Here is a 98,315-nt window from a genome sequence, read left to right as displayed (position 1 = left end):
AGCAAGCCCCCTCCCACAGGTCCCCTCGGTGTAGACCTGAAACGCTGTTCAACGCCCTTGTAATTTTCTCTATCACTGCCGCCCGCGCTCGACTATTGTGGCAACTGTCCCCGTACACTTCTAAACTGTGCTGGTATGTTTCACACAAAAATAAAATGCCCGTGAAATCGAGTGCTGCGTCATGACCAATCTGTTGCTTTACCAACGTATCGCCCAGCAACTGGCTGAGGACATCCGGCGCGGTGTCTATCAACCCGGTGAGCGTGTGCCTTCGGTACGCAAAATGAGCTCACAGCTCAACGTCAGCCATGCCACCGTGTTGCAGGCCTACGCCAACCTGGAAGACCAGGGGCTGATCCGGGCGCGGCCGCAATCGGGTTATTACGTGCACCAGACGCCTGCGCTCACGGCGCCCACGCCAGACATCGCGCGGGTCGAACGCCCGGGGTTGGTCACCCGCAGCAGCATCATTCAGCAAGTGTTGGTCGAGTCGCGCCGCGAAGGCGTATTCCCGTTGGGCGCTGCCGTGCCGAGTGTCGACTACCTGCCCGTGCGGGCGCTGCACCAGCAGTTGGCCAAGGTCACGCGGTTCCAGAGCCCACGGGCATTCAGTTACATGTTCAGCCCGGGGTTTGAACCGCTGCGCCGCCAAGTGGCGATTCGCATGCGTGATGCAGGCGTCGTGGTAGACCCGTCTGAAGTGGTGATCACCCACGGCTGTGTCGATGCATTGCAGATGTCTTTGCGGGTACTGACCCGCCCTGGCGACTTGATCGCCGCCGAGTCACCGACCTATTACGGCTTGCTGCAACTGGCCGACCTGTTGGGCCTCAAGGTCATCGAAATTCCCAGCGACCCGGCCACCGGCATGAGCCTTGAGGCCCTGCAACTGGCCGCCAACCAATGGTCGATCAAGGCCCTGGTATTGACCACGCGCCTGAGCAACCCGTTGGGCGCGACCATGCCCGAGGAGCGGCAGAAACAGTTGCTGCGCCTGGCCTCGGATTTCGATATCCAGATCGTTGAGGACGATATTTACGGCGAACTGATGTTTGAGCCGGGCCGCACCAAGGCCTTGAAAGCCTACGACCGCCTCGACCGGGTGATTTACTGCTCGAGTTTTTCCAAGACCTTGTCGCCCGGTGTGCGCATCGGCTGGATGATCGCCGGTAAATACCAGCAGGAAATCCAGCGGCTGCAGATGTTCAGCACCCATTCGGCGTGCAGCGTCACGCAGATGGGCGTCGCGGCTTACTTGGAGAACGGCGGTTACGACCGGCACCTGCGCCACATCCGCCAGGAATACCGCAAGAACCTCAGTGCTTTCCAACTGGCCGTGCAGCAGTACTTCCCCGAAGGTACACAAATGACCCGCCCCACCGGCGGCTTTATCTTGTGGGTCAGTTTGCCGGGGCGGGTCAATACTCAAGAACTGCACGTGCGCGCACTGCAACAAGGCATCAGCATTGCGCCGGGGGTGATTTTCAGTAACACCGAACAGTTCAACCACTGTATTCGCCTCAACTGCGGTACGCCGTGGAACCGCGAGGCGGAGCGCGCATTGATGACGTTGGGGATGCTGGCCAGCCAGCTCTGCCAGGAAACCGCAGCCACAGGCTTTTAACGCCCGGTTGAGGCGCACAACCGGGACACTGCCCAAGCGCCTGCTCAATCAACACGCTTGTCATGCCGCGCACAACAAGCGAGCATATGGCCTTCTGCCGTTAATGCTGTTGGCACTATGACCTCAATTTTTCGCGCTGCTGTGGTGGTTGGTTTACTAAGCCTGTGTAACGTCGGTACGGTGCTGGCGGCCGCTGCCGTGACTGAAAGCAAGCCTGCCGCAAGTGCGGGGCAGAAGGCCCCCGCGAAGAAACCCGCACCGGCCAAAAAGGCGCCCGAAACCAAAAAGAAAGCCACTGCGGTTAAAAAGCGCAAGCCGATAGCGAGCAAGTCCAAGTCGGCGCATGAAGTGGCCAAGACCAAGCTGCCACCGGCCCAGTTGGACCTGTCCCTGCCGTCAGACATGGTCAAGCATTTGCAACCCATCGGCACCATGCCCAAACCCAAAAGTGTGCCATTGCTGCCGCCGATGTTCGCCGAGAAGCCCTCCGATAACAGCGCGTTCCAGATCAATGGGCGCTTGTTGAGCAACGAGATGAAGCTGCAATTGCGCAGCGATGAGCGCCGTGATGTGGAAGGCGCTGCGCTGGATTTCGAATTCAAGCAATAAACTTCCGGCTAAACGTGACGCCTGCCACTGACCCTCTGTCGGAGACTGGTCAGTCACTTTGGTTTTTGCGAAAAACCCCTGTTGGACCATTTTAAAACGGCTGTTTTAGGGCGTACTCTAGCCCCGCCATCCTATTGAGTCGTCGAGGACCTGCTGTTCATGAAATGCCGTGAAGGCTGTGGCGCTTGCTGCATTGCCCCCTCTATCAGTTCGCCATTACCGGGAATGCCCATGGGCAAACCTGCGGGCGAACGCTGCCTGCACTTGTCGGTCGAACAGCTATGCCAGCTTTTCGGGCAACCGGAGCGGCCAGCGGTGTGCAGTGATTTCAAGGCCGACATTGAGGTCTGCGGCACCGATCAGCCCGATGCGATCCGGTTGATCGGCTGGTGGGAGCAGATGACGGCGGCTTGATGGGCTTTATTATCGGAACTTCAACAATAAGGAATACAACAATGGGTTCGCTGAAACGAATGGCTGTGCTGTGCGGTTTTACGCTGTTGTTCGCCGCCACCGCCCAGGCTGAAGATTGGCAAGTCGCCAAGGACGAAGACGGTATCAAAGTGTCCTTGAGCGAAATTGCCGGCTCCAAGTACAAGGCGTATCGCGGTGTGACCGTGATCAAGGCACCGATTGCGAAGATCCAGGCCCTGCAGGAAGACGTCGCCGCTGCCTGCTCCTGGATCCACGAATGCAAGTCGCAAAAACTGCTCAAGACCGAAGGCGACAAGAGCTGGACCTACACCCAGTTCAAGGCACCGTTCCCGGTGACCGACCGCGACTCGATCCTTGAGATCACCACCTCCAAGGGCGCCGATGGCAGCATCACGCGCACATTGCTCGAAGTGCCGACCTACCAGCCAGAGGTTAAAGGTTACGTGCGTGTTGCCCAGGTAGAGGGTTTTTGGAAGCTGGTGCCCAAAGGCGACAACCAGACCGAAGTGACCTATCAGGTGCACACCGAGCCAGGTGGCAGCGTGCCGTCGTGGCTGGCCAACAAGTTTGTGGTGGACGCACCGTTCAACACGCTGAAAGCCTTGAAGCAACACGCTGAAAAATAAGTCGCATTAATCAGGTGCCTCCTGACGTGAGTGGAACGTTTGCCAAACCCTCAAGGTCCAGATAGTTGTGAGCCCAAACACGGGTTTTATCGAGGAGGCACCGATGCAAAAGTGGCAGATTACCTTCGTTGATGATCACGGCGTACAGTCCGTAGAGCAGTTCACCTGCGATCAAAAGCCAACCCTCGAAGATGCGGCGCACATGATTCGCAACAAGCTGGTTCCGGTGGCTGCGGAGCTGGACCTCAATGACCTGGAAGGCCGTAAACCCGAGCCTACGGTCAAGATCCTTAAAGACCAGAACAGTATTCAGATCCTCGACATCTCACCTGCCGCCTGAACATTCCCTGTTTGCCGTTCAAGCGCCTCTGGTGGAGGTGCCAGGTTCACGCTACTCTGCAATTGAGATCAGCGAGTGATTCGCTAAGGTTTGGTCTTGTCAGCTACATGCTTGTTTTCCAGCGGTGATGTCATAGCCGTCGCACCCGCGCCAGTAGGGCGCGGGCTTCGGGAAGCACGGAAAGTCTATCCATCAGTTTGAGGAGGACGTTTCATGAGCACAGCCTATCAAGAAGACATCAGCACCAACGTTCTGCGCCGCATGAAAGAGGGCGGCTTCGACTTCTCACGTTTTCACCCCATCGAGTTCTACGCCATTTTCCCGGATGAGGAACGGGCGCGCAGGGCTGCGGGTCGATTTCGTGGAGAGTCCCTGAACGCCCAGGTCAGCGCGCGCGATGATGGCGCCTGGTACCTGGAACTGAGCAAAATCATGTTCGCAACCTACGACGGCATAGGAGACTTCGAGCAAGATTTTGAAGCGGTGGTCGAACCGCTGGGCGGGATTATCGAAGGATGGGGCGTCAAGCAAGAGGTGCGTGGGTTACCCATGTAATTCAACGCATGTTGTATGAAAACCGCAGCGTATCGGCTGACCTTCGGGTCGGCCGATTTTGTGTCTGGCGTAGCAAAAATATTCGGAACTTGCGGTGCCATTTTCTGCACCAAAAAAAAGCACCCAAATAGGGTGGCTGAAAGGGAAGAGCGTTGCGCTGAAGCCTCAGGACGCGTCCTGTTCAGCAGATGGTGGTGATTATCCGCAAGGGTCGCCGCGCAGTGAAATCAACTCTGACTATGCTGTTGATAGCCAAAGCTCGCATTGCAATGAAGCGCGCGGCGCAAGGGTGGGCATTCTTCGCACCAGGACGGTGCGAGCAGATCCCGGTGGTAATTCAACTAACTGATTTTTAAGTGTTTATGCCGCTGGCACGGGCCTTGCGATGGTTCTTGCGTCCGGGTGACAAGGAGTACGGCATGATCCGCACTTATTACGATGAAATGTACGACGGGGCAGGCCAGGTTCGGCCTCACTACCGCGAGTTCGCCCGCTGGTTGGCCGACACCCCACCCGAACTGCTGGCACAGCGTCGGCGTGAGGCCGATTTACTGTTCCACCGCGCAGGCATCACCTTTACCCTCTACGGGGACGAGCAGGGCACCGAGCGCCTGATTCCCTTCGACACCATCCCGCGCAGCATTCCGGCGAGTGAGTGGCGGGTGGTCGAACGTGGCTGTATTCAACGGGTCAAGGCGCTGAACTTGTTTCTCGCCGACCTGTACCACGATCAACGCATCATCAAGGCCGGGATCATTCCTGCCGAACAGGTGTTGGCCAACGAGCAATACCAATTGGCAATGCAGGGCCTGAACCTGCACCGCGGCCTGTATTCCCACGTCTCTGGCGTCGATTTGGTACGTGATGGTGACGGCACCTACTACGTGCTCGAAGACAACCTGCGTACACCGAGCGGCGTCAGCTACATGCTTGAAGACCGCAAGATGATGATGCGGCTGTTCCCCGAACTGTTCGCCGCCCAGCGCATTGCGCCGATCGACCACTACCCCAACCTGCTGCTCGATACCCTGAAAAGCTCTAGCCCGCTGGATAACCCCAGCGTAGTGGTGCTGACGCCGGGGCGTTTCAACAGCGCGTTCTTCGAACACGCGTTTCTGGCCCGCGAAATGGGCGTGGAACTGGTGGAAGGCGCCGACCTGTTCGTGCGCGATGACCGCGTGTTCATGCGCACCACCGACGGCCCCAAAGCGGTGGACGTGATCTACCGTCGCCTCGACGATGCGTTCCTCGACCCGCTGGCGTTCAACCCGGATTCCATGCTCGGCGTGCCCGGCCTGCTCGCGGCGTATCGCTGCGGCAATGTGGTGCTGGCCAATGCGATTGGCACCGGGGTTGCGGATGACAAGTCGGTGTACCCGTTCGTCACCGAGATGATCCGTTTTTACCTGGACGAAGAGCCGATCCTGAAGAACGTTCCGACGTTTCAATGCCGTAAGCCCGACGAATTGTCCCACGTGCTGGCCAACCTGCCAGACCTGGTGGTCAAGGAAACCCAAGGCTCCGGCGGCTACGGCATGCTGGTGGGGCCTGCGTCTTCAAAGGCCGAAATCGAAGCCTTCCGTGCCCGCATCAAGGCCAAGCCGCATGCCTATATCGCGCAGCCGACCCTGTGTTTATCCACCTGCCCAACCTTTGTCGAAAACGGCATTGCGCCGCGCCACATCGACCTGCGCCCGTTCGTCTTGTCCGGCAAGGAAACCCGTGTGGTGCCTGGCGGCTTGACCCGCGTGGCCCTGCGCGAAGGTTCGCTGGTGGTCAACTCGTCCCAGGGCGGCGGCACCAAAGACACCTGGGTGGTCGAGGACTGATGACATGTTGAGTAGAACTGCCTCGGATTTGTATTGGATGTCGCGCTACCTGGAGCGCGCGGAAAACCTCGCGCGCATGCTCGATGTCAGCTATTCGCTGTCGCTGATGCCCCAGGATGGGCGCGGTGATGGCCTGCATGAATTGGCCATGCCGCTGTTGATCACCGGCACGCTGGAGGATTACCACGCGCGTCACGGTGAACTGCATGCCGAACGCCTGCTGCACTTTTTTGCGCTGGACGCGGCCAACCCGGCCAGCATCTACAGTTGCCTCGGCGCCGCGCGGGCCAGCGCGCATGCGGTGCGTGGGCGAATCACCGCCGACATGTGGGAAAACATCAACGCCACCTGGCTGGATATTCGCGAGATCGCCCAGCAAGGGCTTAGCCGTTATGGCATGAGCCGCTTCTGTGAGTGGGTCAAGGAGCGTTCGCACCTGTTCCGGGGCGCCACCTACGGCACCATCATGCGTAACGATGCCTTCCGTTTTATCCGTTTGGGCACGTTTATCGAGCGCGCCGACAACACCCTGCGCCTGCTCGACGCGCGCTACGAAATGGCTGGCGACCAAGCCGCAGCCGTCACCGATGGCACCGCCCACGCCTACTACCAGTGGAGCGCGTTGCTGCGCGCGTTGTCCTCGTTCGAGGCCTACACCGAGATTTATCGCGACGCCCCCGGCGCCCGGCAAGTGGCGGAACTGCTGCTGTTGCGCGCCGATGTGCCGCGCTCGCTGCGCGCGTGCAGCGAGGAGATTGACCAGATCCTCGCCAGCCTGCCCGGCCTCAACGGCCGCCCGGCCCAGCGCCTGGCCGCCGAGATGGACGCCCGCCTGCGCTTTACCGCCATCGACGAAATCCTCGAGGAAGGCCTGCACGCCTGGCTGACCGACTTCATCCCCCTGGTCCGCCAGTTGGGCGACGCCATCTACAGCTCCTACCTGGAGGCCGCATGAGACTCTCCATCAGCCACGAAACCACCTACCACTACGAAGACAAGGTGCGCGCGAGCATTCAATACCTGCGCCTCACGCCCCACGACAGCGAGCGCCAGCAAGTCATCAGTTGGCAGCTCGACCTGCCGCGCCCGGTGCGCGCGCAGGTGACCCGTTCGGCAACATCCTGCATGTGCTGACCCTGGACGAACCCCACGATGCGATCATCATCGGCGCGCGTGGCCAAGTGGATATTGATGAGTTGCGCGAGGCCGAACACGAAAGCCAGTCGGCGTTCCCGTTCCTGCGCAGCACCCGCCTGACCGAGCCCGACGAGGCCCTGCGACGCTTCGCCGCGCAGCACTGCCATCAACGTCGCGACCGCACCGCGTTGATCGACTTGATGCATGCGCTCAACCAATCGATGGTCTACACGCCCGGCGCCACTGAAGTCGACACCTGCGCCGCCAAGGCCTTCGCCGGGCGTGCAGGTGTGTGCCAGGACCACACCCATGCGTTCCTGGCGTGCGCGCGCAGCCTGGGCATTCCTGCGCGGTATGTGTCGGGGTATTTGTACACCGAAGACAGCACCCATCTGGCCAGCCACGCCTGGGCGGAAGCCTGGTTGGATGACGCCTGGTACAGCTTTGACGTGACCAACCAACTGGCCCGGCCGGAACGGCATTTGAAACTGGCGGTGGGCCTGGATTATTTGGATGCGTGCCCGGTACGCGGCATGCGCCGTGGCGGCGGGCATGAACAGATGCACGCCAAGGTGTTCGTAGCGCCGACGCCGGTGGTATCAGTGCAGCAGCAGTAGGGCACGGGTGCCGTGGGCAGCCGGCTTGTTGTGAAGACCTGACGTGGTGTGAGGCTCAGGCTTTTTGTGGCGAGCGAGCAAGCCCGCTCGCCACAAACTAGAACCTCTCAAGGCTGTTGCTTGCGCCCCGCCATATGCTTCAAATACCCCAGCAACAAATCCAGCTCGCCGTCAGGCAGCACGCTGGCTGCAAACGCCGGCATTTTCGCCTGTGGCCACTGCCGCAGGCTTTGCGGGTCGCGGATATAGCGCTTGAGAAAGTCGCCACTGAAATACTCCGTGGGGTTATAGGGAATATTCAGGTCTGGCCCCACGTGCGCATCACCCGCACCATTCAGGCGGTGGCACGCCAGGCAGTTTTTCTGAAACACCAAAAACCCTTGGTTGATCGGATCATTCGCGGCCAACGTCGGGTCCGGCAGCAACGCCGGAAAGCGCTCCGCCACCGTCTTCAACTGCTTGATCCCCACGATCTGGAACGGCCACTGTTCCGGGCCGATCCTGCCAGCCTGCGGATCGGTCCACACCAGATAGAACGGCCCGGCACTCGGCTTGCCCTCCGCCAGCGCCGGCCAAGGGTTTGCCGGGTCTTCCACCGCCAACCAGGCACGCGCGCCGTGCGTTCGCAGCAGCGGCGCAGCCGTCAGCTCTGCCGCAAAACCGTCGAGTGCCACGGCCTGCAGATGATTGGCAGGCGTCAGGCCCGGTAACAGCGCCGCCAACGGCACTGCGCGATACGTCATGTTGCGCTTGTAGGAAACGTCATCGGTGATCTGCACCGTTTGCACATCCGGGTGCGTGAGCAGGTCAGCGGTCTGCCAGGTCTTGCTGGTGTGGTCCAGCTCAACGGTCAGTTGCGCGGCCCAGGCCGGCAGGGCCAGCAGGGCGGCGAACAAGGCGAGGATCAGTTTCAAGAGGGCGGCCCTTTCGACGTGGCGATGAGGCGAATGCCCGCCGAAATCTATACGTAAAAAGGCAGCCCCTGCAACAGGACCGCTATTCGCAATGTCCCGGCAGGTGCTGCCAAAAGCTGCAGTCCCGGTGCACGGTGTGCACGGAATGTGAGGGTCGGGCCGTTAACCAATGATTTTGGTTAAGTTGGGCAAGATCAGAATCAGTGTGGTGGCGAAGAGAATAAGTCCCGCCTGACGTACTTTCGAATGTTTGAACATGGCTGACTGCCTTTTGTTGTTATTCCTGAGCGTCAAACGCGTGTCGGAGAATTCCAGTATCGCGACGTGACGTTGCACTTTTCTTACAGCTACTCCGGCAAAACCCGGCAGCAACTTCCTTACTGATTGAACCTTAGAGCCCTCGTTCTCCGCGCCTTAGATCCATTTCGTATCAACGGGTAAGTTTTTTCGCTAAAAAATGCATGAGGCCTATCGCCACATTCCCGCCAATGCCTCGGCTAGACAGCTAAAACGATTAATCAGCGGTTTCCGGTGGCTGCCTACCGTTCGTCCGAGTGATCAGGTCAACAGCAACCAGCGCCTTCGCCAATGAAACCGTGTCAATCGGGCCATGGCGCCGTTTGCAAAGTGCATCCGCCGGGGTTGCGTTGGCAGGGTATTTCGAGGCAGGCTCTGAGCTGTTGATTATTCCAACCACTGTGTCAGGTATTTTATGTCGCTACGCGTCTGTATCCTGGAAACCGATATCCTGCGTCCAGGCTTGATCGATCAGTACCAAGGGTATGGGCAGATGTTCAAGCGCCTGTTCTCCAAGCAGCCGATTGCCGCCGAATTTGTCATCTACAACGTGGTGCAGGGCGAATACCCGTCGGATGATGAAGTGTTTGATGCGTACCTGATCACCGGCAGCAAGGCCGATTCTTTCGGCACCGACCCGTGGATCCAGACCCTCAAGACCTACGTGCTCGACCGCTATGCACGCGGTGACAAGTTGCTGGGCATCTGTTTCGGCCACCAATTATTGGCGCTGCTGCTGGGCGGTAAAACCGAACGCGCGAGCAAGGGCTGGGGCATGGGCATTCACGACTATAAGCTCAACGCCAAGGCGCCCTGGATGAGCCCGGTAGTGGAGGAACTGACCCTGCTGATCAGCCACCAAGACCAAGTGACCAGCCTGCCGGAAAATGCCACGGTGATCGCTTCCAGCGATTTTTGCCCATTTGCCGCTTACCACATCGAAGACCAAGTGCTGTGCTTTCAGGGCCACCCGGAATTCATCCACGACTATTCGCGCGAACTGCTTGAGATTCTTCAGACAACGCTGGGCGAAAAGGTCTACACCAATGGTGTTGCCAGCCTGGCGCGCGACCACCACGGGGCCACCGTGGCGGAATGGATGATGCGCTTTGTCGCGCACACGCCACGCGCGGCTAAAGCCAGCCCGAACGCTTGAAGCTGGCCCACAAACTGGTGCAGCCCACGCCAATAAACCCGAGCACTGCAAAATAGCCGTAGTGCCATTGCAGCTCGGGCATGTTCTGAAAATTCATCCCGTAAATACCCGCCACCGCCGTGGGGAACGCCAGAATCGCCGCCCACGCGGCGAACTTGCGTTGCACCACGCTCTGCCGCGAAGCCTCCAGTAACACGCCGATCTCGATGGTTTCGCTGGCAATATCGCGCAACGTGGCCAGGTCTTCCATCTGCCGCGTGACGTGGATCTGCACATCGCGAAAATACGGGCGCATGTTCTTGTCGATAAACGGGAAGCTCAGTTTCTGCAGTTCCTCGCTGATCTCCACCATCGGCGCCACATACCGGCGCAAGCGCAGCACGTCGCGGCGCAGGCCGTGGAGGTTCTGAATGTCGCGCTCGTTCAACGAATTGCACAGCACGTTGCGCTCCAGCTCATCAATCTCGGCGTGGATCGCCTCGCTGACCGGCTGGTAGTTCTCGGTGACAAAATCCAGCAGCGCATACAGTACGAAATCTTCCCCATGTTCCAGCAACAGCGGCCGCGCCTCACAACGTTGGCGCACATAGCCGTAGGACGCTGAGTGGCCGTTGCGGGCGGTGATGATGTAGCCCTTGCCGGCAAAAATATGCGTTTCGATAAACACCAGTTTGCCGTTGTCGCGCACCGGTGAATAAGTGACGATAAACAGCGCATCGCCGAAGGTTTCAAGCTTCGGGCGGCTGTGCTTTTCCAGCGCGTCTTCGATGGCCAATTCATGCAGGTTGAACTGGCGTTGCAGGTTATTCAGCTCCTGCTCGTTGGGCTCTTCAAGGCCGATCCACACAAAGTGATCGGGTTTGGCGGCCCAGGCTGCGCCTTCGTCGAGGGTAATATCAGTAACTTTCTTACCGGCGCTGTACACGGCGGCCGCAACAACTCTACCCATGGTGCTGATCGCTTCTGATTGGGAGGACAAATGTTGGGCAGCTTAGCCTGAATGGCGTTCCATTGGTGCGTGTAGGTGGGCGCTTTTTGTGGCGAGCCAATCAGTCGGTTTTCAGCTCGCGGTCCAGCGCTGCGATAGCGTCATTCATCTGCTCCTGGCAACTCTGCATCAAGCGTGGGACGTCATCCGACGTCAGCCCGGCAGTAGGAATTGGCGGCAACGAGCGTATGAGTACATCACCACTGTTCCAGCGATTAAGCCGCATGTGCGTCACATAATTGCTCACGCACACCTGCACGATTGGCACGCCGGCCGTAATCGCCATATGAAACGCGCCTTTCTTGAACGGCAACAGGCCCTTGCCCACATTACGCGTGCCTTCCGGGAACACCCAGATCGAGGTGTCCTCATGCTGCAAGGTATGGGTGGTGGTGAGCATCGCGCGGCGTGCCTTGTGCGCGTTGCCGCGGTCGATCAACACATTGCCCGCCAGCCAGAACAACTGGCCAAACAACGGCACCCATTTCAGGCTTTTTTTGGCGATACACACGGTGCGATGAGGCACCACGGTGCCGAGCACAAACAGGTCGTAGTTGGACTGATGGTTGGCGATGATCACACACGGGCCGGGCTTGTTACGCAGGGAGTCGACATCAGCCTTGACGTTTAAACGCAACATCCACATCGCAGGAATTGCGTACAAGCGAGCGCACAGGCGGCTGTTGTCCGGGTTGAACGGCCGGCAGATCCCTAACAGCACGCCCAGCACACCGGCAAGCATAAAGTGCAGGCTCATCAACAACATACGTAACAAAAAAAGCATCGATACGGCCCATCGGGACAAAAGTTGGCGCAGTGTACGGATGTGCACTGTATTCGGCAATTGCCCCTACAGACGTAGGAGATAGGCGATGTTTAAGCACATGTTTCAACGTATGCAAACACCACCCGGCCAGAGCGGCTAAAGAGGTTTCGGATTTTTTTGTAAGAAAAAGCCCAACTCAAGGTTGGGCTATGGCGCAGCGCATGCAACGGTGTCAGCTCAGGATATGGCCCTGGTCCTGAATGATTGCATCATCCAACGCTTCCAACAGCGCCTTACGCACCTTCAATTTGGTGTGCTTGTGAGCGTTCATGTTGATCTTTTTCAACTGCCGCGCTGCTTCCAGCGCCGCTGCGTGTAGCGCCTCCGGTGCCACCACCTTATCGAGGAAGCCAGCACCCAACGCGCCCTGCGGGTCAAACATCTCGGCATTGATCACCGACCGATGAAACGCCGACTTGCGCAAGCGATCACGTGCCAACTCGATACCGGCATGGTGCATGGTCATGCCAATCGCCACTTCATTCAGGCCAATGCTGAACGGGCCTTCCACACCAATCCGATAATCCGCCGACAGCAACAGGAACGCGCCCTTGGCCACCGCATGCCCAGGGCACGCCACAATCACCGGAAACGGGTGCGACAACAAACGACGCGCCAACGTCGAGCCCGACGTCACCAGCCCGATTGCCTCTTTAGGGCCTGCCGTCATCACCTTCAAATCATAACCACCCGACAAAATGCCCGGCGTCCCGGTGATGATCACCACCGCCCGATCCTGCTCGGCCCGATCCAGCGCCGCATTAAACTCGCTGACCACCGCCGGAGAAATGGCATTCACCTTGCCGTTGCTCAAGGTCAGGGTCGCGATACCGTCTTCGAGGTGGTAAGCAATCAACTCACTCATGACGCGGTTCCTTGTAAGGCTTGTTATAAAGAGGCTGTTTATAGCCATGCATACACAGACGTTACCCACCACGCCCGCCCCGGTAAAGCGCCGTGACTGACTGCCCAGTCAGGCTTTCGCCGCATCCCCAAGGGTAGACGGCCCGGAGCAGGGCGCAGCCGCCGCCCCTAACGCCTAGCGCCGATGCCCGAGAATGGCACAATCGCCACCCCTCGCTGAGCGGGTAGCTGCATTACCGTCTAAGCGCATGAAAATTCTCAAAAAAACCTTTGCCATCAGAAAGGCTTTCGACTACATTAGCGCGCCTCGACAGACTGAACTGGTTTGACGAGATACGGTGAAGTGTCCGAGTGGCTTAAGGAGCACGCCTGGAAAGTGTGTATACAAGAAATTGTATCGAGAGTTCGAATCTCTCCTTCACCGCCAAATTTATACCTAAAGGCCCCATAAATGGGGCCTTTTTGCATTCTACGGTTTTTGTTCCCCCATTTGTCCCCCCACTCGGATTTTGGAAAGATGTCCTTGTCGTCAGGTAGTTCGCGATAGGGCGCTTTTCTTTCTTGGCAATCTACGCTGGCGCTTGTGTTCAAATCGGGATCCGAGCTGCGCTGGTGGGCGTTGGCGTCGCTGCCACTGAAGGGCTCGGCTAGCTCGGCGCTCTTTCCATGCTGCGAGAGAGTTGCTCATTGAGAAATGCCGTTGGACTTTTGCCTGTAACCTTTTTTAGTGTTTTTGCGTAAAGCGCTTCGCTTTGGCTCTTCTGCTCCTCTGAGAGGCTGTCGATTGAGAGCTCTACGGCTTCCATCATGACGATGCGCTGCGTGAGTTCCGTGACGCACTTCTGGAGTGCTAGGTATAGGGAGTCCAGCCTCTTTTTCAGTTGCAGCTCCTTTTCTGCGGCCCTTTTGGCGGCATTTTTAGCAACGGTTTTCTGCTGGGCGGCCTGCTCGTATTCATCAGAGAGCAGGCTCTCAAGAAAATTGGTAATGCTGCTTTTGTTCTGCTTCGCCAGCTTGTTCAGTTTTTGCTTCGCCTGTTCTGAGAGCACGAAACTGCAGGCTTTTTTCTTTGCGTTCTTGTCCGCTTTTCTTCGCTGAGCCTGGGTCCAGGCCAGCTTCATTGTCAGTAAGAGCGCAGAGTCTTTTGTCCTTTCTTGACTTAGCCAGGCATCGAAATTGGTGGCTGAGATGGGCGCGCCTTCGTGTGTCTCTCCCTTGGTACGAAGGTGCTTCGTAGCCCATTTCAACTGATCTATATCCTTCATATTGAGCCAGTCACTGCCTGCCATCGTGCTCTCCATAGTATTTTTACCTAGATTTATCTCACTGTACCTTGGCTGAGATACTAAGTGTAATACTCAATAATTACTTAGTAATCGGTGTTTATTAAAACAGGGTGTATTTTCTGTGCCAAAATAAAGATGTGGCTTAACTGGATTAGGAAATTAATGTGAGCGAGATGCTGCTTTCAGTGCTGCTCAGTAAGGCGAAAGGGATCAGTCCTGAAGCAAAGTATGTATTGGTACGCTTGGTTGAGTGCGGTTTGGTTGCAGGGCCCATTTGCTCGGGTGTTAAAGAGCTAGCAGGGCGATTTGGAATTTCAGATAGCCAGATGGGCGCAGCACTGAATTCGTTGACCGCTGCTAAGGTCCTGATTCGTCGGGACTTGGTGAGCGGGCAAGGGCGCCCCAAAAGACAATATGAGTTGGCGCCAGGCGACGTTGAGCAGGTTGGTCTGAATGACGTGTCTAAGGTGGTCCATGCCAGAGTAATCCATCACCTTTTAAAGCATGAGAGCAAGGCGCTTCAGTTGTCAGATGTTGCCATGCAGCAAAAGGGGCCGCTCGAAGGCGCCCCCCTTGCTCATGTCCGAGCAAGCCGGAAGCAGGGCCGACTGAGTGTCGTAAATCGTTTGCTGCTTGCAGTGCTGTTATGCCGCGCTGATCGATTTGGTGTTGTGCGGGATTTAGGTCGTGCAGAGCTCTCGCGGTTAACTGGGCTAAGTCAGGAGCGTTTGAAGAACCGAATTCGGACCTTGCTCGATAGTGGTTTGATCCGGGCATACACACCGGGTGCAACAGGATCAGTCATCTTCAAAAAGACCAAAAGCGTTTACTACCTCAATCTGCACCATCCAGAGTTGAATTGTGGGCAGCGCTTGCCGATTTTATTGGTGTCGGTTGATCGCGTGCCGACTGAGGACAACGATGTTGACGTAGTAGATGGCATCTTCAAGTCAGGCCGGGAGTTGCGTAGCCAATTGACTGGCGAAGTTCGTAAGTTTTTTAAAGATAGCCACGAGCAAGGGCTGGCCCCTTTCATGAGGGGAAGGCTTGATTTGTATGCGGGATACCTGCTTTCTCATCATTGGAGTGTGCTTGGTGAGGGTGAGGGTGAGGCAGAGCTGGCTCAGTTGATCAAGCTCGATTTGCTTGGCGCTCCTGATGCGGAGGACTCCCAACGGCTTGCCACCTATTTGTGTGACCAAGCTGGAAACGTGGCGAGAGGTGTTAGAGGTGGCTGGTTTCAGGGCAAATCGGCATTGATCGATGGCATGGATTTCGAGGAATTGGATTACGTGCTTCTCCCTATGCGAGAGGTTGCGTATAAGTCGCGCAATGATCGGTTCTATCCTTCGCGAGCCGTTCTGGCGTTACCTCCGGATGACGTAGTGTGCGCGGGAAAATTGCATGTTGTGGAGTTTGGGCTTGGTAATCAGCTGAAAGTGCAGGTTTTTAGTAGCTTGGAGACGGTTTCTAATGCAGAGCAATATTTGTATGGCTTACTGACTCCGCCAGAAGGTGAATTGTCTGTTTGAGGTGCTGGGGCCGGGGGCTGGCAAAAACTGTACGGAGGCTAACCGTAGTTTTTTACCCGTCCTGCCAATCCTCTGAACGAACAGAGGAGTCCCGTTCATGAGGATCATTCGCCTGAAAGACGTCATCGACTCAACTGGTCTGGGTCGGTCTACCATCTATAAGTACATCGCAGACGGAGCCTTCCCTAAGCCTGTTTCGCTGGGAGAGCGCAGCGTTGGTTGGGTTGAAGGTGAGATACACGATTGGATTTTGGCCAGGATTGAGGCGCGCGACCTGGCCGAATGAGTTGCGTGAAAGAGTTGCCATACCGGCATAAACGCCATGACTGGCAGCGAGCCAGTCATCGTTTATGCGATGGTGAGCAGGCGGTTCTCAGCTAACTCCCACATATGGCCTTTTGGTCGATCTCCTGCTTGGCTTGGCAATAGTTTGCCGATTGGTTCATATGGAGCGGGTACGAGCACCAAGTACAGAGCTGTATCTAGTTATATAGATAAATAGATAGCTTCCAGATAATCAATAAACAGACATCAGTAAGCAACCGAACAGAAAGCAATCAACCTTTGGCCCAGTGATCACGGCTTCCTAGGAATAGCTCACCGGTTAAAAAATGCATGGACGGTATCTGGTATGGGAACAACCACCAGGTACACAACCATGACCAATAGCAATGCCCACCCCCCTCTCTCGCAATCCGATATTGCCATCCAGATTGAGCGGCTCGTTAAGGCCATCGAACAACACGACACGCCAGCATTCCGGCTGTCAGGTACACGCTCAGGTCATAAGCAAATTGAGCCGACCAGGCTCTCCAAGTACTTCAAGTGCGTCCAGCAAATGATTGACTTGTTCGATGATCGCTGCAAATACCGTTACAGCGAACACCTGCAAGCGTTCCAGGACGCCTGTCAAGATATTGGTCTGGAGCGGAGCCCTACAGGTCCTGTCTGCTTGAATGAGGAGGGTACGATCTACCTCGACCATCACCGCAGTATGAACGTTCTTGTCATCCGGATCCGTCAGTTGACTCGTGAACAATGGTATCGACGTGAGAAAGGGGACCGTCGTTATCTGGCCAGGCAGCAAGCGGACCGGGTCTGTGAATACTCCGACGCTATGATTGATCGCTACTCGCGGACTCTGATCATTAGGGTCAATCTGTATTACTACCAGAAGGTTCAGGCTAGGCAGCGTGTCGAACAAGTATTCGGCGATCTAGACCGGTTTATTGCTGAGCGTGAGCGTAACCCGATTTTCGACCACCTCATTGGCTATATCTGTGTGGTAGAGCAGGGCGTTGATCGTGGCTATCACCTCCATGCGGCCTTCTTCTTCAACGGCAATGAAGTGCGCGGAGATGTTTACAAGGCTGAGCAAATTGGTGAGCTGTGGAAAGATATTACTCGGGGGCAGGGCTACTTCAACAGCTGTAACCACGAAAAGGAAAAGTACAAAGACGACGACAGACTGGGTATAGGCATGATCCTTCGTAGTGCCCTGAAGGTCCGCAGTCATGTCCACTATGCGATGCGCTACCTGGTCAAGGACGATCAGCAGTTGCGGCTGAAGCCTGTCGGCGCTCGATGCTTGCGGATAGGGCAGATAGCTACCCCTCGAGTGTGAACTTGATGTCGGAAGTTTCTATGTGAATTGCAGCAAACACCTTACTGCTGTCCCAGTGCTCGCTAGGCAATGCCATACGTCGAAACGGAACCTATTATTTTTGGGTTGTAGTCCTCATATGAGTTTTCATATGGAGAACGTTGATGTCCAACAATATCTGCGCTTGCTGTGGCTTGTCGTTTGAAAAACGTCCCCAAGTACCCAACCAAACCTACTGTTCGCTACCAGCCTGTCAGCGAGTACGACGCCAGCGCTGGCAACGCGACAAGATGCAAAGCGATCCTGATTATCGGGATAACCAGAGCCGCAATCAGCGTGCGTGGCTGGATCGCCATCCGGAATATTGGCGTAATTATCGGGACGCTCACCCCGAATACGTCAAGCGAAACAAATCACGCCAGCGATCCAAGCACGATCTGCAGCAGGAAGTCGATCTTGCAAAGATGGACGTGTCACAGGTGACGGTGCTGCGACCTGGGCTCTATCGGATTGAGTTAGTTCCCAGCGGTGAGGCGGTCTGCTGCGAGGCGTTGATCGTCGAGATCACGCCATTGTGCATCGGTTGCCCGTGCAAAAAGGACGGGTGCAAAGATAGGACGTGATGGTCATTCCGCTGGTTAGGCGTTAATTACGAACCCAAATGAGTTCTCGATCATCCTGCGTGGCAGCAATCTCAACGACGTGCGCTTTGGTTGGTTTTTCTCTGGACGAGGCCCGTGCGAAGATGTGAAAGGAAGACCCGAGAGCAAGCACACCAATAACGGCGAGCGATTGGGTCCTATGCAATCAGATGAGTCTTCACCAGATATGTCGGATCAGCCGGTAGCACTACGTGCCGCCGAATACGTCAGGATGTCGACTGAGCACCAGCAGTACTCGACCGAAAATCAGTCAGACAAGATTCGCGAGTACGCCGAGCGGCACGGCATGCAGATCGTCCGTACCTATGCCGACCAAGGTAAAAGCGGGCTGCGCATAGATGGCCGACAGTCCTTGCAGCAGTTGATCAAGGACGTAGAGTCTGGGACGGCGGACTTCCAGATCATTCTGGTCTATGACGTCAGTCGCTGGGGGCGATTTCAGGATGCCGATGAAAGCGCCTATTACGAGTACATCTGCCGCCGTGCGGGCATTCAGCTTGCCTACTGTGCCGAGCAGTTTGAAAACGACGGTTCTCCAGGCTCGACCATTGTCAAAGGCGTCAAGCGTGCGATGGCGGGTGAGTACAGCCGGGAACTGTCGGCCAAGGTGTTCGCGGGCCAGTGCCGATTGATTGAGCTGGGCTATCGCCAGGGGGGAAGTGCGGGATACGGCCTGCGGCGTGTCCTGATCGATCAGGCGGGTTCAATCAAAAGCGAGCTGGCGCGGGGCGAGCACAAGAGTCTGCAAACCGACCGTGTGATTTTGATGCCCGGGCCTCAAGCCGAAGTACAGGTGGTGAACCAAATCTATCACTGGTTCATCGATGAAGGTTTACCCGAATCTGAAATCGCCTCCCGCCTCAACAGCCGTGGGATTCACACCGATCTGGATCGGCACTGGACACGGGCCACTGTGCGTGAGGTGCTGAGCAATGAAAAATACATCGGTAATAATGTCTACAACGGGATTTCCTTCAAGCTCAAAAAACACCGGGTCAGTAACCAGCCGGACATGTGGATCAAGAAGGAAGGTGCATTCGAGGCCATCGTATCACCGGAGGCGTTCTATACCGCCCAAGGTATCCTGCGCGCCCGGGCGCATCGGTTCAGCAATGAAGAACTGATCGAGAAACTGCGCAACCTATACCAACATCGCGGCTTCCTTTCGGGCCTTATCATCGACGAGACGGAGGGGATGCCGTCGGCCTCGGCCTATATCCACCGTTTTGGTAGTTTGATCAGTGCCTACCAGGTCGTAGGATTCACGCCGGATCGAGACTATCGCTTCCTCGAGATCAATCGTTTTTTGCGACGGTTGCATCCGGAAATTGTCAGTCAGACCGAACATGTGATTTCTGATATCGGTGGGTTGATCGAGCGCGATCCCGCCACTGACTTAATGACGGTCAATCGGGAGTTCAGCATCTCGCTGGTCCTGTCACGATGCCAGTCGCTGGACAGCGGACGCAGGCGGTGGAAGGTTCGCTTCGACACTAGCCTGGCCCCAGACATCACGGTCGCCGTCCGTCTGGACGAAGCCAATCAGGCGCCGCTCGACTATTACCTGCTGCCACGGTTGGACTTCGGCCAGCAGGGTTTCAACCTCGCCGATCACAACAGCATTGAATTTGAGAGTTATCGCTTCGACAGTCTGCATTATCTCTACGGCATGGCAGGGCGCGCACGTATCAGGAGGGCGGCATGAGTAAGGAGCATCTTTCCAGCGAACTGAAAATAATCCCGCTCGAATGCATCGAGATACTGAATACGCGAGAGCGAAACGGACGGGTGTTCGACGAAATCGTCGGCAACATCAAAAACATAGGTCTTAAGAAGCCGATCACGGTGACCCCTCGACCCGATGCAGACGGATCAGAGCGCTACCTGCTGATTTGCGGTGAGGGACGGCTCAAAGCCTACAAGACGTTGGGTGAAAGCAGTATTCCGGCTATGGTAGTGAGTGTTAGCGACGAGGACGCCTTTCTTATGAGTCTGGCGGAGAATATTGCACGCCGCCAATGCCGTCCTCTTGAGTTGCTGGCAGGTATCGAGCAGTTACGTGAGCAAGGCTATGACAAAAAGACCATTGCCCAGAAAACCGGCCTTAGCGTCGACTATGTCTACGGCATTCTTCAGTTACTCAAAAGTGGTGAGGAGCGCCTGTTGGTTGCGGTTGAAAGCGGGCGTATTCCGCTGAATGCCGCTCTCGCTATCGCGGGAGCAGGCAGTGATACGGAAGTACAGACTGCTCTGCAAGATGCTTACGAATCGGGGAAGTTGCGTGGCAAGCAACTAATCCACGCACGTCGGGTCATTGAGCGCCGCCGGTCACTGGGGCGATCCATTGCTCGTGGCACACCGCGTAAGGCGGGTGTGCTCACCTCATCCAGCCTTATCCGTAGCTATCAGAAAGAGGTCGAGCGACAAAAACTGATGGTCAAAAAGGCTGAGTTCGCGCAACAGCGGTTGCTCTTTGTGATCGAGGCCTTGCGCCAGTTGCTGTCCGATGACAACTTCACCAACCTGCTGCGTGCTGAAGGATTGGATACGCTGCCGAAATACGTCGCCGAGCGGGTCTGGGCTGGAGCCCATACGACATGAGCCAGTTGCCCCTTGGCTTTATTCCGGAACCACTATCAGTTTCGTTGGATCTGATCCTGCCCTCGCGCAAAGTTCCTGAAGGGCTCCACGGTAGTAAAAAATTCAAACAGATTCAGTCATCAATTGATGCTGTCGGGCTAATCGAGCCGCTGACGGTCAGCAAGGTCGACAATCAATCTGGGCGGTATACGTTGCTGGATGGGCACATCCGTTTATTGGCGCTCAAGCAATTGGGTTTCACTGATGCGCCATGTCTGGTCGCTACGGACGATGAAACCTACACCTATAACAACCGGATCAATCGCCTTTCCACCATTCAAGAGCACTTCATGATCCGGCGTGCGGTCGAGCGCGGCGTGGCACCGGCCAGGCTGGCCAAAGCGTTGAGCGTCGACATCAGTCACATCATCAAAAAGATGAATCTTCTTGATGGCGTATGCGTTGAAGCGGCCGAGTTGCTTAAAGATCAGCACTTCTCTGCTGAAATTGGTGCGGTGTTGCGCAAACTCAAACCGACCCGACAGGTAGAATGCGTGGAGCTGATGGTGGCCATCAACAATATTACCGTTCCCTACGCTCAGGCTTTGATGGCCGCCACACCAAGCAACCTACTAATGGGCGATGCTAAACCCCGCAAGCTTGGTGGTGCCACTCCCGAGCAGATGGCTAAAATGGAGCGTGAAATGGGAAATCTGCAAGGACAGTTCAAGCTGGTTGAGCAATCGTACGGTCAAGACGTGCTAAATCTCGTGCTAGCCAAGGGCTATCTTGCTAAGTTGCTGGACAATGAGGCGGTCATCCGTTTCCTCACCAAAAATCAGCCTGAATTGCTAATTGAGTTCGAAAACATTGTGGTAACGGTATCGCTGGACAAGTGAATTGAATCGCCCCTGCTTTCGTAGACGCCTCGAACGGCTGCAACGGGTCCAGAGTTTGTAAAAACGCTTCGCCAAAATTGAAGTTCGCGCGTCTACGTTAAATCTGACATTTATCGGCACGTCAGCAGATGTGGATATCACGCAAATGCGCGATTACCAATCCGGTTTTTAATCCCCGTCGCGCTCGAAAACGTTTTTACACAGCCTCGGTCGAAAGCTGCCTATCACGAGATCTCACACCAATATCTCACTCCGATGATGGATTGGATCGGCCTGAATCGCCGCCCAAGGCATGCCAGTGAAGCGACGATTCAATGCAGCGCCGGTAGTGGGTATCAATCTGCCGCGGAGCAAGGCGAACATACCGCTCGGCTTTCTCGCGCTGTTCGCCGGTGAGCTTTACCAAGTACTCCACGACCTGCTCAGCAGACGGTGTGATTTCTGCACCGTTGAATTTGGGGGGTAGGCCGGTCCAGACCACGTGGGCCACGTCGTGAGTGTTAGCCCATTCGGATAAATCTGGAATCAGCCTCGGAGATGGCTGGCCGGCAGACCATCTGCAAACGTGCTTTTCTACATTTTTCCCCGGAATGTTTTCGCGGCTGCGTAAAGCCTCAACGGCAGAAGCGAGATCCACTGAGTCCATTACTGCCCATAGGGAGGGAACCAGCCGTCCGGTTTCGACTAGCACAAGCGTAATTCGACCATCTTGCGATTGCCTGGCGAATTCAGCTGGTATCAGTGGTCCATCCTCAATCCACTGCCCCTGAATCGGAAATTTCTTTGGCTCCCAAATCAGGGAGCCCCAACCAAGAGAAGCGATGCGAGCCAATGTGCCTCCGTTGAACCCGGGTGTTAGTTGGTAATGAGGTCTAGCGTAAATCGGTGCTCCTGACTGCCATTGGAGACGCGGTAGACATTGGCGGCCATCGAAATCGTATAAGCTAGTACCCGTTAGCTCTAATAGATCCCGAGTTCGTATATGTCCATGACCAAAGCCAATTGCCGCTTCTAGCCACCGATCGTTTTGGGTCGTTATCAGCCCTTTGTGACAGTCAACAATCGGCCGAATCAGCCGTCCGCGAAGCAGCTCGAGTCGGTATTTCGCTTTTCGTTATAACACTCGCTGCTCCCCTGAACACAGAAACGACAGCTGGCTAAAGGAAGAAGACGCCACTCTTTAGGGTCTCGTCGAACGCGTTGTACGAGTTGCTCCGGTGAAGCAGGCGCACTTGCCAGAGATAGAACGATCGAACCACCTGCCCTTCGGCGGCCGGTAACTCGCGGTAGCTCGTTCCGCGAGAAACTAAGGCCGCACCGCAGGCTCCATTCAGCGACCCCGGACGCACTGGCCCCCAGCCCGTATTCCAATGAGCGTAGTCCGCCACTACCTGTTCATCGACAAGGACCTCAAGCGTGGTGCCCACTTGACGTACCTCTGCTTGAGCAGTCCTTAGGAGCGTCGGCACGAACAGTCGAGATGGATAGAGGTTCAGCTGCAGGTATCCCATGCGGCCATAGTCCATCCGTCCGGCCAAAGGCAACGATGCAGACGGGACGTCCAGTAACTGATCGATAGGTATTGCCCCCAACCAAGTCATCTCGTCGAGCGGCGCTGTGGGCACGCTTGGCAGCATTGGCATGTCGCGCCAGAAGGAGTCAATATGTGAAGCAAGATCCTGGTCAGCCACTTCACTGTTGCCGAACTGCAGCCATCGCACAAGCGATACTTCCACGCAGCGTCCCATCGTCATCTCGACGGGAGTGCTGAGCGCGATCAGCTCATCGCCGGGGCGCTCGGCCGCGACGCGAAGGACGACTTCTCGCATGATTCCCTCGATCGCGTTCGCGCTCCCGTTGAAGTCCTCCCGGACCGGCACCCATGCCGGGCGTGAAGGCCTCAGCGCAGCCAGCGTTGGATGAATGGGCAGCGCCTTTAGTGCGTAATGGCGCACAACCCCAGAGGGCAGCCCCCACAACCGTTCCGCTACCGCCAAGGTGCGCAAGTAGGCGGAGATCGCACGAAGGGCGGCCCGAGCGGAGTATGTGCCTACGAAGCCTTTCCCCAGCGGCCGCGCAAAGTGCCCGAAGTCGCCCTGCAGGGAAGCCTCGGGATAGGCCGCCTGGTTTTCAGTCCACTCGAACGCCATCTGGCGAATAAGCGGGAGTTTTGTTCGAAGCTCCAGCCTGCTCAGCGTGGTCCGGAACATCCTGGCCAGGTCCACCCCCTGCACACCTTCGAAATCACCGGGAATCTCGAAGTGCTTTGGCGCCGCTTTGAGGTCGGTATCTAGCGCCTGCTCCTCGAAGCCGAGAGCCTCGAGGAGCAGGTTGGATAGGAGTGACGGTTTCGGCGTGCGGTTCGGCAAATCGGGATTGGGAACGTAGCCGTACTCACTTGCAGCCATCCAGAAGATGCAGAGTGCCTCGACGACTTCCGCCTCGAGCTTGCGCGAATGCAGCAGCTTCAGCAGCGCTGACTCGGTCTCTGTCGTCGTCGCAGGGTCGCTCAACAGTTTTGCCAACTCCTGCAATGTCCACCATCGGCAGGATGGCGTCGGCCATCCTAGGCGAGAGATGAGAATTCGAAGCTCGTCCATCACTCCTCCCGCGCGTCCGCAGCAACCAGTTCTGTTCCCCACCGCGGGTTAGCTAGCGGGAGGGTTCGAGTGTCTTCAAGCACACAGTCGACCATAACCTGAGCGAACTCAACCGCCGCATCTATGCGTCCCTGCTTCACGTAGAAATAGACCATTGCCTCACCCGGCGCCAATCGCGGCCGCTCCGGTTCGCCGAACATGGCATAGGCTGTCTTGGTTACGAAGTCATCGCAATATTTCAGGTAGTACTGGGCCACGAGGTCGAGCCGCGCGAGCGTCTTCTCTTCGCGCTCCATATAGCCGATCCAGGCGCCGCTGTAGATCTGCGCGCTGACGAGGTACTTCCAAGCAGCCTTCAGACCGCTCTGCCTACGTCGGGTGTGAAAGGCATGGCCAGACAGGTGGAGCAGATCACGGCCTCGACCTCGGTCGGACAAAAGCGAGTCATCCAGTGCATGGAGAATCCGCTTCCCCTGTCCCTGGCCTTCCCAGTACTGATACCAAGCCAGAAGCGCCGCCTCGTCGTCGTAGCCGCCACCCGATAAGCGATCGAGCAAGGCCATTAGCTGCTCGGGCTCGAAGGTTGAGACGTCACCATCGAAGGGCTTTCGATCCGTGTTTGAGTTCGCGTGCTCCTCGCGACTCAGCACGCCGATGTCCCACCCTCCGTGAGCGTTGAGTAACCCCAGTCGCTCGGCGGCACCCTCGACTCCTTCCTTGACTAGACGCTGCAGCACATCCCTAACTTCCGGGGGCAGGCCCGTGCGCATTAGCGCATCAAGCTGCCAGCCGGCCTTCACTCCCTGCTCGACGTACACACTCAGGCTGTTCTCAGCCTGAGACCACTGCCCGGCGTCGACATGCTCCTCGTACTTGGCCACCAATGCGGCGGGAGCCAGCTTGGCCAGCAGCGCGTCCGCCGCAGTCAGCGCGTGTCGGGTGCCACTGCCGTCCGTGTAGTCCAGCACGGAGTGGACTTGAGAGGCGACCTGCGCTAACAGTCGACGTGCATTTTTCGGCGCAGCTTCGACCAAGAAACCGATCGCGTCGAGGGTCTTGTTCAGCGTCGGATCTTTACGATGCGAGAAGCCTGTCGCAAGCTCCCAGGTCTGTCGGCAAAGTTCGCGCGCCGTTGTTTCCAAACAATGGGCCACCGAAATTCCGCACAACTGCAGCGGCGTTTGCAGATGCACGCTGGTCTCCTGCCGCACCTCAGCATCGAACTGCTCGCGCTGGGAGAGCACGAATTTCGCAGCGGCCTCATCAGACATCTTCGTCAGCAGCCCTCCGGCGTACTGCTCGCGGAAAGACGCCGCGTCGAACCACTTGAACGACTCTGCGGCAGCGAGCGTCGCCTCGGTGAGATTAGCCTCGACGGCATGGCCCAACAGAATGCTGCCCAGACGGACGTCGCAGGCAACCTGGTGCAGGGCAGCCCGAAAATCCTCTGCTGCAGATTGCCAGTCGTAGCTCTGTCGGAAATGCCTAAACTCCACCGGGTCTAATAGCTCAAAGACCGCGTGAAAGTCTACGAAATCCCCCCGCCACCAGTGATGAGCCACTTGGCCGGCGACGCCCGAGAGCACGTTCAGGAAGTCAGTGACATTCTCTCGGTCGGCATATACCGGTGCGCGTGCAAAGCTGAACTCGGTCTGCCCTTCCGCGGACATGCACATGCTCAAGTGCACAGCGCTGAAGAACCAGTGGTGCACCAGCTTCGCAAGGTCCTGCTTGCGCTCACGGTAGTTGAGTCCCAGCCAGTCGATCGGGATTGAAGCGTTTAAGGTCGTCACGGCATGCACGTGGGCCGCCTCGATGGCTGCTACAAAGGGCGTTCTGGCGAGTGCTTTGAAGTCACCGCGTTCGACGATGCTTACATTGACCTGAGCCGCGGCCCGGAGGCAGGCATCGCTGACAATGCACTTACGCCGGCTATCGCCGAGCGACGCTGCAAGCGACATCAACTCGTCCAGTTGCCCCTCCGCGGCCATCAGCCGTACGCGCGGTAACCAGCCCTCTGGGTTAGCACGTGTCACGAACTGCTTGAGCCCCTCCGGCGTGACCCCTACCGCGCCTAGGCGCGCAAAAGCACCCGCCAGGAACCTGAAAGCATCCAAGCCGTTGCCCGTGGAGTACTCTCTCGAGAAGCGACTCGCGCCCCGGAAGCGTCGCAGCGTCTCCTCGCCACAGGTCTCGGCCACGATATGGTCTCCGCGCGCTCGCAGCGCTAGCCCCAGCGCCGCCACAAGTTTGATATCCGTCTCGTGCCTGGAGGCAACGGCCTCTCGGATAACCCAATCGTCCGACGCCAGCGTCCACGTGTAAGAAACCAGCTGGCCATGTCCTCGTCCTGCATTTGGTACTGGCTGCCCTCAACCATGCGGGCCTTCAGGTGCTGGAGGCGATAGGCTTGTGCGAACTCAGCCCGGTCCAGCGCGGCAGCCACGGCGTCGGTGATCAATGTGTCAAACAGCGACTGCGGATAGCCCTCTTCCAGTCGCAGCAGCACCCAGTCTCGGGTCAAGCCCGCGATCAGATGGCTTGGATCGCCAAGCTGCGCCTGGACCGTCCAGAGCCAGTTCACCCGCAAAGCGTTGGGAGCCAACGTCTCCAGCCAGCGCGCAACCTCCGGCCTCAGTGCAGCGATGCGATCGGCGTAGCCATCGGTCGACCGCACGTACACCGCCAGGCTCTCGTGGAAGACCTTCAAACCGGCGGCCGACGAATGAAGCAGATGTTCCACCTTTTCGATCTCGGGCGCCGCCAGCCTCATCGCGGTCGCGATCTCGCCGAATGCAGTCCGTGGCCAGAAGAACGGGAAGGCGCAAACCAGTCGCAGCGCATCCTTTAGGCTGGGTGAAACCCGCTCCCACAGCGACCCGTAGTAGAACTTCACGCCCTGACTCAGATCTCCGGTGAGTTGCTCGACGTCCCATCGCGTGACCTTGCCACCGGCAAGCACAAGTGCAGAGGTCGCGTAGATGACGTGCAGTGGGTGACCGTTGGTCCTGGCGCGGAGCGCGGCCGCGGCGCTCTGCAACTCTTCCTCAGCAACAGCCTCGTGCGCTGCGGCAACCTCGGTCGTTTCAGCCGCCTCAGGCTCTGCGTGAACGTCCTTCTCATTAGGCTCCGCAGGCCCAAACCCCGTGCTCAACCGACCGGCGTGCACCGCCTGACGCAAGTACGAAAGGACGGCGTCGCCGGACATGGCGGGCAGCGTCTTCCAACTTGCCTTCGGCGCAGCGATCAACAAGTCTGCCGGAAGTTGTGCGTCGTCCACCGGCTGTGTACCCACGAGCAGTACCAAGTTCTCAGCACACGGCACCAACTGGGCAAACAAGTCCTCTAGCGGCTGTTTGTCCTCCCCGTTGGTGCGCCAGACGTGGTCGAGACCATCCAAAATCAGTACGAAGGGCTTGTCGAGCGCTTTGTAGTGCGCCGCAGTGGCGTCCAACTGCGCGCGCAGGCCACCGGGCGGGCGGAGGACGTCGGGATGGAATCGCTCGATCTGCGATCGGATCGACTCTTCGACGACGTAGCTGTGTAAGCGATCCCGACCGCGCTCCGTCGTGGACAGGAAGTAGTGGTGGCGGACCGTCGGAATGTCTTTGTCGGCGAATATGTCGCACAGCGCGCTGAGGTAGGTGCTCTTGCCGCGACCAGGCGGACCGGTCAGAACGATCGCCTTGCCGCCTGACCGCAGAGCATCCTTGACGAAAGCGCCGTGGAATTCTGCATCGGGCACCTGATAGCCCTTGGGGACCGCAAAGTCTTCCGGGAGAGGTGCCGGCGGTGTCGCCTGCAGGATCGCGCGAAGGTCTGGCAACGTGATCCAGCCGGACGGCGGTGGAGAGTACTTCTGCGTCGCCCAGTTCAGAGCGACGTTTTTGAGGACGGCGATGCCCTCCGGCGTGCCATGCGCACGCAGCCGCGCGTCAACCTCGTGCTCGAGCGTCTCGTAGCCCTTGTCGCTGTGCGTGATCTGTAGTCGACCGAGAAAGTCCTCACAATCCGCCTCGCCGCCGAGTTCGGCGATGAGCGCCGCGCGCCTCGGGTCAGGTACCTTGGCGAAATCAATCTTGCTACCGGCCAGGCAGGCTTCGATCTCAGCATCAGGCCGCCGGTTGGTCAACAGGGAGAGATCACCGATACGTGCTAGGTCCAGCGACCTGTACGCGTCAAACCACTTCTTCAGCATTGACCGGGACCGCTCCGTCTTGCCGGATTTCTCAAGCAGCCAATCCCAGGACAGCGGATGTGCATCAGGGTTTGGCGTGAACTTGACCTGCTTAAGGTCTTGCAGTCCGTCCGAGCGCTCGACCACGATGTCGTCCAAACCCTTTGGTGCTTCCGCCTCAACGTCACACTCGAACTTGACCTTCGCGTAGCGACTCGGCGCATCCAGCCAGTCGCACAACACCCGCAGCCCCTGCCGGTTCTGATAGATGTAGCCGGCAGAGGTGATTGCCGTGCTCTTGATGTTCTCAGTCATCGTTTGCCTTCCTTTTCGACGCGAAAACAGCGTCGGCACGCGCCGCGAAATCCGCGATGCGGTTGAACACGACGATGCGAAAATTATTGGTCACGACTGGAAAGCTTGTCGCGCGTGATGCGCACATAGGCTTCCGGCAGACTCCCGCGCAACTGTAGCTGCAATTCATTGCCGCCCCCACCATTGTCCCATTCCACAAAGGATCAGCAGCCCACTCGGCCAACGCCGTAATGCCGATGGTAAATGACGTACCGACTGACTCAACTACACCTCAAGTCTCCCCGACAGTTCTGTTACATCACTTTGCCTTTCCGCTATTTGGGCAAGCTCGGGTCGTTTTCTGCCTTATGCGATCGGCGGCATAGGGCAGGGGCTCGGCTGATGAATAAGGATATGCGGGACATAAGTTTAGGCTTATAACTGCCTTAGTCGCAGTATGGCGCCTGTAATGCCTAGAGCATTCGTGTTGAATCGTCCCAAGATTCGTAACACGATCGAATAGCCTCTTTTGGTCGATTGCCCCCCTTACGACGGACAGCACCGGCCAAAAGCGGACGTTTGGAGTGGAGAAAATAAATCCGTCCTCTTCATTCTTGGCACCTACGCTAGATTCACAGTAGTCCAAGATACTTGCGCATCTTTGACTGATGTATCTCTGGGAGGAACGCCGCATGCCGACACTAATAGGTCGATCCGAAACTGAGGTTCTTGCTGATCTTGTTGAGCTGACAGCCTCTCCAGGCTATGTCCATGGTATTGCTTTCATATGTCATCGGGACAACCTAGTCATGTACAACGACGAGTTGAATCCGGATGACATTGCTCCGCTTTTTAGCAATGACCGCTTATTAAGGACTGAAATCACAACTCTGCTCGGGTTGATGGTTCGTCAGGATCTGGACATGAGCGTGCCCACTGTAGAGGTCTTGGGCGAATTGGTAGCCCGCACCGATACACTCATGTTGGAGCTACACCAAGCTCTTTCCCGACCGATGATGTCAGCCCTGAAAGATCAGGCCATGAGCGGGAGCAACACGGGAGCAGCCTGGGACGGCATGTCCATGCGAGAGCCGATTTTTTATGGGACCGAGTCCGCCTACAGTTTCCAGTACCGTGATTTTCTTCCCGCGAAGTACGGTGAAGATGACCACTGGCTCGTTGAGAAAATGGGCTTTTCCATCGGCCAGGCACAGGTGGTTGCACACGCCATGTGCGCCCTTATGGACGAGAGGTCATGCGCCGCCTTCACCGGCTCCAATACGCCAGAGGTTGAGCCTCACATGTTGCTCGCAGCATTTGAGTATTCGGCGAAGCTTGTCTCGGATTTAAGCGGACTGGATGTAGCCATTGTCGAGGCCGTATTCCGCGCTTTGACGCTGACTGGTGACAATCTGCAATTTCAGACCATTGGCGATTTCAATGCCGTCGCGGCCACGCCGCTACTGCTGACCGGTCGCGGTACGGTGTTGCTCTTCCAGCATTACGCCATCTACGAGGCTCTCTACGAATCGCCATTTTTCTGGATGTGGGCCGACAAGCCGTACCGACCGAAAGCCATGGCAAATCGCGGCGCATTTGCGGAGCAGTTCGCAGCTCGGCGGCTTGCCGCAGTCTTTGGTGACGGCAATGTCCATACCAACGTAAATTTGTTTAAAGGCAAGGACATTGCTGGTGAGGCCGACGTGCTGGTCGTTTTCGGCGATCGGTTGATCATTGTTCAGGCGAAGTCAAAAAAACTGACCCTTGAGGCCCGGAAAGGCAATGATGGTCAACTCAAGTCAGACTTCGCCGCGGCAATTCAGCAGTCGTACGAGCAAGGATGGGAGTGTGCGAGCATTATTGTTGAGGGTGGGTATCGGCTGGAGGACGACCAAGGCAGGGAAGTAAAGCTACCTCATCCCGTGAAAGAAATTTACCTCTTCAACATTGTTTCCGAGCACTACCCGGCATTGGCATTCCAATCCAGCCAATACCTGTCGTATCAGACGACCGAGGTTGTTAAAGCGCCTTTCGTGATGGATGTCTTCCTCTTGGACGCCCTCGCTGAGATGCTCACGTCACCGCTTAGGTTCCTTAGCTACATCCGCCTTCGAATCGCCGCGGTGGGTAAGCTGAATCTCAGTCACGAGCTGACGGCTTTGGGGTTTCACTTGAAACGAAATATGTGGCTCGATGACGAAATCAATCACGTGATGATTGATGACTCATATTCGATCGATCTCGACACCGCCATGACTGTCCGGCGGGAGGGGCATCCGGGCCAGCGCACTCCCGAAGGCATACTGACCAGATTAGCTGGTACGAGGTATGAGCAGGTGATTTCCCAGATTGAAGCTGAGGCCAATCCAGCAACGCTCGAACTCGGATTTCAGCTTCTGGCCATGAATGAGGACGCCGCTTTTAATATCCATCGGGGCCTTGAGGCCATAACTCGCATGACGCGAAAGGATGGGCAGGGGCACGATTTTACAATCGGAGCCGAGCAAGGAAGGGCCGGCATTTGCTTCCACTCTAATGTAGTCCCCTCGGCGGCAGCCTTGCGCCGGCTGCAGTTCCATTGCCACAAGCGTAAGTACATCCTGCGATCAGATACGTGGTTCGGCTTGGCCGTCGGTGGAGATTGCGACATTCAGTTCGGCGTGAGTCTTAATTCCACATGGACCGAATCTGAGCAGATGAACGAGCTGACTAGGGATGCCCAGGCCCCAGCACCAATATCATCGTTGTCGTCCCTCATTCGCCAAAGCCATGGCCAGAAAGTGGGACGCAACGACCCTTGCTCCTGCCGAAGCGGTAAAAAATACAAAAAGTGTTGCATGCTGTAACGCTATTTGATGCTGCTTGAACCTAGACGAGCCGAGACACCTCATCCTTGCGGCTCGTCGGCCTGTTGTCTCAATTGGCCTCGACACTCTGCGGATTGAGCAATCGTTGTAAAATAACAGCTATTCGGCCAAAAGCGGACGGTGAAAAATCTAGTCTTGAGGATCAGCATTTGACGTCCCACGTTTACATTCTGCGAGACCTAAAACACCCTAGGTTCAAGATTGGCAAAGCGAACAAAATCCTCGCTAGAGCGCGGAGTTTTCGGTGGGAGTTGATTGATTTTCATCAGTCACTTGGCCTTCGCCTAGCATCTGAAACCGATGCCTATACCTTAGAAAAAATCTTACACCGTACCTTCCGCCTCGCTAGCGTTGACCCAATCGAGGTGGTCGCAAGTGGAGGAAGCGCAGATGGCGCAAGCGAATGGTTCAGTACCAGTTGCTTACCGCGTTTGCTGCAATATTTGAAAGACAACCAGGACCTGCATCCACACGTAACGATCAGTGGAGGGGAGCTAGTCGCGTTGCTCGAGAGGCCGATTCAGCGTTCACAAGTTGGTATTGCTCGCGAGAAATTTAAAAAGGAAAAGGAGGCACGTCGTAACGAGCGAGTGTCGGAACTCATTGCGTTCCGACACTCGCAGCTGGAAGGCCTCCGAGCCAGCCTGAAGGTAGTTCATCCGAAGATAGCCCAAGAACTGGAGCGCCAAAAACAGAACGGCAACATCGTCGGAATCTGCGATACAAGCATGGGATCGTACCTAGTGATTGCCGAAACAGTACCAGTGCCGTCAGGCGATTTATTGTGGGGACTGAAGCCACTATCAACGCATTACGATTACCCACGTGGTGGCGGTTCGATAATGAGTAGCTTCAGCCAAATGACCTGGGCGGAGGGAACCATCTCCAAAGTCGAATTGCCCCGTGCCCACTTGCGTGACGATTCAGTCTCTGAAACGGATGAAGTTATCTATGAGGTTTTCCGTGAGGAATTCGAATGGTTCAATAAGCTACAACGCATTCCTGAAGAATGGATCAGCGCGATTTTTCCCCACGGCCTTTTTTTGACCCCATCATCAGACGATCACCATAGCAAGCGTGCGATCGAAAATGTAATGGCAGCCTTATCGAAAGCCCGGTGCCGGTAGTGGAGTCAATTGGAGGTCACTCGATCTTGTATCTAGAACCTCAATCTGAATGTTTGAACAACGTGAGGAAATGGTCTGATGCACACGCGCAGCAGTATTCAAAAGCACATAGCTCAGGTTGGTGAGAAGGTCAGTAGGTGGCGCACCTGGGCAGAGGCAAAGGAGAGTCAGGCAACACCCTTACTGCAAGAAAGTCTTCCTTCTGGCTATTCGAATTGGTTTGCTGTCGTGAGAGGTCATTCCATCTGGTGGATCTACACCGATACATCAGACGGTGGTGTTTGGAGCAGCCAGGGGAGGGCAGTCACCGGCTTTAGAATCGCCTACGACGAATCCTTAGCGCAGAAGCTCTATGAACTAGTTTATGAGCACATAGTGAAGAGGTAATCTCACCAGATTTCGTTGTGATGTAGTCATCCAAACTCTTTATCCACTGGCCATTACTGAAGAAGGAAAAGGCCTTTCCCAAATCCAGGATTACTCGGTCGAGATTCTGTAGCGTGCCAGAGTAGGACCGCTATGAGGATATATCTCCAGCGTCGGCACCGAACTTCATCATGCGTATCGATGCGTCTAAATCGGATTTGATCCGTTTCTTGAACCGCTCCCTCGCAGTTACGCACTCACTCGCACGATTGATACCCCAGGAGCTGATGCTATATCCTCTAAATAATAACTGGCGTGAGGGGGGGTAATATGACGGTTTCATTGGTGACGGTTCGCAGGAGGGGATGGGGGCGTTTAGATGGTGGTGAGCGTCGGGAGGAGATTAAGTCTGGAGATATGGAATTATTGATGCAAGCCATCAGCGTAATTGGGCCTTGGCACTATATGCATGGCGACGTAAAAGTTATTGTTGAGTGCGATTTTTTTTCCTTTTGTAGATGCGTACAAAATCAATATTGAATCGCTCAACGTTGCGGAGCTAATTCATACATTATCCATAGAGCAAATAGAGTTTGCCTTGTTTCCAGAGTTGGAATTTGTGGTGTAGGTAACTTTGGAGAGTGATGAGGAGCTCGGTCGGCAACAGTGGTATGTAAGCCATTTTGTTGAGCAGTTCCTGTACGATATTTTTTTATCCTAAACATTGCTCGCCCAGGTGTATGCGATTTTCTTGGTATACGTATCGATTCGGGAAGAGGGCTAATTACTGAGTTACGACTTTCAGCAGATTGTTTTGAGTCAGGGTTTAGAAACTTGTTGGCAGGGGACTCGCTCTTCGCGCCTAGAATATTACCTTTGTCATCGGTTGTTTGTTGGTATAAGAAACTCAATATGGGGGTCGGGCAAAGAGCCGAGTCTGGCGTAGAAAAAGCAATTTTTTCAGTTTTGCATATTTGCTGTGGCGCAGACGCAGATGTCGTTTGGGTTATTTGGGCATTTCATGCATTAGAGGCCATTTATGGTACAAAGGTAGGAGAAGGATTCACTAATCTAGTTGAGCGGATCTCAACACTCTTAAAGCTAGATGCTCAGGGCAAAAGGATTTTAAAGAAGCACTTGCGTGAAATGTACGACTGCCGAAGTTCTTTTGTACACGGCGGGTACAGAGTGCACCATCCTATGAAAAATGAAATCATGGATCAAAGCTTAAATGAGGATTTCAAGAAGCTTCTTGAAGTATCGCAATTCGGCTTCAATTTAGTTGTATTGTCACTACAAGCTCTAGTGGAGAACGGTTGGTACGGACTGAAAATTGAAGAGCAAATGTCTGGCGTGTTGTCAGATGATTTTTCCGTGTAGAAAGTCTTGAAGTTCAACTTTACGCCATGCGTTGGATTTATCCCGCAAACTGACTGCGATCGCCGAATAAATCGCTTCTAGTTTCGTAGACACGTTTAAGCCTTAAAATGAGTTTCGTTAGGATGTGCCATGAGCAACCGCGTTGCCCCGAATAGTTCGAGATACAAGTTGTCATTAATTGAACGAAAAAAAAGTTATCTGTTGCTGATGTAGCGGCCTGTCTTAGCGTATCGGCGCTGGATAATAGATTGAAGGTGCCGCTATCGGGCTTACGGGAAGCGCGACAGTTTTAGGCGTTGAAGTTACGGTTGAAGGTCATCGTGGCCGAATCGTCCCAGATGCCATAAATCACACGGTAAGCGGCTGATACCTCTTTGCTTTGATAACTATGGAGGGAAGAGTTATGCGAGATTGTCGAAATAATGGTGGCTGATAAGTATTTTGTCAGTTATTTGAAGTGAATTAGACGATGCACGAGTGGAGTCATGATTAGCTGTTACTCAAAAATAAAACTCTGGAGCCTTATGCCTTCCTCAGTTTTGCTAAGGAAGGCGTAAGTTTGATTTATGTTGGTGGAGTTTCTATTTTTTGTAGGTGGCGGCGAGCGTTGTCGGATAAAATTTAGCTATTTCGTAGTCTGGATTGTAGGTTGCAATGTTGTGAGCTGCAATTGTAATTCCGGCTGCTACTCCTCCAACGATAGTAAGTGCACCGACTCCAAGGGCTGCTATGCGTCCTGCGGTATATACTCGGCATGTGAATCCTTGAGATTCAATTAGCTTTTCTAAGGTTTCTACCGTGTCACCAAAAAAATCAGATTCGATTTCTTTTATTTTGAAAGACTTTTTTTCTGAGATCATTGAGGAAATGTCCTCATTGGATATTTCGCTGGCTGAATAAACACTGATGTCCATATTGGTTCCAGTTGCTAGTGATATTAACGGGATTTAAAATAAATCTTTGTTCAGGCCCAAGAGCATCATGTTCTTGTCATAGCAAAGTGGTACTGAGTCGCAGTTTCCACCTTGTTTCTTTACATCCTTTTTATCCACCAACGGAAGATATTTAGGTAAATCCTGATCTTCTATATCTTGCCCATTGATCGAACAGTTAAAAACCGCTGTTGCCATGCATACAACGTCAAGTTTGCTTACGTCTACCGGGCTTGACGATGGTTTTTTCGTTGCTTGTGGTTCGTAACGATTTCCACCGTAGCCAGGACCGGTACCTTCCTTGTAAGCCACGACCGCTCCCGCCGTATCTGTGCCCAGATACCATCCGGTTGTGATCCCGTAGATCCCTTCAGGAGCATTGCCCATGAATTCACCACGGTGCGCGCAGGTCCCTGCGCTGTCGCAGTTGACGATTCGCCTTCCATCAACACGTTGCAAAGTTTTGTTGCCGTTTTGATCGACGTAGGCCCTATTTACTGAAGACGGAGAGTTGGGGATAGAGCAGTCGATGTGCTTGATCGCAAGGATGGGCATGGGGGTGGGGGTCGTATCGCATACACGTACGTTCGGGTCGGCGGCAGCTGTCAGGGACACACCTGCCTGTAAAGCGGCAAAAAGCATTGTATTGATCAGCGAGATTTTGACTTTCATCTGAGCGCTCGGTTTTGTCGGTGGTTGGATTGAGTTCGTATGATATTCGAATACTACCAAAACGGTAGTATTTGGAAAAAGCTGCGCATGCACGATGCCCCTTTGGAAATTGGGTGTGTGCATGTCAGTACTGGCAAAGCGGATAAAGCAGGCGCGTATTAGGGCGGGGTTGTCGCAAGAACGACTAGGACTTGATGCCGGCTTAGACGAGATGTCTGCAAGCACCCGTATGAACCGATACGAGTTGGGGAAGCGGGTTCCTGCCCCGGATTTGGTCGAGCGGCTGAGCGAGGTGCTCAGTGTTCCTGCGGCGTATTTTTACGCGGTCGAAGATGACGAAGCTGAGCTGCTTATCAAGTTTAGTAAGCTGGATGCAGATGAGCGCGTGCAGCTAATGCGATACCTGGACGAGCTGCTGGAATCTCAATAGCGACTCAGCAATGCGCCTTTGGCCTACCTTCAGCACGGGTTCAAAGATACTTCGACCCCGGCTTCTGTCGTGATCAACTCGAATAGCAAGGCTGCCAGCAGCACTGCAATCAGGATTGGCCAATAGCGAGCCATGAGAACTGCTAGTGCAACTGCCAACAGGCAGCTGGCCAGAATGCCGAAAAACATGAAAAGCAGACCGACAAAGCGTATGAAATTCATCGTATTTTCCTTCAGGCGGAAAAATGCCTGAGCGTTGATCGCTCAGGCATGTTGGTCGAAAACAACTTTATGCAACTAGTCGTAGAGCCGAGTCGAGTGCTCGTTGCTTGATTTGTGCTCCTTGCCCGAACCAAGCTGAGTCCATCCGGTACTCTGAACTCCTGGCACGACGCTCGTGATCGACATACTCAGTTACTGCGTTTAGCAGGCCCCACGCGGTGCCGCGAGCGGACTCCATGTCTGATCCGCGACCTTTGCCTTCGTACAAGTTTTGAACCTTCTCCAGCGCTCGTTTGTTGGGTAGTACGTCGGGAATGGGATCATGGGCGTAGGTCTCACATAGCACCTCCATAAAAAAGCTCATCGCCTCAGGCCACTGAACTTTGCGTTCGGAGAGCACGCGCATCCGGTACATGAATTCGTCCCATTGCGAGACGGCAATACCGAGTTGCTTTTTCACCGACTGAGGATTGAATCGCGTGTTATGTGGGACCTTGATTGCATGGGGAATACCATCCAAGGCAATGCTCAACGTGTTGTTGCAAACCACGCGAACGGTGGTCGGCGTGGCTGTGGTCGCGAGGGTGCCGTCACACGAGGTCGCCAGCAACAAGTAGCCATTAACCTGATCGTTGCCCTTCAAGGTGGCGTTTTGCCCGGTTCGCGCTAATGCCCAAAACTTACGCCCTCCCTTCAGAACACCTGCCGTTTCCAGCTCATAGCCGGACACTTCAGTCAGGTCACGGTAAAACTCCATAACCTCACGCGGCTGGACAATTTGGTAGCGGTTGGATACTACGGACAGCGGAGCCTTGGTGTCGGAACGGTACAGTACCTTTTGCTCTGGGAATGAGTGAACACTGCCCATATGGCCGATAGCATCGGCTTTGAAGTGGACCGGGCTTTCCTGAATCTGCCAGTCCATACCGGCTTCACGCTGCCAGATCTCGATAGGTTGTTTTTGAGTCAGTTGACTGCCGAGGCCATGCCACGGAGTTGCACCAACGTAAGCCATTTGTTCGATTTGATGAGCCATGATTATGATTCCTTAGGGTGCGAGCCGGCATAAAGGCCACGCATCGCGTGGCCCTGTCGTATAAAAAGAGAGAAGTGGGAAATGGTTTAAGCAGGGAGGTTGAAGCGATGCCCACAGATCAGGCAGAGGTTGTGGGCGAGTACATGACGGTCAAGCTTGTCGCCCAGTTGAGCGCCTAATGCACAGCCGCCAGCGCCGCCAACAAGCCCGCCGAGAATCGCGCCAGAAACGGCTCCGAGAGTGACGCCGAAGGGACCGGCAACTGCGCCGACGGTGGCACCCGCTTGACTGCCGGCTAATGCTGCACTGACACCGCGTGTTGCGCCGCCGAACGTACCGAGTGCAGCTGCAATTTTCATAGCCTGGTGGAGAGAGGCGATTTTGGGTGAGTTACACCTAGGGCACTGCAATGACATGGGGCGAACCTCTTTGGTAGTGATGTCATAGCTGTTATGTGTGTTTGAGAATTTTTAGAATCGGATGGAAATTCTTGCGTTGCTGTTCGCTCTGATCGGCCGCAATTGGTCAATAGCCGCTGTGTATGGTCAATATTGCTGATGGTCGGCCAATCGCCATTAGTGGTAGCGTTAGGGTATTAGCAGGCACCGTCCTCTCTTGGTTGGTTGACAGAGCTGAAGCGGATGTCCGATTTCTAGCAAATTTCCAGCGATACAGGGATGTCATGGTGCGTATTCCTAGCCCAACCAACAAAGGTGGGCCTGCGGCAAGGCAAGGCTTCAAGTATCAAGACCACGTAGCCGTCAGCTTCATTTTCAAAATGCTTTGCGATAGCAACTACTCTCAAGTGGAGTGCGAGACAGCGGACGATATCGTTGCTGTATTTCAGTGCGCAGGGCACACCGTAAATGAATATATCCAGGTCAAAACGACCGAGGATGACAAGAAATGGAACTGGCAAGAGGTGATCGCGCTGGACGGCGGTAAGGCCGATTCTTCCCTGCTACACAAATCGCTAAAATGCGACGTGCGACCAGGACTCGCCTGCTTCCGAATCGTGACCAAACGCGATGTCGCAACCATTCTTGAGGGCTTCAAAACCTCGTTGGAGAAGCGGGTTTTACCCGATAGCACCACGGTCCGAGGCTTGGCACTGTTCAACAAATTTAAGAAATTCATGTCTGCGCAGAAGCGGAATTTCTCCTACTGGGCAGAAAATTTTGTCTGGCAGGTATACGGTGATGTTGAGACGTTAGAGGCCGTCAATATTAAAGCTCTGTCGCAGCTTGCTGAGCATCTCGGAAATCGCCCCAATTTTACTCAGCTTCAGGCTATTTACGACGAGTTCCTGGAGCTGGCCGACAAGGCCGCCACAGCAAACGTGAAGACAGCTGCGGCGAAAAAGATAATTCATCGAGAGCCGGCACTAGCTCATCTGAAGCAGCTATTGGACGAGGCTGATGACAAGTCAACGACCACGTCCAAGCCCTACAAAAAACGCCCAGATCCGTTTTTGGTCGAGTTTCACGCCAGCACCGAAGAAGGCCTGTTGCGCTCCGTCTCTGGCTTTAACGTGAGCTATGCCCTGAAAAAATGGCGATACGACGGCTTTGCTAAACATCTCATCGAATGGCTGCCCGAATTCTCCCTCAAGGCCAGCGAGATCGTGAATATCCTTGCGCACAACGCCGAAATGATCCTGGCCCGCTCAATCAGTTCGTTTAGCGACACGGAACTGCCGCGCGACAGACTCATCGCAGAACTGATTCTCCATGCCATCCTGCGAAGCCGCCAAAACAGTGAGCCAGTTGCATGCAAGGTATTCTACAAATCCGCCGGCAAGCTTTCTGAGTTTGGTAACGCTCACATCGTGCAGCAGTCTGGGCAGGACGATCAGCTATGGCTAGGCCTTGCACGCCTAATTGAAGCGGGTGCTATGGATGCGACGCTGGAACAGATCTGCGAAGTCCTTGACGGCACAATCTCGGAAACAGTGTTGTCGGCAGAGCGCGAAATCATTATTTCCCTGCGCGAACCTCTGCACCATCAGCCCAAGGCAGAAGCCTTCAACCAGGCCCTACATCGTAATTCGTCAGTCGACGACATGCTGAACGTCCTCTGCTTTCCCATCCTATTGACCTACGATAGCGCGGCGCTCTCGTCCGGCTGGCTTGCTGACTATGTAAACACCCTCAAGACAGAGATTCAGGCCCACTACAGCACGTTTATCACTCAACTGCCGGAGAACATCAAGCAGGTAAAGGTAATGGTCTTTCTGGTGCCTATGGAGAGCATCGTGCAGCTAACACAGGCCTTCAATGCGCGCTGCAAAACGCTGGAAGACTTACAGGCACTTAGCTGATACCCGTCCTTCGGTTGACGTAGCTGAAGATATAGGAAGGTGAGGGCATCCGAGGGCTGGCCAAGCCTGCCTCGGAGATTTCAAGGAACGATGCGGTCATGAATTACGAAACGATCAAAAAAAAGTTGGCTCAGCTCAGTGATGAGGGTGCATCGACGATCGATGTGCTGCTCGCCATCAACACCATCGTCAACAGGAGCAACTCAGAGTGGGAGGGTCGTGACTTAGTGATCCGAGCACTCGACAGATTCAGCCTGTTCGACTCAGTCGAACAGTCGCTGCTGCTCAACATGGTGCGGGCCGTCGGCCTCTTCCCTTACATCACTCCTCACCTAAGCAACATGGCCCTGTCTGACCGACTGGCGTACGAAGCTCACAGGGTTGAGGGTGTCGAACAAGGTATGGTTTTCCATCACCTACAGGCCCACGTTTTCAGCCTGATCATGCAAAGCCGAAACGTAGTGCTGAGCGCATCCACTAGCGTAGGAAAGAGCCTCGTCATCGACGCTGTACTGGCGCAACGACGATTCAAGAAGGTGGTTGTGATTGTTCCAACCATTGCATTGATCGACGAAACCCGTCGACGCTTGGTCAAGCGTTTTAAAGACTTCAACCTGATCACCCATCCCAGCCAGGAAGCTGTGTCCGATACAACCAACGTCTACCTGCTCACCCAGGAGCGGGTCATACAGCGTCCTGACCTAGCTGATGTGGAGTTCTTTGTCCTGGACGAGTTTTACAAAATCGACCTGGCGAACGACAAAGATGAAAGTACCAGAGCCGTCGACCTGAGCTTAGCGTTCCACAAACTCGCCAAGACCGGCGCTCAGTTCTACATGCTCGGGCCACATATACAGAAGATCTCAGGCCTGGATGGTTACGAGTACCACTTCATCCCCTCCGACTACAGCACAGTTGCAGTCGATATACAGAATTTCAATCTGGGTATGCGCTCCGAAGAGCGGAAGGAAAAATTGCTGGAGCTTGTCAAGACCTTGGAGTCACCTACCCTGATCTACTGTCAGGCACCACCGAGCGCGAACAGGGTTGCCGAGTATCTGATCAAGGAAGCTGGGCTGGCCCCCGTGGTTGAAACACAAGAAATAGCCGCTTGGATCTCCAAGCATTACCACCCTGAATGGAACGTTGCCAAGGCGATATCGCTGGGCATCGGGATTCACCATGGTGGGGTGCCACGTGCACTGCAGCAATACATAGTCAAACTGTTCAATGAAGGGGTAATCAAGCGGATCATTTGCACCTCGACGATGATCGAGGGCGTTAACACCTCGGCAGAGAACGTGATCATCTATGACCGTCGACTGAACACATCGACTTTCGACTACTTCACGTACAAGAACATTTCCGGTCGTGCTGGTCGCATGAACAAATACTTCATCGGCAAAGTGTTCATGCTCGAAGCGCCGCCACTGGAGCAAGGCCTCACAGTCGAATACCCCATAGGCCATCAGAACGAGAGTTCTCCAATGGGGCTCCTAATGCAGTTGGAGAACGAGTACCTCACTGACGTTTCGCGAGGGCGGCTGCAGGAAGCGTATGCCAATCCTGTGCTGTCACCAGCAACCCTGATCGAAAATAGGCACATCCCCATTGATCGGCAGGTTGAGGTCGCGGAGACGATTATTCGAGACTTGCCGCACAGTCGTAGCCTGCTTGCATGGAAAGGCATCCCTGAACAGGCTAACCAGTTCAACTACTTGTGTGAGCTGGTATACAGTCTGGAAGGCGGAAACCTGATGGACTACGGGATATCCTCCAGCTCGCAGCTGGCTTGGCATATCAATGAGCTCCGCACACAGAAAAGCCTACCCGCTTACCTTAGGGACGCGGTAGCAAGCCGGCGAGAGGATGACACGGCCAGTGAGGCCATAAATCTACGTCTGAAGTTCATCAGAAACATGGTTTGCTTTCGCTTGCCACGGGACATTATGGCCATCAACAAGATTCAGGCCGACGTGCTGACTAGAAACGGGGTCGAACCGGGTGACTTCAGCTTCTTTGCTGAACAGCTTGAAAACCTGTTCCTCGACCCCCTACTCACCGCCCTGGACGAGTATGGCATTCCCACTCAAATTTCCACCCAGATCAAAAACTTGATCCTACCGTCGGAGAATCTGAACGATTTGCTGGGAAAACTCCGGGCATTGGCCCCCCGAGTAGAGCGACTTCAGCTGAGCAGCTTTGAAAAAAGCTTAATGCATTGGGCGGTAGCCGAAATGTAGTGAGCTTTCACGTTGGCTGAAAATTTGCAATCCACTTGACCACCTGCTTGCGTTTGTACTGACCAGCGATTGCATCGGATTTGACCAAAACGTTTCATGGACATGACCGACAGAGAATGGCCAATAGCTAGCAGCCGTAACGGGTGCAATCAATTAGAAGCTGCTGGTTAGGAATTGAAGATGCAGGCCACAAGCCACAGCAAAAAACAGCTAGTCGCCTGCAAATGCTTTTGAATTGGCTGCCAACGGTGCTGCGCTGGGCGCCACGCTATGCTTGCCGGCTACGTCAGCAACCTTAGTCCGTTCCTCAACGGAGTTGCGATCGGTCGGAGAACACGCGAACCTGCATGTCATCTATCCAAATAATCCGGATTTCATATGCAATCTGAGCCTATCAAAAAGCGCATTATCAAGAGTCTCATTGATGAAATCGTCTCCATCGATGCATCATCGCTTGAGCTGTTTGGGCACCGCCTCATAGAGCTCATCGAAGATAAACGACTTGTTCATCATGGATTGAACGCCGACTATCGCCCAGTGGGATACACCGTCGACACGTTCTCCCACAGCGGTGATGTCATTGGCGAATATAGCGCCGAGAAGGGCTACTTCGTAAATGCCGGGGGGGAACATGATCCCCCCGTCTTCAAGAAGGTCGCTAAGGACATCGATCATGCTCTATCACATGGAAATCCTAAGAAGATTTATCTCATCGCTAGCCAAGAGGAACCGGAATCCTTTCGCGCAAAATTTCTAAAAAGTGACCACGGCCAGAAATACGCAGGCATCGTTAACATTCTCGACGCGCGCGAATTGGCGAAGCTCGTATACGAGTTTTCCGTGGCAAATCCTAGTGACGGCGCCTTCTTTGGAGATTTCTTTCCTGACTTCGCAAAGAATTTAGAGAATTACGAGTACTACGGGCGCATCCCGAGCAGGTGCGAAAATCATCAATCCGATGATTCAGTTTTGAACGTAGTGCGTAAGCAGCTGGAATCAGGATTAGGTATATGCGTTCTGCACGGCCTGAGTGGCACGGGTAAAACCCAAGCGGCTATTGACTACGTCCGACAGCACGTGGAGCAGATTGGAAACTACATTTGGATTTATGGCGAGGACCTGAAGAAGAGTGCTTCATTTAGTTCAATAAAGCGCTCCCGTGGTGGTACTCCCTTTAACGTTGCCGGAGCCTTTAACTCCTACCCCACATTACTCGTGATCGACAACTTGGATTGGGTCGTCGATGAATCGACATTCGAGGAGCTACAACCAGGTTTGGCTTCAGGTGGCCTTGTTCTTGTGACATCGACTCTAAATTCGCCTGGGAGTAAGTATTACGTGCCTGCACCGGCGCTCTCATTCGAGACTGCGGTCAAAGTGTTGGGTGAAGACGCTCGAAAGCTCAGTGAGCTTGCACGCAGATATGTCGAGGTTTGCAGGTTTTCCCCACTTATCCTCGCGGCAACGCGAAGCGTGTGTAAGGTGAACGGTATAGACAAGGAGTCCTTCTACAGGGAGGTGTTAGAAAAGCCAGATCTGCTGTCAAGCCAAGACGGAACGTTCATTATGCGTGAAGTTCTAAGCAGGCTGGACACGCACTCGTTAGAAGCTCTTGTTAAGATTGCCAACTCCATGTCAGGAACGCACGACGCGCGGTTTCTCGGAACGTTTATCAGGCAGACTGCATCGATTAACCTTCAGCGTCTTTCGATTCTCCAATCGGCGACGACTCCTGGGCTATTGAAAGTTCATGATTTGATTTGTGATGCTGTAAGGACAGTGCCAGATGCTCAGCCTGTCTCTGATGCCATTGAAAAGTATGTCGCTGAGGGGGCTGGTGAGATGCTGTCTAGTGCCATCCGCCAGATTCACCTGTGTGAGTTGCAATTGATGGAGATCCATCACTTACGCGGCGCTAGGGCTCCAGACTGGCTAATGTATGCCCTCATGCAGGCCGGTGGTGATGCTCGTTCAGAGATCGCTGCAAATCTATACGAATTGCCAATCACGAAGAAGTCCTCACTGGCGGAAGTTCTCTGCATCGTAGATGCGAAGGAGGATTTCGCTTACACAATCGATGACAACGCGGCGCGCCAAACCTACTACAAGGAGTGCGCGCACGAATATCAGTCGGTTATTGATGTTGGAGTGCGTGATGAGCTGAAGATCGAGTTGCTTCATCATCGTGGTAAAGCCATGCGTCGCTCTGGCATGGTTGTCGAGGCGCTCAACTCATTTCAAGAGATTCTGGCTCACCGGCCGGAATGGCATGCTGCTCATGGCCAAATCGCTCATTTGGGCACTCAAAGAGAAGCTGACGCTCGAATGAAAGGAGCCGGCGAGGCTTCAATGGTTTGGCTGGTTGAAAGACTTCTCAGCGGCTCGTCAGCCGTCCCACTTCGTGTCTCACTCGCTGCGGTTGCTCGTTTGCGTTCGTATCCCAAAGTGCTGGCTGAGGTGTCGGCTGATCCTAGCAAAGTCAAGCAGGTGTCGGACGTGATTGCGATCGCGGCATTGGACGGGCTAGATCAGTTCTACGAAGCGTTCTTGGCATTCACCTCAAAGTTTGGATATGAGCATAGTGACGCAACTATCTCACTTGCAGATGCCATGCCAGAACTTTTGACTGTGCCGCCCGAGTCAATTGATCCCAAGCAATGGACGAGCGCGTGTGAGGCGCTTTCAAACACTGCGCAGTCTGCCAAGAGCGCCGGCAAGGCAAAGTTAGCTAGCCGACTAAATGCGTCAGCAATGATTTTCGCGGACGCATTGGTCGACGCGGGAAGCTTGAACGCATTCTCGGTGAGAGCTGTTATGAAAGCATTCCTAGCTGCCGACGTGCCTGCTAGGGCCCTAGAAGTTTGCGAAAAATTCGCGCCCGAAACGAAGGATCACTGGCTTCTCTATCGCAAGAGTCAAGCGTTGCTCGAACTAACAGAAGCGAACTTGGCATTAGATGTCGCGCGTGAGGCGCTTGAATCTGCCAAACGAGATGAAAAGGCGGCAGGCCGAATCGCAAGCTATTACGAACTCATGAGCAAATGTGCTGAGGCCATCCCGGACATTTCCGCCGCTGTTGCACATTGCAAAGAGGCGATTGAATCTGGTGCTGGTGACAAATACATGCAGCAACTCCAAGGGCGCCTTTCTAGGCTCACGGGTAACTGAATCAACACTATGGTTAGGGTTTTATTTGAGAATACTGCACGCGGTATAGCAGCTGACTATTCGGGGATCCGAGGGAAGAATTCCTTTTCAAAAATCGAAGCTGCTAAGCGGCCTAGCTGCGAGTAGCTTAGCGCAAAGGGGCTGCCCTGGATCGAACGCTGTCGTTCATAGCTGTTGCTTTAGACCCAAAATGCCCCTTCAGCCCTTGGCCAATTTTACTCAAGCAGTCCAATCCTGCAATGCAGCTTCAACTTAGATTTTTGCCGGGACATGGAATTAATATAAATGAGCAACATTGGCTAGACGCTTTGATTTCGCAGTCGGCATCTTGCCTGCACCTCGCGGTTGAACCAGCCAAACCTTGATCGAATGGTTCATTCGTCGTCGTCATCGTCCTCTTCATTTTCTGGATAGAAATCATTTTCTCCAGATCTATTGGTTATGAAGCATACGAAATTGTACGCTGCTAAAGTATAATCGAATACCCGTAGTGGAATAGCGTCGATTCTCTTGTTGACGTGTGTTTTGAAGTAGTCGAATGGTAAGAGATCATCATCAACAAGATAGGAGTGCTTGATTTTATTATTCAGTACTCTCAATTCGTCAATGGTGGTATAGGAGATGGCATTTTTCAGAATGATATTCCGATCTGTGTAGTATTTTTCAATATCTTTCCATATGTGTGGCGCACGTTTCCCAGAGGCGTGATTTGAAATAACTGCCAGGCAGCGAGTTGAAATTTGCTCTATTGTGGCCCATAAGTTAATAACCAAACTCTCGTTAGCAATGCACTCCACCTGACGAAGCTGGGCTGCGGCGTTGAAATTCCGGAACGCCATTCGGGCTGATGAGATTTTCTCTTGATCGTCTCCCATGTGGTCGAACATTAAATTGTAGTGCTTGTTGAAGGCTTCAAACAATGGCGCAACTACTTGGTTGCTTTGCGTATGAGTAAACATCGCAAATTGATGAAACATCACAATGTCGTCGATACGTTGGGTAGCCTGTAGTTTTAGCGAGCTACGCTCAACTCCCAGAGTGCCAGAAGGAAACCTAAAGGTTTCTCGCAGAAACGGTTTTAAACTCTCATCGTCGCGACTAAGAATTTCCATTGCATTTAAAGTCAGGGGGTGCTTCATGATATCTCTTTGTCGTGAGGGCTATTGGGCTAATGAGTGAGTGCGATGTAGTCTCACGGTTCAGCCGGTTCGATTTGCACAAGTGTTTCGTTTTGTTTTCGCGATCAGAATAACTAGGGATCCTCTGAAAAAGCCTACACTCGAAAATTTCGAGTCAGGAAATACGCGATCTGCTGGCCTGCGAATCTGAAAAATTTGGGGCTTTTCAGAGGATCCCTAGAGAGTCGCTGATTTATTCGCCTTTTTGCAACCAAGGTGCCCTGCAAGCCTTGATTTATAAGGGAGGCAATCGCTGGAATTTGAATTAATCAGCGGTTCCCTAGGCAGCTGTATTCGTTGGCTGGGCAGGGTAAGGTGCCCATTCCAACGTGGCGCATTTCCGCAATTCAACTCGTACGCACGGCGGTTAGGGAAACGGTTTTAAACATCCCAGTCCCTCGCACTCTAATTGTGCTCGCAGATATTTTTGATGATGGCTCAATGCCATTGAAGCACATGCAAAGACATGATCAAAGCTTTGGCGAGCCAACGCATTTTAGATAAATCTCAACTGACTGCTATGGGTCGTTTTACGCCGGTCGTGACTGCAGTGGTCGCTGGTCTAAGACGAATGCAAATGACTGGAGCGGCTTTGCAAGTGGGCGGTCAAATCCGTGCAACTACGCGTGTTGGCTGCAAAATCGATTGGGCGACAAAAGGTGTCGCTGATACCTGACGCCTTTCGAGAACCATCTGCTTCAGCGCCATGTTTACTAAAGAATGGCAGACCCATTTACATTGCGTGTCACAAAGTCGGCCCAATCAGCCATCAATACACGGCGTTTTTCCAATAAGTCACTTCGCCAATAGGCCGCCTCAGCACCGCTGGCGACAACGTGAGCCAAAGCCATCTCGCAGACTTCACGCGCATGTGGTGTACATTCAGCAGCCCAGTCCCTGAATGTGCTGCGAAACCCATGAGCAGTAATGACTTTGTCATTGCTATTGCGCCAGCCCTTGCCACCATCATCCAGGTCCTTTTGGTCCATGCGACGCAAAGTCATTAACATGGCCATATTGCTAATGGGGCGACCTTTACGAGCCCCTGGAAACAGCAACGAGCTACCTTTGATTCGTGGGAGATCTTCGAGCAGTGCGATAAGCGCATCAGATAACGGCACGGTATGAATTTTCCCCGCTTTCATTCGCACCGCTGGAATCGTCCATAGCTTGGCTTTCAAATCAACCTCACTCCAGTCGGCTTCAAGAACCTCGCTGGTTCGGCAGGCAGTGAGGATCGTCATTTTGAGTGCGTAGGCGGATTGTCCTTCGACACTATCAAGTGCCGGTATGAAACGAGCCAACTCCGAGTAAGGCAATGCCGGGTGGTTTTGGGTACGTTTAGCCTTGGAGCTCGGTGGTAACAGCTTGTCTAGGTGTCCACGCCAGCGTGCTGGGTTTTCACCGTCTCGCAGTCCACGTGCTTTGGCGGCATCGAGGACTAGTTCGATCCTGTTACGAACCCGGCTAGCTGTTTCGGCTTTGCTGCCCCAGATGGGCTTTAGAATGTCGAGGATGTGCTCGGTGGTGATCTGATTGGTGGCGAGTTCGCCGATGACGGGCGCGGCGTAAGTAGCCAGTGTGTTCGTCCATTGCTGGGCGTGTTTGACGTTTTTCCAGCCAGCACGGTGAGCTTCTATGTAATCGGCTGAAACGTCCCGGAACGTGATGGCTTTATTTTTACGTTGCAGCTCAGCGGTCACCTGTGCCGTTCGTTCATCGTCACGAGCCTGTAAGGGGTCAATACCATCGCGCAGTAAACGACGCTTATCGCTACTGTTTTGCCGAGCTTCCTTAAGGCCGATTGCAGGATAGGTGCCTAACCCCATCTCCCTCCGCTTTCCGGAGAGCTGGAAGCGCAGTACCCAATACTTCTTCCCATTGGGCTTGATCAGGAGACGTAGGCCATCTCCGTCCTCGTAGGTGCCTGGGGTTGTCAGATTTTCAATTTGCTTAGCGGTCAGCTTTCCCATGGGAATATCCTTTATCTGGTTTGTTCCCCCATTTGTTCCCCCACAAAGGCTAGGAAGGTGACGAATGTTGGTAGATGTCTTAAGACGATGATAGGCTTAAAAGTGCCTTAATATAAAGGGTTAGGAGGCTTGTTGAGTTTGTGGTGGATTCTAATTTGGCGGACTCCTTCACCGCCATATTTAGAAAAGCCCGTGAATTCAGTTAATTAGAGTTCACGGGCTTTTTCGTTTGTACTACTTGATTGTACTACTCTCGCTCTCCGGCACGTCCCTTCTAACGCTAGGCTGTCACGTTCTGTGTCTTACATGCTCTAGAGTCTGACTATCAGAAATCTGATGGCGATGAAGGTTTGTTGCCAAGGCCGAATTCAACCCAGAAACCAGACTCACGACGACGTGCTGAACAGCTTGCGCATTCCGCCGCAGCTTATGGGCACCGTGCCGCAGAGCGCGGGTGGGTTTGGATCGGTCAGAGAGGCGGCGCAGATCTATGCGACCAATGAGCTGGAGCCGATTCAGGCCTGCATGGCGCAGGTGAATCACTGGCTCGAGGAGGAGGTCTGCTCATGTGGCGTAAAGCCCGGCTGCGCTCATAGGACTATATTTCCCTCCTCGGGTAAAACAGCTTAGGTATATAGCTCTATCTCTATAGTGGCTACTAGTAAGTCTTTAGTGCGTATCTTTGCAGAGAAGGTATATCGGGAAAGAGCGGCGGATGCGGAAGTACTTTCGACATCAAAAAAAAGTGGTTCGACTGATGAAGTCAATTTCAACGCGATTAAGTCAATATGAGCAATGTTGTAGCTGGCTTTTTTGTTTAGCATGTGATGGAGTAGGCGGGTAGTCACTTGACCTACTGCCCCAGCGATTATAGCAACTGGCCAAGTAGGGAACTCCGAAAAATGCCCGGGAAAACAGTCGGGTAATAACGGTTTACTTTTTGCCGTCAGCGTCCAACCATCAGGGTCGTAAAAATCCAGTTCAATTGGTTTCGAGTACGGAGAGATTTGCGACAGAGGCATTCGGGCAGTTTTATACCCACTGAATGCTTTGGCAAACACTGCCTCTGAAAGAATCTGATACTCACAGTTCAGGTGGGCAAATGGTTGACCATCAGAGGCAGTAGCGCTGATTACGAGTACTCGTTTGCTTTGAGTAATAACTTCCGCGGACGCTTGAAATTTTCTTTCGTTGTTAGGGCTTCGAAATATCCTAAGCGTGGCTTTGGACGCCAAGTAATAATTTTTCCCTTCGGTCTTATCCACCACGGCGGCGCAAGAGCCCAGAATCGCTAAGTGCCTTCCTATTTCGGCATACGATAAGCCGCCTCGCTCATACCCTATATTTTGCTCCGATACAAAATCACCACTGATCGTTTGCCTTTGCCCCTCCAATCTTTCAAAAGCGAAATACGGTGCTTGAACCGCAATGTGATCGCAAATGTCTGGAATGTTTAAAGTTTTCATTGTCGATTCCTTATTAAGATTTCCAACCAAGCCTAAATTGGCGGGGGGCGGGACTTTGCTTTGTAATAGTGAACCACCCAGACTTAATGCTTTAGCCAGGTCGAGTTGAATCGTCGCAGGTATACGATACGGAGTTTATGATATGAATCAGGTCAGCAACGTATCGATGGCCTGGTATTGCCCTAATGCTTGGCAGCTGTCAATCGTTAATCGGTGCGAATAGCTTGGGGCTATGCGGATCTTGAGCGCTGCGCAATAAAAGGCCGTTGAAATGCCGGCCAAAAATAAGCCTGGGTTAACGTGATGAAAGTTAAGCGATTAATGGAGGGGCAGGGTCATTGATGTCATCCTTTTCATGTGGGAAAACTCCGGCGTTCATATCGTAGAAAATTGATCCTAGCGCAATAATTCGGATTGGCAAGATAAAAGCACATATGATTTTTAGCGATTATTAAGAACGTAAAAAGTTTGAAAATAAAAGGCGATATATTCCTGGAAATAAAGTTACGGTGGTGGGGCGAGGGTTTGGAATGAGGAAATACGTGCGCCGGGATGCTACCGGTGGCTTGTTGATTTTGTGAGGGAACTGGCGCTTTTTGCCGTATTCATGACACTAGCTCTCATTTATCCGTATTAATCCATGGGACCAACGTGGGACAGGCCTCAAAAATTTCACCGGGCTACAGCCCTTGTATTCCGGGGGGGTAGAGAGAAAAATTGACGAGCGGGTGCTTTCGAGTCTCTCCTTCACCGCCACATTATGTAAACACAAACCCCTGATTCTCCTAGAGAAAGTCGGGGGTTTGTGGTTTTTTGCGTTCGAAAAACGGCCATACGGGGCAGATCGGTGGTTTTCTGGTTTATAAATTTGAGCCCGCACCTCATTGATCACAGTGCCTACGGTCAGCGTTCGCCGGGCTTTATTCACGCAGAGGCGATTATGGAAACAGGCTCTCACGCTCACGCGAGGGCTTTTTCCATGAGCCGTATCTACACCTACGGCGCAAAATGTCAAATTCGTCGACGTTTGGATTTTGGTTCCCACTGTTGAGTGTCCAAGTGTGCGGCGATAGCTTTACATCCTCCTCTCGATCTTAGTTTTTTGAATTGGAATAAACGTTATTCCAAATGCGTATTGCTGACTGTTAGTTTTGACAGTGATATGTTTTTTTTAAGGTGGATAAGTTGTATCTCCGATTTTATTTTTTTGGAGGCGTTATGAAAATTTGGGCATGCGCGAATTTTTTTAGAGCCATTCAGGGTGCGCCGGTTTTCAAGGTTTCAAAGGTAATGCAGTCAGATGCGCAACCTGCGGATAGTGAATTCACCAAGGACTTACGGCTTCCACTATTCGCCGCCGCACTATTTGTACTCGCAATAAACTCTGGCATTCCCCGTCAAGCCTATGGTGCAGTGTTCCTACAAACGAATGAGGATATTAAAGATGAGCACTATAATTTGTGCAAGAACCAGCTTGGGCCCCAGTTGACGAGGAAACAGGCTGCTAATCTAGATGCAAATTGCAAGGATATAGTAAAGTCTCTACGGGAACTCCAACGCGAGAAGGACGAAGCGGACCTGGCCGGGCAGGTGCAGTCGCGGTGATATAAGACCCACAAAATTGAGCTACCCTTAACCAGTGAAAATAAGCAGCACTGCCCCTATAAGATTACTTGTAGAGACAGTGGTGGCTTATTTACGGAAGGTCTGGAGTATCCCCCGATTCTCCGTCTGCTTTTTTAGTCTCTACGGCCAATGCGAAAGCCACCTATGTGCAGTGCTCGGAGAGTGGTACTCGTGCAATTCACGGCACACCCCGCGAGGTGACAACGGCTAAAAGCGTAGAGGCCCGGACTAGAGTCGTCAAAAAAGAAAAGCGCGGATTTTGGTGTGTTTTCAAAAACTGAGTGTCACATAACGGCAGTGAGAAACGAGCGAGCTGATGAGCATGGCGAATAGGGCTGTAGTACCTGCGGTGCAAGGGCTTCAGTAATTTAGAGAGTCAGATTTTCGAGCTTCATACGGTTTTGTGAGAAAAATTAACTGATGAGAACACCCCGCCAGCCCAGATCGACCAAGCAGTAAAGTAATCAGATGGGGATCTAGTTTGATGCTATACCTATCAATGCTAGTTATCGGTTTCTAAGCCGGACGATACAATCTAATGAGGAAAGAGCCATGACATCGGGAAAAATAGGTTTAGATTTAGATTTAGATTTAGATGGAATAGATCCTAAAGATATTGAGCTTGTAATGTCGCAGACGGGTGCGTCTCTAGAAAAAGTCATAGCGGCGCTGCGACGTAATCAAAACGATATAGTTAATGCTATTCTGGAGCTGACTCTGTAATTTTGGCTTAAGTATGTCTCTTATCTTTACAAACTGTTGTTTGTGCAATCCTCCGCTCCATCCGTCTGTTTTTAAGTCTCTATGCCTAAAGGCGAAATGGCGGAAGCAACCTATGGGCAGCGCTTGAAAAATAGTACTTATACGCTTTGGAATAGAAGGGTTGACGTGACAATCCTGCAGGGGCTACGGGCAGTATTAGTGGCTCGTCGTCCTGGGCAGGGAACGGTTAAAGAAATGTCGGCTGAACACAGGTAGGAAGAAAATAAAAGTGATTTTCAGGTGGGGGTCGAAAGCTGGTAATAAAGGTCAGGAATGCAAAATAAGGGTTATAAATACGCTAGGCCCCTTGTAAACACTGGGCTTGGTTTCCGACCGTTTCGCGGTGAGGAAAGGTATGCGATAAAGTTAGGAATTAAAGTACATATAAATCAATGGCTTGATTTTTTTTGCTCTGACCTGTATTGAAAAGCTCTACGGCTGGCTCCCGTAGATTCGGCCAAATCAGACAGTGATTTTTAAGAATTTTCTTAAAGGATCTCACCACTGACCTTGCTACGCTTGAAAGTGAAAGCCATGTTGGAAACGCGGCTATTCATAGACTTTAATCACGCGTGAAAGGAACCACGACCTTGCCTATGATCGACAGTAAACCGCTCAAACCCGCCAGTGATGCCTATCAGTTAGCCCGCCACGCCTGGGATGACTCCATATCAGCGCTGGCCAAGGCTAATGCCGTCGAGACGCCGCCGCTGGAGATGCAACGGTTGCACGACGATGCGCGGCAAACGCTGGAGGCGGTATTTGCAGCAGGTGCTGAACTGGCTGAGGAAGTGGCAAATGCCATCGGCCGAGCCGAGCGCGCCGCGAGGGAGTGACCTGCAGCATTTCCAATCGCTGGTCGCCCGCGCCACGAATCATATTGGGCAAACGGGCAGGTTCATTTACAGCGCATCACCCCCCAATATCGTATAAACGAACCCCTGGTTTCGTGAGAAATCAGGGGTTTTGTATTTATGGATTTTGAAAGTTTGCGGTTTTTAGATCACTCGCGGGGCATATCCATCCGCCGCGCAATGACATCGAGCAAGTCGCACCCGTCGCGCAGGGGGACTGAGCAGAGCAACGCGAAATCGCTGAGTACAACGGCATCAGTACTTATTTCACTGCGCAGTGCAAGGTTCTCAAGGACTTGGGTGACCGCCCGAAGCCTGCAAGTAGCTGCGTCGAGGAGTATTTCCAGTGGCACGGTGGTGTCGATAAAAAGGGCAGGGGTGGCGCTGTCGTTGCTGGTCAGGGCGATGTATTGATTCATATGTGGAGCTCCGGCTGTCGAAGGATAGCAACCACACATTTGTCGCCAAACAAAAGGTGGCAGCTGTACGCAGGTTGGCGAACCGGGACAATCGGAAAACCGGCAGACCCGAAGGTCTCCCGCGCACAGCTACCGTTGAGCAGCTTATTGCGTGCAGAAGCATCCCGCAAACATGCGTAGACGTTTCTGTCGATTGTCGTCGAGTCGCCAAACCCGATCGCCTTGTGGGCGACCGCGTGACTATAGGCTCGGCAATTTTGAAGCGACAGGCCGACGCTTCCGAATGGAGTGTAGGACGTTGCCCAAATCTGCTTGTTTGACGCGTTCCCAGCCTCAATGACGATGCCGATGATGCACATCCGGAAAATGCGCATGGCTATGCCGTATCACGCTGTGTACATGCACATGGCTATGCGGCTCTGCCGAATCCCACTCAAACCCATGCTCATGTTGATGGTGTTCATCGTGCACATGCCGATGCGCGTGCTCCGTCGCCTCGTGTTGATGCTCATGCGCGTGGCGTTCCGTCAGGTGCAGCCACACGCCCACGGCCATCAACGCCGAAGCAATCCAGAACGCGACGGTCACCGACTCGCCGAACGCCAGCAACGCCACCGCCGCACCGAGGAACGGTGCTGTCGAGAAGTACGCCCCCGTGCGCGCACTGCCCAGCCCGCGTAACGCCAACACAAACATGACCAGGCTGATGCCATACCCCAGAAACCCGACCAACAGGATAGGCGCCCACTGCGCCACTCCTGGAATCTGCGCGCCGAGGTACAGCGCCAAACTGCAATTGACCAACCCTGCAATCAAGCCTTTGGCGCCAGCGATAAACAGCGCGTCGCCGGCGGACACTTTGCGCGTGAGGTTGTTATCAATCCCCCAGCACACACAGGCCAGCGCGACGGCAAACGGCCCGGTCCAATCTTGGTCGGTTCCGCCGCCGTCGGACCACGACAACACCACGCCGCCGAGCACGATGGCGAGCATCCCGAGGACGATTCGCCGGTCGGCGTTTTCTTTAAACACCAGCCAGGCGATTACGGCGGTCAGTACCGATTCAAGGTTGAGCATCAGGGAGGCGGTCGCGCCAGCGGTGCGGGTCAGGCCGAACATCAACGCGACCGGCCCGAGGATGCCGCCGAACGCGATGGCACCGAGCAGCCAGGGCCATTCAGAAGGTGTCAGTCCGGTTGGTTTCCAGCCGCGATCACGCAAAAGGCGTACGCAGGCGAGGCCGATGCCGCTGCCGAGGTAGAGCAGGCCGGCGAGTAGCACGGGCGAGAGGCTCAGGCCGAGGCTTTTGGCGAGCGGGGTGCTGGCGCCGAACAGGGCGGCGGCGGCGAGTGCGTAAAGAATACTGAGGTTCATGGGCCGTCCTCGAAAGTCTGGCCCATGATACGTCGCTTGCCAGGGTCAGCGCCCTGGCAAGCTCACACTTATTGCGCGGTTTTCAGCTTGATCACGTCACCCGAGATCTTGGTGGTGTAACCGCTCAGCACCCAAGCCCAGAACCAGTTTTCCTGTACTTGGGTGTTGATCAGCGCGTCGCCGCCTTTGGCCTTGATGGCTGCAGTCTGGGCGCGTACGAAACGGCTGTTCTGGCCGATCGGGATAATCCCGAACAGCATGATGCCGGTGGCGCTGGCTTCACTGTGGCCCAGAACGGTGTATTGGCTGCTGTCGTACTGCGGGGATTTGATGGCGGTGCCGGTGCAGCCTGCGAGGGTGAAACCAAGAACGGCTGCTGCAACCACTTTACTGACGTACTTCACGGGGTAACTCCATGGGCAAAAATCGAGACTCAATTCTCGAAAGCGCGCCACTCTAATCGCCGCGCTGGCGGATTGAAATCACTTCCCCGCAATTTTCATCTTCAGGCTTGCACGTACACCCACGCGGTCAGCCCCGACGCCAGCGCCACCGACACGCGTTTGTAGTCCGAGACTTCGTAGGCATCCGCCGCCACAAGCTCCTCTTGATTGATCTGAAAGACCTTGCCTTCAACGCTGGCCGCCGGTTCGGTGGTGGGCGCGACGATAGGGTGGTGGGTTTTGCCGCTGGTGGCGAGCACCTCGGGGTCGGTGATTTCTACCCAGCTTTGCGAATAGCCGAGCATCGCGTCGTGTTGGCCGACCAGTTCGCGGCCGAAGTTGGCGAGTTGTACGGCTTTGTCTTGCAAGGTGCCGTAGGAAAACAACAGCACAGGAAATTGGGTGGAATGTTCCATAGGTAGTCCTTAAAAGGTCAGGCGAGTAAGTCTTCGTAGAAGGCGCCGTAGGGTTTGCTCGGGTGGGCGATCTGGATTTCCAGGATCCACAGCCCGGCATTCGGGCAGTGCTCAAACTGGCCGAGGTCGCCGCCGCGATGGATGGCGTGCGGGAAGTCGCTGACGCGGTGGCCTTTGATGTCGAGGTTCAGTTGCCAGCCCATGGCGTGCGCCTGCTCTTCGGCATAGCGGTAGAGTTCGAGGCCAGCGAGCTGGTGGTTTTTCCAGCGCGATTGTACGCGGTCGAAGAGTGCTTTGGCGGCGCTGGCGCAGGCGATCATTTGCGCGTCGTTGCCGGTGCTGAACGTGGCCCCGGCGTCACCTTCGTGGCCTTGCCACACGGCGCCCATGTCGATGAAAAAAATATCGTTTTCGCCGAGCACCGGGTCGCCTTCGGAGCGTTGCTTGAAGGTCTTGAGGGTATTGGCGCCGAATCGCACCAGCAATGGGTGCCAGATGCGCTGCATGTCGAGGTCGGCAAGCACGTGCTTGCCCAGCTCGCGCGCTTCGGATTCAAGCATGCCGGGGCGGATGCGCTGGGCGAGCTGTTCGATGGCTTGCCAGGTCATCGCTTGGGCGTAACGCATGGAGTCGATGGAGTAGGCGGCGCCCACGGCTTCTTTGGGTTGTGCAATCACCGGTATGTCCTCAAATCAGGCTGTGCTGGTCGTTATACCTTTTACTATATAGCGATGCGATGGCAGAGCCCAACTTGAAGATAACAGCGGTCAAGGTAATAGCGCCCTTGTGGTCTTTGCTGTTGTGGCGAGCAAGCCCGCTCGCCACGGGGGCGGGTTATGCGCTTAGAGGTGCAGCCATGCCAGGCTGCCGAGCACCACTGCAACGCCGCCGGCGGTGTATGACATGCGCTTCAACCATTCCTTGCGCGTCAGCAAGGTGATTGCCGCCAACGAAATCGCGATCTGAATCGCGGTCATCGCCTGCGCCCAGCGGTGGTGCTGGTGCAGCGCTTCTTCGGATTTCTCATCCCAGGCCTTTGAGGTGGCCTCAAGCTTCTCGGCTTGCTGGCGCACCTGTTCTTTCTGGCTCTTGTAGCGCTCAATCTCGTCCTTGTAATGCGCAGCATCAACCCCCGGAATATGCGTGGCCAACTCCGCCAGGTTTTGTCGGCTGGATTTGGCCTGGTAGTAGTTCCACTGGTTGGCGGCTTCGGTCTTGATGATGGCGGCGTTGTTTTTGTCCATCGCCGCTTCGCTTTCGGTGGAGCCGGCCTGGTAGCTAAGCATCGCGCCGAGGGTGGCCATCAGCGCGGTCATCACGGCAATGCGGCTGGCGAAATTGTCGCCCCGGCCGTGGGCATGTTCGGTGGTGTGTTCGATGTGTTTTTCGTGGGGGCTGGGGACTTCGAAGGCTTCGGACATGGGCGCGTCTACGAACGGAATGAGGGAGACTGATTCTTCACCAGCCAAGCTGTCTCAAACCTGTCCAGGCCTAGGCTTTTTTGATCAGTCGCGCATACACGGCGATGTTGATCACCACCACCACCGTTCCCAGCATCAATTGAATGTTCGGCGTCAGCCCGGCGGGATAAATCAGCGCGAGAAGGTAGTGCTCGATAAACCCGCCGCCATAGCCGTCTTGCCCGGCGAGGTGGCGAAAGAGGTTTTCCCAGCGGGTCAGCGGGCAGGGCAGGTGGAGCATTTCGACCGCAATGCCCCACGCCACCGCCGGTAGGTGCAGCCACAGCACTGGGCGCCACTTGAGCGCAAGCAAGCCGCCGAACAGCACGAACAGAATAAAACTCAAATGAAACAGCACCAGGCTGTCGGCGGCTAGACGGTAGAGCATCACAGGGCACTTCAAAAGGGCAGGCGCACAGTCTAAAGGGTTGCTTGCCGGTCAGCGTGGCCGTTATTGTGCTGAATCCTTTTTGTCTTCCGCTCAAGGTTTTGTTGTGATGAATGCACCGCGTACTGCAGTCGGTCCGATCAAGGCCGTGATTTTCGATATGGACGGGTTGTTGCTGGACACCGAAGGCATCTACACCGAAGTCACACAGATCATCGCCGAACGTTATGGTCGTACGTATGACTGGGGGATCAAGCAGCACATCATCGGCCGTGGCGCCCAGGACTTGGCCGAGTACGTGGTCAAGGCCCTGGATTTGCCGATCACGCCGGCTGAATTCCTCGAAATTCGTGAGCCGTTGATGAGCGAGCGGTTCCCCAAGGCGTTGGGCATGCCTGGCGCCGAAGCGCTGGTGCGCCACTTGAAGGCGCATAACATCCCCATCGCCGTGGGCACCAGCTCGTCGCGCAATTCGTTCGGCCACAAAACCACGTTACACCGCGAGTGGTTTAGCCTGTTCGGCACCATCGTCACCGCTGACGACCCGGAAGTCGGCGCCGCCAAACCCTCGCCGGACATCTTCCTGACCGCCGCGCGCCGCCTGGGCGTAGCGCCGCAGGATTGCCTGGTGTTCGAGGATTCGCCGTTCGGTGTAACCGCCGCGAAGGCCGCCAACATGACCGCCATCGCCGTGCCGGATGAAGCCATGGCCGACAGCAAGTATCACCACGCCGACCAGATCATCCGCAAACTCGCGGACTTTGATCTCGCAGCCTACGGCCTGCCGCCCCTGCGCTAAGGTGGAAGGGGGCTCGCGCCCCCTGTTGCCGTGCCGCCGGAAACCTGGGCGCTGAAACCGCCATCAATGGTCAGGCTGGCCCCGGTGATGTAACCAGCTTGCGGCCCTGTGGGAGCCGGGCTTGCTCGCGATGGCCGCGCCTCGGTTCAGCGCGGCCAACCGATGATCTTTTTCGGGCGTGGCGTGGCATAGGTCCTGATCTTCGACGTCGACAACCCCAACCGCACCAGCGATTCGGCAATGGTCACCGCCGCCGTCACGCCATCCACTACCGGCACGCCGGTGCGCTGGCGAATCTGTTCATCCAGCCCGGCCATGCCGCCGCAGCCCAGGCAGATTACCTCGGCCTTGTCCTCACGGATGGCCAGTTCCGCCTGGCGCACGATGGCTTCCATCGCGGCCAGCGGGTCTTCTTCCAGTTCCAGCACCGCCATGCCGCTGGCACGCACCGAGGCGCAGCGCTGGTACAGGCCGGCAAGTTTCAGGCGGTCCTCGATCAGCGGCACGGTGCGGTCCAGGGTGGTGACCACCGAATAGGCATGCCCCAGAAACATGGCGGTGCTGGCGGCGGCCTCGGTGATGTCCACCACCGGCACGTTCAGCAATTCCTGCAAACCTTCACGGCCGTGTTCGCCGTAACCTGCCTGAATCACCGCATCAAACGGCTGGTCGTAGGCCATCACCCGGTCCATCACCGCGATGGCCGCCAGGTAGCTTTCAAAATTGCCCTCTACCGATTCGGCGCCGAAGTACGGCGTGAGCCCGACAATTTCGGTGCCTGGCGAGGCCACGGCCCGGGCTTGCTGGGCGATGGTTTCGGTGATGGATTCAGTGGTGTTGACGTTGACCACGAGGATGCGCATGAACTGCCCCTGGTTAATTACTGGCGTTAGCTCACGCCTTGCTGATGATATTCCCGGCGTGCAACCCGCACTCCTTTTGCGTGGCTTCTTCCCACCACCAGCGGCCTTCGCGCTCGTGCTGGTTCGGCAGCACCGGGCGGGTGCAGGGCTCGCAGCCAATGCTGATAAAACCGCGCTCATGCAGGCTGTTATACGGCAGCTCCAGCATGCGGATGTAACCCCAGACTTCCTCGCTGGTCATCTGCGCCAGCGGGTTGAATTTGTACAGGGTGCGTTCCGCGGTCGAGAACGCCCTGTCGATTTCCAGCGCCGCCACCTGGCTGCGGGTGCCGGGGCTCTGGTCGCGGCGTTGGCCGGTGGCCCAGGCGCTCACGCCAGAGAGTTTGCGCCGCAGCGGCTCGATCTTGCGCACGCCGCAGCATTCGCCGTGGCCATCTTTATAGAAGCTGAACAGGCCCTTTTGCTTGACGAACGGTTCCAGTTTGCTTTGGTCCGGCGAAATCAATTCGATGTCGATCTTGTAGAACTCGCGCACCTGCTCGATAAACCGGTAGGTTTCCGGGTGCAGGCGGCCAGTGTCGAGGCTGAAGACTTTGACCTGCTTGTTCAGCTTCCAGGCCATGTCTACCAGCACCACGTCTTCGGCACCGCTGAAGGAAATCCACAGGTCATCGCCGAACTGGCTGAACGCCAGTTTGAGAATGTCCTGAGCGGATTTGTTGGCATAAGTCGCGGCGAGTTCAGCGACGTCGAAGGCTTGGTTCATCAGCACGGTTCCTGCAGGTCAGTGGCGCTTGGCGCTCTATAGGGGAACGATGGTATCAAAAACCGCCTTGCGTTGCGGTGGCGAGCTTGAATCGGCCGTTGGCCTGCAGGGGATGGAGTGGGGCTGAGGGTCTCATCGCGAGCAAGCCCCACATTTGAATGTGTCAAGCCTCTGCGAGCAGGCGCTCGTAAGGGATGCGCAGGCCGGCGTGCAGGCGTTTGATCATCGACACGCTCAGCTTGCGCTTGTGGTTCAGCACTTCGGAAACGCGCCCGCTCGTGCCTATAAACGGCTCCAGGTCACGCGCGGTAAGGCCTAATTGCTCCATGCGAAATTTAATCGCTTCCACCGGGTCCGACGCCGGCATTGGAAAGTGTTCCGCCTCGTACTTCTCAATGAGCACGGCAAGAATTTCCAGCTCGTCGCCCTCGGGTGAGCCGACGGCGGCTTCCCATAGCTGCTCCACGCGCGCCAGGGCAGCGGCCAGATCTTCTTGGGAATGAATCGGTTTGATGTTCATTACACGCTCTCCGCGTTGATCTGATCGTACTGGGCATGGGTGCCTACAAAACGTATGAACCCAAGTTGTCGCTGATAATCGATCGCTATGATGACTCGATACTTGTTGCCGCCCACGTTGAATACAACCCTGCCGCTTTTAAGAATGCTCGCGGTTCTGAGCGCGGCCTTGAGTGCTTGCGGTGTCGGGTAAAGGGCCTTTTCCAGGTGACGATACAGCTCAGCCAGCGGCGTTTTCGCATCCGCATAAGCGGGGTGGCTTTCCCAGAAAATTCGTAGGGTAGATAAAGCGATTATGCGCATCGCTGGTACCTCCCAATATGGGAGATAGTAGGTGTGGTTCGGAGGATATGCAATCCCGGAAATAATTTCTGACGAGTAGGCAGTCGCTTCATGTGATCCTTCACAGACGGCGGATGAACTGCCGGACGCTATCCCCCGGCTGATACTGCGTCCACCGCCGTTCTGATTCAGGCTTTTGCCAGTGTTCGGCTCAAGGTTGCACTGCCAATAAGCGCGGGGCGCTACAGGCTTTCCAACGTGTGTAACAACACGCGTACCTTGGTCAGCGACTCTTGATATTCCGCTTCCCACTGTGAGTCGGCCACAATCCCGCCGCCGCCCCAGCAACACACCTGCCCATCTTTGGCCAGCAGGCTGCGAATCGCGATGGAACTGTCCATCTCGCCGCGCACGTCCAGGTACACCAGCGAACCGCAGTACAACCCGCGTCGGGTCGGCTCCAGCTCGTCGATGATGTGCATCGCGCGAATCTTCGGGGCGCCCGTGATGGAGCCGCCGGGGAAGCTGCCGGCGATCAGGTCGAGCGCGTCTTTGTGGTCGGCCAACTCGCCGGTCACGCTGCTCACCAAGTGGTGCACGTTGGGGTAGCTTTCGAGGCTGAACAACTCCGGCACCTTCACCGAGCCCGTGCGGCAGGTGCGGCCGAGGTCGTTGCGCAGCAGGTCGACGATCATCAGGTTTTCTGCGCGATCCTTGGGGCTGGCCAGCAGTTCGGCGGCGTTGGCGGCGTCTTCTTCGGGCGTCAAGCCGCGCGGGCGAGTGCCTTTGATCGGCCGGGTTTCGACGTGGCGTTCGCTGATCTTGACGAAACGCTCTGGCGACAGGCTCAGCACCGCGCCGTCATCCGGCAGGCTTTGGAAGCCGGAAAACGGCGTAGGGCAGGCTTCACGCAGGGCGCAATAGGCGACCCATGGATCGCCGCTGTACGGCGCGCGAAAGCGCTGCGCGAAGTTGACTTGGTAACAATCGCCCGCCTGGATGTAGTTCTGGATGCGCACGATGGCTTGGCGGTAAGCCTCGGCAGTCAGGTCCGGGGCCATTGGGCCTTGCAGTTTAAACGTCGCGTGTGTGGCGACAACGCGCTGGCTGAACAACGCGATCAACCGTTGCCGTTGGCTGTCAGCCAGCGAGGGGTGAAACACCAGTTGGCTGGTCTGCGCCTGGTGATCGCTGACCAGCGCCCAAGCGTACAACCCAAAGCGCGCATCCGGCAGGTGCAAATCGTCTACGGCCGGGTGTGGCATTTGCTCCAGGTGCCGGCCAAAGTCGTAGCTCAGGTAGCCGATCAAGCCGCCGGCAAACGGAAGCTCGTAACCGGTGGGCAGCGCCGCTTCACCCAACTGCGTCAGGTTTTTGCGCAGTCGTTGCAGGAAATCACTTCCGCTTTCGTCAGGCGATACCGTCAACGTCGTTTCTGGCCACGCGCTCAGCAGGTCGTAACGCCCGCGCTCGGCAACCGGGCGGCCGCTGTCGAGCAGCACGGCGCCTGGGGCATGGCGAATCGTCGCAAAGTACTCTGCGGGGTTGGCCCGGTAGGGCAGCGGGTATACGGAACAGGTCGACATGCGGGGTGGATCAGCCGTTTACGTGGGGGAGGCGATTGTAGTCCCCCGAAGGGTTTGGTCCTAGAGCCCGCTCCCACATTGGATGGGTGTTCAGCCTTCAACCGGCGGGATGTGCCCGAACATCTCTTGCACAAAATTCACCCGTTCTTGCGCGGTCTCCGTCACGCCGGCGGCTTTCAATGCCTCCAGGCGCGCTTCCACCGCATGCGTGCGCAAGGTCAGGCCACAGTCGTTGGCGATTTGGATATTCAGCCCCGGCCGCGCATTCAGCTCAAGAATCAGCGGGCCTTTTTCCTGGTCCAACACCATGTCCACGCCGATATAACCGAGCCCGCACAGCTCGTAGCAACTGGCGGCGAGCTTCATGAAACCGTCCCAGTTGGGCAATTGCACGCCGTCCACCGCGTTGGTGGTGTCGGGGTGTTTGGTAATGATGCTGTTCAACCAGGTGCCGCGCAGGGTCAGGCCGGTGGCCAGGTCGACGCCCACGCCAATCGCGCCCTGGTGCAGGTTGGCCTTGCCGCCGGACTGGCGGGTCGGCAAGCGCAGCATGGCCATCACCGGGTAGCCCATCAGCACGATGATGCGGATGTCCGGCACGCCTTCGTAACTGATGCTCTTGAAGATCTGGTCGGGCACCACGCGGTATTCGATCAGCGCGCGGTCACGGTGGCCGCCCAACGAATACAAGCCGGTGAGGATGCTGGAAATCTGATGCTGGATTTCCTCGTGGGTCAGCAGTTTGCCCGACACCGTGCGATAGCGCCCCTCAAAACGGTCGGCGATCACCAGAATGCCGTCACCGCCAGCGCCTTGCGCCGGCTTGATCACGAAGTCGGTGCGGCCTTTGAGGATGTCTTCGAGCTTGTCGATTTCTTTTTCGGTAGAAATGATTCCGTACATTTCCGGCACATGGATGCCGGCCGCGATCGCCCGTTCCTTGGTGATGATCTTGTCATCCACAATCGGGTACAGGCTGCGCTTGTTGTACTTGAGCACATAATCGGCGTTACGCCGGTTGATGCCCATGATCCCCCGCGCTTCGAGGGCCTTCCAGGTCTTCCAGAAGCCGAACATTACTGGTCAGCCTTCAAGAAGGCTTTGAACCGCACCAGCTCGGTCAGGCGGTAGCCGCGATAACGCCCCATGGCCAGCATGAAACCCACCAGGATCAGCAGGATCGCCGGGAAGGTGAACACAAAGTAGATCAGTTCCGGCACGCTCATGATGATGTGCGCGAGCGATGCGGCGAACAGCGTACCAATCGCCACTTTCAGCGCATGGTTGGCGCCGCGCTCTTCCCAAGTGATCGACAGGCGTTCGATGGTCATGGTCAAAATCACCATCGGGAACAGCGCCACCGACAGCCCGCGCTCCAGGCCCAGCTTGTGGCTGAACAGGCTGATGGCCGCAATCAGCACCACCACGAAGGTCAGTACCACCGACAGCCTTGGCAACATCTGTAGCTTCAAGTGTTCCAGGTACGACCTGAGCGACAAGCCAAGCGCGGTAATAATCGTAAACAGCACTATCCCGAAGCCCAATTGCGTCTCGCGAAACGCCAGGGCAATCAGCACCGGAGTAAAGGTGCCCAGCGTCTGCAGGCCGATCAGGTTGCGCAGGATCAGAATCACCAGCACGCCAATCGGGATCATCACCATGATCATGAAGGTCTGCTGGGTTTGCAGCGGCAGGCCGTACAGCGAGTATTCGAGGAAGTTGGCGTCGGTGTTTTCGTCGGTCAGCTTGGCCAGGCGAATCGCGTTCATTTCGCTGTTGTTGAGGCTGAAGGTCACCATGGCTTTCTTGCCGCCGTCGACCGTGATCAGGTTTTCATCGCCGGTCCACCACAACAGGCGGTCTGACGGCAGGCCTTGCTCGCCGGTCTCCGGGTTGAAATACAGCCAGTCACTGCCATTAAAGCTGCGCAACCACAGTTCCGGGGTTTGCGGCTGGTCGGCGACCAAACGAATGGTGTGGACCTTTTCGACCGGCACATGCGCGATGGACAGCAGCAGCTCGACGATCTTGGCCTTGTGCGGTGTCGACGGGTCGCCCGCCAGCAGCAGTTTCACGTTGTCGTCGCTGAGGTTGTTGGTGCGCTTGATGGCTTCGGTGATAAAGGTTTCGACGTCGGCCGAGTGCTGGCGGATCGGCGCCAACAGGGCTTCGGCGGCGATTTTTTCGGGGCCTTCCACTGCGATGCTGTCACGGAAGGTCGGGCCTTTGATCTTGATCTTTTCGCCGCTGTAACGCTTGGTCAGCACCAGCCGGTAATACAGCGTCTGGTTGCCCTTGGCGCGGCGTGCCGACCAGGTGACCTTGCGGTTACCGTCGGTGCGGTTGACGCTCACGCCGTAATTGTTAGAGATGAAACTTTCATTGAGGCTAACGAAGTCGCGGCTCAGCGGCGGCACGAACATCGTGATTTTTACCGGGTCTTTGGGGTTGGCGACGAACTCGACCTTGGCGTCGATGTTCCACAGGTCGTCGGTGGCGTCCTCGGTGACGGGGATCCCCAGCACGAAAATCTGGTAGGCGGTGACCGAAATACCCAGCACCACCAAAATGGTGATGAGGATTTTCAGGTGCAGGGTCAGAGAGCGCATTCAGTTTACTCGGCGGTATGAGCGTCGGCGGCGCAGGCGGGTTTGCCCGCTGCGTATTTAAGACTGGGGTCAACCAGCGCATCAAAGCGTTTCAAGGCTTCGGAGCCGATCAGCAGCGGATATTGGAATGCGCTGCGGTCAGTCAAGTTCACTTCGATGCTGCGTAAAGCGCTGCCCATGCAAATGTCCAGGGCGATCACTGGGCGGGCGGTGTAGTTCTTGTCCTCATCGGGGTCGTAATCACCGGCGCGGCGCTTGATTTTGCTCACGCGTGCCAGGGGGCGTTCGATGGGGTGGGAATGGGCGGTGTCGATGGCCAGGTAAAAGCGTACCCAGGATTCGCCGTTGCGCTTGAACCGCTTGATGTCGCGGGCGCTTAACGACGCGGTTTTGGCGCCAGTGTCGAGTTTGGCCGCCACTTCCAGGTCGATGCCTGCCAGTTTGGCGTATTCGTTCAGGCCATACACGGTCTTCTCGGCGCCAACGCAGAGTGCCGGTAGCAGCGCCGGTATGGACAGTAGGCAAAACAGGGGGAAGGGCTTGAGTCTCATAGATCCCGGGGCAGTGCAGTGCGATGTTCCATTCATGGCGACTGGCATTGCTGCGCAATCTCTGGTGCGCCGGTTCATCAAATGATGTCAGGCAAAAGCGGCGGGCATTCTAACATGATGCTTTTTCGGCGCCAGCGCTGGCAGGCGGCCATGCCCGATTAAGTGCAGAAAGGGTTATTAGACGATTGTCGACAATGTGGATTTATTCTTTGACTATCGTGGGCTGATTGGCTAGTTTTTGTCGCGTTGCTTTTAAAGGTGTCGACAATATGCGGGTTCAGCTGCAAACCCCAGTGGTGGCGCAAGACGATTCGCAGACCATGTCAGAGAATGTCTTCCGGCGTATCCAGGCTGCCATCGTCAAGGGTGAGATCGCGCCCGGCAGCAAAATCTCCGAGCCGGAGCTGGCGCGCACCTACGGCATCAGTCGCGGCCCGTTGCGTGAGGCGATCCACCGCCTGGAAGGCCAGCGCCTGCTAGTGCGCGTGCCGCATGTGGGCGCACGCGTGGTGTCGCTGAGCCACGCCGAGCTTGTGGAGCTCTATGAAATTCGTGAATCCCTCGAAGGCATGGCCTGTCGCTTGGCCGCCGAGCGCATGACCGACGCCGAAATCGAAGAGCTGCGCCAAGTGCTGCACACCCATGAGCGCGACGAAGCTTTTCAGGCCGGCCTCGGCTACTACCAGCAAGAAGGCGATTTCGACTTCCATTACCGGATCATTCAGGGCGCCGGCAACCGCACGCTCACCCAAATGCTCTGCGGCGACCTGTACCAATTGGTGCGCATGTACCGCATCCAGTTTTCCGCCACACCTAATCGTCCCCGCCAGGCCTTTGCCGAGCATCACCGCATCCTTGACGCGATTGCCGACCGCGACGGTGAACTGGCCGAATTGTTGATGCGCCGCCATATCGGCGCTTCCAAACGCAATATCGCCCGTCATTTCCCAGGCGGCGCGCCTTCAACACGAGGTGAGTCATGAGTTCCAACAATAACAGCACTCCCGGCCAGCGTTTTCGTGACGCGGTCGCCAGCGAGCAACCGTTGCAAGTGGTCGGCGCGATCAACGCCAACCACGCGCTGCTGGCCAAGCGTGCCGGTTTCAAGGCGATCTACCTGTCGGGCGGCGGGGTGGCTGCCGGTTCCCTCGGCGTTCCGGATTTGGGCATCACCGGCCTGGATGACGTGCTGACCGACGTGCGCCGCATCACCGATGTGTGCGACCTGCCGCTGCTGGTGGACGTGGACACGGGCTTTGGCTCGTCGGCGTTCAACGTCGCGCGCACCGTCAAGTCGATGATCAAGTTCGGCGCCGCCGCTATCCACATCGAAGACCAGGTGGGCGCCAAGCGCTGCGGTCACCGCCCGAACAAAGAAATTGTGTCGCAACAGGAAATGGTCGACCGCATCAAGGCCGCTGTTGATGCACGCACCGATGACAGCTTTGTGATCATGGCGCGCACCGACGCACTGGCGGTCGAAGGGCTGGAGTCGGCGCTGGAACGTGCCGCCGCGTGCATCGAGGCTGGCGCCGATATGGTGTTTCCGGAAGCCATCACTGAGCTGGACATGTACAAACTGTTTGCCTCCCGCGTCAACGCGCCGATCCTGGCCAACATCACCGAGTTCGGCTCGACGCCGCTGTACACCGTTGACCAGTTGAAAGCGGCTGATGTTTCTATCGTGCTGTACCCGCTCTCGGCCTTCCGCGCCATGAACAAGGCCGCCGAGAATGTGTACACCGCGATTCGCCGCGACGGCACCCAACAGAACGTGATCGACACCATGCAAACGCGCATGGAGCTTTACGATCGTATCGACTACCACACCTTCGAGCAAAAGCTCGACGCGCTGTTCGCCGCGAAGAAGTAAACCTGCTCCCACACGCGGCTCCCTGAATAACCACAAAATTGGAGAAGAATGATGGCTGAAGCAAAAGTATTGAGTGGTGCCGGCCTGCGTGGTCAGGTGGCCGGGCAAACCGCGCTGTCTACCGTGGGCCAGGCGGGTGCCGGGCTGACCTACCGTGGCTATGACGTGCGCGAACTGGCTGCCGACGCACAGTTTGAAGAAGTCGCCTACCTGCTGCTCTACGGCGAACTGCCGAACAAGGCCGAACTGGCCGCCTACAGCAAAAAGCTCGGCGCATTGCGCGACCTGCCCCAAGCGCTGAAAGAGGTGCTGGAACGCATCCCTGCCGACGCCCACCCGATGGACGTGATGCGCACCGGTTGCTCGTTCCTGGGCAATATTGAGCCCGAGAAAGACTTCAGCCTGCAGCACGAGGTGACCGACCGCTTGCTCGCGGCCTTCCCGGCGATCATGTGCTACTGGTACCGCTTCAGCCACGACGGCAAACGCATTGATTGCGTGACCGACGAGCCAAGCCTCGGTGGCCACTTCCTGCACCTGTTGCACGGCAAAAAGCCGAGCGAGCTGCATGAAAAGGTCATGAACGTGTCGCTGATTCTTTACGCCGAACACGAATTCAACGCCTCGACCTTTACCGCCCGCGTGTGTGCTTCCACGCTGTCCGATTTGTACTCTTGCGTCACCGCTGCCATCGGTTCGCTGCGCGGCCCGCTGCACGGCGGCGCCAACGAAGCGGCGATGGCGATGATCGAGAAGTTTGATTCGCCGCAAGCCGCGGTCAAAGGCACCCTCGGCATGCTTGAGCGCAAAGACAAGATCATGGGCTTCGGCCATGCGATCTATAAAGACAACGACCCGCGTAATGAAGTGATCAAGGGCTGGGCCAAAAAGCTCGCTGACGAGGTGGGCGACAGCGTGTTGTTCCCGGTGTCCGAAGCCATCGACAAGACCATGTGGGAGCAGAAAAAGCTGTTCCCCAACGCTGACTTCTACCATGCCTCGGCGTACCACTTCATGGGCATCCCGACGCCGTTGTTCACGCCGATTTTTGTGTGCTCGCGCCTCACCGGCTGGGCTGCGCATGTGTTTGAGCAGCGCGCGAATAACCGCATCATCCGCCCAAGCGCCGAGTACATCGGCGTCGAGCAGCGCAAGTTCGTGCCAATCGAACGTCGCTGAAGACCGGCGATTCCAGGGTTGTAAACCCGGTCAACTGTGGGAGGGGGCTTGCTCCCACATTGGGATCGGTTTTCAACCTTGGATCAGTCGGCTCCCTGTACTTACCGTGACCGAGTCCTGACGATGAACACTGAATTTCGCAAACCGCTGCCCGGCAGCCGCCTGGATTTCTTCGACGCCCGTGCGGCAGTCGAGGCAATCAGCCCCGGCGCCTATGCCACCTTGCCTTACACCTCCCGCGTACTCGCGGAAAACCTCGTGCGCCGTTGCGACCCCGCCAGCCTCAACGCGTCGCTGAGCCAATTGATCGAGCGCAAGCGTGACCTCGACTTTCCGTGGTTCCCGGCGCGCGTGGTGTGCCACGACATCCTCGGCCAAACCGCGCTGGTTGACCTCGCCGGCCTGCGCGATGCCATCGCGTTGCAAGGTGGCGACCCGGCGCAGGTCAACCCGGTGGTGCCGACCCAACTGATCGTCGACCACTCGCTGGCCGTCGAAGCCGGTGGTTTTGACCCGGACGCCTTCGAGAAAAACCGTGCCATCGAAGACCGCCGCAACGAAGACCGTTTTCACTTTATCGAGTGGACCAAAAAGGCCTTCAAGAACGTCGACGTGATCCCGCCCGGCAACGGCATCATGCACCAGATCAACCTGGAGAAAATGTCCCCGGTGATTCAGGTGCGCGACGGCGTCGCCTTCCCGGATACCTGCGTCGGCACCGACAGCCACACGCCGCATGTGGACGCGTTGGGCGTGATCGCCATCGGCGTCGGCGGCCTTGAAGCTGAAAGCGTGATGCTCGGCCGCGCCTCGTGGATGCGCCTGCCGGAAATTGTCGGCGTCGAGCTGACGGGCAAGCTGCAACCGGGCATCACTGCCACCGACATGGTGCTGGCGCTGACCGAGTTCCTGCGTCAACAAAAAGTGGTGGGCGCGTGGCTGGAATTCTTCGGCGAAGGCGCGTCCAGGCTGACGCTGGGTGACCGTGCGACCATCTCCAACATGGCCCCGGAATACGGCGCCACGGCAGCGATGTTTTACATCGACCAGCAGACCATCACTTACCTCAAACTCACCGGTCGCGAAGACGAACAAGTCACCCTGGTCGAGCAATACGCACGCCACACCGGCCTGTGGGCGGACGACCTGAATGGCGCGCAGTACGAGCGCGGCCTGCGTTTCGACCTGTCCAGCGTCGTGCGCAACATGGCAGGCCCGAGCAACCCGCATGCGCGCGTGGCCACCAGCGATCTGGCGGCCAAAGGCATTTCCGGCCAGTGGGATGACGTGCCGGGGCAAATGCCCGATGGCGCAGTGATTATCGCGGCGATCACCAGTTGCACCAACACCAGCAACCCGCGCAACGTAATCGCCGCCGGCCTGTTGGCGCGCAACGCGAACCGGCTTGGGCTGGCGCGCAAACCGTGGGTCAAATCGTCGTTGGCGCCGGGTTCGAAAACCGTGGCCATGTACCTCGACGAAGCCGGGTTGACCACCGAGCTTGAGCAGTTGGGTTTTGGCGTGGTGGCGTTTGCCTGCACCACCTGCAACGGCATGTCCGGCGCACTCGACCCGGTGATCCAGCAAGAGATCATCGACCGCGACCTGTACGCCACCGCCGTGCTCTCGGGTAACCGCAACTTCGACGGCCGTATCCACCCGTATGCCAAGCAGGCGTTCCTCGCTTCGCCGCCACTGGTGGTGGCTTACGCGATTGCCGGCACCATCCGTTTCGACATCGAAAAAGACGTGCTGGGCCTGGACGCCAACGGAAAGGAAATCCGCCTGAAGGACATCTGGCCGAGCGACGAAGAGATCGACGCAGTGGTCAAGGCTTCGGTCAAGCCGGAGCAGTTTCGCAAGGTCTACATTCCGATGTTCGCGATCCACCCAGACACCGGCCCCAAAGTCGCGCCGCTGTACGACTGGCGCCCGCAAAGCACGTATATCCGCCGCCCGCCTTACTGGGAAGGCGCGCTGGCCGGTGCCCGGCCGCTCAAGGGCATGCGCCCGCTGGCGGTGCTGCCGGACAACATCACCACGGATCACTTGTCGCCGTCCAACGCGATCATGCTCGACAGCGCCGCCGGCGAATACCTGGCGAAGATGGGCTTGCCGGAAGTCGACTTCAACTCTTACGCAACTCACCGCGGTGACCACCTGACCGCGCAACGCGCAACCTTTGCCAACCCGAAACTGTTCAACGAAATGGTGGTTGAAAATGGCAAGGTCAAGCAGGGTTCACTGGCGCGTATCGAACCCGAAGGCCGGGTCACGCGGATGTGGGAAGCCATCGAAACCTACATGCAGCGCAAGCAGCCGCTGATCATCATTGCCGGCGCCGACTACGGCCAGGGCTCGTCGCGCGACTGGGCGGCCAAGGGCGTTCGCCTGGCCGGTGTGGAAGCGATTGCCGCCGAAGGCTTCGAGCGCATCCACCGCACCAACCTGGTGGGCATGGGCGTGTTGCCGCTGGAGTTTCTGCCGGGCACCGACCGTCACACCTTGCAGATTGATGGCAGTGAAACCTATGACGTGATCGGTGAACGCACGCCGGGTGCGACGCTGACGCTGGTGATCAACCGCAAGCACGGCGAGCGTGTCGACGTGCCGGTGACGTGCCGCCTGGACACCGCCGAAGAAGTGTCGATCTACGAGGCGGGTGGCGTGTTGCAACGTTTCGCCCAAGACTTCCTGGAATCGGCGGCAACCGCCTGAAGAGGATGACCATGGCACACGTAGCGCAAATCAAGATCCCCGCCACCTATATGCGTGGCGGCACCAGCAAGGGCGTGTTTTTCCGCCTGCAAGACTTGCCCGAATCGGCGCAGGTGCCAGGCGCCGCACGCGACGCCTTGCTGCTGCGCGTGATCGGCAGCCCAGACCCGTACGACAAGCAAATCGACGGCATGGGCGGCGCCACGTCCAGCACCAGCAAAAGCGTGATCGTGGCCAAAAGCACGCGCGCCGATCACGACGTGGACTACTTGTTTGGTCAGGTGTCGATCGACAAGCCGTTTGTGGACTGGAGCGGCAACTGCGGCAACCTGTCGGCGGCGGTCGGCTCGTTCGCCATCAGCGCCGGGTTGGTCGACCCGCGCGCGTGCCGCACAACGGCGTGGCGGTGGTGCGCGTGTGGCAGGCGAACATCGGCAAGACGATTATTGCCCACGTGCCGATCACCGACGGCGCGGTGCAGGAAACCGGCGACTTCGAACTCGACGGCGTGACCTTTGCGGCCGCCGAAGTGCAGCTGGAGTTCATCGACCCGGCCGCCGAAGAAGAGGGCGGCGGTGGTTCGATGTTCCCCACCGGCAACCTGATCGACGACCTCGAAGTGCCGGGTATCGGCACCTTCAAGGCGACGCTGATCAACGCGGGCATCCCGACGATTTTCATCAATGCCGAAGACCTCGGCTACACCGGCACCGAGCTGCAAGGCGCGATCAACAGTGATCCAAAAGCCCTGGCGATGTTTGAGACGGTGCGCGCCTATGGCGCATTGCGCATGGGCTTGATCAAGCATCTTGATGAAGCCGCCCAGCGCCAGCACACACCAAAGGTCGCGTTTGTGGCCAAGCCTTTGGACTACGTGGCATCGAGTGGCAAGGCGATCAAGGCCGGTGATATTGATGTGTTGGTGCGCGCGCTGTCGATGGGCAAGCTGCACCACGCGATGATGGGCACGGCGGCCGTGGCGATTGGCACGGCGGCGGCGATTTCCGGCACCTTGGTCAACCTCGCCGCTGGCGGTGTGGAACGCAGCGCGGTGCGTTTCGGGCATCCGTCCGGCACCTTGCGCGTGGGCGCTGAAGCCAGTCAGGTCGACGGCGAATGGGTGGTCAAGAAAGCCATCATGAGCCGCAGCGCGCGGGTGTTAATGGAAGGCTTTGTGCGTGTGCCCGGCGATTCATTCTAAAACCCACCGCCGCGCTGTTGTGGGAATGGGCTTGTGTGGGAGGGAGCCAGCCCCCTCCCACAAGTTTGAGTGGGGCCGGTAATACATAAGCAGGCGATCAGACCTGCCAACGCGTGATCAACCCTGAGCCTGAGGATTAAACCCAACCCTTTTGGAGTACTGCCATGAGCGCCAACGTCGACCAGAACAACCGACCCGACTACGACCAGGTTCTGCAGGACATCGCCGACTACGTCCTCAATTACCGCATCGAATCCCAGGCCGCATTGGACACTGCGCGCAACTGCCTGATGGACACCCTCGGCTGCGGCCTTCTGGCGTTGCGTTTTCCCGAGTGCACCAAGCACCTGGGGCCGATTGTAGAGGGCACGGTGGTGCCGTTCGGCGCGCGCGTGCCGGGCACCTCGTTGCGCCTGGACCCGGTAAAAGCTGCGTGGGACATCGGCTGCATCGTGCGCTGGCTTGACTACAACGACACCTGGCTCGCTGCCGAATGGGGCCACCCTTCGGATAACCTGGGCGGCATCCTCGCGGTGGCCGATCACCTGTCGCAGAAACGCGTGGCCAATGGCGATGCGCCGTTGACCATGCGCGCGGTGCTGGAAGCGATGATCATGGCCCATGAAATTCAGGGGGTGATTGCGCTGGAAAACTCGTTCAACCGCGTCGGCCTTGACCATGTGCTGCTGGTCAAAGTCGCTTCCACCGCCGTCACCGCCAAGCTGATGGGCGCCAACCGTGAGCAGTTGCTCGCGGCGTTGTCGCACGCGTTTGTCGATGGCCAGGCGCTGCGCACTTACCGCCATGCGCCGAACGCAGGTTCGCGCAAATCCTGGGCGGCGGGTGATGCATCGAGCCGTGGCGTGCGCCTGGCGGACATCGCGCTGCGCGGCGAGATGGGCATCCCAAGCGTGTTAAGCGCGCCACAATGGGGTTTTTATGACGTGCTGTTCAGCCACAGCAACAACGACCTGGCACTCAAGCCTGCGGACAAACGCGCGTTCAGCCTGTCCCAGCCGTACGGCACCTACGTGATGGAAAACGTGCTGTTCAAGATCAGCTTTCCCGCCGAATTCCACGCGCAAACCGCGTGCGAAGCGGCGGTGACCTTGCACCCGCTGGTCAAGCACCGCCTGGATGAAATCGAGCGCATCGTGATCACCACTCACGAGTCGGCGATTCGTATCATTTCCAAGGTTGGCCCACTGGCCAACGCCGCCGACCGCGATCATTGCCTGCAATACATGACCGCCGTGCCGCTGGCCTTCGGCAACCTGGTGGCGGAGCAGTACGAAGACGCGTTTCACGCCGCGCACCCGATCATTGATGTGTTGCGCGAGAAGATGGTTGTCGTTGAGGAGCCGCGCTACAGCCGTGAATACCTGGAAGCGGATAAGCGCTCGATCGCCAATGCGCTGCAGGTGTTTTTCAGCGACGGTACGAGCACCGAGCCAGTGGCAGTGGAATACCCGATTGGGCATCGGCGGCGGCGGGTGGACGGCATCCCGTTGCTGGAGGACAAGTTCAGGGCCAACCTGGCCACGCGGTTTACCGCCCAGCGCAGTGATGAGATTTTCGCGTTGTGCAAAGACCAGGCAACGCTTGAAGCGACTCCGGTGAACCGCTTCGTCGACCTGTTTGTGATCTGACAACCCCTAAAAAACTGATGTGGGTAGGAGGTTGTGTGGGAGGGAGCAAGCCCCTCCCACAAAAGCCTTATCTCACATTCGAATCGGGGTTGGCCTCAAGCAATCACATGCTGCCTTCAACATCATCCAAGCTGAACGTCTCGGTGTGGTCGTCATACGAGAAAATCTCCGCATAGCGCCCCCACGCCACCACGCTTTCGAGGGTTTTTTCGACGAACGCTTCGGTCATCGAGTCTTCCAGTTCCTGTTCGAAACGCACGCGTGGCGCGCGGTGCCCGCTGCGTTCGAGCAGTACCTGATGAATGCGCGCGGCCAATGGCACATGCTGGATCAGGTGCTCGGCGAACAGGGTTTTGCGCTCTTGGGTGCCGTAGTCGGCGAACAGTTTGCCGGCGTCGGTGAGGGTGATGTCGGCGCCCTTGAGTTCGGCGAAGCCCAGATGCTCAAGCATCTCCGCCACCGGAAACAGGTCGTCGACTTCCAGCAGGCGCCGTTCGGCCACAGTGGGTAAACCGGCGTGGCCGTTGTAGGGCTCGGCGGCGAGGGTTTCGATCAAACCGGCCATCAAGTTGGTCGAGACTTCCGGCAGCAGGCTGCCCATTTTCAGCTCGGGCAAACCCCGGCTCGCATCGGCGCTGCGCCGGTCGGTCATCAGCGCATAGATGTCGTCGACCATTTGCCGAAAGACCGGGTCGAGCCGGTTGCGCGGGTGTGCGAACGGCACTTTGATCTCGGCGACCACGCGGCCGGGGTTGGATGAGAGCACCAGAATGCGGTCGCACATCAGCACCGCTTCTTCGATGTTGTGGGTCACGATCAGGATCGACTTGATCGGCAGTTGTTTGCCGCTCCACAAGTCCAGCAAGTCGGTGCGCAGGGTTTCGGCGGTGAGCACGTCGAGGGCGGAGAAGGGTTCGTCCATCAGCAGCAATGTCGGGTTAACCACCAGGCCGCGGGCAAAGCCCACACGCTGCCGCATGCCGCCGGACAACTCGCGTGGGTAGGCGTTTTCAAAGCCGTCCAGGCCGATCAGGTCGATCGCCGCCAGGGCGCGCCGACGGGTTTCCTTGCGCTCGACTTGCAAGGCTTGCAGGCCAGCCTCTACGTTTTCGAGCACGGTCAGCCAGGGGAACAGCGCAAAGGTCTGGAACACCATGGCCACGCCTTCGGCTGGGCCGTTCAACGGCGCGCCGTTGTAAAGCACTTCGCCCGACGACGGCTGGATCAAGCCTGCAATGATGCGCAGCAGCGTGGATTTGCCGGACCCGGAGCGACCGAGCATGCCGACGATCTCGCCTTCGTGCAGGCTCAGGTCGACGCCGCTGAGTACTTGCAGTTCATCTTTGCCTTTGCCGAACACCCGGTTGACGTTTTTCAGCGAGTAGATTTCCGGCGTGGCGGCAGCGTGTGCGGTATAGGTATTCATCACGGCGAATCCCGTCAATTCAAACGAAGTTTGTTTTCAGCAATGGCGTACATCGGTCGCCATACCGCGCGGTTGAAGGCCACTACAAAGATCGACATCACCACCACGCCCAGCGCGATCTTCGGGAAGTCGCCGGCCGCGGTGGTCTGCGCGATGTAGGCGCCCAGCCCGTGGGCAACCACGTTGTCCTGGCCCCAAGACACGTACTCGGAGACGATACTGGCGTTCCACGCACCGCCCGAGGCGGTAATGGCGCCGGTCACGTAATACGGGAAAATCCCCGGCAGCATCACCTTGCGCCACCACAACCAGCCGCGAATGCGGAAGTTCGCGGCGGCTTCCTTGAAGTCATTCGGAAACGCGCTGGCCCCGGCGATCACGTTAAACAGGATGTACCACTGGGTGCCCAGCACGATCAGCGGGCTCAGCCAAATATCCGGGTTGAGGTTGTAATGCAGGATCACGATGACGAACACCGGGAACAGCAGGTTCGCCGGGAATGCCGCGAGGAACTGCGCCAGCGGCTGGATTTTTTCCGCAAGCTTTGGGCGCAGGCCGATCATCACGCCCAAAGGCACCCAGATCAGCGAGGCGATCAGAATCAACCCGACTACCCGCAGCAGTGTGATCAGGCCCAGCACACACACATGGCCGACTTCGGCGAGGGTCACCTCAGTGCCGACGTACTGCACGATGTGATACAGCGCATACGCGGCCAACAGCGCAATCAGCGTGCCCCACACCCAGTCGATCACTTTTGAGGCTGCCGGGGTTTCCACCGGCAACGCCTTGAGCGCGCCGCCGGCCAGGCTGAAGCGTTTGTTGCCGATGCGGCTGATGGTGCGCGTGACGGGGCGCAGCATGCGCTGCACCACGCGCGTGCGCTGAATCAGGTTGAGCAACCAGGATTGCGGCGCGGCGCCTTGCGAGGCGGTGGTTTCCATGCGGAACTTGTCGGCCCAAGCCACCAGCGGGCGGAACAGCAACTGGTCGTACATCAGGATCACCGCGATCATCGCGAGGATCACATAGCCCACGGCGTGCAGGTCTTTCTGGGCAATCGCCAGGGCCAGGTACGAACCCACGCCCGGCAGGGTGATGGTCTTGTCGCCGACGGTGATCGCTTCTGAGGCGACCACAAAAAACCAGCCGCCGGACATGCTCATCATCATGTTCCACACCAGCCCGGGCATGGCGAACGGCACGTCGAGCTTCCAGAATTTTTGCCAGCCGGACAGCCGCAAGTTGGTCGACACTTCCACCAGGTCATGCGGCAGCATGCGCAGCGACTGGTAGAAACTGAACGTCATGTTCCAGGCCTGGCTGGTAAAGATCGCAAAGATTGCGGCGAACTCGGCGCCCAGCACCCGCCCCGGAAACAACAACAGGAAGAAGGTCACCGTAAACGAGATGTACCCGAGTACCGGCACCGATTGCAGGATGTCGAGTACCGGCACCAGCAGTTTCTCGGCGCGCCGGCTTTTGGCGGCCAGGGTGCCGTACAACAGGGTAAAAATCAGCGCCGCGACCATTGCCGCGAGCATGCGCAAGGTGGTGCGCATCGCGTATTCCGGCAGGTTGGCCGGGTCGAGGGAGATGACTTCACTTTGCAAGGTGGCGATGGGGGCCCAGGTTTCGCGGGCAGTGATGGAAAAAAACAGTAGAAAGCCGATTACCAGAGGCAGGGCAACCAAGTCCCAGCGGTTGGGTAGCAAGCGCAGTGTGGACGCCGGTAAATAGTCACGGAACACTCTGTTCATAGGCAGTCAGTCCTGCAGCGTTCAGGTTAAAAAGGCGCGGTGAGAGTGAGCTTAGCTGCTGCACGAATGCCCAACCGAGAAGGACGGGCGCTGTTTTCGTCAGTCAGCGGCAACGAGGCGTTGCTGGCGGAATTGTACGTTTCTGAATGTTACAAGCACATAAATTTGCTGTCAGTTTCCTGTACGAAACCGTGGTTTGGGCACCGGCGGATTGTGAGCCTGGCGCAGGCAAGCTGATATTTTTTGCGTCCCTGGAACTGGTTGCCGGTACAGGCCAATAAAGTAGCTGAATGACGGGTACGCCAAGTCGTCCGAAAAACCTGCACGCGGACCACGCGTGGAACTCAAGAGGCACTTTATGACGAATGTCAGCACTCAACAGTATGCGCCCCAATACGGCTACGAAATGCCGCCAACACCGCCACCTGCTCGTTCCGGCGACACCCCCGGCGCACACGCCAACACGCCTGACAGCTCGGCAGATTCAACGCCGCCTCGCCCGCCGATGGGGCCAGAGCAGCGCGGTCAGTTTTCCAGCCACAGTAAAATCGTTAACCATCCGCAGTCGCAAGGGGCCGATGCAACAGGCCAGATGGCAGAGCTGACGACCAAAAATAAAGAGCTTCACGCCAAATACGATGCGTTGCTCAGCAAATTTGATCCGATGCTCAGGCAACTTAATCAGAAAATAATAGACCTGACTGAGCACATTGACGCGTCAGAAAAAAAACCTAAAGACGCGCCGGTTGCGCCTGGACCTCAGCCTGAGAACCGCCGTGGCGATGAGCAGACTGTAGCGCCTGCCGAAACCTCTCGCCAGCAGACTGCGCCGGGTACACCTCCCGCTCCAGACACCTCGAATACGCCGGTGACGGAGCCAGGCCAGTCTGGAAGTCTTGAAGCGTTGACCCGTGTAACCAGTGAATTCAGCAGCAAGCTCGACGAACTACTCACCAAGTTCAATTCGATCGTTGAAACACTGACTAACGCCATGAATAGTTTGGTGCAACGGGTCAACGCTATGAACATTCCTGACAGCCAGACGCCTCCCGAGCAGGCGGACAGCCCCCAGGGTACCGCGGCAGACGACGTATACCCGCAAACGCCGATTGCTCCACAAAACCAACCGCCGGCCCAAGCCGATGAGCCATCAGCGCCTGCTTCCGGCATGGCCGAACATCTCAGTCAAGAAAACGCAAAACTGGAAGCCCAGCTCACCAAGATGGATGGTTTGTTTCAGGACACAATTTCAAAACTTCAACAGCAGGTTGATAACCTGACGCGGCAACTTCAGCAACAGGGCTAGGACGCACGGAGTCGGCGAGTGTGGCGGTGAACCACACTGGTCCTTCGATTAAAGCTATGCCTCAAAGCGCAGGATCACCCGCCGGTTGTGCTTGCTCTTCTTCTCGATTTTTTCGCAGAACACTCGGCCGATTTCTTCGGTGTTGATCACGTGGGTGCCGCCGCAGGGCTGAATATCGACCCCGGCGATTTCGATCACCCGAACCGAGCCCCTGATCGCCGGCGGCGCGACCGCCTGCGTGCGGGTGATCTGCAGCAGTGTCGAGTACTCCGAGGCGGGCATCGACAGGGTTTTCACCGTGTGGGCCTGCTCGATCAGGGCGTTAAGGTCGTGGGTGATGCGGTCTTTGTCGAGGGTCATTTCCGGCAGGTCGAAATCCAGGCGGCCCTTGTCGGCGCTGATGCTGCAACCGGTAACGGGCGCATCAATGATCGAGCACAGCAGGTGCAGGCACGTGTGCATCTTCATATGTTGATAGCGCCGCGCCCAATCCAGGCTGGCATCCACTTGCACCCCGGCGGTCAACTGCTCGGGGCAGTGTTGCACTTGATGCCAGATGACCGAGCGCAACAACGGGTCGCGCACGGTGCCGATCACGTCCACGCGCGTGCCATCGGCCAGGGTCAGGTGCCCGGTGTCGCCAGGTTGCCCGCCGCCGGTGGGGTAGAACAGCGTGTGTTCCAGGGCGATGCCGTGTTCGCTGACGGCAATCACCCGCGCGTTAAAAGCGTTCTGGTAGGGCGCGCTGTCGAACAGCGCCAAGGTTTGCATGCTGTGCATGGGCACGTTCAACCTCCGACGATCAGTGGGCTGGCTTGCAACAGGTGGCGCACCATTGCACTCAAGCCAGGCGGGGAAAGCAGGGTGATTTCAAACTCCGGCCCGCTGACTTTCAGGTTAAGCGGCAGGCGCGGCAGGGGGGCGCAGAGGTCGAGGCGGCGCAGGCGAAATTGCAAGTGATGCCGCTCCTTCACCGTGGGTTCCAGCATCAGCCCCTGCAACGGGTGGAAGTCGGCGTCCAGCACCGTGACCTTATGGCTGGTGCTGACTTCGCCGACCACGTGCAAGCGCTCGTCCAGGGCGAACGCGCCGAGGTAATGGCCGCTGTCCGCTTCGGTGTTTTTTTGCAATTGAACCTGGTTGACTACCTTGACCTTGGTGCCCGCCGGCACATCCTGGGTGATCACACACGAGGGGCTGATAAACACGTTATCGCCGATCAACACATAACCCAGCACGCGGGCGCCGGCGCCAACCTCGACATTGTTGCCCAGGCGCGGGTGGCGCTTGCCATCCGGGTTGTTGGCAATGCCGCGGGCGCCCAACGTGACGCCGCAGAGGATGTAGCAGTCGTTGCCGATCTCGCAGGTTTCGCCGATGACGGTGCCGTAGCCGTGGTCCAGCACAAAGCGGCGACCGATGCGTGCTGCCGGGTGAATCTCTGCGCCGGAGAGGATCTTGCCCTGGTTGCTGAGCGTCAGGGCGATGCCTGAAAACACGCCGCTGGTGTGCTCTGGAAAATGCCATATAAGGTGTGCAAGCCGGTAATACAACACCGCTTTGAACGAGGCGTACGCCTCCAGAATCAACTCGCCGCGCCCGCGCGATGCCGGGTCGCGATAGGCATAAGCGATCAAGTCGTCGGCCACGGCCTGGGCGGCGTTTTGGATCAGCGGCGCCAGGTGCGGTTCCAGCTGCTTCATCTGCGCAGGCGTCAGGGTCTGGATGAGGTGGGTGAGCAACTCATCATGCAGTTGTTGCATGTCGATAAAACATCCCATGGAGGCACCCCCGCATTCTGGATGGTTGGCAAACCGGTTAGTCGAAATGGGGCAGGTAGCTGTCGGCATTGTCGTAGACCAGGGTCAGTACCACGGTGTTGCGCGGCAGTTCGGGGGCGAGCTGGGCGATGGCAACCATGTTTGCGGCCGAGGACAGCCCGAGGCTGATGGCGTCGGTGCGCATGATGTGTTTGATCATGTCGGTACACGCCTGGCGTGACACTTTGAGCATGCCGTCAATCACGCCCATGTTGAGAATGCTCGGGATCAGGCCAATCGACAGGCCCTGGATATGGTGCGGCGCGTGCTGGTTCTTCAGCAGGTCGCATTCCTCCGGTTCCACGCCCATCACGCGGATCGACGGCCAGGTGGCTTTGAGGGTTTCGCCGATGCCGGTGATATGGCCGCCGGTGCCGATGCCGCTGACGAAGTAATCCACGCGCCGCTCACCGAACGCGCGGATGATTTCCGGCGCGGTGCTGTCGCGGTGGGTTTGCGGGTTGGCGCCATTGCGCTGCTGGTTGAGCATCACGTAGCCGGGGTTTTCCAGCTGCAGCTCCATGCACTTTTCGCCGTGGGAGTTATTTCCGAGGCGGCTGTCCGACAGCACCACCTCGGCGCCGTACAGGCGCAGCAGCTTCTGCTTTTCGGGGCTGTAGTTGTCGGGGATCACCAGCACCACGTTGTAGCCCAGCACATTGGCGGCCATGACCAAACCGATACCGGTGTTGCCGCCGCTGGGTTCGATCAGGGTTTGCCCGCTATTCCGCAGCAACACGCCACGGCGTTCAGCGTCGAGGATCATGCCCAAGGCGATGCGCGCCTTGTGGCTGCCACCGGGGTTGAGCGATTCCAGCTTGGCGTAGACCTCGATGCCGAGGGCTTCGGAAAACTGCGCCAGGCGCACAATCGGCGTGTGGCCGATCACGTCGAGAATTGAGTCATGCAACATCAGTCAGCCCCCGCTCAGTACAACGGCATGTCGGGTTCGACGTCACGAACCCAGTGTTTCATGCCGCCCTGCAGGACCTTGGTATTGGCGAAACCGGCCGCCAGCAAGGTGCTGGCGGCTTGCTCGGCGCGGGTGCCGGCGTAGCAGATCAAGTAGTGCGTATTGTCGCGGTTGAGGCTGCCGAGCTGCGCATCCAGTTCAGCGAGAGGGATATTCACCACACCCGGCAATTTGCACACTTCGAGTTCGCTGGCGTCGCGCACATCCAGCAGCACGTCGGCGCTGCGCGGGTGTTCGAGGAGTTGCTTGAGTACCCGCGGCTTGATGTAGCGTTCTTCGGCCAGCGCGGGTGCGCCGGTGATGGCATCTGCGCAAGCCGCTGGCGCCACGGCGGCGCTGTGGCGCAGCCCCGAGCAGCAGGGGCAGTCGGCGCGGCGCTTGAAGCGCACCTCGCTGAACTTCATCGCCAGTGCATCGAAGCGCATCAAGCGGCCGGACAACGGCTCACCAATGCCGATCAGCAACTTGATGGCTTCGGTGGCCTGGATCATTCCGACCACGCCCGGCAGCACACCGATCACCCCGCCGGCGTTGCAGTTGGGGGCCAGTTCGGCTGGCGGCGCCGACGGGAACAAGCAGCGGTAGCACGGCCCGCCTTTATGGTTGAACACGCTGATCTGCCCGTCAAAGCGGTAGATGGCGCCGTACACCCAGGGTTTGCCGAGCTGCACGCAGGCGTCATTGACCACGTAGCGCGTGTCGAAATTGTCGGTGCCGTCGATCACCAGGTCATAGGCGCCCACCAGTTCCAGTGCGTTGTCGGCGGTGAGGGCAGTGTTGTGGGCGTTGATCTGGATATGCCGGTTGAGGTCTTGCAGGCGCTGCTTGGCGGACTCGACCTTGGGCATGCCAACGTGCTGTTGCCGTGGACGACCTGGCGTTGCAGGTTGCTGCTTTCCACCACATCAAAATCCACCAGGCCCAGCGTGCCGACACCGGCCGCCGCCAGGTACAGGCTGATCGGCGAGCCGAGGCCGCCCGTGCCGATGATCAATACTTTGGCTTTTTTAAGGTTCAACTGACCTTCGCGGCCCACGCCGGGCAGCGTGATGTGGCGCACGTAGCGCTGCACTTCTTCATTGCTCAGGGTCTCTGCGTCAATGCCGCCGGAAGTGGCGAGAAGCACTTCAATTCTGGCGTTTTCCGGCAAAGGTTCGTCGGCATCGATCAGCGCTTCCCCGACGGTAAACAGGAAGTGGTCCTTGAGCTGATTGTTGTGTGCGTGAAACAGGTGCTCGCGCAACTGCGGATGGCGGTTGCAGAGGTTTTCAATGACGTCGCGCAATGTCGATCCGGTGCCCTCAAGGGTCGATTCCGACAGCTTGGCCACGCGAACCAGAATGTCGGGGAAAGAGACAGCGTTCATGGACAGCTCCGTGTGCAGGTCGTTGAAAGGGTTAAGGGCGAAATGCTTGCCATCCCAGGCAAACAGCTTTGAACCCAGCGCCTGGCCCTGGCGAACGTCCACCACCAGGTAACTGACCGGGTAAATCGGCTCGCCGAGGAACAGCGCCTTGTCTTGGTCTTCATCACTGAAATAGGCGCCAACGTCCGGGTGGGAGTGGTAGATCACCACCACCGGGTTATCACTGCGAAACGCCTTGTTCATCAGCAGCGTGTCGGCGACGCAAAAGGTGTAGCCATTCGCCGCGCTGCGCGGGTACCTGTCGGGGTTCTTGTGGTGCAACTCATTCTGAATATTGTTGCCCAGGTACACGCTGCCGTCGGCGAACACAAAACCGCAGCATTCCTCCGGGTAGCTACGGCTGGCGTGGGCGTAGATCTGTTCCAGCGCGGCGGGGCGGAGCACGTGCATGCTTCCCTCGGGTTGATGAGGCATCAATTTTTCTTGGCCAGGAGTTTTTCGATGGGCAATTTGGTGATCGCAAAACCGGCCAGCAGAATCGCCGAGTACAGCATCAGGTCACGTGAAATCGCCACGCCTTCGTACCAGGCGCCGATGATCACCGCGAACACCGGGAAGATGATGAACACGAAGGACAAGATGATCGGGCTCAAGCGCTTGAGCAGCATGAAATACACGATGAACCCGCCCACCGACGCCACCAGGCCCAAGTAGAACAGCGCGCTCCAGGAGCGCAGGGTGATGGTTTCGAAGGTCGGTGTTTCAAACCACAGGCCCGCCATAAACAGCATCAACCCGGCGATCCCGATGGGCAAGGTGTTGTAGGTGATCACACTGATGGCGCTGCCTTTTTGCTTGGTAATCACGTAGCACAAGGCGTGCATGACCGCTGCGGTCAGAATCGCCAGCACCCCGAAAAACTCGGCGTGGTCCAGGTGCAGGCCCTGGCCCCGGATGATCATGTAGAGGCTGCCGAAACCGATGCCGATGCCGATTATTTGGGAAAAGTAGATGCGCTCGCGCAGAAACAGCGCGGAAAAAATCAGGATAAACACCGGCATGCAGCTGAACAGCAGCGCGGTGAGGCCAGATGAGACATGCATCTCGCCGTAGTTGAGCAGGTAATACGGAACGCTGAAGTAGGACAGGGTCACGAACACAAAGAACCAGCGGCTTTCACGTGGGAACAGGATTGGCTCGCGGCGCGCCAGGGCAAAACACAGGAACAGCGGAAACGCGATCAAGAAGCGCAAGCCCGCAGAGGTCAGCGGTGGCACGCTTTCGACGGCGATCTTGATGCCCAGCCACGTGGTGCCCCAACTCAGGCACACGATAAGAAACATCACGCTGGTGACCAGGCCGGCCAACCACTGTTTCTGAGTTTTTGTTTTTGTAGTGTTTTCCAGAACGGCGGACATTGGCATCGTTTATTACTTCCCTGAGCCGGAATTGAACTCTATATTGACTGTGTATTAAGTTGTTTCACTGCGTGATTGAACCCGAAAAAGCACACTATTAGGGCAAAAGATGGCTGTCAAAACAAATATTGACATGGTGTCAATTATGCGTGAGGGCTTGTCCAACGGGCAGGGCGTTAAGTACAAGCGCCTGTCCGATGTGATGGAGCGGGGCATCCTCGAAGGCCTGATTGAGCCGGGGCGAAAACTCCCGCCGCATCGGGTGCTTTCCGACAATTTAGGGGTGACCATCGGCACCATCAGCCGGGCCTACGGCGAGCTGGAGCGGCTGGGGTTGGTGGTGGCGCGCGTCGGTGACGGCACTTTCGTGCGCAAGCGCGGGATGGAGCGCCAGCGTGATGAAGGCTTTCGCAACGTCAGCGATGAGCCGCGCCAGTACTTCGATATGAGCCGTAACATGCATATTCCTGGGCAAGAAACGATGTTTCTGGCGCAGAGCTTCCAAACCTTGTCGAGCAACGCCAAATTCCTTCAGGACATCAGCGCCTATACCCCGGATGCGGGTTTGCCACGCTACCGTGAAGCCGGCGCGCAGTGGCTGGTACAGCGCGATTTTCATCCGATCCCCGAGCAGGTCATCTGCGTCAACGGCGGCCAGCATGGTTTGCTCTGCGCAATGATGGCGCTGTTGCGCGCGGGCGATACGGTGGTGACCGAACAGCTCACGTACCCCGGCCTGATCACCGCCGCGCGCATGCTCGGCGTGCGCTTGATTGGCCTGGAAATGGACGAAGAAGGCGTGTTGCCCAGCGCATTGGATGAGGTCTGTCGTAATCACCGGGTTTCAGCGATGTACTGCACGCCAACCATCCAGAACCCGACCACGGCGGTGCTGTCGATCCCGCGCCGCGAAGCGCTGGCGAAAGTCTGTCGCGAACACAACCTGCTGATTCTTGAAGACGAAGCCCACGGCGTATTGGTAGAAGACCGGCCGCCGCCGATGAGTTTTTTCGCGCCCGAGCGTACGATTTTGATCAGTAGCTTGAGCAAGGCGGTGTCCGCCGGGTTACGTGTGGGGTATGTGCATGCGCCACCCGCCTTGGTCAGCCGTGTTTCGGCGGCGTTGCGCTCGACCTGCTGGATGGCCACGCCGGTGACCCTGGAACTGGCGACGCAGTGGATCGAAAACGGCACCGCGCAATACCTGTTAAGCCAGCAGATCAGCGAGATCAGCCGGCGCAAAGCCCTCGTGCGGGACCTGTTGGCGGGCCTGCAATACCGTACTCATCTGAACAGCCCGCACTTTTGGATCGAAGTGCCGGAGCCGTGGCGTGCGTCGGAAATCGAGGCGGAGCTCAAACAGAATAATTACCTGATCGCCACCGCCGAGGCATTTGCCGTGGGACAAACGGCCGTGCCGCAGTTTATTCGGGCGAGTATTTGTAATACGTCGGGCGATGATCAATTGCTAAGGGCGGGGTTTGATGCACTGGCCACCGCGCTGGGGCAGGGCGGCGGCAGGTTCCACCTTTAAGACCGCATCATCGTTCTTCGCGAGCAAGCCCGCTCCCACAGGGGAATGAAGTGCCTTCCAAATGTGGGAGCGGGCTTGCTCGCGAAGGCGTCAGGTCAGGCAATGAAGATTATTTGAAGCGCCGCTCTACGCCTTTCTCGACCAAGATCTTCGCCGAAATCTCCTCCACCGAAAAATGCGTGGAATTGATGTGCGCAATATTCTCGCGCCGGAACAGATTTTCCACTTCACGCACTTCGAACTCGCACTGGGCGTAGCTCGAATAGCGGCTGTTGGGCTTGCGCTCGTTGCGAATCGCGGTAAGGCGGTCCGGGTCGATGGTCAGGCCGAACAGCTTGTGCTGGTGCGCGCGCAGGGCGGCGGGCAGCGTCAGGTGCTCCATGTCGTCCTCGGTCAGCGGGTAGTTGGCCGCACGGATGCCGAATTGCATGGCCATGTACAAGCAGGTCGGGGTCTTGCCGCAGCGCGACACGCCCACCAGGATCAAGTCGGCCTTGTCGTAGTAATGCGTGCGGGCGCCGTCGTCGTTGTCGAGGGCGAAATTCACCGCCTCGATGCGCTCCATATAATTGGAGTTATGCCCAATGGAATGGGACTTGCCCACCGAGTAGGAGGAGTGTTCGCTCAGCTCTTGTTCCAGCGGCGCCAGGAACGTCGAGAAGATGTCGATCATGAAACCGTTGGAGGTCGCCAGGATCTCTCGAATGTCTTGATTGACGATGGTGTCAAAAATGATTGGACGAAAGCCGTCTTTTTCGGCCGCCAGATTGATTTGTTGTACCATGGCCCGCGCTTTATCTACGCTGTCTATGTAGGGCCGCGTGAATTTGGCGAAGGTAATGTTTTCGAACTGCGCGAGCAGGCTTTGACCCAATGTTTCGGCTGTAATGCCAGTGCCGTCCGAGATAAAGAAAGCAGATCGTTTCATTTGAGCCCTGGGCCTTAAGCTGATGGCGAATCTTGGATATGATAGGCGCGATTTTGCCGTCCCGCAGTGGGCCGCATTCTCACTTATTTTCCAGGTCCAGGCCACAAGCGCTGGCGAATGCTCCTACTGAGCAACCGGCGTCCTGAGCTTTTCCAACACAGAAAGTGGAGAGATCACCTTGGTAGAGTACGTAGTTTCCCTCGATAAGCTCGGCGTCCATGATGTAGAGCATGTGGGGGGCAAGAACGCATCCCTCGGCGAGATGATCAGTAACCTTGCAGGCGCGGGTGTTTCAGTGCCCGGTGGTTTCGCCACCACTGCCCAGGCTTACCGCGATTTCCTCGAACTGAGCGGCCTCAACGACCAGATCCACGCTGCGCTGGACGCTTTGGATGTCGACGACGTCAACGCCCTGGCCAAGACCGGCAGCCAGATCCGCCAATGGATCATGGAAGCCGAGTTCCCCGAGAAGCTCAACGAAGAAATCCGCGCAGCCTTCGCCACGCTGTCGGCTGGCAACCCGGACATGGCCGTCGCTGTGCGCTCCTCGGCCACCGCCGAAGACCTGCCGGACGCCTCGTTTGCCGGCCAGCAAGAAACCTTTCTGAATATTCGCGGCGTTGAAAACGTGATTCGCGCGGCCAAGGAAGTGTTCGCCTCGCTGTTCAATGACCGTGCCATTTCCTACCGCGTACACCAGGGTTTCGACCACAAGCTGGTGGCCTTGTCTGCCGGTGTGCAGCGCATGGTGCGGTCGGAAACCGGCACTGCCGGCGTGATGTTCACCCTCGACACCGAATCCGGCTTTCGTGACGTGGTGTTTATCACTGGCGCCTACGGCCTCGGTGAAACCGTCGTACAAGGCGCGGTCAACCCGGACGAATTCTACGTACACAAACACACGCTTGAGGCCGGTCGCCCGGCGATCCTGCGCCGCAACCTGGGCAGCAAGGCGATCAAGATGATCTACGGCGACGAGGCCAAGGCCGGTCGCTCGGTAAAAACCGTTGACGTCGACAAGGCCGAACGCGCGCGCTTCTGCCTGACCGACGCTGAAGTCAGCGAGTTGGCCAAGCAAGCGATGATCATCGAAAAGCACTACAAGTGCCCGATGGACATCGAGTGGGCCAAAGACGGTGACGACGGCAAGCTGTACATCGTGCAGGCGCGCCCGGAAACCGTGAAAAGCCGCACGTCGGCCAACGTCATGGAACGCTACCTGCTCAAGGAAACCGGCACCGTGCTGGTCGAAGGCCGTGCCATCGGCCAGCGCATCGGCGCGGGCAAGGTGCGCATCATCAAGGACGTGTCCGAGATGGACAAAGTCCAGCCAGGCGACGTGTTGGTGTCCGACATGACCGACCCGGACTGGGAGCCGGTGATGAAGCGCGCCAGTGCCATCGTCACCAACCGCGGCGGGCGTACCTGCCACGCGGCGATCATTGCCCGTGAGTTGGGTATTCCAGCGGTCGTCGGTTGCGGCAACGCCACCCAGCTGTTGAAAGACGGCCAGGGCGTGACGGTTTCCTGCGCTGAAGGCGACACCGGCTTCATCTTTGAAGGCGAGCTGGGCTTCGACATCAAGCAAAACTCCATCGATGCCATGCCCGACCTGCCGTTCAAGATCATGATGAACGTCGGCAACCCGGACCGTGCTTTCGACTTCGCGCAGTTGCCGAACGCCGGTGTAGGCCTGGCCCGCCTGGAGTTCATCATCAACCGCATGATCGGCGTGCACCCCAAGGCCTTGCTCAACTACGACGGTCTGCCGCTGGAGATCAAGGAAAGCGTCGACAAACGCATCGCCGGTTACAACGACCCGGTGGGCTTTTATGTCGAGAAACTGGTGGAAGGCATCAGCACCCTGGCAGCGGCGTTTTACCCGAAAAAGGTCATCGTGCGGTTGTCGGACTTCAAGTCCAATGAATACGCCAACCTGATCGGCGGCAAGCTGTATGAGCCGGAAGAAGAAAACCCGATGCTGGGCTTCCGTGGCGCCTCGCGTTACATCAGTGAAGCGTTCCGCGACTGCTTTGAACTGGAGTGCCGCGCCCTCAAGCGCGTGCGCAACGAGATGGGCCTGACCAACGTTGAAATCATGGTGCCGTTCGTGCGCACTTTGGGCGAAGCGAGCCAGGTGGTCGACTTGCTGGCGGAGAACGGCCTTTCGCGTGGTGAAAACGGCTTGCGCGTGATCATGATGTGCGAGCTGCCTTCCAACGCGATTCTGGCCGAGGAATTCCTCGAATTCTTCGACGGTTTCTCTATCGGCTCAAACGACCTGACCCAGTTGACGCTGGGCCTGGACCGCGACTCCGGGATCATCGCCCACCTGTTTGATGAGCGTAACCCTGCGGTCAAGAAGCTGCTGTCCAACGCAATCCAGGCGTGTAACAAGGCCGGCAAGTACATCGGCATATGCGGCCAAGGCCCTTCCGACCACCCGGACCTGGCCCTGTGGCTGATGGAACAGGGCATCGAAAGCGTCTCGCTGAACCCCGATTCCGTGCTGGAAACCTGGTTCTTCCTGGCAGAAGGCCAAGCGCCCGCTTAAGGTCGACCCTTCAAAAGTGCCGGTCACCCGTCAAGGGCGACCGGCATTCTTATCTGTGCAGGGCGGAACTCCTTCCGGACGCCGCCCTTTTTTGTGCAAGAGCATTATGCAAAGCAGTAGCAACCTGTTTCCCGTCGCCCTGATCAGTGCTGAACGTCGCGGCGACCTGAGTGAAGATGTTTACCGGCTTAAACCCGGCAACAGCCCCGACGGCACCGTCGAGTTGGCCGTGACCCGTTTGGGTCTGGCCGATGTCCCGGAGAACCGGGGCACGCCGGTGATTTTATTGCACGGCAGCTTTTCCAATCGGCGTTTCTGGTACTCACCCAAGGGCATCGGCTGGGTGCCTATTTGGCACGCCAGGGGTTTGATGTGTGGATCCCGGAGATGCGCGGGCATGGCTTGTCCAAGCGCAATCAGCACTACGCCAAAAATCGCGTTGCAGACTATGCGCGCTACGATTTGCCTGCGATTGGCGCGTTTGTGCATGAGCAAAACGGGCAGATTGCGCATTGGGTCGGCCATTCGCTCGGCGCTACCACGCTGGCTGCGGCCCTGGGTGGTCAGCATTTGGGTGCGGCGGCGGCTGCGTCCGTGGCGTTGTTTGGCTGCCAGGTCAGCCGCAGCCATTGGCCGCTGAAAATTCCGCTGGTGGAGTGGAGCGGCCGTTTCCTCCTGAAACGTTTTGCCCAGCTGTCCGGGCCGACGCTCAAGCGCGGCCCCGAAGATGAACCGGCGGGCGTACTGATCGAAGCCATGCGCTGGAATGGCCTGTTCGGCCGCTTCGGCGACGCCGAACGCGATTGGTGGAAGGGCTTGGCCGACGTCGATGTGCCGTTGCTGGCCGTCAGCGCGGCGGGTGACCAGCAAGACCCGGATTGGGCGTGCCGCAAGTTGTTTGAACAAGTCGGCGCCGAGCATCGCCAATACCTGTGCCTGGGGCGCCGGCAGGGCTTTACCGGCGACTTCGGGCATGTCGAGATGCTGGTCAGTAAAGCCGCTCAGGCAGAAGTGTGGCCGTTGGTGGCGCAGTGGTTGAAAGATCCGCTGACACCTCTATTCGGAACGCAGCCGCAGGTGTTGGAAACGGCGTGACGCAGGGCTGTGCTCGGGGCGTTTCACTCGCGCGTGGTTGCGGCTAAACTATGACGCGTTAAACGCTTCTGGTCATATTCAGTCGCTCAGTGCCTATTGCGTTGCGCCGGGGTGGGTCCGATCATGGCCGCCGTCAAACGCGGAACACTTAAAGAATGCCTGTTGCGACGCGTTTTTCTAATGTACACCTTGGGATGTTGGACCTCTTCTTTGATAACAGGAGTTTCTCGATGAACCATTACGTGACGCCCGACCTGTGCGACGCCTACCCGGACCTGGTGCAGGTAGTCGAGCCGATGTTCAGTAATTTCGGTGGCCGAGACTCCTTCGGTGGCGAAATCGTCACCCTCAAATGCTTCGAAGACAACTCCCTGGTCAAGGAACAGGTTGATCAACCAGGCGCCGGCAAGGTGCTGGTGGTCGACGGTGGGGGTTCCCTGCGTCGCGCCTTGTTGGGCGATATGCTCGCCGAGAAAGCTGCCAAAAATGGCTGGGAAGGGCTGGTGATTTACGGCTGCATCCGTGATGTCGATGTCATCGCCCAAACTGACCTGGGTGTGCAGGCACTGGCGACTCACCCGATGAAAACCGACAAGCGCGGTATTGGCGACCTCAACGTGGCGGTGACTTTCGCGGGTGTGACGTTCCGCCCGGGCGAGTACCTCTACGCCGACAATAATGGCGTGATCGTCTCGCCAAGCCCGCTGAAAATGCCTGAATAAACACTGCAGTAGCCGATAGGGGTGAGGATGTTCGAGGAAGAAAACGCGCAATGGGGGCTGGTGCATGCCCTGGTGCTGGACGGTAAAGGCGGTGCGCGTTGGATTGCCCGGACTGAGCTCGACGACTTGCAATTGCAGCCGCAGGAAAGCCTGTGGCTGCATTGGGATCGCAGCCACCCGCAAACCCAGACCTGGCTGCGCAAATCCAGTGGCTTGAGCGAGTTCGCTTGTGACTTGTTGCTGGAGGAGAACACCCGCCCGCGCCTGTTGCCGCTTCCGGACGCCGAATTACTGCTGTTCCTGCGTGGGGTCAATCTCAACCCGGGCGCAGAACCTGAAGACATGGTGTCGGTGCGTATTTTTGCGGCGGCCAGCCGTGTGATTTCGCTGCGCCTGCGCCCGCTGCGCGCAACCGATGAGTTGCTGGTGCAGCTGGCGGACGGCAAAGGCCCAAAAACTGCGTCCGAACTCATCCTTTATATGGCGCAGTACCTGACCAATAAAGTGCAGGATCTGGTGACTGACCTGTCCGAAATCGTCGATTTCGAGGAGGAAAAACTTGATACCGACGAACGGTATACGCCGGAGCATGGCAGTGTTTTGCAGATCCGCCGGCGTGCCGCTGGCCTGAAGCGTTTCCTTGCGCCGCAGCGGGATATTTTCGCGCAACTGACGCGGATAAAATTACCGTGGTTCTGTGACGATGATGCCGATTATTGGAACGAGTTACACAACAGCCTGACCCGCTACCTGGAGGAGCTGGAATTGGCCCGGGAGCGCGTGGGGCTTGTGCTTGAGGCTGAAGATCGGCGCTTGAGCGTGCGTATGAATCGCACCATGTACCGCTTCGGGATCATCACCGGAATCTTCTTGCCGATGAGTTTTTTGACCGGCTTGCTGGGTATAAATGTGGGCGGCATTCCGTTCTCTGCAAGCCCTTATGGTTTTATGATTGCGTGCCTGATGATGGTGGCTGTAGCACTGGGGCAGTGGTGGCTGTTTCGACGATTGCGCTGGGTTTGAGCTGAATATGACCTGAACGTAGTAAAGGTCTTATGTGACCTCAGGAATTTTGCCCTCGTCTTTTAAAACACTTGCGAGAGGTCTTTATGCACGATCCGTTCGAACAGTCTTTACGTGACATGCTCAATGCTTCGCCGTCCAACCGTGACGACGACGCATGCCTGGGCCGCGTGTTGAAAACCGCCAACCGTCAGGTGGGGGCGGGTGACCTGTTCGGTCTGCTCGGTCGCTGGTTGCCGGCGTTGATGATGGCCCTGAACAATGGTTCGGCCCATGTATCCCCGGTTTCCCGTCGTAAACCTGTTGCTCGCACTGCTGATAAGGCTGATTGAATATGGAAATTAATCTCTGGACCCAGAGCCTGTTCACCGCGATGACTGCGCTGTGGACGAAGGTGGCGAATTTCATTCCCAACCTGTTTGGCGCACTGGTGCTGGTGTTGTTGGGTTTTGTGGTGGCCAAGCTGCTCGACACCTTGCTCTCCAAATTACTCGCAAAACTGGGCCTTGACCGATTGATGGGAGGCACCGGCCTGACTAAGCTGTTAGGCCGCGCCGGGCTGCAAGTGCCGATCTCTACCCTGGTCGGGAAGATCGTCTATTGGTTTGTTTTGCTTATTTTTCTGGTTTCTGCAGCTCAATCGCTTGGACTTGAGCGAGTTTCAGCTACGCTCGACATGCTTGCGCTGTATTTGCCGAAAGTTTTTGGCGGCGCGCTGGTGCTGTTGGTAGGCGTTTTGCTGGCGCAACTGGCGAATGGGCTGGTGCGCGGGGCTGCCGAAGGTGTGGGGCTCGACTATGCTGCGGGCCTGGGGCGAATTGCTCAGGGGCTGGTGATCATCATCAGTATTTCCGTCGCGATCAGCCAGTTGGAGGTCAAAACCGACCTGCTCAACCACGTGATCGTGATTGTTTTGATTACCGTTGGTCTGGCTGTTGCGCTGGCCATGGGTTTGGGGAGCCGGCAAATTGCCGGTCAGATCCTTGCGGGGATCTACGTGCGTGAGCTGTATCAGGTTGGGCAACAGATACGTGTGGGCGAGGTCGAAGGGCAAATTGAGGAGATCGGCACAGTCAAGACGACGGTGCTGACCGATGACGGGGACCTGGTGTCGCTGTCCAATCGGATTCTCCTGGAACAGCAGGTCAGTAGCCGCTAACCCGGCATCCTGCTAATGTACGCCGCCGCAAACCCGGCTGACCGGGTGTAGCGCACATTGACCTGACTGTCGGCACGATTTGTTTTGAATAAAGCCCAAACGCTGTCCACGCGCTATGACCCCCGTGAGCTCTCTGATGAGGAGCTGGTCGCGCGTGCACACACGGAGCTTTTTCACGTAACCCGTGCGTACGAAGAATTAATGCGCAGGTATCAACGCACTCTGTTCAACGTTTGTTCAAGATATTTGGGGAACGATAGAGATGCGGACGATGTCTGTCAGGAAGTGATGCTTAAGGTGTTGTATGGCTTGAAGAATTTCGAGGGTAAATCGAAGTTCAAGACCTGGCTGTACAGCATCACGTACAACGAATGCATCACACAGTATCGGAAGGAACGGCGAAAGCGTCGCTTGATGGACGCTTTGAGTCTGGACCCCCTTGAGGAAGCGTCTGAAGAAAAGGCGCCGGTACCCGAGGAAAAGGCCGGACTCGATCGCTGGCTGGTGCATGTGAATCCAATTGACCGGGAAATTCTGGTGCTGCGATTCGTCGCAGAGCTCGAGTTTCAGGAGATTGCTGACATCATGCATATGGGCTTGAGTGCTACAAAAATGCGTTACAAACGTGCTCTTGATAAATTACGTGAGAAATTTGCGGGCGAGACTGAAACTTAGTGCGTGGCAAATATCTCTTACGTGTAGGCAAGTTCTGTTAGACTTGTCGCCGAGTTGTCCCCCGGTTTGTGGGACTGCTTTACAATCACCAGATGGGGATTTAACGGATGAAACTGAAAAACACCTTGGGCTTGGCCATTGGTACTCTTATTGCCGCTACTTCTTTCGGCGCACTGGCACAAGGCCAAGGCGCAGTTGAAGGCGAGCTGTTCTACAAAAAGCAGTTCAACGATAGCGTTAAGCACATCGAAGACGGCTTCAACCCAGGCGCTCGTATTGGTTACTTCTTGACCGACGACCTGGAGCTGAACCTGTCGTACGACAAGACTAACCACACCCGTTCGAACGACGGTACTGGCAACCAGAAGATCAAAGGCGACACTGGCAGCCTGACTGCTCAGTACCACTTCGGTCAGGCTGGCGTTGACAGCCTGCGTCCGTACGTTGAAGGCGGTTTCGGCCACCAGAGCCGTACCAACGTTCAAGCTGACGGCCACAGCGGTCGCGACCAGTCCACCCTGGCTATCGCTGGCGCTGGTGTGAAGTACTACTTCACCAACAACCTGTACGCTCGTGCCGGTGTTGAAGCTGACTACGCTCTGGACAACGGCAAGTGGGATTACTCCGCACTGGTCGGCCTGGGTGTGAACTTCGGCGGTAACGCTGGCGCAGTAGCTCCAGCTCCTACCCCAGCACCAGCTCCAGAGCCAACTCCAGAGCCAGAAGCTCCAGTTGCTCAGGTTGTTCGTGTTGAGCTGGACGTGAAGTTCGACTTCGACAAGTCGGTTGTTAAGCCTAACAGCTACGGCGACGTGAAAAACCTCGCTGACTTTATGAAACAGTACCCACAAACTACCACCGTTGTTGAAGGTCACACTGACTCCGTCGGTCCTGACGCTTACAACCAGAAGCTGTCCCAGCGTCGTGCTGACGCGGTCAAGCAAGTTCTGGTCAAAGACGGCATCGCTCCTAACCGTGTAAGCTCGGTTGGTTACGGCAAATCCCGCCCAGTTGCTGATAACGCAACTGAAGCTGGCCGCGCTGTTAACCGTCGCGTAGAAGCCTCGGTTGAAGCACAAGCTGCTCAGTAATTATTGAGTGGTAGAAAAAAGCCCGGCTTAGGCCGGGCTTTTTTTCGCCTGTAATTTGCCTCAGGCGCTGGCTGATGCTGCAACGCACGCTGCCTGCGCAGTGGCGGCAACACTGCCGATCACCAAAATGGCCGGGCTCTTCAGAGCGAACGCCAGTGCATCCCTATGCATGTGTGACAGGTCGCTGCGGCATTCACGCTGTTGCGGCAGCGATGCATTTTCGATCATGGCCACCGGCATGTCCGCAGCCATTCCGCCGTCGAGCAGCTGTTGACGGACCTCTTCAAGCTTCGCCACGCCCATATACACGACTAACGTGGTTCCGCCCTCGGCCAGTGCGCGCCAGTTCAAGCTGCTGTCATCCTGAGTATGCGCCGTGACCAGCGTTACGCCGCGGCTTACACCGCGCAACGTCAGCGGAATATCAAAATTCGTTGCGCCCGCCAAACCCGCTGTGATCCCGTTGACCAGTTCAACGTCAACCCCGCGTTCGCGCAGCCACATCGCCTCTTCGCCGCCGCGACCAAAAATACACGGGTCACCGCCCTTCAGGCGTACCACGCACTTGCCTTGGCGTGCGTAACGCAGCATCAGGCGGTGGATAAAATCCTGCGGGGTCGAACGGCAACCGCCGCGCTTACCCACGGTAATCACCCGCGCGTTAACGCAGTGTTCAAGTACCGCCGCATTCACCAAATCATCGATCAGCACCACGTCGGCCTCGCGCAGCGCGCGCACTGCCTTGAGGGTCAATAACTCCGGGTCACCAGGCCCTGCGCCCACCAGCCAGACTTTTGCGTTCATGTCGTTCTCCTCGCAGCCTTCTCGCTGACGGTTATGCGAACCCTGGCGCTGTTGTCTGCGCAATGGCTCGAAAAATCACGTGCAAACAAAAAGGCGTCCCCGCTGGTTACCTAGCGAGGACGCCTTTGTCCTGGTCCCGTTATCTCGGGAAACGGGCCCATTCGACGTTGAACGGGCGGGTTTATGTATGTTGTAGGGTTAACCAATGCAGCGGCTGTGCCAAGTCAGCCGGTAGCGGTTTTATTCGGCTAGGCGTCGAAACAACCTGAGAATTTGCCTTCTAGTGGTGCAACAACCCATACAGCAGCACCAGATTGATCAACAGCGAAACGGTGGCCAGGGTTTGCCAGACCTTGAGCGGTTCACGTTCCAGCAACGGCCGTGGCCGCACGCTTAATTCGCGACGGTCTGCCTGCTCCAACACCAGCAACCACTCTTCAGCGGTTTCATAACGGTGTCCCGGTTGCGCCGCTACCGCGCGTTCCAGGCTGAGTGGCAACCAATCCGGCAGGTCGGGGCGATAGCGACTGGCGCTGACGGGTTGGGCGAAACGCGGTCGTTGGAAGGCTTCGATTTCGCCGTAGGGGTAATGCCCGGTCAGCAGGTAATACAGGCTCACGCCAACACTGTACAAATCCTGTTGCGGCGTAGGGCGCTCACCACTGAACGCCTCGGGTGCAATAAAGCTCGGAGTGCCAGGCAGCAAGTGCGCGCGGTCTTCGGAGAGCCCCGGGCAGTAGGCGAGGCCGAAATCCAGCACACGCAGTTCGCCATCGTCGCCCAGCAGCAGGTTTTCCGGTTTTATATCGCGGTGCAAGATCTGGCGTCGGTGCAGCAAACCCACGGCTCGTAGCAAACGCTCGGCGATTGACTGCCATTGCGCCAAGGGCAGCGGGCCTTGGCGCTGGAACAGCGCGGCAAGGGTAGGCCCCGGGTACTCGCGCATCACATAGTACAAATGCTGACGCCCGCTGGCCGCATGCACTTCAGGGAACGCGCGCCCGGCAACCCTGCGCAAAAACCATTCTTCCGCCAGCAAGGCTTGGCCCGCATCGTTGTCGTCGTCGCGGTTGAGCGGCAAGGTTTTTAGCAGCCAGGGTTGCTGTTGGGCATCGCGCACCCGGTACAGCAGCGACTGCCGACTCTGCGCCAGCACGCTTTCAACCTGCCAGCCTTCAAAGCGTTGCCCGGCTTTCAGTGGCGGTGGCAATGGCCATTGCTGTAACTGCACCAGCGCATCGCCAAGCGTGGCGGCGCCGAGCTTGTCGATGCGCACCAGTAAGGCGCTGGCGTTATCCTGGCTGCCGGCCAAATGCGCAGCGTTAACCAGGGTTTTTACTGCCAGCTCGAGGTCAGTTTGCTCGCGCAAAATCGCGCTGATGCTGTGATCGCCCAACGTGGCCCACACGCCATCGCTGAGCAGCAGGAAACACTCACCTTCGCGCAGTTCACCGTCGAGAAAATCCAGCACCAGGTGTTGGTCCAGGCCGAGGGCGCGCTTGAGCACGTGCTGCATGCCCGGTTGTTCCCACACATGGTCTTCGCTGATGCGCTGCAACTCGCCGTTCAGCCAGCGATACACGCGGCAATCACCGACATGCGCCAGGGTAAAACGCTGGCCACGAAATACCAGTGCACTGAGCGTGGTCAGCAACGGCTGACCACCGCCGTTGGCCTGCAGCCAGCGATTTTGTGCGAGCAATAAACGTTCGAGTGCCTGCGCCACACCCCAGGTTTGCGGCGTGGCGTAGTAGTCCAGGGCCAGCGCCTGCAAGGTCGAACGCGCGGCCAGGCCACCGTCGGCGCATTGGCTGACGCCATCGGCGATGGCGCACAGGTAGCCTTTACTCGCGGCCAGTTCCGCCACGGGGGTGACCACCCGCAGTGCATCCTGGTTTTCCGCGCGAGGGCCGATAGCGCTGGCTTGGGCGACGCTCAGTTGCAAGCTCATCAGACGCGTGCGGCAGTCACTGCGGCCGAACCCCACGTGGTTCTCCAACGGCGTTTAACACCGTGCAGGCCGAACCAGGCCAATACACCAAGGCTGGCGAACAACCACAGGGCCATCTGATAACTGCCGGTGCTCTGCTTGATTGCGCCCATGCCTGCCGCCAGGGCGAAGCCGCCGATACCACCGGCCATACCGATCAGGCCGGTCATTACGCCGATCTCGCGGCGAAAGCGTTGCGGCACCAGTTGGAACACTGCGCCATTGCCTGCGCCGAGGCCGAGCATGGTGCAGACGAAAAGGGCCAGTGCAGCGTAAGAACTTGGCAGGTTGAAGCCCACCGCTGCGATGCACACGGCTGCTACGCCGTACATGCCGAGCAGGGTCCGAATACCGCCGAAACGGTCAGCCAGCGCGCCGCCCAGTGGGCGCATCAGGCTGCCGCCAAACACACAAGCGGCGGTGTAGTAACCGGCGGTCACCGGGCTCAAGCCGTATTGGTCGTTGAAATAACCGGGCAGGGCGCTCGCCAGGCCGATAAAGCCGC

The 98,315-nt window shown here is 56.8% G+C and carries 84 protein-coding genes, 1 tRNA gene and 5 pseudogenes (1 of these 90 only partly in view); 47 read left to right on the top strand and 43 right to left on the bottom strand.

From position 1 onward, the window contains the following. Positions 1-181: 181 nt before the first annotated feature. From F0169_RS04385 to F0169_RS04345, 9 genes and pseudogenes are all read left to right on the top strand, one after another. A complete protein-coding gene (locus F0169_RS04385) occupies positions 182-1,624 on the top strand; it encodes an aminotransferase-like domain-containing protein (protein ID WP_058412318.1) in 1,443 nt (480 codons plus the stop codon). A gap of 117 nt (positions 1,625-1,741) precedes the next feature. Then, complete coding sequence (locus tag F0169_RS04380; RefSeq protein ID WP_058412317.1) at positions 1,742-2,233, top strand: hypothetical protein; 492 nt, start codon at positions 1,742-1,744, stop codon at positions 2,231-2,233. 159 nt (positions 2,234-2,392) lie between these two features. After that, entirely contained in the window at positions 2,393-2,647 is a 255-nt protein-coding gene (locus F0169_RS04375) for a YkgJ family cysteine cluster protein (RefSeq protein WP_058412316.1), read from the top strand. Positions 2,648-2,688: 41 nt separating this feature from the next. Beyond that, positions 2,689-3,294 carry an START domain-containing protein gene (locus F0169_RS04370; RefSeq protein WP_058412315.1) on the top strand — a complete coding sequence of 202 codons (606 nt, stop codon included), beginning with the start codon at positions 2,689-2,691 and terminating at the stop codon, positions 3,292-3,294. A gap of 103 nt (positions 3,295-3,397) precedes the next feature. Next, the gene (locus F0169_RS04365) at positions 3,398-3,634 is read left to right on the top strand and encodes a hypothetical protein (RefSeq protein WP_058412314.1); all 237 of its coding nucleotides are present in this window, start codon (positions 3,398-3,400) and stop codon (positions 3,632-3,634) included. Between the two features lie 213 nt (positions 3,635-3,847). Continuing rightward, complete coding sequence (locus F0169_RS04360) at positions 3,848-4,189, top strand: ribonuclease E inhibitor RraB (protein WP_003193463.1); 342 nt, start codon at positions 3,848-3,850, stop codon at positions 4,187-4,189. 419 nt (positions 4,190-4,608) lie between these two features. Further along, complete coding sequence (locus F0169_RS04355; protein ID WP_152745743.1) at positions 4,609-6,018, top strand: circularly permuted type 2 ATP-grasp protein; 1,410 nt, start codon at positions 4,609-4,611, stop codon at positions 6,016-6,018. A 4-nt stretch (positions 6,019-6,022) separates the two neighbouring features. Then, positions 6,023-6,973 carry an alpha-E domain-containing protein gene (locus F0169_RS04350; RefSeq protein WP_058412312.1) on the top strand — a complete coding sequence of 317 codons (951 nt, stop codon included), beginning with the start codon at positions 6,023-6,025 and terminating at the stop codon, positions 6,971-6,973. After that, a pseudogene (locus F0169_RS04345) lies at positions 6,970-7,772 on the top strand (transglutaminase family protein). Before F0169_RS04350 ends, F0169_RS04345 begins: the two are co-directional and overlap by 4 nt. Before the next feature lie 107 nt (positions 7,773-7,879). On the opposite strand, the gene F0169_RS04340 reads toward F0169_RS04345, so the two are convergent. Further along, on the bottom strand, positions 7,880-8,686 hold the full coding sequence (locus F0169_RS04340) for a c-type cytochrome (RefSeq protein WP_152745741.1): 807 nt from the start codon (positions 8,684-8,686) through the stop codon (positions 7,880-7,882). Between the two features lie 712 nt (positions 8,687-9,398). Here F0169_RS04340 and F0169_RS04335 point away from each other — a divergent pair. Continuing rightward, entirely contained in the window at positions 9,399-10,139 is a 741-nt protein-coding gene (locus F0169_RS04335; RefSeq protein WP_152745739.1) for an amidotransferase, read from the top strand. On the opposite strand, the gene F0169_RS04330 is transcribed toward F0169_RS04335, so the two are convergent. The 3 genes from F0169_RS04330 to F0169_RS04320 all read right to left on the bottom strand — a co-directional run bounded on the left by F0169_RS04330 (position 10,117) and on the right by F0169_RS04320 (position 12,818). Then, positions 10,117-11,088, bottom strand: coding sequence for a magnesium and cobalt transport protein CorA (locus tag F0169_RS04330; RefSeq protein WP_099240750.1), 972 nt, complete (start codon positions 11,086-11,088; stop codon positions 10,117-10,119). The two genes, F0169_RS04335 and F0169_RS04330, sit on opposite strands and share 23 nt — an antisense overlap. A gap of 100 nt (positions 11,089-11,188) precedes the next feature. Next, on the bottom strand, positions 11,189-11,911 hold the full coding sequence (locus F0169_RS04325) for a lysophospholipid acyltransferase family protein (protein ID WP_152745737.1): 723 nt from the start codon (positions 11,909-11,911) through the stop codon (positions 11,189-11,191). A 214-nt stretch (positions 11,912-12,125) separates the two neighbouring features. Continuing rightward, positions 12,126-12,818, bottom strand: coding sequence for a crotonase/enoyl-CoA hydratase family protein (locus F0169_RS04320; protein ID WP_122250233.1), 693 nt, complete (start codon positions 12,816-12,818; stop codon positions 12,126-12,128). A gap of 336 nt (positions 12,819-13,154) precedes the next feature. On the opposite strand from F0169_RS04320, the gene F0169_RS04315 reads away from it, so the two are divergent. Further along, positions 13,155-13,244: transfer RNA gene (locus F0169_RS04315), tRNA-Ser, on the top strand. 220 nt (positions 13,245-13,464) lie between these two features. On the opposite strand, the gene F0169_RS04310 is transcribed toward F0169_RS04315, so the two are convergent. Beyond that, the gene (locus F0169_RS04310) at positions 13,465-14,106 is read right to left on the bottom strand and encodes a hypothetical protein (protein ID WP_152745735.1); all 642 of its coding nucleotides are present in this window, start codon (positions 14,104-14,106) and stop codon (positions 13,465-13,467) included. 161 nt (positions 14,107-14,267) lie between these two features. Between F0169_RS04310 and F0169_RS04305 the strand changes: the two genes are divergently transcribed. The 7 genes from F0169_RS04305 (at position 14,268) to F0169_RS04275 (ending at position 21,379) form a co-directional block, all read left to right on the top strand. Next, positions 14,268-15,635 (top strand): helix-turn-helix domain-containing protein, encoded by a 1,368-nt coding sequence (locus F0169_RS04305; RefSeq protein ID WP_152745733.1) that lies wholly within the window; start codon positions 14,268-14,270, stop codon positions 15,633-15,635. 97 nt (positions 15,636-15,732) lie between these two features. After that, a complete protein-coding gene (locus tag F0169_RS04300; RefSeq protein WP_034120744.1) occupies positions 15,733-15,921 on the top strand; it encodes an AlpA family transcriptional regulator in 189 nt (62 codons plus the stop codon). Between the two features lie 372 nt (positions 15,922-16,293). Then, a complete protein-coding gene (locus F0169_RS04295; protein ID WP_152745731.1) occupies positions 16,294-17,259 on the top strand; it encodes a YagK/YfjJ domain-containing protein in 966 nt (321 codons plus the stop codon). Between the two features lie 143 nt (positions 17,260-17,402). Next, positions 17,403-17,861 carry a hypothetical protein gene (locus F0169_RS04290; RefSeq protein WP_152745729.1) on the top strand — a complete coding sequence of 153 codons (459 nt, stop codon included), beginning with the start codon at positions 17,403-17,405 and terminating at the stop codon, positions 17,859-17,861. 178 nt (positions 17,862-18,039) lie between these two features. After that, entirely contained in the window at positions 18,040-19,605 is a 1,566-nt protein-coding gene (locus F0169_RS04285; RefSeq protein WP_277755297.1) for a recombinase family protein, read from the top strand. Beyond that, positions 19,602-20,501: a plasmid partitioning protein RepB C-terminal domain-containing protein gene (locus F0169_RS04280; RefSeq protein ID WP_034120738.1), complete on the top strand. Its 900-nt coding sequence runs from the start codon at positions 19,602-19,604 to the stop codon at positions 20,499-20,501. Before F0169_RS04285 ends, F0169_RS04280 begins: the two co-directional genes overlap by 4 nt. Continuing rightward, entirely contained in the window at positions 20,498-21,379 is an 882-nt protein-coding gene (locus F0169_RS04275; RefSeq protein WP_034120736.1) for a plasmid partitioning protein RepB C-terminal domain-containing protein, read from the top strand. The genes F0169_RS04280 and F0169_RS04275 overlap by 4 nt, the downstream gene beginning before the upstream one ends. A 247-nt stretch (positions 21,380-21,626) precedes the next feature. Here F0169_RS04275 and F0169_RS04270 read toward each other — a convergent pair whose 3' ends face one another. The 4 genes from F0169_RS04270 to F0169_RS27710 all read right to left on the bottom strand — a co-directional run bounded on the left by F0169_RS04270 (position 21,627) and on the right by F0169_RS27710 (position 28,471). After that, on the bottom strand, positions 21,627-22,211 hold the full coding sequence (locus F0169_RS04270) for a hypothetical protein (protein ID WP_124415358.1): 585 nt from the start codon (positions 22,209-22,211) through the stop codon (positions 21,627-21,629). A 325-nt stretch (positions 22,212-22,536) separates the two neighbouring features. Further along, on the bottom strand, positions 22,537-23,979 hold the full coding sequence (locus tag F0169_RS04265; protein WP_152745727.1) for a multidrug DMT transporter permease: 1,443 nt from the start codon (positions 23,977-23,979) through the stop codon (positions 22,537-22,539). Then, entirely contained in the window at positions 23,979-26,180 is a 2,202-nt protein-coding gene (locus F0169_RS27715; RefSeq protein WP_241679047.1) for a hypothetical protein, read from the bottom strand. Before F0169_RS27715 ends, F0169_RS04265 begins: the two co-directional genes overlap by 1 nt. A gap of 26 nt (positions 26,181-26,206) precedes the next feature. After that, positions 26,207-28,471: an ATP-binding protein gene (locus F0169_RS27710; RefSeq protein ID WP_241679046.1), complete on the bottom strand. Its 2,265-nt coding sequence runs from the start codon at positions 28,469-28,471 to the stop codon at positions 26,207-26,209. Between the two features lie 788 nt (positions 28,472-29,259). Here F0169_RS27710 and F0169_RS04255 point away from each other — a divergent pair. From F0169_RS04255 to F0169_RS04240, 3 genes are all read left to right on the top strand, one after another. Then, entirely contained in the window at positions 29,260-31,296 is a 2,037-nt protein-coding gene (locus F0169_RS04255; RefSeq protein ID WP_241679045.1) for an SEC-C metal-binding domain-containing protein, read from the top strand. Between the two features lie 47 nt (positions 31,297-31,343). Beyond that, positions 31,344-32,444, top strand: coding sequence for a GIY-YIG nuclease family protein (locus tag F0169_RS04250; RefSeq protein WP_152745723.1), 1,101 nt, complete (start codon positions 31,344-31,346; stop codon positions 32,442-32,444). A gap of 1,242 nt (positions 32,445-33,686) precedes the next feature. Beyond that, the gene (locus tag F0169_RS04240) at positions 33,687-34,190 is read left to right on the top strand and encodes a HEPN domain-containing protein (protein WP_152745721.1); all 504 of its coding nucleotides are present in this window, start codon (positions 33,687-33,689) and stop codon (positions 34,188-34,190) included. A gap of 581 nt (positions 34,191-34,771) precedes the next feature. Here F0169_RS04240 and F0169_RS04235 read toward each other — a convergent pair. Together F0169_RS04235 and F0169_RS04230 are read right to left on the bottom strand one after the other, a co-directional pair. Next, positions 34,772-35,104 carry a hypothetical protein gene (locus tag F0169_RS04235; RefSeq protein ID WP_152745719.1) on the bottom strand — a complete coding sequence of 111 codons (333 nt, stop codon included), beginning with the start codon at positions 35,102-35,104 and terminating at the stop codon, positions 34,772-34,774. Between the two features lie 33 nt (positions 35,105-35,137). Then, on the bottom strand, positions 35,138-35,794 hold the full coding sequence (locus F0169_RS04230; RefSeq protein ID WP_152745717.1) for a hypothetical protein: 657 nt from the start codon (positions 35,792-35,794) through the stop codon (positions 35,138-35,140). A 121-nt stretch (positions 35,795-35,915) separates the two neighbouring features. Between F0169_RS04230 and F0169_RS04225 the strand changes: the two genes are divergently transcribed. Next, positions 35,916-36,224 (top strand): helix-turn-helix domain-containing protein, encoded by a 309-nt coding sequence (locus tag F0169_RS04225; RefSeq protein WP_124415349.1) that lies wholly within the window; start codon positions 35,916-35,918, stop codon positions 36,222-36,224. A gap of 29 nt (positions 36,225-36,253) precedes the next feature. Here F0169_RS04225 and F0169_RS04220 read toward each other — a convergent pair whose 3' ends face one another. From F0169_RS04220 to F0169_RS27705, 3 genes are all read right to left on the bottom strand, one after another. Beyond that, positions 36,254-36,445, bottom strand: a complete 192-nt coding sequence (locus tag F0169_RS04220) for a hypothetical protein (RefSeq protein ID WP_152745715.1) — start codon at positions 36,443-36,445, stop codon at positions 36,254-36,256. Positions 36,446-36,512: 67 nt separating this feature from the next. Then, a complete protein-coding gene (locus F0169_RS04215; RefSeq protein WP_152745713.1) occupies positions 36,513-37,481 on the bottom strand; it encodes a DUF932 domain-containing protein in 969 nt (322 codons plus the stop codon). A gap of 86 nt (positions 37,482-37,567) precedes the next feature. Then, a complete protein-coding gene (locus tag F0169_RS27705; protein ID WP_152745710.1) occupies positions 37,568-37,897 on the bottom strand; it encodes a hypothetical protein in 330 nt (109 codons plus the stop codon). Positions 37,898-38,022: 125 nt separating this feature from the next. Here F0169_RS27705 and F0169_RS04205 point away from each other — a divergent pair, with 125 nt between their 5' ends. The 3 genes from F0169_RS04205 (at position 38,023) to F0169_RS04195 (ending at position 45,212) form a co-directional block, all read left to right on the top strand. Continuing rightward, complete coding sequence (locus tag F0169_RS04205) at positions 38,023-39,801, top strand: HamA C-terminal domain-containing protein (RefSeq protein WP_241679044.1); 1,779 nt, start codon at positions 38,023-38,025, stop codon at positions 39,799-39,801. 98 nt (positions 39,802-39,899) lie between these two features. Further along, the gene (locus tag F0169_RS04200) at positions 39,900-42,044 is read left to right on the top strand and encodes a DEAD/DEAH box helicase (RefSeq protein WP_152745708.1); all 2,145 of its coding nucleotides are present in this window, start codon (positions 39,900-39,902) and stop codon (positions 42,042-42,044) included. A gap of 378 nt (positions 42,045-42,422) precedes the next feature. Continuing rightward, the gene (locus F0169_RS04195; RefSeq protein ID WP_152745706.1) at positions 42,423-45,212 is read left to right on the top strand and encodes a DEAD/DEAH box helicase family protein; all 2,790 of its coding nucleotides are present in this window, start codon (positions 42,423-42,425) and stop codon (positions 45,210-45,212) included. Positions 45,213-45,586: 374 nt separating this feature from the next. Here the strand turns inward: F0169_RS04195 and F0169_RS04190 are convergent, their stop codons facing one another. Beyond that, complete coding sequence (locus tag F0169_RS04190) at positions 45,587-46,351, bottom strand: hypothetical protein (protein WP_152745704.1); 765 nt, start codon at positions 46,349-46,351, stop codon at positions 45,587-45,589. Between the two features lie 505 nt (positions 46,352-46,856). Between F0169_RS04190 and F0169_RS04185 the strand changes: the two genes are divergently transcribed. Next, a complete protein-coding gene (locus F0169_RS04185) occupies positions 46,857-47,066 on the top strand; it encodes a hypothetical protein (protein ID WP_152745702.1) in 210 nt (69 codons plus the stop codon). 37 nt (positions 47,067-47,103) lie between these two features. Here F0169_RS04185 and F0169_RS04180 read toward each other — a convergent pair whose 3' ends face one another. After that, a complete protein-coding gene (locus F0169_RS04180) occupies positions 47,104-48,363 on the bottom strand; it encodes a tyrosine-type recombinase/integrase (RefSeq protein WP_152745700.1) in 1,260 nt (419 codons plus the stop codon). A gap of 375 nt (positions 48,364-48,738) precedes the next feature. Here F0169_RS04180 and F0169_RS27700 point away from each other — a divergent pair. Continuing rightward, positions 48,739-48,993: pseudogene (locus F0169_RS27700) on the top strand (hypothetical protein); the annotation flags it as partial. Here F0169_RS27700 and F0169_RS04170 read toward each other — a convergent pair. Beyond that, complete coding sequence (locus F0169_RS04170) at positions 48,990-49,829, bottom strand: hypothetical protein (protein ID WP_152745698.1); 840 nt, start codon at positions 49,827-49,829, stop codon at positions 48,990-48,992. The pseudogene F0169_RS27700 and the gene F0169_RS04170 sit on opposite strands and share 4 nt — an antisense overlap. A gap of 1,218 nt (positions 49,830-51,047) precedes the next feature. Between F0169_RS04170 and F0169_RS04165 the strand changes: the two genes are divergently transcribed. The 3 genes from F0169_RS04165 to F0169_RS04160 all read left to right on the top strand — a co-directional run bounded on the left by F0169_RS04165 (position 51,048) and on the right by F0169_RS04160 (position 53,053). After that, positions 51,048-51,434 carry a hypothetical protein gene (locus F0169_RS04165; protein ID WP_152745696.1) on the top strand — a complete coding sequence of 129 codons (387 nt, stop codon included), beginning with the start codon at positions 51,048-51,050 and terminating at the stop codon, positions 51,432-51,434. Between the two features lie 573 nt (positions 51,435-52,007). Next, on the top strand, positions 52,008-52,178 hold the full coding sequence (locus F0169_RS27310) for a UBA domain-containing protein (RefSeq protein ID WP_172979323.1): 171 nt from the start codon (positions 52,008-52,010) through the stop codon (positions 52,176-52,178). Between the two features lie 629 nt (positions 52,179-52,807). Next, positions 52,808-53,053, top strand: a complete 246-nt coding sequence (locus F0169_RS04160) for a hypothetical protein (RefSeq protein ID WP_152745694.1) — start codon at positions 52,808-52,810, stop codon at positions 53,051-53,053. A gap of 167 nt (positions 53,054-53,220) precedes the next feature. On the opposite strand, the gene F0169_RS04155 is transcribed toward F0169_RS04160, so the two are convergent. From F0169_RS04155 to F0169_RS04125, 7 genes are all read right to left on the bottom strand, one after another. Continuing rightward, complete coding sequence (locus F0169_RS04155) at positions 53,221-53,490, bottom strand: hypothetical protein (protein ID WP_058412304.1); 270 nt, start codon at positions 53,488-53,490, stop codon at positions 53,221-53,223. A 333-nt stretch (positions 53,491-53,823) separates the two neighbouring features. Beyond that, the gene (locus tag F0169_RS04150) at positions 53,824-54,864 is read right to left on the bottom strand and encodes a DMT family transporter (RefSeq protein WP_152745692.1); all 1,041 of its coding nucleotides are present in this window, start codon (positions 54,862-54,864) and stop codon (positions 53,824-53,826) included. Positions 54,865-54,932: 68 nt separating this feature from the next. Further along, positions 54,933-55,268, bottom strand: a complete 336-nt coding sequence (locus tag F0169_RS04145) for a hypothetical protein (RefSeq protein ID WP_058412301.1) — start codon at positions 55,266-55,268, stop codon at positions 54,933-54,935. A gap of 101 nt (positions 55,269-55,369) precedes the next feature. Continuing rightward, positions 55,370-55,723: a gamma-glutamylcyclotransferase family protein gene (locus tag F0169_RS04140; RefSeq protein ID WP_152745690.1), complete on the bottom strand. Its 354-nt coding sequence runs from the start codon at positions 55,721-55,723 to the stop codon at positions 55,370-55,372. A gap of 17 nt (positions 55,724-55,740) precedes the next feature. Next, positions 55,741-56,400 (bottom strand): M24 family metallopeptidase, encoded by a 660-nt coding sequence (locus F0169_RS04135; RefSeq protein WP_172979322.1) that lies wholly within the window; start codon positions 56,398-56,400, stop codon positions 55,741-55,743. A gap of 165 nt (positions 56,401-56,565) precedes the next feature. Continuing rightward, positions 56,566-57,144 carry a DUF4337 domain-containing protein gene (locus F0169_RS04130; RefSeq protein WP_058412298.1) on the bottom strand — a complete coding sequence of 193 codons (579 nt, stop codon included), beginning with the start codon at positions 57,142-57,144 and terminating at the stop codon, positions 56,566-56,568. Positions 57,145-57,214: 70 nt separating this feature from the next. Then, entirely contained in the window at positions 57,215-57,571 is a 357-nt protein-coding gene (locus tag F0169_RS04125) for a DUF2784 domain-containing protein (RefSeq protein ID WP_058412297.1), read from the bottom strand. Between the two features lie 109 nt (positions 57,572-57,680). On the opposite strand from F0169_RS04125, the gene F0169_RS04120 reads away from it, so the two are divergent. Then, positions 57,681-58,370: an HAD-IA family hydrolase gene (locus F0169_RS04120; protein ID WP_152745688.1), complete on the top strand. Its 690-nt coding sequence runs from the start codon at positions 57,681-57,683 to the stop codon at positions 58,368-58,370. Positions 58,371-58,516: 146 nt separating this feature from the next. Here the strand turns inward: F0169_RS04120 and F0169_RS04115 are convergent, their stop codons facing one another. The 8 genes from F0169_RS04115 to rloA all read right to left on the bottom strand — a co-directional run bounded on the left by F0169_RS04115 (position 58,517) and on the right by rloA (position 65,546). After that, complete coding sequence (locus tag F0169_RS04115) at positions 58,517-59,233, bottom strand: aspartate/glutamate racemase family protein (protein WP_058412295.1); 717 nt, start codon at positions 59,231-59,233, stop codon at positions 58,517-58,519. A gap of 31 nt (positions 59,234-59,264) precedes the next feature. Then, positions 59,265-59,999, bottom strand: a complete 735-nt coding sequence (locus F0169_RS04110; protein WP_152745686.1) for a phosphoadenylyl-sulfate reductase — start codon at positions 59,997-59,999, stop codon at positions 59,265-59,267. Positions 60,000-60,162: 163 nt separating this feature from the next. Continuing rightward, entirely contained in the window at positions 60,163-60,519 is a 357-nt protein-coding gene (locus F0169_RS04105; RefSeq protein WP_058412293.1) for a helix-turn-helix domain-containing protein, read from the bottom strand. Beyond that, on the bottom strand, positions 60,519-60,821 hold the full coding sequence (locus tag F0169_RS04100) for a type II toxin-antitoxin system HigB family toxin (RefSeq protein ID WP_152745684.1): 303 nt from the start codon (positions 60,819-60,821) through the stop codon (positions 60,519-60,521). The genes F0169_RS04105 and F0169_RS04100 overlap by 1 nt, the downstream gene beginning before the upstream one ends. A 221-nt stretch (positions 60,822-61,042) precedes the next feature. Then, complete coding sequence (gene pabB / locus F0169_RS04095; RefSeq protein ID WP_152745682.1) at positions 61,043-62,386, bottom strand: aminodeoxychorismate synthase component I; 1,344 nt, start codon at positions 62,384-62,386, stop codon at positions 61,043-61,045. A gap of 90 nt (positions 62,387-62,476) precedes the next feature. Further along, a complete protein-coding gene (locus F0169_RS04090) occupies positions 62,477-63,463 on the bottom strand; it encodes an alpha-L-glutamate ligase-like protein (RefSeq protein ID WP_058412290.1) in 987 nt (328 codons plus the stop codon). Continuing rightward, the gene (gene rloB / locus F0169_RS04085) at positions 63,463-64,995 is read right to left on the bottom strand and encodes an osmotic stress tolerance membrane protein RloB (protein ID WP_152745680.1); all 1,533 of its coding nucleotides are present in this window, start codon (positions 64,993-64,995) and stop codon (positions 63,463-63,465) included. The genes F0169_RS04090 and rloB overlap by 1 nt, the downstream gene beginning before the upstream one ends. Before the next feature lie 5 nt (positions 64,996-65,000). Further along, positions 65,001-65,546, bottom strand: a complete 546-nt coding sequence (gene rloA, locus F0169_RS04080) for a retropepsin-like aspartic peptidase RloA (protein WP_099240710.1) — start codon at positions 65,544-65,546, stop codon at positions 65,001-65,003. Between the two features lie 269 nt (positions 65,547-65,815). Here rloA and F0169_RS04075 point away from each other — a divergent pair, with 269 nt between their 5' ends. From F0169_RS04075 to prpD, 6 genes and pseudogenes are all read left to right on the top strand, one after another. Next, the gene (locus tag F0169_RS04075) at positions 65,816-66,529 is read left to right on the top strand and encodes a GntR family transcriptional regulator (RefSeq protein ID WP_058412287.1); all 714 of its coding nucleotides are present in this window, start codon (positions 65,816-65,818) and stop codon (positions 66,527-66,529) included. Continuing rightward, entirely contained in the window at positions 66,526-67,419 is an 894-nt protein-coding gene (gene prpB, locus F0169_RS04070) for a methylisocitrate lyase (protein WP_058412286.1), read from the top strand. Before F0169_RS04075 ends, prpB begins: the two co-directional genes overlap by 4 nt. 51 nt (positions 67,420-67,470) lie before the next feature. Beyond that, on the top strand, positions 67,471-68,598 hold the full coding sequence (gene prpC / locus F0169_RS04065) for a bifunctional 2-methylcitrate synthase/citrate synthase (protein ID WP_152745678.1): 1,128 nt from the start codon (positions 67,471-67,473) through the stop codon (positions 68,596-68,598). A gap of 123 nt (positions 68,599-68,721) precedes the next feature. Beyond that, positions 68,722-71,316: a Fe/S-dependent 2-methylisocitrate dehydratase AcnD gene (gene acnD, locus F0169_RS04060; protein ID WP_152745676.1), complete on the top strand. Its 2,595-nt coding sequence runs from the start codon at positions 68,722-68,724 to the stop codon at positions 71,314-71,316. An 11-nt stretch (positions 71,317-71,327) separates the two neighbouring features. Then, positions 71,328-72,517, top strand: a pseudogene (prpF, locus tag F0169_RS04055) (2-methylaconitate cis-trans isomerase PrpF). A gap of 164 nt (positions 72,518-72,681) precedes the next feature. Further along, positions 72,682-74,166 (top strand): 2-methylcitrate dehydratase, encoded by a 1,485-nt coding sequence (gene prpD, locus F0169_RS04050; RefSeq protein WP_152745674.1) that lies wholly within the window; start codon positions 72,682-72,684, stop codon positions 74,164-74,166. A 103-nt stretch (positions 74,167-74,269) separates the two neighbouring features. On the opposite strand, the gene F0169_RS04045 is transcribed toward prpD, so the two are convergent. Continuing rightward, on the bottom strand, positions 74,270-75,592 hold the full coding sequence (locus F0169_RS04045; protein WP_122249723.1) for an ABC transporter ATP-binding protein: 1,323 nt from the start codon (positions 75,590-75,592) through the stop codon (positions 74,270-74,272). A 14-nt stretch (positions 75,593-75,606) separates the two neighbouring features. After that, positions 75,607-77,352, bottom strand: coding sequence for an ABC transporter permease (locus tag F0169_RS04040; protein WP_058412281.1), 1,746 nt, complete (start codon positions 77,350-77,352; stop codon positions 75,607-75,609). Between the two features lie 358 nt (positions 77,353-77,710). On the opposite strand from F0169_RS04040, the gene F0169_RS04035 reads away from it, so the two are divergent. Beyond that, entirely contained in the window at positions 77,711-78,658 is a 948-nt protein-coding gene (locus F0169_RS04035; protein WP_152745672.1) for a hypothetical protein, read from the top strand. A 54-nt stretch (positions 78,659-78,712) separates the two neighbouring features. Here the strand turns inward: F0169_RS04035 and F0169_RS04030 are convergent, their stop codons facing one another. The 5 genes and pseudogenes from F0169_RS04030 to F0169_RS04010 form a co-directional block, all read right to left on the bottom strand. Then, positions 78,713-79,438, bottom strand: coding sequence for an alanyl-tRNA editing protein (locus F0169_RS04030; RefSeq protein WP_152745748.1), 726 nt, complete (start codon positions 79,436-79,438; stop codon positions 78,713-78,715). Positions 79,439-79,446: 8 nt separating this feature from the next. Next, on the bottom strand, positions 79,447-80,439 hold the full coding sequence (locus F0169_RS04025; protein ID WP_152745670.1) for a serine O-acetyltransferase: 993 nt from the start codon (positions 80,437-80,439) through the stop codon (positions 79,447-79,449). Positions 80,440-80,476: 37 nt separating this feature from the next. Continuing rightward, a complete protein-coding gene (locus F0169_RS04020; protein WP_152745668.1) occupies positions 80,477-81,391 on the bottom strand; it encodes a PLP-dependent cysteine synthase family protein in 915 nt (304 codons plus the stop codon). A gap of 14 nt (positions 81,392-81,405) precedes the next feature. Beyond that, a pseudogene (moeB, locus tag F0169_RS28265) lies at positions 81,406-83,267 on the bottom strand (molybdopterin-synthase adenylyltransferase MoeB). 23 nt (positions 83,268-83,290) lie between these two features. Beyond that, positions 83,291-84,184 carry a DMT family transporter gene (locus F0169_RS04010; RefSeq protein WP_161936694.1) on the bottom strand — a complete coding sequence of 298 codons (894 nt, stop codon included), beginning with the start codon at positions 84,182-84,184 and terminating at the stop codon, positions 83,291-83,293. Between the two features lie 160 nt (positions 84,185-84,344). Between F0169_RS04010 and F0169_RS04005 the strand changes: the two genes are divergently transcribed. Beyond that, entirely contained in the window at positions 84,345-85,769 is a 1,425-nt protein-coding gene (locus tag F0169_RS04005; protein WP_152745666.1) for an aminotransferase-like domain-containing protein, read from the top strand. Between the two features lie 109 nt (positions 85,770-85,878). On the opposite strand, the gene ppsR is transcribed toward F0169_RS04005, so the two are convergent. After that, a complete protein-coding gene (gene ppsR / locus F0169_RS04000) occupies positions 85,879-86,697 on the bottom strand; it encodes a posphoenolpyruvate synthetase regulatory kinase/phosphorylase PpsR (RefSeq protein ID WP_058412273.1) in 819 nt (272 codons plus the stop codon). A gap of 178 nt (positions 86,698-86,875) precedes the next feature. On the opposite strand from ppsR, the gene ppsA reads away from it, so the two are divergent. From ppsA to F0169_RS03960, 8 genes and pseudogenes are all read left to right on the top strand, one after another. Further along, positions 86,876-89,251 carry a phosphoenolpyruvate synthase gene (gene ppsA / locus F0169_RS03995; RefSeq protein WP_058412272.1) on the top strand — a complete coding sequence of 792 codons (2,376 nt, stop codon included), beginning with the start codon at positions 86,876-86,878 and terminating at the stop codon, positions 89,249-89,251. A 106-nt stretch (positions 89,252-89,357) separates the two neighbouring features. Next, positions 89,358-90,346: pseudogene (locus F0169_RS03990) on the top strand (alpha/beta fold hydrolase). Positions 90,347-90,576: 230 nt separating this feature from the next. Then, positions 90,577-91,068, top strand: a complete 492-nt coding sequence (gene rraA / locus F0169_RS03985) for a ribonuclease E activity regulator RraA (RefSeq protein ID WP_058412270.1) — start codon at positions 90,577-90,579, stop codon at positions 91,066-91,068. A 27-nt stretch (positions 91,069-91,095) separates the two neighbouring features. After that, a complete protein-coding gene (locus F0169_RS03980) occupies positions 91,096-92,091 on the top strand; it encodes a zinc transporter ZntB (RefSeq protein ID WP_058412269.1) in 996 nt (331 codons plus the stop codon). Positions 92,092-92,177: 86 nt separating this feature from the next. Continuing rightward, complete coding sequence (locus tag F0169_RS03975) at positions 92,178-92,423, top strand: hypothetical protein (RefSeq protein ID WP_058412268.1); 246 nt, start codon at positions 92,178-92,180, stop codon at positions 92,421-92,423. Positions 92,424-92,425: 2 nt separating this feature from the next. Further along, the gene (locus F0169_RS03970; protein ID WP_058412267.1) at positions 92,426-93,250 is read left to right on the top strand and encodes a mechanosensitive ion channel family protein; all 825 of its coding nucleotides are present in this window, start codon (positions 92,426-92,428) and stop codon (positions 93,248-93,250) included. A gap of 84 nt (positions 93,251-93,334) precedes the next feature. Beyond that, the gene (gene sigX, locus F0169_RS03965; RefSeq protein ID WP_058412266.1) at positions 93,335-93,925 is read left to right on the top strand and encodes an RNA polymerase sigma factor SigX; all 591 of its coding nucleotides are present in this window, start codon (positions 93,335-93,337) and stop codon (positions 93,923-93,925) included. Positions 93,926-94,032: 107 nt separating this feature from the next. Continuing rightward, entirely contained in the window at positions 94,033-95,016 is a 984-nt protein-coding gene (locus tag F0169_RS03960) for an OmpA family protein (protein WP_058412265.1), read from the top strand. Between the two features lie 60 nt (positions 95,017-95,076). Here F0169_RS03960 and cobA read toward each other — a convergent pair whose 3' ends face one another. From cobA to F0169_RS03945, 3 genes are all read right to left on the bottom strand, one after another. Beyond that, positions 95,077-95,820, bottom strand: coding sequence for a uroporphyrinogen-III C-methyltransferase (gene cobA, locus F0169_RS03955; protein ID WP_058412264.1), 744 nt, complete (start codon positions 95,818-95,820; stop codon positions 95,077-95,079). Between the two features lie 280 nt (positions 95,821-96,100). After that, positions 96,101-97,771, bottom strand: coding sequence for a bifunctional protein-serine/threonine kinase/phosphatase (locus F0169_RS03950; protein WP_152745664.1), 1,671 nt, complete (start codon positions 97,769-97,771; stop codon positions 96,101-96,103). Next, positions 97,771-98,315: the end of a nitrate/nitrite transporter gene (locus F0169_RS03945; RefSeq protein WP_058412262.1), read on the bottom strand. 667 nt of this gene lie beyond the right edge of the window; the window shows 545 of its 1,212 coding nt (coding positions 668-1,212); the start codon falls outside the window, past its right edge; the stop codon is at positions 97,771-97,773. Before F0169_RS03945 ends, F0169_RS03950 begins: the two co-directional genes overlap by 1 nt.

The sequence above is a fragment of the Pseudomonas kitaguniensis genome (assembly GCF_009296165.1).
In the GTDB taxonomy this organism is placed as follows: Bacteria; Pseudomonadota; Gammaproteobacteria; order Pseudomonadales; family Pseudomonadaceae; genus Aquipseudomonas; species Aquipseudomonas kitaguniensis.
The sequence above is the reverse complement of the archived record's forward strand: the minus strand, read 5'-3'. Positions and strand labels throughout refer to the sequence as shown.

Bases quoted from the DNA above. Each gene is read 5' to 3' on its own strand.
- F0169_RS04200 (WP_152745708.1), top strand. From the start codon at position 39,900: ATGAATTACGAAACGATCAAAAAAAAGTTGGCTCAGCTCAGTGATGAG.
- F0169_RS04165 (WP_152745696.1), top strand. From the start codon at position 51,048: ATGAAAATTTGGGCATGCGCGAATTTTTTTAGAGCCATTCAGGGTGCG.
- F0169_RS04100 (WP_152745684.1), bottom strand. From the start codon at position 60,821: ATGCGCATAATCGCTTTATCTACCCTACGAATTTTCTGGGAAAGCCAC.
- pabB (WP_152745682.1), bottom strand. From the start codon at position 62,386: ATGTCGACCTGTTCCGTATACCCGCTGCCCTACCGGGCCAACCCCGCA.
- F0169_RS04330 (WP_099240750.1), bottom strand. From the start codon at position 11,088: ATGGGTAGAGTTGTTGCGGCCGCCGTGTACAGCGCCGGTAAGAAAGTT.
- F0169_RS04350 (WP_058412312.1), top strand. From the start codon at position 6,023: ATGTTGAGTAGAACTGCCTCGGATTTGTATTGGATGTCGCGCTACCTG.
- rraA (WP_058412270.1), top strand. From the start codon at position 90,577: ATGAACCATTACGTGACGCCCGACCTGTGCGACGCCTACCCGGACCTG.
- F0169_RS04215 (WP_152745713.1), bottom strand. From the start codon at position 37,481: ATGGCTCATCAAATCGAACAAATGGCTTACGTTGGTGCAACTCCGTGG.
- F0169_RS04120 (WP_152745688.1), top strand. From the start codon at position 57,681: ATGAATGCACCGCGTACTGCAGTCGGTCCGATCAAGGCCGTGATTTTC.
- F0169_RS04155 (WP_058412304.1), bottom strand. From the start codon at position 53,490: ATGAATCAATACATCGCCCTGACCAGCAACGACAGCGCCACCCCTGCC.
- F0169_RS04285 (WP_277755297.1), top strand. From the start codon at position 18,040: ATGCAATCAGATGAGTCTTCACCAGATATGTCGGATCAGCCGGTAGCA.
- F0169_RS04110 (WP_152745686.1), bottom strand. From the start codon at position 59,999: ATGAACCAAGCCTTCGACGTCGCTGAACTCGCCGCGACTTATGCCAAC.
- F0169_RS04365 (WP_058412314.1), top strand. From the start codon at position 3,398: ATGCAAAAGTGGCAGATTACCTTCGTTGATGATCACGGCGTACAGTCC.
- F0169_RS04105 (WP_058412293.1), bottom strand. From the start codon at position 60,519: ATGAACATCAAACCGATTCATTCCCAAGAAGATCTGGCCGCTGCCCTG.
- F0169_RS04275 (WP_034120736.1), top strand. From the start codon at position 20,498: ATGAGCCAGTTGCCCCTTGGCTTTATTCCGGAACCACTATCAGTTTCG.
- F0169_RS04380 (WP_058412317.1), top strand. From the start codon at position 1,742: ATGACCTCAATTTTTCGCGCTGCTGTGGTGGTTGGTTTACTAAGCCTG.
- F0169_RS27705 (WP_152745710.1), bottom strand. From the start codon at position 37,897: ATGTCATTGCAGTGCCCTAGGTGTAACTCACCCAAAATCGCCTCTCTC.
- ppsR (WP_058412273.1), bottom strand. From the start codon at position 86,697: ATGAAACGATCTGCTTTCTTTATCTCGGACGGCACTGGCATTACAGCC.
- F0169_RS04045 (WP_122249723.1), bottom strand. From the start codon at position 75,592: ATGAATACCTATACCGCACACGCTGCCGCCACGCCGGAAATCTACTCG.
- F0169_RS04360 (WP_003193463.1), top strand. From the start codon at position 3,848: ATGAGCACAGCCTATCAAGAAGACATCAGCACCAACGTTCTGCGCCGC.
- F0169_RS04320 (WP_122250233.1), bottom strand. From the start codon at position 12,818: ATGAGTGAGTTGATTGCTTACCACCTCGAAGACGGTATCGCGACCCTG.
- rloA (WP_099240710.1), bottom strand. From the start codon at position 65,546: ATGAGACTCAAGCCCTTCCCCCTGTTTTGCCTACTGTCCATACCGGCG.
- F0169_RS04370 (WP_058412315.1), top strand. From the start codon at position 2,689: ATGGGTTCGCTGAAACGAATGGCTGTGCTGTGCGGTTTTACGCTGTTG.
- F0169_RS04005 (WP_152745666.1), top strand. From the start codon at position 84,345: ATGGCTGTCAAAACAAATATTGACATGGTGTCAATTATGCGTGAGGGC.
- F0169_RS04115 (WP_058412295.1), bottom strand. From the start codon at position 59,233: ATGCGCATCCTCGTGGTCAACGTCAACACCACTGAATCCATCACCGAA.
- rloB (WP_152745680.1), bottom strand. From the start codon at position 64,995: ATGCGCTCTCTGACCCTGCACCTGAAAATCCTCATCACCATTTTGGTG.
- F0169_RS04295 (WP_152745731.1), top strand. From the start codon at position 16,294: ATGACCAATAGCAATGCCCACCCCCCTCTCTCGCAATCCGATATTGCC.
- F0169_RS04280 (WP_034120738.1), top strand. From the start codon at position 19,602: ATGAGTAAGGAGCATCTTTCCAGCGAACTGAAAATAATCCCGCTCGAA.
- F0169_RS04020 (WP_152745668.1), bottom strand. From the start codon at position 81,391: ATGTTGCATGACTCAATTCTCGACGTGATCGGCCACACGCCGATTGTG.
- prpC (WP_152745678.1), top strand. From the start codon at position 67,471: ATGGCTGAAGCAAAAGTATTGAGTGGTGCCGGCCTGCGTGGTCAGGTG.
- cobA (WP_058412264.1), bottom strand. From the start codon at position 95,820: ATGAACGCAAAAGTCTGGCTGGTGGGCGCAGGGCCTGGTGACCCGGAG.
- F0169_RS04140 (WP_152745690.1), bottom strand. From the start codon at position 55,723: ATGGAACATTCCACCCAATTTCCTGTGCTGTTGTTTTCCTACGGCACC.
- F0169_RS04090 (WP_058412290.1), bottom strand. From the start codon at position 63,463: ATGTTCGGCTTCTGGAAGACCTGGAAGGCCCTCGAAGCGCGGGGGATC.
- F0169_RS04075 (WP_058412287.1), top strand. From the start codon at position 65,816: ATGCGGGTTCAGCTGCAAACCCCAGTGGTGGCGCAAGACGATTCGCAG.
- F0169_RS03975 (WP_058412268.1), top strand. From the start codon at position 92,178: ATGCACGATCCGTTCGAACAGTCTTTACGTGACATGCTCAATGCTTCG.
- F0169_RS03960 (WP_058412265.1), top strand. From the start codon at position 94,033: ATGAAACTGAAAAACACCTTGGGCTTGGCCATTGGTACTCTTATTGCC.
- F0169_RS04025 (WP_152745670.1), bottom strand. From the start codon at position 80,439: ATGGGATGTTTTATCGACATGCAACAACTGCATGATGAGTTGCTCACC.
- F0169_RS04335 (WP_152745739.1), top strand. From the start codon at position 9,399: ATGTCGCTACGCGTCTGTATCCTGGAAACCGATATCCTGCGTCCAGGC.
- F0169_RS04385 (WP_058412318.1), top strand. From the start codon at position 182: ATGACCAATCTGTTGCTTTACCAACGTATCGCCCAGCAACTGGCTGAG.
- F0169_RS04035 (WP_152745672.1), top strand. From the start codon at position 77,711: ATGACGAATGTCAGCACTCAACAGTATGCGCCCCAATACGGCTACGAA.
- F0169_RS04265 (WP_152745727.1), bottom strand. From the start codon at position 23,979: ATGGACGAGCTTCGAATTCTCATCTCTCGCCTAGGATGGCCGACGCCA.
- F0169_RS04255 (WP_241679045.1), top strand. From the start codon at position 29,260: ATGTACAACGACGAGTTGAATCCGGATGACATTGCTCCGCTTTTTAGC.
- F0169_RS04225 (WP_124415349.1), top strand. From the start codon at position 35,916: ATGTCAGTACTGGCAAAGCGGATAAAGCAGGCGCGTATTAGGGCGGGG.
- F0169_RS03950 (WP_152745664.1), bottom strand. From the start codon at position 97,771: ATGAGCTTGCAACTGAGCGTCGCCCAAGCCAGCGCTATCGGCCCTCGC.
- F0169_RS04180 (WP_152745700.1), bottom strand. From the start codon at position 48,363: ATGGGAAAGCTGACCGCTAAGCAAATTGAAAATCTGACAACCCCAGGC.
- F0169_RS04030 (WP_152745748.1), bottom strand. From the start codon at position 79,438: ATGCACAGCATGCAAACCTTGGCGCTGTTCGACAGCGCGCCCTACCAG.
- F0169_RS04040 (WP_058412281.1), bottom strand. From the start codon at position 77,352: ATGAACAGAGTGTTCCGTGACTATTTACCGGCGTCCACACTGCGCTTG.
- F0169_RS03970 (WP_058412267.1), top strand. From the start codon at position 92,426: ATGGAAATTAATCTCTGGACCCAGAGCCTGTTCACCGCGATGACTGCG.
- F0169_RS04235 (WP_152745719.1), bottom strand. From the start codon at position 35,104: ATGGACATCAGTGTTTATTCAGCCAGCGAAATATCCAATGAGGACATT.
- prpB (WP_058412286.1), top strand. From the start codon at position 66,526: ATGAGTTCCAACAATAACAGCACTCCCGGCCAGCGTTTTCGTGACGCG.
- F0169_RS04230 (WP_152745717.1), bottom strand. From the start codon at position 35,794: ATGAAAGTCAAAATCTCGCTGATCAATACAATGCTTTTTGCCGCTTTA.
- F0169_RS04355 (WP_152745743.1), top strand. From the start codon at position 4,609: ATGATCCGCACTTATTACGATGAAATGTACGACGGGGCAGGCCAGGTT.
- F0169_RS04300 (WP_034120744.1), top strand. From the start codon at position 15,733: ATGAGGATCATTCGCCTGAAAGACGTCATCGACTCAACTGGTCTGGGT.
- F0169_RS04375 (WP_058412316.1), top strand. From the start codon at position 2,393: ATGAAATGCCGTGAAGGCTGTGGCGCTTGCTGCATTGCCCCCTCTATC.
- prpD (WP_152745674.1), top strand. From the start codon at position 72,682: ATGAGCGCCAACGTCGACCAGAACAACCGACCCGACTACGACCAGGTT.
- F0169_RS04310 (WP_152745735.1), bottom strand. From the start codon at position 14,106: ATGGCAGGCAGTGACTGGCTCAATATGAAGGATATAGATCAGTTGAAA.
- F0169_RS04170 (WP_152745698.1), bottom strand. From the start codon at position 49,829: ATGAAAACTTTAAACATTCCAGACATTTGCGATCACATTGCGGTTCAA.
- F0169_RS04195 (WP_152745706.1), top strand. From the start codon at position 42,423: ATGCAATCTGAGCCTATCAAAAAGCGCATTATCAAGAGTCTCATTGAT.
- F0169_RS04290 (WP_152745729.1), top strand. From the start codon at position 17,403: ATGTCCAACAATATCTGCGCTTGCTGTGGCTTGTCGTTTGAAAAACGT.
- F0169_RS04190 (WP_152745704.1), bottom strand. From the start codon at position 46,351: ATGAAGCACCCCCTGACTTTAAATGCAATGGAAATTCTTAGTCGCGAC.
- F0169_RS04185 (WP_152745702.1), top strand. From the start codon at position 46,857: ATGATCAAAGCTTTGGCGAGCCAACGCATTTTAGATAAATCTCAACTG.
- F0169_RS04125 (WP_058412297.1), bottom strand. From the start codon at position 57,571: ATGCTCTACCGTCTAGCCGCCGACAGCCTGGTGCTGTTTCATTTGAGT.
- acnD (WP_152745676.1), top strand. From the start codon at position 68,722: ATGAACACTGAATTTCGCAAACCGCTGCCCGGCAGCCGCCTGGATTTC.
- F0169_RS27710 (WP_241679046.1), bottom strand. From the start codon at position 28,471: ATGACTGAGAACATCAAGAGCACGGCAATCACCTCTGCCGGCTACATC.
- F0169_RS04205 (WP_241679044.1), top strand. From the start codon at position 38,023: ATGGTCAATATTGCTGATGGTCGGCCAATCGCCATTAGTGGTAGCGTT.
- F0169_RS04130 (WP_058412298.1), bottom strand. From the start codon at position 57,144: ATGTCCGAAGCCTTCGAAGTCCCCAGCCCCCACGAAAAACACATCGAA.
- F0169_RS04220 (WP_152745715.1), bottom strand. From the start codon at position 36,445: ATGAATTTCATACGCTTTGTCGGTCTGCTTTTCATGTTTTTCGGCATT.
- F0169_RS03980 (WP_058412269.1), top strand. From the start codon at position 91,096: ATGTTCGAGGAAGAAAACGCGCAATGGGGGCTGGTGCATGCCCTGGTG.
- F0169_RS04325 (WP_152745737.1), bottom strand. From the start codon at position 11,911: ATGCTTTTTTTGTTACGTATGTTGTTGATGAGCCTGCACTTTATGCTT.
- F0169_RS04150 (WP_152745692.1), bottom strand. From the start codon at position 54,864: ATGAACCTCAGTATTCTTTACGCACTCGCCGCCGCCGCCCTGTTCGGC.
- F0169_RS27310 (WP_172979323.1), top strand. From the start codon at position 52,008: ATGACATCGGGAAAAATAGGTTTAGATTTAGATTTAGATTTAGATGGA.